Genomic DNA, 115,343 nt, shown 5'->3' on the forward strand with positions numbered 1-115,343 from the left:
CGCTATGCTCCGAAGGGAGAGGCATGGGACAAAGCTGTTTCTATGTGGCGTTCATTGCATACAGATGAAGGTGCAACATTTGATGCACGCGTCGTGTTTGATGCTTCCACACTTGTCCCCCAGGTCACTTGGGGCACCAATCCAGGCATGGGTGTCGATGTGAATGCTAGCATTCCAGATCCTGCTGAATTTCCCGATCAAACCATGCAAGAAGCAGTCGCATTAGCACTAGAGTACATGGATCTTGCCCCGGGAACAAAGATATCTGATATTCCAATTGATCGAGTCTTTATCGGCTCCTGCACAAATGGGCGTATTGAAGATTTGCGAGAAGCTGCAAAAGTTGTAGCAGGTCATACTGTTGCTCCTCACGTACAAGCGATGGTAGTGCCAGGATCTTTTCAAGTGAAAATCCAAGCTGAGGCAGAAGGTCTTCACCATATTTTTATGGAAGCGGGATTTGAGTGGCGCGAACCTGGTTGTAGCATGTGTTTAGCTATGAATCCTGACATCTTAGCCCCAGGTGAACGCTGCGCATCTACTTCTAATCGCAACTTTGAAGGTCGCCAGGGACGAGGTGGTCGCACCCATCTTGTAAGTCCAGCTATGGCTGCCGCGGCAGCAGTCAAAGGGCATTTCGTGGATGTCCGCACGATGCTAGCAGATTAAATAGGATTAGGGGGCAGAACATGATGCAATCATTCACTAAGTTAACAGGAATCGTGGCACCGCTACATCGGCCCAATATCGATACCGATGCCATCATTCCCAAACAATTTTTAAAACGAATTGAACGAACAGGATTTGGACAATTTTTATTTTATGATTGGCGCTTTTCAGAGACTGGAACATCAAAACCTGATTTTGTACTTAATCGCGAGCCCTATCTTCACGCTTCCATACTCGTTGCTGGACCGAACTTTGGTTGCGGTTCCTCAAGAGAACATGCACCTTGGGCGCTTTTGGATTTTGGCTTTCAAGTGATAATTGCATCATCATTTGCAGATATCTTTTATAACAATTGTTTTAAAAATGGCATATTACCCATTGTCTTACCACTTCATGTGACAGAGCAACTTGCACAAAAAGCAGTAGAACATCCTGGATTCCAGCTAGATATTGACCTCATCACACAAGAAGTCCGAACATTAGACGGAGACACGTATCGATTTGATGTTGATCCTTATCGAAAAATGTGTTTACAAGAAGGACTAGATGATATCGGACTAACATTGCGTCACACAGCAGAGATCACAGCCTATGAAGCGACCGCTCCATATGCAACTTCTATTTTATAATTACGAAAACGGCAAAAACTGCGCAAGCGTGCGAATCTCTTCTAGCTTGCGCAGATATGCGCTTGTAATATCCCCTGCCTTTTGTGGTAAAATATGCATCATTGACAACTCGCGCATGACATCTACCTTTGTACACCAATCTGTGGCTACAATAGAAGGATGCGATTGATTAGGCCACACAGTTTGCAACTCTGGACTAAAAAACCGCGCTCGATCATCAGAACGTTTTGAAAATAATGCAGGAACATAATCTGCACGAGAACCTGTGTGTTTCACCTTTTGCGCAAATTGCAATAACTCAAGCTTAGGTTCATACGCTGATCCTTGAAACAAGATGTTATACAGTACTTTTCCAGCACGAATTCGTTGTTTTAATGATAAGAAATCATCCATAAATATTCCAAAATATGTATTTATTTCTCCATCATGATCGAGTGCAGGAAAAACGACACTAGTCAAATGAAATAGTTCTTGCATACTAAATAACGGTGCAGAAAACACTTGTTGTTGCATATCAGGATCTTGAATGACGCGTTTTTCAATATACGACTGCTCATTGATAATCTGAGCAATTGTAAGCATAGGAGAATGACCAAATTCCATAAACATATTCCAAGCTGCTTGCATAAAGATCGATGCATGGAAAGAACGCAGTAGTGGTAACCATGCTGATCCGTAGCGTTTACCCAACTGATAGAGACGAAGTTGTGGATATGCATCTTGGAAAATAAGATAGTTACACTGTTCTAGAAAGCCAAACAACGTATCTTGTTCCTGATTTGCTAATGTCATATTGCCTACTTGACCGCGCAGATCTGTCATATTGTATCCTCCATTGCGCGAGACAAGATGAGCGAGTAACGCCCAGTGTAACTCTGGTGATTCTTCGTATACTTTTCGATAGGCAGTTGTGCGCAAGATATTATTGCGGTTATAAAATGCAGTTTCTTTCTTAATCTGTCCACACCATTCATCACACATCTGCTGTAAACTAGCATCTATGTGATCATATGGCGCATCTTTTATGGCACTATGCTCTACTAACGACTGCTGAAGCAACCGTTCTTCAAGAATGCCTTGAAAATACTTCTGCGCATCGTGCCAATCTGCACTTCCCGGATGGATGAGTTGTCCATTGCCAGCTGTCATCCGGCGACCTGCATCAGACATTTCAGTCATCCATTTGCGCAAAAGCACTAACAAGTTACGAAGCGCAAACGGCTTAGCATTCACTTCTAGGACCCCCTGCCTACCATTTAGCTAAAATGACAAGCTATTTCTTGCAATTTTAAAGATTATTTTGCAAAATACAAGTTAATAAGACATGAAGGAGTACACTCATGAGCGAGTCTCCGTATCACCTTTCTTTTCATGAAGCAACGGAACCTACTTGCATCGTCACGATCATCCACGGTGCAGGTGAGCATAGTGGTCGATACGATTATGTTCGAGAAGCTTTTGCACAACAACAGATTACAACAGTCATGGGCGACCTTCCAGGTCACGGATACTCCAGGGGACAACGTGGACACATAGAGTCTTTTGACGAGTACGTGGAAGCTGCTCTATATTTTTTGGAAGTAGCACGAGAACGCTATGGAACCGCTCTACCCCATGTGATCATCGGCCACTCCATGGGTGGATTAATCGCTGCACTTGCCGTTGCAAAAGCTACGAACCAACCCGACCTGCTTGTGTTATCATCTCCTGCCTTTGGCTTGCGTATGAAACTATCTCCCACGCGCGCGTGGCTTGCACGTGTACTCCTACCGATTGCGCCACGACTCATGCAACCAAATGGTATCGCGCCACAAGATGTCACGCGAAACCAAGAACTTGCAGTAGCGTATGGTTCAGATCCACTTGTCAGCCATACAGTTTCATTGCGCTGGTATTTTGAATTTACAGAAGCGATGAATCAAATCCTACTTATTTGCCATAGCATTCAGATCCCAATCTCCGTGTGGCAAGGTAGTGCAGATCGTCTTGTAGACCCTGCGAGTGTTCGTCACTTTGTTGAGACATGCAATCACCACACTATCACTTACAAAGAATTTCCAGGTCTATACCATGAAATTTTCAATGAACCAGAACGAGATGATGTCATCGCAGACATCATCTCGTGGATCAAAATAAACCTTACGAAAGACTAGCCATGATCCGCACACAATGATTTGCTATGCACTTTTTTTAGCATTTGTCTTTTGTACCGTTTGCACCAATTGACCTAAACGCGATTGCAGATACGTTAAAAATTTCCGCTCGCTAAACCCGGCAAAGAACGCAAAGAGTACAGGTACAACGCCAGTTGCGTGATAATCTCCAGTCGTGCTATACGCAGTAATCTGCAATAAAAATCCTGATACAAGCCCTAAAACAGCACCTGTAAATGGTTTTACCGCTAACCACGCATCCATATTCTGCGACAATGTGCCGTTTAACCGACTATCGTATAACGTATGGATCGCAGAAAGCGTTGCACCCAAGGCCCCCCACCACGCGCAAGCTAAGTAAAGAGAAAGACCGTTTATGCTGTACACATAGTGCAGAATCGACGGTTGTGCTTCAAAAGCTACTCCAGCTAATAAAAGCACAATCAATACGCCCATCTGCCACAAAAAGAACACCCAAAACCGTTTAGCCGACCAAGCAAAACGTACTTGATACTGTCCAAACTCCTCTTTGATTGTTAAATACCCATAGTATGCACCGATCAAATCAGGAGCGGCTGTTTCAATCATTTTGCGCAACGCCTCTAACTTTACAATCATGTGTTGCCCTGAACCAGACTGACCTTTACCAAAGTACTGTTCAATCTCAGCAGCCAAGTCATCTAACAATTGTTGTACTGCTTGCGCCTCTAGTTGCATGATTGTAGCCCTCCTTGTACGCACAATAGTGCAGATGCGTGTCACCAGGAGTGACTTCGCATAAAAAAATGATGCTAATCCATACTATTATCGAAGCGATCAAATTGGCACGACACGTGGAGGTGGTTCCGATGAATCAGGATATAGATGAGTTTACTCACTCGGGTCGCAAGGCCATTCGAGAAACATCCGAAATGATCGGAGACGCATTTGAAACCGCGGCGCGCACCACAAGTAGTGTAGTGACAGGTGTCACTCAAACCGCAAAGCATGTCGCCTCTGCCGTCACTGATGGTGTTGCAAAGACGACAAACGACACGCTACGCAGCCTACGCTCTACATCAAAGCACGACACGGATCATAGCTAACCAAAAACACATCGTTCAATGATCGCTTCCTGCGGCACATACGTGTCGCAGTTTTTTGTATCTCTGTCATCAAGTTCCCTTGCCACTCCTTTGGAACCAAAATAGCCCTGTAGGCATATGTCGTGAGTAGTCGCATCTGCATGCGAACACACGACAAGGAGGGGCACCTGTGGAGCCTAAGGATCTCAGTAAAAAGTTGCTTTTTGCAAGCGGCATCGGCATGTTATTTGACGCCATGGATGTTGGATTACTCGGCTTTGTCATAGCAGCTTTAATGATTGCCTGGCATATTTCTCCTCAATCCGCTGGCTTACTTGGCAGCATTACACTTGTGGGTATGGCCATTGGTTCGGCTGCCGCAGGATTATTTGCAGATCGTGTAGGTAGAAAAAAAGCATTTCTCCTCACCATCTTGATCTACTCTGTTGCAAGTGGTATAAGTGCATTTGCTACATCTATCGTATTTTTACTTGTTATGCGTGCCATCACAGGGTTTGGCCTCGGTGGTGAACTTCCGGTTGCAACCACTTTTGTCCTAGAATCTTCTCCACCTGAAAAACGTGGTCGTCGCACTGCATTACTTGAGACCTACTGGGCATTTGGCAGTATTGTTGCAGCACTGATTGGCTTTCTTGTCATCCCTATTCTGACATGGCGTGCCGCATTTGCCATTACCGTCTTACCTGCACTCTATACTCTGTATCTACGCCGATCTTTACCAGAAACGCCTGCATTTAAGGGATTAAAAGAGAAATTAAATTTTAAGCAAAATATGTCGCGTTTGTGGCAAAAAGACTTGCGTAAAAGGACCATCTTACTGTGGGTACTATGGTTCACAGCCAATTTCGCATATTATGGTATGTTTTTTTGGTTGCCAAGCGTTCTTGTACTAAAAGGATTTACGCTCATCAATAGTTTTGGCTTTGTGCTGATTATGGCTATTGCACAGGTACCTGGTTATCTAGTAGCAGCCTGGCTCGTCGACATAATTGGACGCAAATGGACACTTGTACTCTTCGCCATGATTTCAGCCATTTCCGCTTTACTATTTGGAATGTCGACTAGCATCGGTCTCCTCTTGTTATTTGGGATTATTCTGAATTTCAGTAATTTGGGAGCATGGGGTGCGACCTATGTATTTTCTGTTGAACAATATCCAGCTGCCAGCCGCGCCACAGGACTTGGTTGGGCCATGGGAATCGGGAAAATTGGAGGGGTTGTCGCACCTTATCTTGTAGGGGCGTTAGTAGCAACCCATACTTCCTTTAGCATCATCTTTGGACTATTTTTCATTGTGACATTAATTGGTGTCATCTTTCTCCTCACACTTGGCCATGATGTCACAAAAGATGAACCTATATCTCATTTTTCTACTGCCCATCAATCTTGATTTATCCTCGATCACAAAGAGCACAGGATGGAGTCATGCACTCCATCCTGTGCTCTTACGTCTTATCAATCGCTCACACGGCACGCAAAACAGCTCGTATTGGAGATGCATCGCTACCCACGATGCGAAGTGGAAGGGCAATTAACTCATAATCACCACAGTCCACGTGCGCCAATCTTAAGGTCTCAAGAATCCGCATACCATGTATGCGAAAGCGCTGATGAGCAGGCAAATCTTTACTTGTAGAAGGATCGACAGAAGGCGTATCGATTCCAACGAGACGAATACCTAATTCCGCTAAATAATCTACTGCGTCAGGCGCAAATGCACTATATGTTTTCGTAAAGTATTCAATATCAGGATAGGAGTTCGTACGAACAAGGAGTCGCGAAACACTGCGTAGATCATGTTGTGCCAAGTCTTCCTTTGTAATTAACCCATTCACATGTGATACATCAATCACTCTTGCACGCCCAATGTAGAGTGATAGATCTGCTTCTTCCATCGTAGCTCCTTCATCGCCATAATGATATGGTGCATCAGCATGCGTTCCCACATGGGGACTCATAGAAAATGCGGACACATTGCAAATCGCACCTTCGTTCATGTTTGATGTCCAGATACGAGTAAACGGTGTATCTCCTGGAAATGATGCCGTCTTCACAGAAAGCGGCGCAGAGATATCCAGCCAATGACTCATTTTCATCACCTCTTGCTTTATTATGGCACAAAAGAAACGAGTGGGCACTTACCGTGAAAGCAACTTGACCCATAGTTACACGATGACCAAAAGAATGATGGTGATCCCAATTAAAGTAATAAAATAGGCATAATCTCTATATCGCACACGTAGATCGCGGTAATAGGTTCGCACATGTGGGTTCGTTGCGACATCCCCTATAAAGCCGCGTGCTTCCATGGCAATAGCCACGCGCTCACTCATGCGTATTGCCTGCGATAAAAGAGGCAACGCATATGTGACAGGATTCATAAAAGATAGCCTTGCCTCTTTGCCACGTAATTGTCGCGCTTGTTTTAACTTCGTCCACTCTGATTGAAAGAGAGGAACAACGCGGATACCTGATAAAATGCCATACGCGAACTTAGGTTGAACAAAGAAATTCTTACTCAGTGCAACAATTACATCTGTAATGTCAACTGCAGATAAAAAGAGTACACCAAAGCCTACAGCAGATAACATGCGTAGTGCAAGTACAACTCCTTCATAAAATCCTGTCCAACTCAACCGATAAAACAAAAAATGAAATGTTGGTGTATGCGGACCCACTGCAGCAAATGCGGTCAAAGACCACACATACAACAAATAGAATCCTATAAATGGAGACATTCGTTTGGCGATTTGTATCGGATTGAGATTAGCGATAACCATCATTAACACGATGGTCAATGCAAGTAATGCAACTCCCTGTTCAACAGTGTGAGCAAAAATAGCGACTACGGTGACACAAAGAGTTGACAATAGGAGCCAAGCGGGGTTTAATGTCATTCCTATTGTTCGTTTTTGCCATGCGCGAACGTTTCTACGTTCCAGATGGAGAGGATCGTGATTCATAACCACATGCTGCCTCGTCGTGATCTTTTCGCGATCCATGTCGAGATCATCTAACAAATGCGCTTCACGCATACACTCTCGATTTGCAAATAATTCATTTGGCGACCCATCGAAAAGCAGTCCTCCTTGCGCTACAACAATCACATGTGTAGCAAAACGTCTAACTAAATCCATATCGTGTGTCGTTATCACTATCGTTCGACCTTCTTTATGCAAATGCAGTAGGCGATCCATAATCGCTTGTTGCGTTTTTGCATCTTGCCCAAAGGTCGGTTCGTCAAGAAGATAGATTTCATGTTCCGTTTTCACCATAGCCGCTACGCTAAGTCTACGCTTTTGACCTTGACTAAGCGCAAAGGGACTATGCTGCGCATGATCAGCCAACCCAAATTGATCCAATAATAACAGGATATCTTCTGGTACGTCTTCCCCGACGATGCGATCTGAGAGTTCATCGCAAACACGTTCGTAGATAAACTGATATTCAGGGTTTTGAAAGCAATAGGACACAGCTTTTGCTAACTGCTTCTTATTCCATTTGCGCACCTCTTGCATAAGTACTTCAACGCGACCGCTAGTTAACTTTGTAAGACCACGCATCACCTGCAACAAAGTAGACTTGCCCGCTCCATTTGGCCCGACAATTACTGTAAAGGACCCTTTTTCAATAGACAGCGAAAGATGACTCCAAATTGTTTGCTCACCATAGCAAACACTACCATCTCTTATAGAAATTACTGGCGGGCATGTTGCATCGGGCATGATCTGATGATCGCTTTCCTGAACTAGATGTGGGTAGAATGCATCATGCGCCATCAGAAATTGTGGACGCTCCTTCCAAGCAGATACCACGCCAACTTGGACGAGCCACTCCCACTCATCGGCTATCACTTGTCGCGTTTCGCCCACTCGATGAATCTGGCCGTGTTCGTCGAAAAGCACCACACGATCCATGTATTGCAGCAAAATATCAAATTTATGTTCGATGACAATCATGGACTTGCCTTGTTGATGTAATACTCCAATCTGTTCAAAGACAATCCGCGATGATGTAGGATCTAAGTTAGCAGTAGGTTCGTCAAAAATAAGCAATTTTGCATCCATCGCAAGTGCAGATGCAATCGCGAGTTTTTGCTTCATACCACCTGAAAAAGTCGTATGTGTTTCGGCAAAAGACACATCTAGACTCGCCTTTTGCAGACCGTCCGCTATGCGTGCGGTCATGTTATGCACAGCCACTTGCATGTTTTCTAATCCAAAAGCTATCTCATCGCCAACTTTTAACATACAAAACTGAGCCTCTGCATCCTGAAATACATATCCAATGCCACCTGGCTCCGTTAGTGACGAATGTCGCGTCACAATACCTTCGACTTTTGCCTCCACAGCTTGCGGAATGATCCCCGCGCAAAGCATGGCAACCGTACTCTTCCCACACCCACTAGGGCCAAGAAATAATACCGATTCGCCGTCATTCATGGCAAATGTGATAGTAGAAACAACAGGTGCATCGGATTGATCATACGTAATCGAGACATGTTGCAAAGAAAGCCAAGATTCATTTTCCATCCGTGTACGGCATATCCCTTCGCGCCGCTACTCCCTCCTTCCTTAACACATGGATACAACCATGTTCTTTTATCCGTAACCCATTGCTCTACCGCGAGAGTTGCCGTTTTTGTTTTGCAATCTCAAAGTTTCTAAGCGTACCCGTGCGCAATAGCGCATCGCCAATCCATTTTGGCAAAGCACCTGCAAGAATTGCACCGCTTATCATCGTCACGACTGTATACCCGATGATGACTGGAATTGAATATTGATTTCCTTGATATTCAAAAAACCACTGAATGCTATTACCTACGCCACCTAGTGCGCCTGCAATCAACATGGGACCCCAATCATAGCGCCGCCATCTCCACATCGCAAATCCTGCTTCTGACCCGGCTCCTTGAACAAGTCCGGAAATCACGGCACCGATACTATACGGGCTACCAAACATAAATTCTACGCAGGCACTCACCACTTCTGAAAAGAATGCTGCACCCGGACGGCGAATAATATAAGGAACAAGTCCTGCTGCAATCCACCACAAGCCATTGACAAGTGCACCTACAATCGGGCTCATCGTACTTGCAAACAAAGGATTGGTGATCCAGTCCCAACCCATATAAATCGCACCACAGACAACAGATAAAATCGCTGCGACGACGATGTCACGCAGTTTCCACATGAAAAACTCCCCCTTATGAATCTATTTCTTCAAAATCACCTTCAGAGGAGCGCCACAACCCAAAAAGCCCCTTTCGCACGCGCAAAAATTCTCTGGCGTTGCGAAAGGGGCCCCTACTTATCGTGTCAAAATAAGATCGGCCAAGGCACTTCCTCCCGCTGGTATTACCCAGATCGAGTCCACAAAAGGGTTAGCGGTATACGCTTCTCAGCCACAACATGGCACCCCTAGCGCCAAACAATATGATTTTCGAACATACTGTAACACGATCAGCACAGCATGTAAACAAGTTATTTAGAGAACTAGTAATGTTTACGCAAGCCCGAAAGTAACGTTATCTGGATCATACTCAAAACTGCGACGATCCTGGTTGAGAGCAGTGATCTGCGCAATTTCCTCTTCTGATAAATGAAAATCAAATACTTGTGCATTTTCTAGAATTCGTGCAGCGCGAACGGATTTAGGAATGGTGACCACTTCCTGATCCAAATCCCAACGCAAGACAATTTGCGCAGGTGTCTTGCTGTATTTACCAGCTAAATGTTGAAGTAGCGGATGTCCTAACATATCGCCACCACGCATTAAAGGCGACCACGCTTCCAGTTGGATTCCTTGTTGACGACAAAATGTATACAAGTCGCGCTGTGTGAGATATGGATGAAACTCCACCTGATTGACAGCTGGTTTTACCTCATAGTGGTCCATGACATCTTGTAAATGACGAGGTTGAAAATTACTTACACCAACAGCTCTTACCAATCCATCTTTGTATAATTTTTCAAAAGCGCGCCATGTCTCTAAATATTTTCCAGCAACTGGCCAGTGAATCAGATACAAATCCACGTAATCGACACCAAGTTTCTTGCGGCTCTCTTCAAATGCTTCTAACGTGGACTCATATCCCTGACGAGCATTCCACAACTTTGTCGTGATAAATAATTCTTCACGAGCAATCCCAGAATCTTTGATCGCTTTTCCGACGCCAGCTTCATTGCCATAGATTGCGGCTGTATCGATATGACGATATCCCTGTTCAATGGCAGACAACACAGCATTTTCGACTTCTCCGCCCTCCTTGGATTCCCAAACACCTAATCCCAACCAAGGCATGTTAACACCATTATTTAATGTCGTACTACTTGTGAGCGCTGCATGATTTTTCATGAAATTTCCTCCTTACACTATGTAGAGTGCAAAGTAAGCATAGCACATTATTCTTCTAACTCGAATCGTTTAGCCATGAAATGTACATTGTGCATATGTACACTCTGCCATTTTCGAAAAGGATTGTACACTATGCACGGAATATTTCCATACAATCGAATCATCCGATTATCTGTTTGCGCCTCACAAAAGTTGCAAAAAAGTCTCGCTTTTTGTTATGCTACAATAGGTTTCGAAAAGCTAATCATATTTCCATCCTTTTATGGGGGCGGATGGGGTACTGGTGTCCTTCCCGGTCTTCAAAACCGAGCGTTCGGCGTGGTGCGTCGAAGGTGGGTTCGATTCCCACACGCTCCCGCCAAGCCTTGTGCAGCAAGGGATTTCACGATTTTTCATCCTAGTTTAACCCATCCTTTTTCACACCCCCAAAGACCTCTTTGGGGACATTTTGGGGACATACAGAAAAAGGAATGGGAATAATCGCGATTGAATGTTCGTATATCGAGCAACATACGAGTCATTTAGATTAACTAGAAACTTTCTCAATAGTAACATATTTGACCTAACAATTATCATCTCAGATTTGATACACTCACTATCGAGCAAAGAGGCCAGAATACACTTCACGCTATATATGAGATTCACCCGATGAAAATAGAGTAGGTACCACTTGTGCAAACACATGTAGTACCTACTCTTTTCTTTGAAACAAAGTGACATCTTACTTATCTATATCATGAGTTATGCAGTTGCTATCAACAACTGGGTATTGGCAGGTTCGAACCACCTCAATTCCAGCGTGGTTGGCCAAAACTGGCGGAAGAGTCTTGCAAAACATTCCGCTGTTGTGTCAAGATCGATGGCGATCGAGTCTTGCTCGTTTCGTCGAGTGGCTTGACGGGTACGACAGCGGATGCAGAGTAGATTGCGGATCACTTGGCCGTGGATGCAATCCTCGATGCCTGCTGTTTTTTGTTCCCAGAGTATGTACCGGACAAGTGTCTCAGCCGTAAAGAGCAGCGTTATATGGGCATGAATATGGTTTTCATTCGGTGAATGACAGTTCAACATCCCGAGTTCTTGTTTTGCCGTGCGAAACAAGACTTCAATACGCCAACGCTTCAGCCATGCTCCCATCACTTCAGATGGTGCATCGTAGCGGTTGCTGAGCAGCAGGTAGGCACGTTTGTACTCTGCAGTCACGTAGTCCGGCTCAGACTCGTTTGGATTCACCGATGGCGTTCGTTCTGCAGTGGCCTTGTTGTCTTCTTGCTTCATACGTTTACCGACAACTGCGGCGACCCGTGTGTAGTTCATTTTCGTGTGCGGTATACCACGTCGATTCACCGAAGGCTGGGGCATTTTCACATAGATGTTTTCACAGGAGACAGAGGCGACATCTACGTTCGTTTATGTCATGAGCGCAGGATAGACCTCCTGAATGAGGTCATTCGGGCGTATCGGTACGAAGCGCTCCCGTCCGGTGCCGGGTTCAATCATCCTGCGGAATAACTGCGTGTTGCGCTTGGCCTTCGTGACCCAATCAAAGTTCTCTGATTCACACTGGAGCAGGAATGATTTGCTGAAGTACCAACGATCCATAACTACCTACAGGCGACACCTAACCTGTATTCGGACCGCCTGGAGCATCTGCCATGTGATGTCCAGTTTCGATTGCTTCTTGTCAGCATCGTTTTCGGGCTTCGTCCAGATGGCATAGGACCAGGGATATTCAAGTCCTTGCTGCGAACAGCGTGCAAGGCCACGATGTTCATCGCCCAGGTGTAGACCTTACTTGAACTGTCGTAGAGCCAGTAGAGAAACGGGATTCCCTTAGCATACGGGTGTGCCGCATGGGTATCGTCCAGTGCAAGTACATCCCCTTCTACCAGAGCTGTGTCCGGGTCTTCTTGAAGACGAGCCGTGCGCTTCTGGTTGAACATGTCCCACTGGGAAAACCCTGTCAAGAACCGGCTCAAGGCTGATTGAGTCACTGTTTGGATACCTGTCATACGCTGCAGTAAGCTGTCTTTGTTGAAGAATGAAGCGAGTGCGTTGACGGATTGGCAGCGTTGAATCAGTCCAACCACATAGACAAAAGCGAGAACCCAGGTGGCTACGCCCCGAACCTTAAATATGCCTGACTGAGACAACAAAAGAGAGGTCAAAACGATCCCACAGTGCACGCAGTACAGGCGCACCACCGACATTACTAAAAGTAGAGAGCTCCTTGAATTCCGGTTTACATAAACGAGCCATGATTCCCACCCACATCGCTGAGAGATAGGCAGTTAGATGCCTATCTCTCAGCGATTCTTGGGATATTTTGAAAAAGTCAAGTCCTGGTCGGTGTTTTCATAAAATTTTCATTGTGCATAAAAACAAATTTATACATCAACTGCATAACCCATGATTATTTATTCATTAATGGAAAATTATTTAATATTATATAAGTAATTACTATTAAAACATTCGATTCTGCATGATCTAATACAAAGTAGACAGACTAAAAAAAACTTTTACTATCGAAAGGAGGCCAAAGTAATGTATTTACTTTGGTTTTATGCATGACCACTCCAACACTAACAAGATATAAATTTCCTCTTCCTTTTTTCAGATCAAAACCTAATTATCATTGGTATGTGGTGACTACAGTATGCATAGGGGCATTTATGGCGGCTTTAGATGGAAGCATTATCACTGTAGCGCTCCCTACGATTGATCATGAATTCAATGTAAATATCAGTGAAAGTGCATGGGTAGCATTAGCCTATCTCCTTACACTCACTGCACTACTCGCTATGTTCGGGAGATTGGCGGATATTGTAGGACGACGCCCGCTATACACCATTGGGTTTACCATCTTTATTATTGGATCTGCGCTTTGCGGGGCATCCCCCAATTTAGCATTATTAATTGGCTTTCGTGTTTTACAAGGAATTGGTGCCACCATGTTGCAAGCAAACAGCGTAGCTATTGTAACTGCAGCTGTCCCTGAAAAAGTACGCGGAAAAGCGATAGGTATACAGGGATCAGCACTTGCTGTAGGTTTATCTTTAGGTCCCGCTATTGGTGGAATCTTAATTGGCATCTTTGGTTGGCGTTCTATCTTTTATGTCAATGTACCAGTTGGTATCATAGGAACTTTATTAGCCTTCATGATTCTTCCCCGCGATTTGATTCAAAAAAAATCTGGGGTTACAACATCTTTTGATTTTGTAGGTGCCTTTCTTCTTGCAGTTAGTTTGATAGCTTTCTTACTTGGCTTAAATCAAGGTAATGATGATGGATGGACATCCCCATTGATTATAGGATGCTTTTTAATAGCGGCTGTTTTTGCAACATTATTTGTTTTTCAAGAGAAACGGCATCAATCGCCTCTCATCGACTTTACACTCTTTACGATTGAACAATTAACTTGGGGGAATATAACTGGATCACTCTCTTATGGAGTCATGTATGGAGTTCTATATATCGTCCCGTATTTCTTTGAGAACGTCCTGCATAAACCTACATCTTCATCCGGTATTTTAACTACACCACTGCCCATCGGCATGATGTTAATTGCTCCAGTAGCTGGAAAGATTGCAGATAAACTAGGTTCTAAAATCCCAACAGTTGCGGGTATGACAATCGCAACTGTTGGAACGCTCTCCCTGGTTTTTGTTCATGCGGTGACAAACCTTATCTACATGATTATCGCCTTATTTTTTATTGGTTTAGGCATGGGAATTTTTACGCCACCAAATAACAGTTCCGTCATGGGTAGCACACCACGTGATCAATTAGGTGTTTCCTCTGGCATGCTTAACATGTCTCGATCACTTGGTCAAAGCATTGGAATTGCATATGCATTTGCTATTTTTCAAGGTGTAATAATGACTTATCACTTCACTCCAGAAAACGCTCCTGTTGGTTCACTCATTATTGGATTTAGATGGACTTTTATCGGAGTCTCTGTTTTTGGTATTGCAGCTGTACTCATTTCCTTGTTTCGAGGAAATGTGCAAAGACACGATCTCCCAGACGAAGCAAAAATAATCGATGTATGAGTTGTAATCAAATCAGCAAAAAATCACAATTAATTTATTATTTAAGTTAATCCCTACTCCTTAAACGTTTTTGCCTAACATTTAGAACAACGTCAATTGTTCTCCCGTTTCCATTTGCACAAGAGGATCCTGCGCACTCTCTAATTTTTGTACTGTGATACCTAACAACCGGACTTTCGTATCGATATACACTTGATTCAACAGACTTTGAACGTAATCATAAATATCTTGTGCCGATTGCACAGGTATGTGCGTTGTGGTTCTCCGTGTGATCTGTTGAAAATTAGCAAATTTAATTTTTAATACTACAACTCGTCCAGTTACAGATCGATTGCGCAATTGCTGTTCTATCGTCTGTGCTAAAAGCATGAGCTGACTTAGCATATCATCTATGTCATCCATATCTACCTGAAAGGTTGTCTCTTTCCCTATCGATTGTCGAATGCGATTAGGTAGAACCGGACGCGGATCAATGCCACGCACTAAATCGTAAAATACTCTCCCTCTATCGGAAAATAACTGTATTAATTGCTCACGACTCAACCTTCGCAAATCACTACCTGTATGTACGCCTAACAGACTAAGTTTTTGTTCTGTCACTTTTCCAATGCCAAAAAACCTGCCAATTGGCACAGCATCTAAAAAGGCTTGTGCTTTTTCTGGAGTGATCACAGTTAACCCATTTGGTTTATGATCATCAGAGGCTATTTTAGCAATTAATTTATTGTAGGATACACCTGCAGATGCGGTTAACCCTGTCACCTCATAGATTTGTTGCTTGATTTCACGTGCAATCAAGGTGCCAGAAGCCATCCCTCTCCGATGATGTGTAACATCTAAAAACGCCTCATCGAGAGATAATGGTTCTACAAGATCAGTGTGAGCTTTACATATGCTCATAATATCCCGAGATACTTGACGATACACATCCATTCGCGGCTTCACAAAGATCGCGTGTGGGCACAATCGATGTGCCATACTAGCTGGCATTGCGGAGTGAATACCATACCGACGCGCCTCGTAAGAGCAGGTCGCAACTACACCACGAGAATGTGGGGATCCTCCGACTATCAACGGTTTTCCTCTGTACTCCACATGATCACGTTGTTCGACAGAAGCATAAAATGCATCCATATCAATATGAATAATTTTACGAAGATTACTTTCCATGATTACCCCCAAACAGCTTGACTTGAAGGTTCACTGCATCACGCAAAGTATACGTATCGACAAAGAGGTATGCAAGTGCTACCATTTAATCAGAGCTTGTCAACTAGCACGGCAGTAGAAACGATCCACACTAGGGGATGAGACTGTGTATTTTGAAGAATTTTTTGTCGGACAACGTTTTGAACTCAATCCTGTCACCTTAACGAACGATGACATCTATGATTTTGCTTCGCGATTTGATCCACAACCTATACATATCGACCAAGAGTACTCCGAACAAAGCGCATTTGGAGGGATCATCGCTTCTGGTTTCCACACGGTAAGTATCATATGGGGTGAATGGATCCGCGCCAACCGCTTTGGCAAAGAAATCATCGTAGGAACGGGAATGGATTACATTAGATGGACTGCGCCTGTGCGCGCCTTGGATACTCTATATACAAATGTTGAAATCATCGAAACAACCCCTTCTCCAAAAGGAAAAAGAGGGATGGTTGTACTAAAGTTCACTTCTACCAATCAGGATGATCAGGATGTTTTACATATGCAAGGGAGCGCTTACCTTAAGATGCAATAACTCATTAACCCTATAAGGAGTGAATCATTCTTGGCACAACATCAAGAAATGGATAAGCACGCATATGTACAAGACTACTATCCGGATGATTTTTCTTTGTGCTACGGATGCGGCAGATTGAATGACAAAGGCCTGCAAATTAAGACGCGTTGGAATGGCGATGAAACCCTCACAGAGTATATGCCTCGTCCTGAACATACCGCCATTCCTGGTTTTGTATATGGAGGATTGGCTGCATCCCTGATCGACTGTCATAGCACAGGCACGGCTTCCCTTGCTCTCTATCGTAGAGATGGCCACGCACTTGGGGACGATGTACCTGTACCTCGCTGTGTGACTGCTTCACTAAAGACAGAGTTTTTAAAACCCACTCCACTTGGTCCTATGATGACCATCCGTGGTCACATTACTGAAGTAGGAAAACGAAAAGTGATTGTGCAAACTGAACTTATAGTAGATGGAGTGGTCTGTGTACGTGGTGAAGTCATCGCAGTGATGGCTCCAGCCTCGATGACTGGTGGCCATCAGTAAAACTAGCCTAGCTGTTTTTTACGCGCAAGTCACGATTTACGTGTACATCAGATTGCTTAGTGAAAAGTGCAACATCATGCGTTGATAAAAAAGAAAGCTGATAGAGGGCAGGATAAACAAGGTCTGCCCACTTTCCAAGCTTTCGTGTAATCATTGGGAGAAGCGTGATCTTTTTAACGTCCAACGTAAAATGAGGAAATAACTCATGAATCTCATGGATTGAAATAGCACGAACATCGGTATTATAGGGGTTATCATAGCGCAAATCGTACCAGAGCACCTTACCATCTGTTTTAAGCACGCGTGAAATCTCTCGAGCTACTTGCTTCGCCATTATGCTATATCGCTCATCATACATGATCTGATGTCCTCGATTGGATAGATCATGTATGATGAGCGATGTCTAATGTGCTGGCTCGCTGTTGATATACTTGTGAAATTCGCTCTATTTCCTCAGATGACTCCATGTCCATCACCCCTACATATACCGCTAGCGCTATCTGCCCTCACCATCTTATTTTATTATGGAATATTCTATTCCGGTTTTTTTGCTGTGATGGACGCTGATTGCACATAGTCTTCCGCATGGCTTCCAGGAACCCAATCTTTAATAACTTCTTGCCCTGCATCATGAGAGATAACCGCGATCTGATGAAATCCTGCTTCGTGTAACATAAGTTCAATATCCTCACGCGGTGCAGCCCCTGACACGCATTCAGACAATAAGGTGAGATCTGCCTTCATCTCTTCAGGCAGTGCAGCACTTGCAACGACGTCAGAGATAGCTACTCGTCCACCTGGCTTCAAAACACGAAATGCTTCTTTGAACACTGAAAGCTTATTGGGAGAAAGATTAATGACACAATTGGACATCACTACATCCACTGTCTGATCTGCCACAGGTAAATGTTCGATTTCCCCAAGGCGGAATTCTACATTGTAATACCCATTGGTATGTGCTAGTTGTCTTGCCTTTGCAATCATCTCAGGAGTCATGTCAACACCGATCACAGCACCTTGTTCACCCACTTGTTTCGCTGCGATAAAACAGTCAAACCCACCGCCACTCCCAAGATCTAAAGCGACTTCACCACGCTGTAGTTTGGCAATTTTAGTTGGACTACCGCACCCAAGTCCCATGTTGGCACCCTCAGGAATGACACTTAATTCTTCACTTCCATAACCCAACTTTAATGCTACTTCATCAGCAGACCGGACTGAAGAACTACCACAACAGCTCGTATTTGTTGTAGAACAACCACTTTCCCCTGAATCTCTAGTTGCTACACCTGAGTAATGTTTGCGTACTTCTGCTCGGATTTGATCCTGTTCCAAATTGTCCATGTCGATCGCCCCTATTCATTATTCATAGATAACTATCGATGAATTGGAATAAAAAAAAGATGCATAGAGTCTACAGTCCCTGTACGCCTACAGGATGCGTATGATTGTCACTCTCATAGACATGAAGAGTAGCCATAAACATCTTCATTGCATCTAGTGTCTCTGCATTAACAGAGTACAAACTGTAGGTGCCACTACGCTTTTGCGTAATCAATCCAGCATCTTGAAGAATGCGAAGATGATGTGAGATCGTCGACTGTGCCAAAGAAAATTGACGAGTAAAATCCACCACACAACATGCCGCATCATCAAGACCAATTGCCTTACAATCCATCTCTTCGACACCTTGTAAAAGTGACATATACAATTGAAATCTAACCGAATGACCTAATGCTTTAAAAATCAACGCCCAATCCACCATCGTCCACCCAATTCATCGATAAATATCTATCTATAGATTACAACCCCACTCACCTATACGTCAATCATAAGCTAGTGCCAAAGTGTTTAGAGTTTTCGCAAGCTAACACTTTGCACCGAATGATCCCTCCCTTTACGCAGAATCAAATCTGCTCGATTGCGCGTAGGTGCAATATTTTCGTGTAGATTCTCTCCATTTATGCGATCCCAAATATCGAGCGCTACTTGGTGTGCTTCTTCTTTCGTAAGTGTAGAGTATCGATAAAAATATGCTTCTGGTTGCCGAAATGCAGTGACCCGCAACGTTTGAAACCGTTCTTCGTACCAATGTCTAACATGATCTTCTTTAGCGTCGACATAGATAGAGAAATCAAAGAAATCGGATACAAATACTTGCGGATGACGTTTAGATGAGCTGTGGGACGGTGACTGCAAGACATTAAGCCCCTCTAAAATTAACACATCTGGTTGACACACCTCAATTTTTTGATCTGGTACAATGTCATATACTAAATGAGAATACACAGGAGCAGTCACTTTTGGTTTACCTGATTTTACGTCAGACAAAAATTGTATAAGTGCATTAATATGATAACTTTCAGGAAATCCTTTACGTTCCATGATTCCTCTCTCTAAAAGAATTCGATTGGGATAGAGAAACCCATCAGTAGTCACTAAATCCACTCTCAAATTGTCTGAACTGCGTTCCAACAATGCCTGCACAATCCGCGCTGTTGTGCTCTTACCAACAGCTACACTTCCTGCAATACCGATGATAAAAGGAACTTTGCGTGCCGACGTATTTAAAAAAACATGCGTAGCTTCATATAAATTTTTAACTTCATCAACATATAAATTTAATAAACGTGCGAGAGGTAAATAAATCTGTGTCACTTCAATCATTGACACATGCTCGTTAATGCCCTGTAATTTTCCTAGTTCAGCTTCAGACAAAGTGAGTGGGGTAGAGTTTCGCAATGCAGCCCACTCATCACGTGTAAAGTGAAGATACGGCGAAAATTTTTTTGTTGCAGATGTCAAGAAACGGATCACCTCTTTTAAAATACATATGCTGTGCAATGGTCCCTAAGAGCGATTCTAACACGTTCTATACATCCTGCAAAATCCGCCCCATGGCAACTTAATATAATTAAAATAGCTTGAATGATTGATATATACTGATAAAATAAAGACATTCAATTTTTATCCTATAAGAGCCTGTTCAAATAGGGGGCAGGTAAGACCCGCGCAGTGCAAGGAAGCAAGCCAAGAATGTGGACTGAGCGTACGTTTTGGGTACGTGAGGGAGCATTCTTGGCGCTAACGCTGCCATGCGCCGGGGAGTTATGACCCCTTTTTGAACAACCTCTATAAAGAGTTTGTTTTGACTAGGGGGGAAAACATACCAATGATCACGCCACTAACTCCACTTGATTGGAAACGCCGCGCAACCAAGCTCTATCCAGATAAAATAGCTGTTGTGGATGATTTCGAACAGTTTACTTATCGCGAGTTCAATGAGCGCACATGGAAACTATCCCACGCGCTCTATCAACTAGGCATTCGTGAAACAGACCATGTAGCAGTCATGCTACCCAATATCCACCAAATGCTTGAATGTTTTTATGCGATTACACAAATAGGTGCCGTTATTGTTCCTATTAATACCCGCTTACATGCACAAGAAGTGACCTATATCCTCGATCATAGTGATTCTATACTAGCGATCGCCGATCGTGAATTTTCTCATCTTTTCACCGATATGAAGAGCCGCGTTCCACACTTACAAACGATTATTGAAGTCGTTCACCATGGATCGCCAAAAGATGCAAGTCCATTTTCAGATATAGACTATGAAAACCTCTTACAATCAGCGGAGCCTGTTGTGCATGAAGTGCTCATTGATGAAAACCAACCACTATCCATCAACTATACAAGTGGCACGACTTCTCGCCCGAAAGGAGTGGTTTTGACACATCGCAACAATTATATCAATGCAGCAGATGTATTACTTCATATGCGTATCACACATGAGGATCGTTACTTACATATACTTCCTATGTTCCACGCCAACGGGTGGGGAAGTGTGTGGACCTTTACAGCAACAGGTGCAACGCACGTATGCCTGCGCAAGATTGACTCAGATCATATCTTAGATGTCTTTGCAAAGGAACAGATCACCATTGCCTTTGGCGCTCCAACAGTAATCAATATGCTACTGTATGCACCTACTATTGAAAGGTATCGACCAGAACGGGCAATACGCTTAGCCACAGCAGGTTCACCACCTCCTGCTGCAGTAATTGAACGAGCACAGCGCCTTTTACAAATGGAAATCACACATGTATATGGACTCACTGAAACATCGCCACTCATCAGTTATTGTGAGTGGAATTCTGAATTCGCTCAACTGTCATCTCCAGCAAGAGCAGACATTCAAGCTCGCCAAGGGGTAGAGATGATTCACAACGGAGAAACAAAAGTTGTTATGCCAGATGGGCAAGAAGTCGCATGGGATGGAGTACAGATTGGTGAGATTGTAACTCGCGGCAATGTTGTGATGGATAGCTACTATAAACAACCTGACGAAACGGCAAAAGCTATTCGCAACGGCTGGTTTTATACGGGAGATCTTGCTGTAGTCCATCCAAATGGGTACATTCAGATCGTAGATCGCGCAAAAGACGTCATTATTTCTGGTGGTGAAAATATATCTTCAATTGAAGTAGAAAACATTCTTTTCCAACACCCAGCTGTGTTAGACGCCGGTGTAGTCGCTACAGCAGATGAGAAGTGGGGCGAAGTACCAAAGGCATATATTATCGTGCAGGAAGGAAAGACTGTAACCGCACAAGAATTAGATGAATGGTGTCGCGAGCGATTAGCTCATTTTAAGACACCTAAGCAGTATGAATTTGTCTCATTTCTCCCGAGAACATCCACAGGAAAACTGCAAAAATTCAAATTGCGCACATAATGTTCACGACAAGTCAGCATCCTCTCTTGCACCGCTATAAGAGCCTGTTCAAAAAGGTGGCAGGTAAGACCCGCATAGTGCAAGGAAGCAAGCCAAGAATGTGGACTGAGCGTACGTTTTGGGTACGTGAGGGAGCGTTCTTGGCGCTGACGCTGCCATGCGCCGGGGAGTTGTGACCCCTTTTTGAACAACCTCTATAAGAGGATGCTGACCATATGGCGCTTATGAATTATTGAATCGGTGATACAGGACTGTTCGTGAGTGTAGGCACATACGCACATAAAGGATCAGCAGCCATATAATCACCAGTCATTGCAAATGCACGCGCCCGTGAACCGCCACACACATTGCGAAATACGCATTCACTGCATTTCCCATGCAATCTATCGCCAGTGCGTAATTCTTGAAGTAACGGGCTATGTTCATACACATCACCCAGTTCTTGCTTTCTTATATTCCCTACGATGAGAGGTAAATGTTCACTCGGATAAACATCCCCTTGATGCGAAATGAAAATTTCTCCATTCCCATCATGCGGAATTTTTTGTGCCCCGATAGTAACTAGTTGATCATCGGTTATCTCCCTATCAGCATCAGGCATACTACTATCATGAGACTGTTTACTGCGTTCTTGTAGCATAATGCGCTCATAAAATGGCGCGTCTGTAGTTGTAATCTGGATCGTGCGCATAGAGGTCTCCTTATACATCCACCGCAACAAATGCTCCGCTTGATCTGCCGTAACCATCTGCCTGCTCATAACACGCTTACTGGGAGTGCCCATCTCTACATTCCACGTTTTTGCTCCAAATACATATTGAGCGATATCCGCAATTTGTTCAAGATGCTTTAAATTTGCGTTCGTAACGGTCGTATCAATTTCGATCGGCACATCGTGATCGGCTAACAAGTACCCGGCACGAAACGGTCTTAACTCTGATATTCGAAAAGCGCTCAACGTATCCAATAAATCTGGCCAAGTATTCATTCTAATTGCCCAACGGGAGATCCCTGCATCCCGAGCATTCGCCGCCGCTCGCACGCTCATCTTCGCTATTCCTTCTGTTGCCAGTGATACAGATATGTTTCTTGAAGTCGCATAGTCAATCAATGAAAATAAATCTTTTCTCTGCATCGGATTATCACCACGTATTACAAGTTTTGCTGTTCCTATATCCGCTATTTGATCAATCATGTGATGCGCATAGGAAGTCGACAATGGTTGTGAATGACCGGTCACCTGCCATTGCACGACGTTTAATTCAGATCCTTTAAGTGTTTGCGTAGTCGTCATGTGATGTGACCCTCTTTCTGCTATGTTTGTTAGCTTTACTGTACGCTCTTGGAATCTCTCCAAACAGTGTCATTTAGACTAATACAAACGTAGTAGCAACAGAGCATTCCATCATCCATTTGGACTATTGTATTTTATCTTGTTGGACAACATTATTTTTGCATACTTTTACCTGTAAATGAGAAATAATACCCATAACGATATGCGGTAGATATTTCTAGCGACATGTCGAACAGGTAGTGTCAATGGTGGAGGAGTGAGCATACGTGCCTGCATTTGAATCTGAAGGTACCAGAAATCTGTATTGGATACAAAAAGTATATAGAGCAGCTCAAGCTTATTATGAGGTAACAAAGCCGCGCATTCAGATCATGCTATTATTTACGGAGTTATGCGCCATGATGGTGGCACACCGAGGATTGCCTGAATTCCGGATTACAAGTGCTGCTCTGCTCGGCCTAGCACTATCTTCTGGGGGATCAGCCGCGCTCAACATGTGGTATGACCGAGATATTGATGCCATGATGGAACGCACGCATAAACGCCCTTTACCAAGTGGCTCGATCACTGCACTTGAAGTACTGCTGTTTGGTTTAAGCCTCATTTCACTTGCCTTTCTCGTGTTATATGTATGGGTCAATCCGCTTACTGCGATTCTTGCTATGCTTGGTGCTTTCTATTATGTCGTTATCTACACCATGTGGCTCAAACGCAGAACGCCGCAAAATATTGTCATTGGTGGTGGGGCTGGCGCTTTTCCTCCACTGATCGGATGGGCAGCAGTAACCGGTCATATTGAACTACCTGCGCTGATCATGTTTGCTGTGATCTTTATGTGGACGCCACCACACTTTTGGTCACTTGCACTGTACCGTAGCGACGATTATGCACGCGCTGGTATACCGATGATGCCTGTTGCGCGAGGTGCTCGTAAAACCAAAAAACAAAGTGTTCTCTATGCGATCTGCTTATTACTCACTTCTTCATTACTCTATTTCACACACACAGTGAGCGCACTGTATCTTGTCATTGCAGGTGCTGTTGGTCTCTTGTTTATCACTTTAACTATTTTCACACTGTTTGAATCCGATACGACTTTTGTTTGGGCGAAGCGAACATTTGCCTATTCTCTTCTATACCTTCCATTACTTTTTATTTTCATGATTGTGAGTGCAGCCATTTAACTTGACGAGGAGGTTCACCCGTGCAATTTGCACAAGGTCACATAAGCAAAAAAATAACAGACATTTTATCTGTCGCCACACCCATTGGTGTTTTTGTCGTCAATACCATGGGTTTTATCGATACAGATACAGGCTCAGCACTCGGTTGTGGGCGGCAGTGGCCACTCTGTAACAACCAGCTCATCCCATCTAGTTTTGATCTGCATACGCTCATCGAATTTGGACATAGGGGTTTAGTTGGATTGGTCAGTATTCTATTAATTTCTTTTGGCGTGTTCGCTTGGGTCAATTATGGGCGCTTTATTGAAGTCCGTGTATTATCGCTCATCTCTGTAGGATTTGTTGTCGTCGAGGCACTCCTTGGTGCCCTTGGTGTCCTATTTGGAGATCCACCCGCAGAATTAGCCACTCATTTTGGCGTATCGCTGATTGCATTTGCAGCAGTACTTTTGCTTCAAATTGTCATTTCTCAAATCAAACGCCACACACATGATGGGACAACTCATGAGTTGATGCCATTACGACCTCACGCTGTAACAAAGTCCTATGAAAGTGCCGTGTGGTTTACATTTTCTTATCTATATGTCGCCATGTATATTGGGGCTTATGTTGCTAGTTCTGGCGCTGCAGATTCTTTTTCGGGGCTTGTTGTGCCTGCAGAGAGCTTACAAACGCCACATCACGCTTTGTGGATCGATCTCTTACATCGCACGATTGCAGCCGGTTTATTGCTTCTCATCGTGCACCTTGTCGTGCAATCCTATAAGTTTCGGGCACAACGACCTGATCTATGGAAAGGAAGTCTTGCTGCACTCACTTTTACTATTCTTCAAATCGCAGCAGGAATCTTTCTGATCGATAGTCACATCTCGTTGATCGCGCAAATCCTACATACAGCTGTTGTCACTGCTTTATTTGGCGTCATCTGCTATATGGCATTGCAAGTTTTACCAGAGCCTCTCGCGCGTTCAAAACAAACATCAGACACACTTGTCCCTGAACACTGACAATTACACTTGCCGCCTCGCATGATTTGCGCTATGTGCGAATAACTTGTTAACGAGACCGATATGGACAGCCCTATTGGATCACACGTCACAAGTTTGAATGCGAGGCGGTTTAGTTTAATGGAGGCGACACGTACAAAACCAGAACAGCAGGTTCAGGAATTTGAGCTCGATATCTCCGGCATGTCTTGTGCAGCTTGCGCACTACGCATAGAAAAAACAGTGGGTAAACTAGAAGGTGTTGAAACCGTACACGTCAATCTTGCTTCCGAAAAAGCACATATTATTTTACGCGATGATACCTTACGAGAAGATGCCATCATTGCAGCTATTTCTAAAATTGGGTACGGTGCAAAGGTTGTCACCAAGGAAGATATTCGGCAAACACGAAAAGAGAAGGAGCGTGCTTATCAGTCAGATCTTCGTGAGTTTTGGCTCTCTACTCTATTTACGCTCCCCCTTTTGATTCAGATGTTTGTGATGATCAAAACCAATAACTCCCCCTTGCCAACTTGGGTCAGTTTTGCCTTAGCTACTCCTGTACAATTTTACGTAGGCAGGCGATTTTATAAAGGTGCATACTATGCACTCATCAATCGATCCACCAATATGGACGTACTTGTTGCACTTTCCTCTACAGTGGCTTATGGATACAGTGTCATCTTGTGGGCACAGGGACATACGGAGCTATATTTTGATAGCTCCGCTACTGTCATTACAGTCATCTTCCTTGGTAAACTGCTTGAAAAAAGAGCCAAATTAGCTTCAAGTGATGCCGTCAGTGCCCTAGCCAATCTCGAAGCAACAACAGCACACACGATCATTTTTGGTCAAGAAAAAGATATACCTGTCGCAAACTTATCTATAGGCGATCTTGTTCGGGTTTATCGCAATGAACCAGCGCCAAGCGATGGCATGGTCGTTGCAGGATCAACCATGATGGATGAGCAGTTGCTTACAGGAGAATCACTTCCCGTTTTAAAAGGACCGGGAGATGTAATTGTAGGGGCCACCATCAATAAGGGAAATCCCATTCTGGTTCGAATTACGCGTACAGGTGAGGAAACACTACTTGCTCAAATAATGCACATGGTTGATGCTGCACAAGGATCAAAAGCACCTATACAACGTCTAGCTGATGCGATTAGTGGTATCTTTGTACCTATTGTGCTCTTTCTCTCTGTTGCGACTTTCACATTTTGGGCGATCACGCGAGGATTAGATGCTGCTTTTTTACCTGCAGTCAGTGTACTTGTCATCGCTTGCCCTTGTGCACTTGGGTTAGCCACGCCAACTGCCATTATGGTGGGAGCAGAAATTGGCGCTAAACGCGGCATTTTAGTCAAAGGCGGAGAATTTCTTGAACGCTTAACTCAAATTGATACGATCGTATTTGATAAAACAGGAACATTAACTGCAGGAGAAATGGTGGTCAGTGATGTATGGCCACTACGCGGAATCACATCTTCCACTTTAATCAAAACTGCAGCTGCAATTGAAGCGCAACGCGAGCATCCGATTGCACAAGCCATTTACCAAAGAGCACTCGAACAAGGATTTACCATCGAGCAAGCCAATCATACTGAGGTTATTGCAGGTGTTGGTGTACGTGGTGTGGTTCGGGGGAAAAAAATCTTTGTAGGACAACCAGATATACAAGCCATACGCTTTAGTCCACACATAGAAAAACAGATTGACTTTTATGAGGCACAAGGGAAAACCACTGTGATTGTAACAAGTGAAGGGTTGCCTATGGGAATTCTTGCATTAACAGATACCATCAAGCCAGACGCATTTTCTACCATCCAGAGATTGAGCGATATCTCTTGTCGGATTGTGCTAGTTACTGGGGACAACCATCATGCGGCAGCATCCGTTGCACAAAAACTGCAGATCGATGAAGTATATCCTAGCAGTTCTCCATCGAAAAAGGCCCAAATCATACACGAATTACAAACGTCCGGACATATCGTTGCCATGATTGGCGACGGTATTAATGATGCCCCAGCACTAGCAGCAGCAGACGTAGGAATAGCACTAGGGACTGCAACAGATGTCGCACTTGAAGCTGCAGATATAGCCATTATGAGTTCAGAAACAACGCGGGTCATTCAGGCGCTTGAGCTTAGTGAACTCACCATGCGCAAAATTCGTCAAAATCTCTTTTGGGCTTTGATGTATAATCTCGTAGGCATTCCACTTGCTGCACTTGGATTTTTAAACCCGATGGTTTGCGGTGCAGCGATGGCACTTAGTTCGGTTACAGTAGTAGTCAATAGCCTACGTCTGCGCCAAGAAAGCGCAAAACTAGCGGGTTAACTTATAAAATCAAGTTGAATGTGGTGGGCAACTTTCTATCGAGGCTACCCACCACAATGCCCTTCTTATGAATGTGCTGATGCACTGCCATGATGCTCTGTCATGATTTTTGGCATAGCAATTGCAATCCCCGTATCCACTAATCCAAGAATACCAATCACAACTAATATCCCGGTGACACCAATCGAACTAATAAACATTCCGATCACAAGAACTAACATGGCTCCGATTCCATTGGCAAGACCTAGTGCAATGCCTGAACCTAATGAGCGATTTTCAGGAAAAATATCCTGTCCCACCAATACTGTAACGGGAACACTGGCAAATAGTGCGATTCCCAGTAACCCTGCAAGTAACCACAGTAAGGGTCCACTGACAACAGCAAGTAATGCTACAATAACAGCCGAAAAAACACTTGATACTATTAACAAGGGCCGTCTTCCATAGCGATCAGCTAAATGACCACCCAACAAATTGCCTACAATCCCGACGACAAGAAGCGTAGTTATAATGGAAGCACCTACGACGAGATTCCCTCCACGCGCGTGCCAGAGAATCGGAATAAAGGTTACCACTCCATAGATGATGAGTGAACGCAAACTAGCAAAACTCACTAAAAACCACATGGGTTTCGCATGTTTCTTCCAGTCGATGCGCCGTGACTTTTTAGTTTGAGCTGGTAATTGTGGAGCATATCGCAACAAAAAAGGAACAGTGAGTAATGTTGGTATGGCAAGTAACCATAAGTTCGCAAGACCCAATGCTACCACGATAAAACTAGTAATCATTGGAAATACACCGCGTCCAAGCTCACCACCTACCAGAAAAGCAGATAAGCCTAATCCCTGACGTTTTTGGTTCACTGAAGAGCGCACAATGGCCAAGGCTTGGGGATGAAACATGGCATTGCCAATGCCAATCACAAATAAAAATAAGATAAGTACCCACAATGCATGACTAAAGCCTAATAAAGCTCCCCCAATGGAACTGCCCATAAGACCAAAAATAAAAATAAGGCGTCCCCCTACACGATCTGCCCATATTCCTGTAAAGGGCTGTAAAGCCTGCCCAATCAATAATGCGGCCATTAATACCCCAGCCATCGCTGAAGGTTCATGTAAAGCGAGCAAAATAGCTGGCAAGATACCTGGCAGGTAATTGGCCGATCCATCATTAAGAAAATGGGCAAAGCTCATCAGTCCTAGATGATTGGACTGTTTCTCAACGGATCCACTGATGCTTGGATTCCCCTCCTGCGTTTGAACTGACACGTAGTACACCTCTTCTCCAATGATGACTGTTATACTATAATGATAATATCAGTATTCGACGAATTCGTCGATACTTCCTTTTTGATGCTGCTCACTACATTTTACACGAATTCTTCGTAAGATGGAGCGACTAGACAAGGTATGATACAATAAAATGTAAGTAACTAAGGAGGCGTCATGATGCAAACGATCACGTCAGAAGAGCAATTTTCAAAAGCCATTTCAGAGGACAACTATACGGTGATGAAGTTCATTACCTCATGGTGCCCAGACTGTAAAAACCTCAATCGTTTTATTGATGACATCATTGCCAATCACCAAGATAAAAGCTGGTTTGAAATTAACGCTGAAGATTTCCCGGATCTTAGTGAGAAGTACGAAGTTCGTGGTGTACCTAGTCTTCTGATTTACAAAAACGGAGAAAAAATTGCACATTTGCATAGTAAATTCGCAAAAACAAAACCTCAAATCATGGAATTTTTAGGTACATTAAAGTAAGTGTACCTGCATACTATGCAGGTACACTTACTGTGACAGCGCTATGCATTCGTTCCTAACCTGAGCAGTGCATCCTCACGCGCTGTCACCTCATGCGTAATGATCTTATTGTAAGGATCTTATATGGATGCACCGATGAAAGCACCCAATAATCCAACCACAAGACTTGCCACCAGATACACGCCCATAATTTTGATCTGCTTGCGCCCAAAAAGGGTCATAGTTTCATACATCATCGTAGAAAAGGTCGTATAGGCCCCTATAAAGCCAACACCGATCGAATTGCGCAACCACATATCAAGTACATTATGAGGGCGCACAGCTGCATAGAGAAAACCAAGAAAAAAAGCACCTGTAATATTGATTAAAAAGGTAGCTAAAGGAAAGTTTTTATTCCAAATTGCATTGATTCGATTGGTAACAAAGAAACGCATCCATGCCCCAGCCACACCACCTAACGCAATTCCGAGCCAGTCCACCAATTCTCTCACTCCCCATCGATCGGCGCATGTTTTTTATGATTCAAAACATTGCCCAAATAGACACCAAACCAAGCAACTGCAAATCCACCCACAAAACTAATCACTATATAGACTGCCGCTACTACAATTGCCCCATGTGCTAAAAGCGCTTGTGATTCAACCATAAATGTTGAAAAAGTCGTATAGGATCCAACAAAGCCAGTTCCAACACCTGTGCGAAGCCATTGTACAATGGGTATGAAACTCGTCGTCACAGTATAGAACCACGCCAAGAAAAAAGCGCCACTAAGGTTAATAAGCAACGTTGCGATAGGAAATCCTGTTCCTGATAGAGGTGGAAGAATGATTTCTAATTCTTGTCGTGCGAGCGCACCTAAAACTGCAAATGCCGCAATAGCGAGATACTGTTTCCAGACCAAAGATTTCTTGTTCATCTTTTCACCCTTTCTCTAAACAAAATAAAGCCCCTACAGAGTTACTCTCGTCGAGTCCATCTGTAGGGGCCATCATTCTCTACATAAGAGAAATTACGCGAGCTCCATCGCGATAAAAACAGTACATATATCATACTCATATGATCCTACTACCGTCAAGTTAAACCTTTATTCATATGGAATTCAGTACTCATCATTTTTTTTCAACGTGTTTTTTGTACGACCATAAAACACCACTTTTTAACATGCGTGGTATCTTCCCTGACATATCAACACCCTTTAATGTTCCAAACCCAGTACCTCGTCCAAGTGAACCGAGGATTCCTTTTGTAGTGAAAGAACGCTTCGGCACTTGTTGCCCGCGCCACTTGCCAGCTAATACTTGTCCTACATACTCGCCGTGAAATTCAGCCAATTGTGCAGTCGGTGGGTGCTCTGATGCAGCACAATCACCAATCACATAAATGTCCGGATTGCTCGGTAAACGCTGTTCTTCATCCACGATCACTCGCCCAATGGAATCAAAATCTGCACCCACAATCAATTGAACAAACGGGTTTGCTTGAATCCCTGCGGTCCACACCAACTTATCAAAAGCTAGTTCACCCTGCTCATGCACCATATGATCACAAAAAATGCTCTGCGCCTTTATGCCATGTTGTACTTGTATATCATGAGAAGTCATCCATGTTTCTACATATTGACGAAGTTTATCTGAAAATCCATTTAGGACAAGATCATTGCGATCAATCAAGGTAATGTTTAAATCATGTCGTGTCTCACGCAATTCAGCTGCCAATTCGACTCCAGTAAGTCCTGCTCCAACTAATACCACCGATCGATAAGCATCTAATGTCAAAATTTCATGTCCTGTAATTTGTGCTCGCTTTAAGCTCTGTAAACTTAAAGAGAATTCTTCGGCCCCAGGTATCTTATGAAAGCGATCGACACAGCCAAGTGCAACGATCAGCGTGTCATACGGTAAAATGTCTTTTTCACGCAGAGTCAACTGCTTCTTTTCTTGATCAATGCCGATAACTTCATCGTACACGACCGTTAACTGAGGGTGATGAGGAAAAGGAAGTGTAACTTCTTTTAACGATGAAGTACCTGCCGCAATACTATAAAACTCTGTCTTTAAAGGGCTTTTAGGTAATCGATCGACTAAGGTAACTTCTACATCCGATGGCAAGAGATCTAGAGTCGTGCGCAAAAAATACATTCCAGCATATCCTCCGCCGATTAAGACGAGTTGATGCGCCATAAAAAAGCCTCCGTTCAAATCCATACCATGATTAAATGTACTAATATCATACATTTATATGCGTTATGATGCTTCGCTACTTAGTCTAACATGTCTAAAGCGAGAACGTCCAACAATAATTCCTCAGTAACTACCTTTTATTATTAGCTGAAACGCTTTCATTATAAAAAAGATTAACTAAAACTAACTGAACCAATAATTGCAATCCAACTGTTGATCATAGACCTTGAATGGAGATTTCCTGTTTCTCTTTGTCGCCAATACTATCCACTCTTTTTGATCGGCCAAGCAGACATGGTGGTGATCGTTTAACGCCGTTTCAAGTCTCTACATAGGCTAGGATGTCTTTTTGGAGTGCTTTTGTGGCATCCCTACCAATCTGAACGGCTTTATCCATTAAACCCCATGAGGTCCACTTAATCTCATCTAGATTCGGTTGAATGACAAATGGACGAAATCTATTTATGCGCAACTCCATGGATTCATCGATTAAAATATCCATCATGCGATCTAACACAGGAAAGAAGGATGGAGTGACTTGATCATCCATTTGTGATTGATGTAAATCCACGGCAATTACCTTTGTATAGCCAAGATGGTACAGTAAATCAACAGGTAGGTTATTTCTTAGAGCGCCGTCCACAAGTAAGCGACTAGCATATGCTCTAGGGTATAAGATCCCAGGCAATGAACAACTCGCTCGAATAGAGGCAACCGGATCGATCATAGGTAGAAACTCTACTCGCGCAAGTGTCTTTGGCCGCTCTGTTGCATCATAAAAAACAACCGCTTTCCCAGATAACAGATCTGTGGTTACAACTAAGTGCGCAATAGCGTGGCGTGTCGGTGCAATGTCTATTAGCTTATGTAACCATGCTTCAAGTTTGCCCCCCACAATGAATCCGGGTGGGATGCGATGAGAGACTCCTTTTATGATGTGTAAATAGTAAAGTGGCAATAACGAAATGGTCTTTAGAACATCAGTTATAGGAAGTGACACATCAAGCAATTTACGTCCATTAAATTGATGCGTTACTTCTTCTAATAATTCAGTTGAAAGCCCTCTTCCATATAGTGCCGCAACTACTCCCCCCGCTGAAGTACCCGCAATCGCATCCGGTTGAATCCCCATATCCTCTAACGCTTGTAAAACCCCAACATGTGCTGCACCTCGAAGCATTCCTCCACTTAAGGCAACAGCTACTTTATGATGACGAATCAAAGTCACGATGCACGTCCTCCTTAGCCTTCCTTCCTTTCCAAATGTATGCGAGCGTACAAGTTTTATATGATCCCACAGAGTTTGCAATAGCTTTACACTACCCGCTATAAACCTTCGCGCAAAATTTACAGATCCTTAGCAATTCGGCTTTATATTGAGTAGTAGAAACACGGTGGCGTTGATCGCCCCGCACATACGAGAATCGAGAGGGGGGACACTCGTAGGCCGCAACAACCATATTGCGACCAGCGAGACATCATACATGTCGAATCAAAACGAATTAAGCCATGCACTCGACGAAGCACCGATGGGACTCTTTCATCTGCGTGCTGTACTCACTGCTGGAGCCGGATTTTTCACCGATGCTTACGATTTATTCATTATCGGTGCCGCACTTGTTCTTATTAAAGGTCAATGGCATTTAGGCAAGGATATGATCGGATTACTAGGTAGCACCTCACTCATAGCTGCATTCCTCGGGGCATTTATTTTCGGTAGAATTTCAGATGTATTTGGACGCAAAAAAGTATACGGTTTAGAAGCTATGATTATGGCTATTGGGGCCATCTTATCTGCATTCGCTCCGAGTGTGATCTGGCTTCTCGTGTTTCGCTTCATCATGGGACTTGGCATTGGCGGCGATTATCCAGTCAGCGCCGTACTTATGAGCGAATATGCTAATCGCAAAGATCGCGGTAAATTAGTTTCTCTTGTATTCTCTATGCAAGCACTTGGCCTCATCGCAGGTCCTATCGTTGCCATGACTCTTCTTGCAAGTGGTGTCAATGCAAATATCGCATGGCGGATCATGCTGGGTCTTGGAGCCATTCCAGCGCTTGCAGTCATCTACTTCCGTCGCACTATGCCAGAATCACCACGTTTTGAGGCGCAGGTTCGCGGAAAAGTCAAGGCTGCTACTGATAGTATCCGTGAATTTTCACATGGTGCAATCCAGGCGGATCAAGTAAGCACACTCGAAAAACCACTTACCCTGCTCCAGTTTCTATCTAATCGTCGTTTGATGCTCACCTTGCTTGGCACTGCTGGAACTTGGTTCTTTTTTGACTACGCATACTATGGCAACTCGATCTCCACGCCACTGATTATGAAAATCATTGCACCTCATGCTAGTGCTTTAACTGCAGAATCTTGGTCTCTTATGATCTTTGCTATCGCCGCTGTTCCGGGTTACATCCTAGCATTTAGTACCATTGATAAAATCGGACACAAAAAATTACAACTCATCGGATTTTTCATCATGGGTCTAGCCTTCTTACTCATGGGCATCATTCCTGGAATTACATCCATGGTTGTTCCTTTCTTGGTCTTGTATGCAATCAGTTATTTCTTTGCAGAATTCGGTCCAAATACGACGACATTTGTCATGTCAGCTGAACTCTTCCCTGTTAGTGTGAGAACGACAGGTCATGGCTTTTCCGCTGGTTTTGCAAAAGTCGGAGCATTTATCGGTACACTACTTTTTCCGATCCTCACAGCAACACTTGGTTTATCTGGAACCCTTGACATCACGTTTGTCTTCGCCATACTCGGTATGTTTATCACCATGTTACTTCCGGAACCAAGCGGAAAATCTTTAGATGAAGTATCCAATGGTACTTCTACTACCACTTCAGATCACCATTTACGCGCCATGTAATATGTAACACCTTCAACAAATGACATGCAAAAGAGGAAGCTAACCCATCATAAGTTAGCTTCCTCTTTCTGTACTCACTTATCACGATTGCTCAGTATGATCCCCTTCGCGCTCGCGCCCTTCCACAAGCTCTCTTAATTCACCTTCAAACGGAATCCATAATTCCACAGGAAGTCGATCTGCGATCCACTGAACCTCAGGCATTGCACGAGCTTCTTCTTCCAGTGCTGTACGGTTAGGAGTTGCCTTCCACCATGTGGAAAACGCATCAATAAATCGATAAAAATCAGTCTGAAAGCGATCTGCATCTTCTGCAGCATCATCCTCATCACTTGTTTTCATCATATTCCAATGTAAAAGTGCCGTTTGTAATGTCTCCCTAGTATGAAGATCAAGCAATTCCTCACCCTTTTGCACCATCTGCTGCACACGCTCCATTTCTTTTACAGCTTGCTCCATATGAACACCATACCAAGAGATCTCTCCATCGATCAACACGACTTGTGATCCTGGTATAGATTGTTGCATTTCTTTGCGATGGACCTCCGAAAATGGGTATGGTTCAGAAGAGAGAAAAATCACCTGTGGATTCAATAGGCGCAGCTCTTCCAACGTTACAGCAGGATAGCGACCATTCATCACCTTACATACGTTGTCCCAGCCAAAATAACTAAGCCATGAACTGAGATATGTATTTTTACCGGCCACCATATAAGGATTTTCCCAAATAAGATACGCGCAGCGCAAGCCACCCTCGATTTTTGCCTGTGTAAGAGTCTGTTCGATGCGTTTTGCAAGGGCTATCCCTTGCATCTCTCGACCGGTTATTGCCCCAAGATCGACAATAGCCTGTAACGCCATTTCTACAGTCTCTACATTGATGACATATACAGGGTACTTTTTCTCCAACTCGCTAATCATTTGTGCTGTATTTTCTTCTTTTTCAGCGATAATAACATCTGGTTGTAATTGATCGATGACCTCATCATGTACTTGTTTTGTACCACCTACATTTTGTTTTAGTAACACTTGCGGGGCAGGATGAATGCAAAATCTCGTACGTCCTACCACTTGCTCTTGAAGTCCTAAGGCAAATAACGTCTCTGTCAAAGATGGGCACAACGATATGATTCGCTGTGGCTCATCTTTTATATCGACTTCTCTGCCCAAGTGATCGATCCATCGTTTCATGGCAACCTCCAGATTACACATCCAGTGCTCGACGTAGTTGTTTGACCAAAACATGTTGATTCTTTTCTCTTTTTATTGCTCGAATTAACTTTTTTTCCACCTGTTTTCGTTTTGTTGTACTGACAGTTGAATAATGACGCAGTAATTTGCACACTTTATAAGGGTACATCATCCATGCAAGAACAAACTGCCTTTCCTGATCAGAAAGCGAAGCCATATCCGTATAGCCATGAATAATATCTTGCGTCCAATCACCCTCATAACCGCGCTGTTTACTTGTCAATCGGATCATTCGAAACAAATCATAACTAGGTGCATCTATGCGTAGTGTTTCAAAGTCGATTAATTGCGCTTGCCCACGAGAAATAATAAAGTTTGCTGGCCCACTGTCTCCATGACACAGCACGCCGGAACTGTGCAGACTCATTTGCTCGTATTGGTGTTTCTTCAATACATCAATTGCCCTATGCGCTCGTTCTTCTAGCGTATGATAGACTTCTAAAGATACACCATCTTGTCTTAGAAAAGGCCAGTTTTCTCTTCTGGATTGTTCTAATAGCTGAAGCCCTCTTCTATATTGTTGCAACCAACTTCCAAGCGTGACAAACTCTCCATGTCCTCGTACTCTGAGATTGGATCCAGCCTGATGAAACTTTGCCAGTACATTAGCAGACACTCGAAGATCTTCAGAAAGGAATGGATCTGCCATCTGACCATCTAGCCAATCCATCAACAAAAACGGATACAATTCTCCTTTAGGATACTTCCATGTACCCCATGAAAAAGCATGAAATCCTTGTGTCTTAACAGTCGCAAGTGCATGATCCATCCACAATAAGCGTGCATGGTCATATCTCATGCGTTTTAATCCGAATACTCGACCATCTTTTGCGACCATGCGATATACCCCATATTTCACTGGTACAATGGATAGGCAATGAATGCCAAACTCTTTTTTCACAAAGCGCCGCATGGCAGAACCATCCATATGGAGAAAACCCTCCTTACATCTCCCCGATCATATGGTTATATCGTATGGCAGCATATTTATTTTCGAACCAACTCAAATATCGTTTGCGAGTTAACCCTTGTATAATGATGACCCGCAAGCCTTGCAACTGGGTGTAATGCTGCAGTATCGATTTTCATATCCTCCACAAGTTCATCCGCAACGTGTATCTGTACCACTTTACCTATAACAAGTGAACTACTACCAGGACCACCATCCCCTAACTCCACGGTTTGCCACAGTTCACACTCAAGGGCAATCGGGCTTTCTTTTACGCGCGGAACATTCACTTTTGTACTTTTAATAGGCGTTAAGTGGCTCACTGAAAACTCATCAATGTCAGCTGGAAACTCTGGTGCCGTTTCGTTCATTGCTTCAACAATTGCATCCGTTACTACATGAACGACAAATTGCTTGGTTTCCATAATATTGTTAAACGTATCTTTTTTTGATCCATCCATTCGCCTCATCGGCGTAAATCCAATAGCTAGCGGATTAGCACATACGGCAGTAAAGAAACTAAAGGCCGCCAGGTTGTATACACCTGTACTAGAAATCGATGACACAAACGCAATTGGACGTGGAACAATGGCTCCTGTCAGTAACTTGTAGCCATCTTGCCATTTCAAAGTCGTAGGATCAAACTGCATATCAATACTCCTCTCCCTGCATATACAATACTTATGAAAGGGATTGCGATACAAGCTCCGCCAAGTCAAGCGTCAATACATCTTCCGCATCCACTGCTTTTACTCCGTCGCCCATCATCGTCAAACAATATGGGCAATTGGATGCAATAACAGAAGGATTAGCGATCAATGCTTGCTTCACACGCGTCACATTGACGCGATTTCCCTCTTTCTCTTCCATCCACATGCGCCCACCACCCGCACCACAGCACATGCTATTTTCACGATTTCTCTCCATTTCAGTGAGTTTTACTCCAGGGAGCGCTCGCAAAATGTCTCGTGGGTCATCATAGATTCCATTATACCGTCCGAGATAACAAGAATCATGGTAAACCACGTGTTCATTCACTTCTGTTTTTGGTTGCAACAATCCCTCTCGTAACCACTTAGCTATCATTTGTGTATGATGATATACCTGTGCTTCCATCCCAAATTCCCGATAATCATTTTTAAATGCATTAAACGTGTGTGGATCACAAGTGATGATTTGTTTTACATTGTACTCCTTCAATACTTCAATATTTGCCTGGGCTAATTCTTGAAATAAATATTCATTGCCAAGACGTCGCGCTGTATCGCCTGAGGAACCCTCCTCATTGCCAAGAATAGCAAAAGAGATGCCCGCTTGCCTCATGATTTCTACAAATGCAAAAGCCACTTTGCGACTGCGCGGATCATATGACGCCATCGATCCCACCCAAAACAAATAGTCAAATTCCTTAACTTCTTCAACCGTTGGAATGGTTAAATCAGGTCGTTCATCACGCCACTTCACGCGATCTTTGCGACTAATACCCCAGGGATTACCTTGCCGTTCAATTTGACTGAGTGTTCGTTGTGCTTCAGAAGGCATTTTCCCTTCCGTCATGACAAGATACCGACGCATCGAAAAAATGTGACTGAGATGTTCATTGCCCACAGGACACTGATCCTCACAGTTACGACACGTTGTACAGGCCCACAGCTCATCTTCTGTCATGACATCGCCAATCAGTTGCAATTCGCGCGCGTCTTTTTTCTCAAGGTGCCACGCTTTCGCTTGACGATGCATCGTGGGCCCAATGTCTGTATGTAGAAGCGAATCTGGAACAAAGTGAGCAGGAGTTCCTTGTGTCGCCATATCAGGTGTCATCACATGCGCCATGTGAAGTGGAGCGCCCATGATGCGCGCAGGTTCCCATGGTGACTTGCCCGTTATTAATTCCGCCTTTTCCGTTAGGTGATCTCTTAGTTTTGTCATGATATGCATAGGCGATAGCATTTTCCCACTATTACTAGCAGGACACATGTTAGTGCAACGTCCACACTCCACACAAGAATATAGATCAAGCAATTGCCCACGCGTGAAATCTTCAATTTTACCTGCTCCAAGCTCCTCCACTGATTCATCTGAAAAATCGAGTGCTACAGGCATACTTGGTGGACCCACATCCATGCTGTAGATATTAAATGGGGCATAGAGTAAGTGAGCATGCTTTGATTGCGGGACATACAGCAAAAAACTTAAGAGAATAGTTAAATGCACCCACCAGAATGTATAAAATAACCAGTATGCAGTTTTCTGGCTTATCCCTTGAAAAAGTAAGGACAACCATGACGAAAATGGAGTGTATGGCGATGTCGGAATGCCAAGCCATAGTCGTTCAAAAGCAAGGACGAACAACACAGATAGCATCAGTGCAATAATATAATATAAAACAATTGTAGCCTTGACTGTTTTTTTCAGTCGCTTAATACGTTCAACAAAACGGCGGTATCCAGCATAAAGAACAGCAATAATAACTGCCACTACGATGATTTCTTCAAATAAATTAAACCATGGTTCAGCAGCACCAATTGGCCATTGATAACCTTTTATAAATCCTTTAATAATAATTTGTAACGCACCAAACTGTACAATTAAAAACCCATAAAAAATGAATAGGTGCATCCATCCGCTACTTCTATCATTAAACAACTTCGTATGTAAAAAAACTTGCCGCATTGCAATTCGCAAGCGCTCTTGGGATTCTCCGTGCGCCTCTCGCTCTTGTCCAAGTCGCATAAATAATTGACGGTGATACATCACTTTCCAAAATGCCCACAAGGTATATCCGAGTACGACAAGAAAGGCAATCGTAAAGAACGTGCTTCGTAAGGTCATCGAGCAAACAGCCCTTCCTCCTATTTTCTACAATCCGTTTGCTTAACTAATTTGCCCATTACCCCATGATCCATGCGTGAGATACTTCTCTTTATTAAGCAACCCCATGTTTTAACACCATAAGTTTCCTGCGAACTTGAATCTTCCTGTGATATGATAGACTTAGATGATTCAAAAGCATTGTGAGGGACTTTTATGTTCATGTTTAACTCCAGTACTACACCAACATACCGTCGTTTTTTACTGCGACTAATCGTCAATTACGCTGTGAGTTCTATCGTTACAGTACTAGGTGTCGGTGGCATTTTTATCTTTTCTACACTTCGAGTCCCACATGGGCAACTACTTACGCTACTCTTAACACTTGTGATCTCTCTTGTCATTATGTGGATTAGCGAATTTCTTGCACTACAACGTCATCTACAGCCGATCGCGATTGTTTTTCGCAAAGATCAGTCAACGCTCACGGTGGAGCAACTAAACCGTGCCTATGCACAAATTCATCGTTTCCCAGTGCTTTCAGTCAAACGCATTATGGGCCCGCACTTATTAGGATTATCCATCCCAGCCATGCTGATGACACTGTGGGAGCTGTCTGTGCATCTATTAACGATACCTTATTCCTACGTCGTTTTTGCAGCCATTGGAGCTATCTTAATTGCTGGCATGCATAGTTTAGTAGAATTTTTTTTAGAAACGGAATCGATTCGCGAATTACTGCTCAGTTTAAACGACATCGCGTCCAATCGCTTTTCAACGAAACTATCACTTCACGGTGCTGTATTGGTTTCCATACGCAAAAAATTTGCATTGAGTCTATTAATCATGAGCATTTTCCCATTGCTTCTTTTTAGTATTGCTACGCAAATTCGCCTACAACAAGTGGACCCTTCACTGTCTGCAGAGTATTGGCGATGGGCATTTGTGATTCTCTTGTTAGGTGTTGGTTTCGCCATCATGAGTGCATGGCTCCTAGCGCGCAATATTCTCATTCCCATTGAAGGTATAAAAAATACCATGCATGAAGTGGAACAAGGCGATTTTGCAGTGCGTGCCACAGATTTATATTCTGATGAATTTTCACGCCTCATTTCTGGATTTAATCAGATGGTACAAGGTTTATCTGACCGCGATGCAATTAATGAAACATTGCTTGATAGTTATTTTGCCACACTATCAGCCGCTCTCGACGCAAGAGACCCATACACAGCAGGTCATTCCTACCGTGTCGCCCATTATGCTGTTACTATTGGAAAATATATTGGTTATTCAACAACCGAATTGACCACTATTCGAAAATCCGCTCTCTTACATGATATTGGAAAAATCGGAGTGCGCGATGATGTTCTTTTAAAAACAGGAAAACTTTCCCACGAAGAGTTCGAACAGATGAAACAACACCCCGTTCTAGGCGAGGATATTTTAAAACAAGTACAACCTAGTGAGTCTATGGCGCCCTTACTTCCAGGTGTGCGATCTCACCATGAACGCTTTGATGGCCTCGGCTATCCTGATGGACTCGCAGGCTATGATATTCCTATGCTTGGTAGAATTATCGCGGTAGCTGATGCTTTTGATGCCATGACATCTGATCGTCCATACCGAAAAGGAATGCCCATTGAAAAAGCATTGTCTATTATTGAAGATGGCAGTGGAACACAGTGGGATCCAGAATTCGCAACAGCATTTGTTGCATTAACCAAAATCGGGTGGGAAGCACCTGAAGAGAATTCGATACATCCTTGGTCCACACTTTCATTGTCACAAGCTGCCGCCTCGGAACATAGATAAACTAGATCAGTCAATCATCACAATCACAGAACCCCTAACAGTCCTGTTTCAATATGCTATAATCATTGTAACAACGTTATAGGAGGTTTTACCATTGGCATACGATTCCCCTATTTTTCTAGAGATTATTCAACCTATGCGCGAAGAATTAACGCAAATTGGATTTCAAGAGTTGCGCACTCCTGATGAAGTGACGGTAGCCATTGAGAACGCAAAGGGAACGACCCTGGTTGTAGTTAACTCCATCTGCGGTTGCGCCGCAGGGATCGCTCGTCCGGCAATTGCTGCAGCCCTAGAAAAGGGACCTCAACCTGACCACCGAGTCACCGTATTTGCAGGTCAAGATGTGGAAGCGACGAAGAAAGTGCGCACTTACTTTACAAACTACGCTCCTTCGTCTCCTTCCATTGGATTTATAAAAGATGGCGAGTTTCTTTATCTGCTTCAACGTCATCAAATTGAAGGACATTCAATGGAAGATGTAACCCAACAATTAGTGACTGCTTTTGAAAAGTACTTTGCTTAAGTTAGGAGGCTCTAGTCATGAATTCTGCTGAGATGATTCATCTAACTGAAGAGTATGGTGCACACAACTACCATCCACTACCTGTCGTAGTCGCAAAAGCGCAAGGCATTTGGATCTACGATGAAGAAGGAAAAAAATACATGGATATGCTTAGTGCGTACTCTGCTGTCAATCAGGGGCACAGGCATCCACGTATTATTCAAGCACTAAAAGATCAAGCAGACAAAGTGACGTTAACTTCACGCGCATTTCACAATAACCAACTCGGACCTTTTTATCAAAAAGTAGCAGAGATGACACACAAGCACATGGTTCTACCCATGAATACTGGTGCTGAAGCTGTTGAAACGGCTGTCAAGGCAGTACGTCGCTATGCATACGATGTAAAAAAAGTGACTCCTGATAAAGCTGAGATTATTGTATGTGAAGGTAACTTTCATGGTCGTACCATGGCTGCAGTCTCGATGTCGTCTAATGAAGAATACAAGCGCGGATTTGGCCCTATGCTCCCTGGATTTAAGATCATACCTTACGGAGATCTAGACGCATTGCGTCAAGCAATTACTCCTCACACTGCTGCTTTTATTGTCGAGCCTATTCAAGGTGAGGCAGGTATCATCATGCCAAAAGAAGGATTCCTTAAAGCTGCGTATGACATTTGCAAGGAAAACGCCGTTTTATTTGTGGCTGATGAAATTCAAACTGGTTTCGGGCGGACAGGGAAGCTATTCGCTTGCGATTGGGAACATGTTATCCCGGATATATACATCTTAGGTAAAGCTCTTGGTGGTGGCGTCATGCCCATCTCAGCTGTCGCAGCGGACCGTGATATTCTTGGAGTTTTTGAACCTGGATCACACGGATCGACTTTTGGCGGTAATCCGCTCGCATGTGCATGCTCAATTGCAGCACTCGATGTGATTGTTGACGAGCATCTTGCAGAGCGATCTCTTGAACTTGGAACCTATTTCATGGAGCAATTGCGAGACATTAAAAATCCAATCATCAAAGAAATTCGAGGTAAGGGACTCTTTGTTGGCATGGAACTGACCACTGAAGCTCGCCCTTATTGCGAAGCACTCATGAATCAAGGACTTTTATGTAAAGAAACTCATGAAAATGTGATTCGCTTTGCACCACCACTTATTATTACAAAAGAAGAGTTAGATCTTGCTGTAACCTCTATTCGCAACGTAATGGAAGCTCCTGTCCATGCATAAAGATAGATTACAGAAACAATAAGTAGTATAAGAACCTGTTCAAAAAGGGGGCAGGTAAGACCCGCGCAGTGCAAGGAAGCGAGCCAAGAATGTGGACTGAGCGTACGTTTTGGGTACGTGAGGGAGCGCGTTCTTGGCGCTGACGCTGCAATGCGCCGGGGAGTTCTGCCCCCCTTTTTGAATAACCTCTATAAATAACTGTGTTATGGTGTAACGATGGCTATACGACCATAACACAGTTTGTCTCAACTTACTTCTATCTTGGTAGTATGGGTGGAGATCCATAAGTATATGAGCATGCTAGACAATAACCAAAATAACAAGCGGTCTATTCCATCTCACAAGCCAAATCGTCAAACCCCAGAAATGTGGGCTATAAGAAAAAAGATGGAAGAGCAATTTGCAAGCCATGGTGATCTTCATGATCCAGTCATGATTCAATTATCAACACAGCTTGATAGGCTAGTAGTGGAAGAAATGCGCAAACATCGAACTGTTCTCCGAACCAATCGAGACCTTCCACCACCGCAAAGGTAGGGCTAGCGCTCCTAGGAGGCAGCTTGCATGAGACGGATTATCATCACGCTATTTACTTTTTTTGCACTATTTATCGTTGCAAGTGGTCTCTACATAAAATCTGTTTGGAATCCATCTATACCCACCGTGTTGATCGAACGTGTACAAACAAGAGCTACAGCACACGGCGGCTATGTGCCATTAACGCATATTCCTCGATTTTTACAAGATGCACTCATTGCAACAGAGGATCGTAACTTTTATCACAATCAAGGCATAGATGTTGAAGGCATTTTTCGCGCACTTTATGTCGATATGATGCAAAGAAAACTCGTACAAGGCGGAAGTACGATTACGGAACAGCTTGTAAAAGATATATTTTTAACTGATCACAAAACCATTCCTCGCAAAATAAAACAAATTGCTATCGCCATTATGCTTAGTCATTCATTATCTAAAAATGAAATATTAGCGCTTTACCTTAATGAAGTATATCTTGGACACGGTGCTTACGGTGTAGGTGAGGCTGCACATGTGTACTTTGGTCGTTCCGTAAATCAATTGACACCAGCAGAATGCTCTATATTAGCTGGTTTACCACAAGCTCCAAGCCTATATGATCCCTTGAAACATATACAGCTCGCTAAAAAACGCCAATGGGAAGTTTTAAAAAGTATGGTCACTGCAGGTTATATTACAATGAAACAAGCACAATACATTGACCATACAAATCTTGAATTGATTTCTGCACCTTAATACATATACAGAACCAGCACCTAGATAAGTACCATATGTAGGGTCTGGTATTTTTTTTGCCTAAAATTCGTAATTCCCCAGCATAGTTTCATGTATTCTCTATTATTCATAGTGACGGGAGTGCTACCTCTTATGCAAAATTTACGTCTAATGAAGTAGTTCAACATGCGCTGTGCATTTTCTAAGGGGGATAAGTTGATTGTGAAGATACGTACATTGTCACTTCTTGTAGTACTAAGTAGTCTTCTACTTTCCGGCTGTCAAACGGGTACAAATCACGCAGTTGGAGTAACTCCCCCTGCGCCTATCGTCAGTCCTGTAGTACACCACAAAAAACAAATCGCTCCTCAAGTAAAAACAAAACCAAAGCTTGTAACCTTATTACTTAATACCAGATCAAAGGCTGTATATCATTTACAAAAAGAGTTACAGACGCTACATGATTACTCTTATCCAACAATCACTGGCTACTTTGGAGTGTATACAGAAGGTGCAGTCATGACTTATGAATATGATCACCATCTAAAAACAAATGGAATAGCTACACCACAGTTGCTGCAACTCATCGCACATTCAGTCAAAAAGGATAAAGGAAAAGATCTTCCTGGGCCTTATCACATTATTGTAAAAGAAGATATCCCGGAGCGCCTATATCTGTACGAAGGATCCAAGCTCATATTAAGTAGTTTGTGCAACACTGGTATTGCAGGCGCGCGCACCCCTATTGGATCTTTCCCTATCTATTTAAAATACCGTTCTCAAACCATGCGTGGTCAAAATCCTAATGGAACCTATTACGATGATCCTGGTATTCCCTGGATCAATTACTTCAGTGGTGGTTGCGCTGTACACGGCTTTATTCGCAGCAAGTACGGCTTTCCACAAAGCGTTGGTTGTGTAGAGTTACCTCCGCCTATTGCAAAACGCGTGTATGCGCTTGTACCCATTGGCGCGATCGTCACCGTAGAAGCAGGACCAGCTACTTCATAAAAAAGAACAAGCACAGGAAACTGTAAGCCCTGTGCTTTCTCGACATATTTCAACAAATACATTTTGCAAAGCAGGAAATATACTTATGGACCGCGAATATCAATATCCATGGATTTCTTGTGTATCCATACTACACATAACGAATAAGCAATGTAATCAGTTTATGAATGGGGTGCATTCTTTATTGAGGAGTATACGATCTAAGTTTTTAACAGGCACCGTAGTCGGTAGTGCCATCTATATCATTACAATTATCATTTCTACTAGCCTGTACAGCGCATCTCAAGAACAGGCTCTAGGCATTCTTGATAGCAGTGACCGCTTACTTACTACTGTACAGTCACTCGATACCATGGTACGCACTACAGATTCACAAGGTGCGCGCTTTCTGATGTCTCCAGCTTCATTACAGCAACACTACATCAATGCATATCAAAGTGATTTAACTGCAGTCAGAACATTGACTATACAACTAATGCAAGAAATACATCTCACCCCGCCCTCGCAAAGACAAATTTACAATGCAGATCTCAATACATTTAATCAACATTGGTCACTATATTTAATGAATAACTATCAAACGATGACAGCTGTCGATTCTGGAACACTTCGTCTACAAGCACAAGAAAATTTTGTTAAGGTTCCTTTGACGCCAACGATTACATCACTCAATCACTTTACACAATCTATTCGCAACTCTCGCCAACAAGCAGAAGTGCAATTTAAAAATTTTATTTCATATGCGCATACAGTCAATACTTTGGGTACGATTATTGCAACGATACTCGCGATAGCCATTCAATTGTATTTAAGTACAAAAATATCAAAACATTTAAAAACGATGGTTGACGTTGCAAAAAGAATGGCAAGTGGAGATTTCAAGAAACAATCTACTGGATTGCAAACTAACGATGAAACAGGCCAATTAGCCTTGGCATTTGCACATATGCAAGGAGCTATTGCATCTCTTATTCATCAAATACAAGGTGCTGCAGGCGAATTGGCAGCAACTTCGCAAGAATTAAATGCAACAACAGAAGAAGTATCTAGCTCCTCAACCAATTTAGCGGAGTATGCCGCACAGGTTTCTGAGGCAGCTGATATGCAGCGAACAGAAGTCAGCACCATTGAAGCTACCCTTGAAGAAACCCTTTTGGCTATTGAAGTTGTATTGGCAAACTCAGATGCGACCGTTCAATTAACAAAAAATCTTGTAACACATAAAAGCAAAGGGGATCTTTCAGTCGATAGTGCATTGGAGCAAATGCACCGGATTGCACAAAACGCCGATCTCAATCAGGAAAGAATCGAACGACTCGATAATCGCTCTTTTAAAATTGGAGAGATTATTGAACTCATCAATGAAATTGCTGAACAAACCAATCTACTGGCATTAAATGCAGCTATTGAGGCTGCACGAGCTGGCGATCAAGGACGTGGATTTGCAGTCGTAGCAGATGAAGTACGTAAGCTCGCTGAAAAATCAAGAGAAGCATCTGCAGATATTGCCCGGTTAGTTCAAGACATACAAAAAGAAACGAAAGCATTTGTTCGTGCAGTTCGCGAGGACAAAGAACAAGTAAGAGCAGGCAGCTTGGCGATGCAACAAGTCAGTTCTATTTTTACAGATATCGGATTTTTTGTGGGGGATGTCTCTACCAAAGTTGAAGGTGTTTTTACATCTGCTCATGATATGACTTCACATTCAATGACGTTGCGCACTATTGCTAAAAACGTTGCAAGGCTATCTGAGCAGGTCGCTCTAGACATTGCAAACGTCACTGCAACCACACAAGAACAAACAGCTGCCACGCAGGAAATTGCCGCAGCAAGTATTTCCCTTTCGGAACATGCGCAAAATCTCAGTAATGAATCAATGCAGTTTCAGGTTTAGTGCATGATTGACTTGCTACTACCATATGTAAAAACAAAGCTATGAGATTCTCACCTCATAGCTTTGTTTTTACAAACTCTAAGCTTTGCAATGCAGCCTTTTTACCTTGCGCAATACAATCAGGGATACCTACTCCTCGAAATGCTGCCCCCGTAATCATAACACCTGGATAATCAGATGCTATGATGTCTTCGATCATATGCAATCGTTCTAGATGCCCTACTGTATATTGTGGCATACTACTTTCCCAACGATTTACCCATGTACGTTTGGGAACGGCAGTACTGCCCATGATCTTATGTAGGTCATCCAAAACACGCTCGACAATCATATCGTCCGTTTCAAGTAGTATGCTTGCATCGTCAGACCTACCTACAAAACAGCGCAAAGCCACATCTTGTCCACCAGTGCTGTGTGGCCATTTTGATGATAGCCATGTACATGCAGTAATCGTTGTTTGTTCAATACGCGGTACCACAAAACCAGATCCTTCAAGCGTTACTTGAAAATGCTGCGCATCAAAAAGCAACGTGACAATGGCAACTGAACCGTATGGAATTTGATCTAGCAACGCTGTGAGAGGTTTGTGTTTAAACATTTTTGCAGTAACAAATGCAGGTGTAGTCACAATTACTGCGTCTACGTGCATACTATCGCCCGTTGATAAAGATAACTGATAGCCATGCGAAATATCTTCTTCTATGTGCGAAACGGCAACTCCCCGCAACATATGAATGGCTTCAAGTTCTTTTTCTAACTGGTCGATGATTGTTTGTAAACCATTTTTCAAGCTGCGAAATGCACTCTGTTGAGGGCCACGAATGCGTTCACGTGCCTTTTTAGTATACTCCTGCAGACCGAGCAGTAAACTTCCATACTCCTGTTCAAGGGTTCGGAATTCCGGGAATGTCGCTAATAGTCCCAATTGATCTGCGTGCCCTCCATAAATTCCTGATACAACCGCTTCTGCAATCCTTTCTACCATCTCACGACCCAATCTTCGAGTAAGAAATCGCCCTAAAGATTCATCTTCTAAAGGTGATTGATCAGACATCGTAAAATCTTCAAGTGCCCTATGTTTACCTTCTTGTGTCAATAAATCTGTATCACGAATAACTTCTTCATACATTGGTATTCCCATGTAAGTTCCAGAAGGGAATGGATGCAATTGCAAGTCATGTACAAGAAATGTTTTAGCAGCAAGAGGACTCGTCTCAACCAATTGATCTGTTAACCCAAGCTCTTGACACAATTCAAGTGCAGCAGGCTTTCGTGCCAAAAAAGAATCAGCCCCACTTTCAATGACATTGCCATCTGCCCGCACAGTCCCAATCTTACCACCTAGACAATCTGCTTTTTCTATAAGAGTGATGTTTACGTCAGCACCAGCTTGCTGCGCCTGTAAAAGTGTGTAGGCTGCAGATAACCCGGTGATTCCACCACCTATTACGGCAATATGCGGTTTACTCATAGCAACCCTTTCTCTTTGCAAACTGCCGTAATCGATTGCTTTAGAGCATCAATTAATCGTGGGTCTGCATTAAGCGATGCTGTTCGTTCAAAATGTATTTGTTTCACCTTTGCACGCTTTTGAGCTTCAATATCCAAATCGTAAAGCACTTCTAGATGATCTGATACAAACCCTACGGGACAATCCAGAACAGCTGTATACCCTGCCTCTGCGAGATCATCAATCACTGTAAGAATATCTGGACCAAGCCAGGGTTCTTCAGTACGACCCGCACTTTGCCAAGCAAATTGCCAATCAGAAAAGCCAATGCGCAAAGCTAAAGCACGACTCGTCTCAAGCAATTGTTCTGGATATGGATCTCCTTGATCGAGTATTCTGCGTGGTAAACTATGTGCCGAGAACACCAATTTTAGATGTTCTTTTTCTGCGTCTGAAAATTTTCCCATCTCGTGTCTCAGTCGTTCTTCCAATGCATCGAGTAGAGATGGCTCTAAATGCCAACTCTCTACAAAAGAAAGATCAGAGAAGTTTTGCGCTAGCGCTGCCTCGTTAGCTTCTCGCTCATACACACCTACGCTCATAGACGAAAAGTGTGGTGCAAGGACAATGCCTACTGCAGCATCCGCCCCATCTTTGACAAACTGCGATACTGCATCTTCTATAAACGGTGCACAATGTTTCATGCCAATGTAAACTGTAAAGTGGACATTGCCTGTATTGTGCTTATTTAATGCCTCTTCTAGTAAGTGCGCTTCCTGATGTGTTATTTCAATTAAAGGAGAACATCCGCCAATAGCTTCATAGCGGCCAATCAATTCATCCAACTGCTCTTTTGTAGGTTTTCTTCCACGGCGAATATGAATATAAAACGATTCTACTTCATCAAGATTGGCGGGTGTTCCATAGGCCATCAACAACACGGCAATATGCTTGTCCACTTCAATAAACCTCCTTGACTATCCGCGCAATGCGCGTTCACTATACTCATGAACAAAAGTTGTCAGTCGTTGCAACTGTTCACCAGATACAGAAGGAAATACGCCATGACCTAAATTGAATACAAAACCAGGTTGCTCAATCCCCATATCGATAATCGACTCTGCTCTCCGCTGAATCTCAGGCCACGGGGCTAGTAACACCGCTGGATCTAAATTGCCCTGTATAGCCACGTTGCGTCCGAGTTTCCCTCTTGCAGTCCGAATTGGAACACGCCAATCAACGCCGTACACATCTGCTCCAGCTTTAGCAAACAGGGGAAGCAATTCTCCAGTTGTTACGCCAAAGTAAATTCGCGGTGCATGCAGATCTGCCAGTTCAGAAAATATCCGTTCCATCGTAGGCAATACGTATTCAGCGTAGTCATCTGGTGCCAAACTGCCAACCCAACTATCAAAAATCTGAACTGCCGATGCGCCCGCCTGTATTTGTGCACGTAAATACGTGATCACCATATCTCCTAAGCGATCCATCAAGCCATACCACATCTTTGGTTCTCCATACATCATCGCTTTTGTTCGCAAATAATCGCGGGATGGTCCACCCTCAATCATGTAACTTGCAAGGGTAAACGGTCCCCCAGCAAATCCAAGTAGTGGAACCTTTAACTCCCGTGCAAGTATGCGAATCGTTTCAAGCACATAAGGTAAGTCCGACTCTGGATCAATGGGCCTTAGACGTTCGATATCACTTGCTTGTCGAATCGGATGTTCCATCACAGGTCCACGATCTTTTTGAATTTCAAACGGCATACCCATCGGTGCAATAGGAACCATAATATCAGAAAATAATATTGCTGCATCTACCCCAAGCTGTTTTACAGGTGATAAAGTTACCTGCACACATATCTCGGGATTCTCACATATTTCTATGAGGCTATATCGTTTTCGTACATCGCGATAATCCGGCTGATACCGCCCTGCTTGACGCATATACCATACTGGGATACGCGATACGGATTCACGGCGACAAGCGCGTAAAAAAAGATCATTTTCAATCATTTGGAAGAAGGCCTCTTTTCACTACAATATAGGTTTATCATAGCACATTGTAGTCCCTCACCGAAAAGCGTAACAATTAACGACACATCCTCGTTACACATTGAATGCAACCGAGCAGTGATGTATGATGGCAGAGGAATATACCAGTTTTTCTTATGCTATTACTGTTTGTAAGGGGGCTTTTGCGATATGCCTACTTTTTCCGAGGATACTCTACAACTATTAAGCACCATCGCTATTATTATTTTTGCTGTCACAGTTATTTTTGTCCGCCTACATGCTGCCAAAAAACCAACGTCTAGCAAAAAGATTTTAATCCCACCATTAGGGATGGTCACAGGGTTTTTCATGTTCGTTTTCCCATTTATGCGAATTCCATTGTCTTATGCTGTCGTCGCGTTTTTATTTGGATGTATCTTCTCTATTCCACTGATCATTAGTTCCAAGATGGAGCGCGTGAATGAAGACGTGTATTTGCGCCGATCACCCGCCTTCATCATCGTTTTAATTGTTTTATTGATTATCCGTCTAGCACTGCATACCTATATTGAATCTTACGTTACCATTGCGCAGACAGGAAGTATTTTCTTCATTCTTGCTTTCGGAATGTTATTGCCTTGGCGCATCATCATGTTCCTCAAATATCGCAAATTTTTACATGAAACAAATTCACCAATGCGCAGTGTGACAGAATCCTAAAATGAAATATCGTCATTCTTTAAACACATTATAAAAAGATGGTACGCATAGGACACCTCCTCTATTGTCAAGCTAAGTGCATGGCGATATTTCATGGAGGTGTTTTTTGCATTATGAAGGTTTCTTTGTTACCCACTGCCGTCGCGCTTCTGACTTTACTTAGCATAACTAGCTGTGGTCAGCCCACTGCCGCACCTTCTTCGCATAGTACACCGCAAACCAGTGCTTATGTAGACCAATCGCTCCAACGCTTCTACCATATTCTTGGGACAGAATATGATTCGATCAATCATACAGTAACCGTGCATGTTTCACGTATACACACAGGCCCTGTCAATGCGCAAACGATGCGTAAAATCGGAAGTGAAGCAACCATTGATTCTGCTGATGTAGGTGGCATTGTCAACTTTGCAACAGCTGAATACCCTAAGAAACACATCACCCGTGTGCGTGTACTCGATCATTCACTAGGGTGGAATTTCTCTAAAACAGGCCAGCACTCTGGGGGCGTTCGTGCAGAATCATCAGCTGGTGGCAATTCTATGACGGCCGCCTCTCTCAGTCGTGGCACCGTGGACACCAATGGAGCTAAGACCATCGCCAGTATCCCAGTACCTTCAACTACAGGATCGAGTGATGCGAGCCAGACACAAACAGATACCAGTTCATCATCTAATTCACCATCTAGTACGATCCACATTCCTCCTACAGGTGTGCGCATAGATCCCAATCTCACACCTGTAGCTGGGATCCATGCATCTTATGCTGCTAAAGTACAAGCTGTAGAACAAATTGCACAAAGCAAACTTGGCACGCCCTACATTTGGGGGCACAATGAAGATCGTGGCCAATATGGTTTTGATTGTAGCAACTATACAGAGTACGTGTATCACCATGCGCTGGGTTATCTATTTACTACATCAAGCAAAGGGCAGTACGAAAATGTAGGTGATCCCGTTTCGACGAGTTCAATGGCACCTGGTGATTTGCTTATCTTTGACGATGGCGGACACGTCGGGATCTATGTAGGCCATGGCGAAATGATTCAAGAAGGAGGTGGCTTGCACAAGGTCGGTTATTTACCTGTGCACCCAGGTTCTTATTGGTACAATCATTTATCTGCTGTTAAAAGAATGTTCTAGAGGTTGTTCAAAAAAGGGTCAGAATTCCCCGGCACATGGCAGCGTCAGCGCCAAGAACGCTCCCTCACGTACCCAAAACGTACGCTCAGTCCACATTCTTGGCTTGCTTCCTTGCACTGCGCGGGTCTTACCTGCCCCCTTTTTGAACAGGCTCTTCTAGAAAACAATACGAAAAAGATCTGGTCCACAGACAACATATCGTCTTTGGCATCAGATCTTTTTCGTATTTCATCGACATTACATGACGAATCCCGCAATTGCATAACCGATAGTGGCAGCACCACCTGCGACTAATGTGGATTTTAACAATGAATTAGAAAAACTAACGACTGGTAATTTCATGACAGTCGCCATAGCAACCGTATTATCACTTAATGGGGAAGCAAAGCCCCCTAGAGTGCCACTTGCAAATACAGCTGCCGCAATGAGCGCTAATGAAGCGTGAGTTGACATCGCTAGTGAGAAACCTAGCGGCATAAGAATTCCCCACGTTCCAAATGATGACCCAATAAAATACGAAATCACAGACCCCAAAACAAAAAGTGCTGGCGCAATCAACATCCTTGGTACAACTGCTCCCACTGTATGCGCAACATATGTGGAAAATCCAAGATCAGTAGAAACCCCCGAGACTGCCCACACAAAAACAAGTAATACGATAACCGCCATCATCTGATTGCCCCCAGCGAGAATACCGTACATTAATTGGCCGATTTTTTGTCCTCGAAACAAATAAAATACAGAGGAAATAACCAGCGTAATTAAGATAGCTTGCAACATAGCTTCAGTGGCGTTAGCATTCATAAGAACACCAAAAAAGTTATTGGAAAGTGTGTGTCCGCTCCACCACGTGAGGAAAAAGGTTAATAGTAGAAGTAAAGCAATGGGTAAAATCAAATGCAAAGCAGAAGGTTTTGCCTCTTCACTCATAAGATCAATCGCTTCAGGTGGTGCTTCATCATGAGATGGATCATGCAGCGTTCCAAGTTTACCCATTTCCATTTGTATTCCATGATGCAAATGTCTTGCATGTGCAATCATAGCATACGATGGAGAAACTTTAGGTAAACGGTGTTCTTTTTTATTTTTTACATCTACAACAGGTGAAGCAGAAGAAACGGGAGATTTTTTTACATCCTTACTAAAAAAACTAATATAGGCACCAATCACAAGAATAGCAATGGCAAAGAAGTTTAACGGAATCGTTGCTAAAAATAACGGATATGCACTTTCTTTACTGCCTATGTGTTTTAAAGAGACTGCAAGCAATCCAATCATATATCCTACAAAAGCTGTACCTATGGGAATAAGACTAATGAGCGGAGTTGCCGTTACATCAATCACATAAGCCATTTTCTGTGGACTAATATTTAATCGCTTGTTAATCGACGCCATAATAGGAGCTACTGCAATAATGCGAAAGTCTGGAGCCATAAATGTTCCAATAGACGTTAACCACGCTACTCCAAAGGCCCCACGTACAGACTTTACCCGCGGCTCTAACCACTTTGCAAAACCATTCACACCGCCTGTAATGCGTACAAGACCGACAAAAGAACCAAACGTATATAAAAATAGAATCAAATGAATGTTCCCAGGTATGACAACCTCCTCGAATAAATAGTAAAGTGATTTGTTAATTCCTCCAAGCAACGTAGGTGCCATCATATATGACCCAACAAGTAACCCCACAACAAGTGCGGGAACAACTTGACGTGTGATCATGGCAAGTGGAATGACAACAATAAACGGCAATAACGACCAAATGGTTGCATACATCAAACGAGCCCCCCTCTGGAGCCTAGTGTGAGCGTTACTACGTTATTTTTATACAAAAATGGTCACGCATGTCCACAACTACTTCGCACATACTACATACATCTGAAACCAGAACGATCAGAAAGGCGTGCTCCCTATGAATTCACAAGACAGTCCCTATACACAAGAACAACCTGTAAAAACAAAAAAATCAACCACAATTTGGTGGTCGATCGGGACAATTGTTGTTGGACTCATGGCTATTTGGGTGTATTTTCGTTATGAGCATGATGTTTCATCATTTATTCGCCATTTAGGACCATTTGGAGTCATTGGTTCTATTGTGCTCATGGCTTTGTTGTGTATTATTCCCTTTCCCGCAGAATTTCTTATGATTATAGACATGCAAATTTACGGGGTTTGGATGGGGATTCTCTATGTATGGATCGGAGCTATGGTCGGTTCTTATGTTACTTTTTTACTTGCTAAGCATTTTGGAGAAGGCTGGATCAAAAAATTTGTAGCTGACAAACATCTCAAGAAACTCAATGAACTAGTTGATAAGCATGGAGCACTAGGACTTTTTATGGCTAGACTTATCCCCCTCATCCCATTTGTTGTTTTGAATTATGCATCTGCAATGTTGCCGGAAGTCGGTACTTGGACTTATCTATGGACAACAGGACTTGGTATCATGCCCTATGATCTAGGTGCCGCACTTGTATTCCTTGGATTTTCAAAGAAAACCCTTATATGGCTCATCGCAGGAGGAGTTGCACTGGTGATGATCTGGGTGGGTGCACTTTGGTTACAGCATCAATCAAAAAAGAAAGAAAAAACATCTATTGAGCACACATCGCTCACAAGAACTCAGAGCACACGACGTAAAACACATGCATGAGCAGCCCGGTTCGTGAAGCAGAAACATGTTTTTAATACTCTGCTTCTACATCAACCTGTCCATGTAGTCGATCTCCCTGTACGTACCGTTGAAGATTCTCATAAAAGAATACACTTACATCTACCATAGAGCTTGGACCTGATATATGGGGTGTAATGACCACATTCGGCATTGTCCATAATGGACTTGCCTTTGGCAATGGCTCCGTATTAAAAACATCTAGTATAGCCACACTTTGTTCATGCCTTTGTAAAAAATGTACCAGATCATCTTCGTTTAAAACTGCACCACGCCCTACATTAACAATGATTACGTCTGATTTCATCTGGTCAAATATTTTTCGATTAAAAACACCCTGAGTTGCTGCGGTATGTGGCAATGTAATAACGATAATATCTGCTTTCGCAACGAATTCTCCCCATTGGTTTGTACTATAGTGTTGATCTACCCAATGGGCACTGGCACTTGTTTTACTTAACCCAATAACTCGCATACCAAATGCTCTACCCAATCGAATCACTTCTTGACCAATGGATCCAATGCCAGCTATAGCCATAGTCTTATTGCGCATCAAAGGTACACTTTTTGGTTTCCAAATCAATTCTTGCTGTTGAGTACGCCACATCTCCAATTGCTTTATCTGGTAAAGTACATGTGCAAACACATACTCTGCCATTGCTGCTCCAAACTGACCTATAATCCGCGTTAGTACAACTTCTTTCGGTAATTGACGCGACAAAACGACATCATCTACACCTGCTCCCATCAATTGAACCCATTTCAAAGCTGGTGCTTTAGCGAATAACCTTATCGGAAACTTCCAGCAAAATATAATCTCTACTTGATCCAGAAGTGGTTCTACTTCTTCCTCAGAACTTGCTATATGAATGTTTGTGACACCGAGATTGTGCAACTCCTTGGCACATAAAGCAGCAGCGCGTTCATGATAGACAAGTATGTAAGGATTAGCGTGTGTATACATTCTATCATTCATAGTGATCACCCCAATTCATTATACCAAGCGCACGTAAGCGTAAAGCCTCTACTACAAACCCCTGTTGCTCAGAAGGAAGCTGGTGCATAAACTCTCGTGGATCTACCCATTTTCGTGCGCTCACTTCTGGATTTGCAACAAATTCCCCTTCACTAACCACTTTACAAAGCACCGCCACATCCAAACTGATGGTTGCTTGTGCTAAAGCAACTAAAAATAAGGGCTCCACTTGGAGATTGGCCTCTTCTTGCAATTCACGAACGACTGTTTCAAAAGGCGTTTCCGTTGCTTCCTTTAATCCTCCTGGCAAACGCCACAAAAATTCCTTCCTATACGTATGATGAAGAATGAGTAGCTCACCATTGGAATTAAATACAATAGCAACAACTCCGATCACATACTTCTTTTTTAGCGTATAAATCATCGTTTTCAAAAGCTGCGATGGTAATATACGCGCCATGAATACGCTAAAAGATTGCCACCACATGCCCTGATGACGGCTCATCAACTGGACAACTCCGAAGCAAGTTCATCAATCAATATAGCGTTTTTATGATGATGTAAGATAGCCATACGAAATACACTTGGTGTAAACGTCCCATAAGATGCACAATCTCTAACAAAAAAACCTATTTTCGTTAACTTTTCCTGCCACTTAGCTACATGAAGACCACCAAAACTCCCATCAACCAACAAAAAGTTGGCTGAGGATGGATATACAATCACGCCATGTATTTTCTCCAATTGTTTCATGCAATCATTACGTTCCTCTCTTAACCACTCTCTTGTTTTCATAGCAAATGAATGATCCTGAAGTGCTGCTATCCCAGCTTCCTCTGCTAATAGATTCACACTCCAACCGTCGCGCATCTGAACGATGTGATCCACTATTTTTTGATCTGCAACCCCAAACCCTAGCCGCAAACCTGCGATACCGTACATTTTTGTAAGAGATCTAACCACTACGATATGCGAATGAACTAACGGTAATGAGGAATGTTCCTCTCCACCATCCACAAAATCAATAAACGCTTCATCAATCATGGCATATGCACCACATTGCAAAATAAGCTCATAAATAACCTCTAACTCAGAGCGAGAGTAAAACCGACCAGAAGGATTATGAGGGGTATTAATGACCAATAAATCCCCCTTCCTTAACGTATCCTTTATGGAATATATAGGCAAGCAAAAATCAGATGCCATAGTTATTTTTTTTATCGGTATGAGATTTCTTTTAGCAGCATGAGCATATTCCGAAAATGAAGGTTCAAGTAGTACAACACGCTTTGGTCGTAAAACCCGCAAAAATAAATCAATCACTTCTGATGCCCCATTTGCGGCAAAAACGCAGTCTTTTGAAACACCGTAACGCTCGCTAAATATTTGGCGCAAACGCCTGGAAACTGGATCTGGATAATCATTTATTTTATAAATATTTTGTAAAATTGCTGTTGTCACAGATGCTGGTGGAGCGTACGGGTTAATATTTGCACTATAATCAGTGATATCATCCCTCGACTTTCTCGCTATCACTTCATAGTCAACCATGCGTCCGCCATGAGTCACGATTGAGTCCACTAGTGTACCTCCTGCTCAATACACTTACTTCAATAGCTCTTCTATCATGCCAAGCTTACATACCCGATTGCCAACAATACCGAAACCGATTGCGGTGGCAAACCCTTTTAGCACAACAATCACATTGGGCTGCACTTGGTTTTCTTTAGCAAAACCACAATACAAAAAACCCAAAAGCTTCTCATGAACAACTATAGGCACTTGTACAGAGGACAAGCAACCATGTAATAAACTATAGGCATCATTCAACCCTTGTATCTTTTGGGAGACATGAACACGTCCACCTTTTAAAGATAGCCATACTTCATCATTCGTGTCATAGGGTTCATTTCGCTCTTCTTCTTGATCTGACGTCATAGAGAACGCCGCGTGATCCGCCAGAGAAAAAACTTCGATCTTATGAGCGTGAATCACATGTTCTAGTGTATGACAGGCATCTAACGCAAGCGCTGTTATCGTCATGTGACCTATACTTGTTCGATCTAAAAACCCAGCTAAGGCTACACCATATCGTTCAAAAGAAACAGACAAGATCGATCGATTTGGCGTTGAACGTAGCGCGACTACTTGATGATCAAGCATGCGATCTAACGGTTTTGCTAGAAAATAACCCTGACCATACTCTACTCCCAAATCGCGAAGTGCATTAAACTCCGCTTGAGTTTCAATGCCCTCTGCAATCAAATGAATGGATCCAAGCTTCTTTGCAAACGTAACAATACTCGCAACCATAGCTGCTTTCATGGGATTAGTGTCAATCCCACGCACAAGTCCAATATCAAGTTTCATCCAATTTGGCTGAATCTCTACTGTTCGATTTAATCCAGCGTACCCACTACCAATATCATCGATCGCAATGTCAATACCTAATCGGCGAATGGGGTCTAGCAGTTCTGACCAAGGTGTAACAGTTGGATCTGCTGTGCGCTCACACACTTCAAGAACAAGTGGAATGGCTCCTTTGGTTCGCTTAACAAATGCATGCAACGTTTGCCCTAATTTTTTAGATTGCAAAGTACTAGGGATGACATTCACAAAAAAGCGCATCTTAGCTAATGGCGTACGACCCAGTTGGTCAAGTGCTCGTCCAAGTAAAAATAGATCAAAGTCATTTAGCTGTTCAAAAGCCTCTGCAGCTGTCAGTAATTCTTCAATAGCCATTGCTTTACCATTGGCACCAGATGGGCGGCTTAACAGTTCATAACCGATAATTTGACCAGTTTCCAGTCGTAAAATAGGTTGGAACACTAGTTGTAATTGGCCATTTTCTTTAAATTCGTTCCATGCTGTTTCCAGATGGGGAGAAAGCTGATTCATGTTGTTTAAACACTCCCCTTACGCAATTGTCTAAATCAGTGCATTACAGTGTATGATGTACATATTCGATACACGTACCTATTCGACACAGTTTTACTTTTTTCCTGCTATTTCATGTTGCAATCGGAAGGTGAATGGAATGAACAAGCACTATTACACAGTAGAAGAAGCCAATCGATTACTCCCACAGATTAAAGAACAGATGGAGAACTTGAGAAAATCTCGCGAAGAACTTGCTCTTATGCGACTAGCACTCGTACGCAAACAAAAAGAACAAAAAGATTCTGCCTCAGATTTTTTTACTGAGGAAGCACAAATTGAATTCTCACTACTTGCTGCACGCCAGCAGATTGATCATCTGCTTTCACTCTCTATAGAAGTAAAAGATATCGATCGTGGATTAGTTGACTTTTTAACAAAAATCGACGGCAAAGAAGCTTATTTGTGCTGGCGTGATGATGAACCTTCTATTCAGTATTGGCATGGAATCAATGAAGGATATGTGGGGCGTAAATTAATCTAGATTACTATGTAAAAGCGGGGATGTCCCCGCTTATGGCCCTACAAAGAGTGTCGGCCGAGCAGCCGCTAGTTCTAAACGATGAACGTGTACTTTACGGTACTCTAGTTCCTTCACACGTGATGCCTCAGTCTGCAAATGATACACACGTACATGCTTCATCAGCGCATCGTTAATCATCACTGACTGACCCTGACCGGATGCAAGTTCCAGCAATTTTTGTCGCATATCCTCTGTCATTTCCAATTCTATGCGTAAATGTCCAATCCTACTTTTGTGCACGCGTAGATCCTCCTCTACATTACCTCACAGAGTACCCTACGCAAATGCCCGCTATCTGGTTCGTGTTTTAGCGCCCATTTTAGGCAAAATGAAAATAGGGATTGACCGCTCGCTCTTCACCAATCGTTGTGTCATCTTCATGACCAGGATATACGAGTGTTTCATCAGGAAGTGGCCACAACTGCTCGTGCAAAGAACGAATTAATTGCGGTCCATTCGCAAATTCTAGATCAACTCGGCCAACTGTGCCTGCAAATAACGTATCCCCCGAAAACAAAGTATGTTCCTCTTCACAATAAAAACACACCCCGCCTGGACTATGACCCGGCGTTTCTAATACAGTAAAATGCAGTGAACCTATCGTTATCACATCCCCGCCAACGAGATAACCATCCGGTTTACTCGTCTTCACTACCAGGTCGAGCCACTCTAATGCTTTTTCATGAGCAGATAGGAGCAATGGCAGCTCCTGTTCATGAATCAATAAGGGAACTTGCAATGCACTTCGCAACTCCTCATTGCCAAGAACATGATCAAAATGACAATGAGTATTTACAATATATAGAATATGCAATGATTCTTTTGCAATCAGTTGAAGCACTTCTGTCATGTCTGAAAAGCTAGGATCAATTACCATGCCATAGCCGTTATCGTCACTCACGACATAAGTATTTGTTCCTAGTTGATTGCGGGTAAAACGCCAAATCCTCATCACATATCCTCCTTATAGATGATCAGTATCTAGTGTAAGCGTAACAGGCCCATCGTTAACTAATTCAACTTCCATCATGGCTCCAAACTTACCCGTACGAATAAACATACCTGTGTCACGCAATAGCTCATTAAAACGTTCATATAGAGGCTCTGCAACTTCTGGACGAGCCGCCTCCATAAAGTTAGGCCGCCTTCCCTTACGCGTCTCTCCGTATAAAGTGAACTGCGAAACTGACAGGATGGATCCGCCGACATCTAATAGTGAGTCATTCATCTTTCCTTCTTCATCTTCAAAAATACGTAAATTAGCAATTTTATCAACCATATACGTTAAGTCTGGTTCCGAATCATCATGAGTAAATCCTACAAATAATAATAACCCGTTTTCAATCTCTCCTACCGTTTCGTGCCCTACACGTACTTTTGCATGCTTCACTCGTTGCAAGACTACCCGCATGAAGATTCTCCCTCCCTTCCTTACATATATTTGAGGCTACTGGATCACGCGTCGTACAGCATAGATATCTTTTATGCGTTTAATCCGATCGACCACTGTTTGTAGATGATCCACATTGCGAATCGAGATACTTAAATGAATCGTTGCCATTCGCCTACGATCTGATTTTCCCATCACAGCAGTGATATCTGTTTTAGTTTCAACCACAGCATTCATGACTTCGTTAATGAGACCTCGGCGATCAAGTGCAGTCACTTCTATATCGACATTGTAGGATTGTCCAATTGCACTTTCCCACTCCACTTCAATCATACGACTGCCTTCATCGATCATGGCAAGCACATTTGGGCAATCCTTGCGGTGTACGGATACACCACGACCGCGCGTGATGAACCCAATAATATCATCACCTGGAACTGGATTACAGCACCTTGAAAAGCGCGTTAATAAATTATCTAGACCCTTAACACGAACCCCTGTATGTCCTTTATTACCATGTTGTTTCTTTTTCTGCTCGCGTTCTTGTGGCGGAGATAACTGATAATTTGAGACTGAATCTACCGTTTGATCTGTTTTTTTCATACGCTCTGCGATGCGCGTCATGATTTGTACCGCAGATAATCCGCCATATCCAACAGATGCATATAGATCGTCTGCCTTCGTAAAATTAAATTTACTTAGGATTTCAGGCAAATGATTACTCATCACTGCATGCACATCAAGTTTTTGCTTAGTAATTTCGCGTTCAATCAAGTCGCGGCCTTTTTCAATATTTTCATCCCGCCGCTCACGCTTAAACCACATGCGTATTTTAGCGCGCGCTTGTGACGTTTGCGCAATATTGAGCCAGTCGCGACTCGGACCATACGATAATTTGGAGGTGAGAACTTCCACAATATCCCCGGTCCGCAATCTCGTATCTAATGTTACTATGCGCCCATTTACCTTAGCGCCTACGCATCGGTTGCCAACATCCGTATGGATGCGATAAGCGAAGTCAATAGGACAAGAACCCGAGGGGAGTTCAATCACATCACCTTTAGGAGTAAAAACAAAGACTTGGTCAGTAAATAAATCCATTTTAAGTGTTTCCATAAATTCTTGCGCATCGCGAAAATCCTGTTGCCATTCGATCACTTCGCGAAACCACCCAAGTTTTCTCGCAAACGTCGTTTGCACCGAGGGCATAAGGCTAGAAGAGACCAGCGGATTTTTATCGGGTATAGTTACATTGTTTTCCTTGTCTTTATTCTGGTACGTAGTTTCTTTATAAATCCAATGCGCAGCAATCCCATACTCGGCTGTGCGATGCATTTCCCACGTCCGAATTTGAATTTCAATAGGTTCACCGTTCGGACCAATCACTGTTGTATGTAGACTCTGATATAAATTTGGCTTTGGCATCGCAATGTAATCTTTAAATCGGCCTGGAACTGGTTTCCACATCGTATGCACAATACCCAGTACCGCATAACAATCTTTCACCGAGTCGACAATGACACGCACTGCAAATAGATCATATATTTCATTAAATTCTTTGTGCATGACCGTCATTTTTTTATAAATACTATAAATATGTTTGGCGCGTCCTGAAAGATCTGCTCGTACACTCAGTTCCTCTAACTTAGCATGTAAATCAACAATGACTTGTTGAATATAATGCTCTCGTTCTTCACGTTTTTTTGCCATCAAATGGGCAATTCGATAATATTGTTGGGGATCCAAGAAACGTAGAGATATATCTTCCAGTTCCCATTTGATCGTCGACATCCCCAGCCGATGAGCAAGTGGTGCGAAAATTTCTAGCGTTTCTTCTGCCGTCTTGCGCTGTTTTTCTAACGGTCTGTACTTTAATGTGCGCATATTGTGCAAACGATCAGCCAAGCGAATCAGCGCGACTCGAATATCTTTAGCCATCGCCAAAAACATCTTGCGTAAATTTTCCGCCTGTTGTTCCTCGCGTGTTTCAAACCGCAACCGCTTTAACTTTGTAACGCCGTCTACTAGACGAGCAATCTCTTGCCCAAATTGGCGTTCCACTTCTTCATCCGTGACTTTCGTATCCTCGACAACATCATGCAAGAGAGCCGCCGCAAGCGTACCTGCATCAAGTTTTAATCCAGCCAAAATTCCTGCTACGGATACCGGGTGCATAATGTATGCTTCACCAGAACTGCGCTTTTGCCCACGATGATGTAACTCTGCGTAAATATAAGCCCGTCGCAATAGTTTTTTATCATCTTCCGTCAGATAAGGCGCCTTATCGCAGAGCACTTGTAACGCAGACTTCGCTTCCTCATCTGTTAAGGGTTGTTCAAGATCTATACCTTCATCTTGCTCATCGTCCGCTTGAATAGGCGGTTCTTTTGAATGATCGTCGTCCATCGTCCCACCCCAATGCTTACATAATGATTTTCCAATCAACAGATTTACCTAATCCGCATATTGAAGTAGTGAAAACGTTTCATATCCTGCGAGGTGCTTACGCCCTTCTAAATACTGTAGCTCAATGAGAAAGCCAAGTCCGACTACAATTCCACCTGCACGCAAAACAAGATCAATACACGACTGAATGGTTCCACCTGTGGCAAGTAGATCATCAACAATAAACACACGTTGGCCGGGCTTAATCGCATCTGCATGCATCTCTAAACCATCATGTCCATATTCTAATTGATAATCTTTTCGAATCGTTTCCCCAGGTAATTTCCCTGGTTTTCGAATGGGCACAAACCCCACACCAAGTGCATACGCAGTAGGTGCACCGAGCACAAAGCCGCGCGCTTCAGGTCCTACTACTAAATCCACATCACGTGGTCTTCCGAATTCCGAAATTTGTTGCACCGCATATTGAAAGCTCTCACCATCACATAAAAGTGTAGTAATATCCTTAAAACTAATTCCCGGCTCCGGAAAATCATGAACAACTCGAATTTTATGTTGCAATTGTACTAAATCCACATCATTACTCCTCGCTATAATAAGGATTCACATGCACGAAGACATCCTCCACATTCGGAAAGCTCTTCATCATCTGATATTTTACTTCTTTTGCTACGCGGTGACCAGCAATCACCGTAGACTCTCCATCTACGCTAAGTTTAATATCGACCACCAAATAAGAGCCAAATGTGCGTGCGCGCAAATCGTCAATGCGCAACACCCCTGCTACGCCTTTCGCAACGTCTAACATCTCGACCGTGGAATTCGCATCCAGTACCTGTTCCATGAGCGCACGGTATGATTCTCTCGCCAATTGATAGCCAATGTGAACAACAACTATAGCTACAAAGAATCCGGCAATCGGATCAGCTAACAACAGTAGGTGAATATGATTCCATTTACCAATGAGAGCGAGCATGATACCGACTGCGGCTGCAAGGGACGAGTACACATCTGATCGGTGATCTGCAGCACCGGCATGTAATGCAGGCGAATTGACCTTGTTTGCCACTCTCATTTGATAGCGGTACATGATCTCTTTGGCAACCATAGCTGCAAGTGCCGTATATAATGCAATACTGTCAGGCGCAGTGGAAAGAGTAATAAATCCTCTTATCGATGAATATACCACATCGAGCCCCGCCAAAATTAACATAATAGCTACTAAACTTGCTGCAATTTCTTCTGCCTTGCCATGTCCATACGGATGATCCGCATCAGCCGGTCGCCTTGCTACGCGTATCCCAATTAGTACTGCGATCGACCCAGCCACGTCTGCACCACTATGGGCAGCGTCAGCCAAAAGCGCATCGCTGTGGGCGACCACCCCTACGATCCCTTTTACAGCTGTTAAAACAATATTGAGTAGCAAGCTGTAGTAAGCTAATTTTCTTGATTGGCGTTCATTCTCGCGCTGGGTCTCGATCACAGCATCCCTCTCCTGCACGCCTGTCATGAATAAAAAGAACCCCCAGCAATGAGCCAGGGATTCATCACTGTGTTCACTTACGCTTTCACTGCCGCATCACGACCACGTGCTAGCGAACGCCCACGCCATGTCACCCAAATCGGACTTGCAATAAATATAGAGGAGTAAGCCCCACTAATGAGCCCGACGAGAAGAGCGAAACAAAAATCGTGAATAGGATCGCCTCCAAAGAAAAATAGGCTCATCGCAGCAAATAACACCGTTAATACCGTATTGATGGATCGCGCCATCGTTTGCCATAATGAATGATCCACCAGTGCTTCAAGTTCTTGAAACGTTTTAATCTTAGCGCCTTTGACATTCTCTCGAATACGATCAAAAATAACGATCGTGTCATTGATTGAGTATCCTACAATCGTTAGCACTGCAGCAATAAATGGCAAATCAACTTCAATTCGAAGTAAAGCAAATACGGAGATCACAATAAATGCATCGTGCATTAATGCAACAATACCAGCAACAGCAAAGCGAAATTCAAAGCGAATGGCAACGTAGATAACAATCCCTAAAGATGCAAGCAACACCGCTAACACAGCAGTTTGCGACTGCTCTTGTGCGATTATTGGGTCCACTGTCGAATATTCTGGTGGAACTAAAGCTTTAGGAAATGTCGCGTGAATCGCTGTATTGAGTTTTCCTTCTTGCAGGTTAGTCAATGGATAACTGAGTCGCACGATTGCCATCTCGTTATTGGTTCCACCTGCAGTAATCCCCTCGGGGCCAACAGCAAAACCGTGCTTTTCAAACATGCTGCGGATAGCCACTGCATTATATGGTTGATTGAGCACGATCTGAACTTGTGAGCCAGACTTAAAATCTGTACCGAGGTTCAATCCAAAAATCAACAGAACGATTAACCCTGCAACAGTGATCGTTCCTGACAACATGAAAAACCACTTGCGACGCGCTACAATAGCAAACTTCATTGCGAATTCACAGCCTTTCTCCTAACGCCAAACAGCCACGTATTCTTGACTACATTAGCTTTCGTAAACTGCAAGAGCAGTGTTCGACTCAGAAAAACGGCCGTTAGCAAACTCACTAGAATACTTGCAATTAACGCGACAGCAAATCCGCGCACATCCCCTGTACCATAAATATACATGACAATCCCTGCAATGAGCGTCGTGATATTGGAATCTAAGATGGTGCGTATCGCTTTTCGTTGCCCTAAAATTACAGATGATTGAAGCGATTTCCCATTTCTTAATTCATCTTTAATTCGCTCATACGTGATGATATTGGCATCAACTGCCATCCCAATACCAAGCACAAGTGCTGCAAGACCAGTGAGCGTCAATGTGACTTGCATCCCTGCAAAGACTGCTATTAAAACATAGCTATACGCCACCAAAGCGACTACTGCAATCAATCCTGGCAGCCGATACATGAGAATCATAAACAGGAAGATCAGCGAAACGCCAATGGCACCTGCGAGAAGCGTCGAGTGCAATGCAGCTTGCCCAAGAGTGGGCCCCACACTCGTTGAGGACAGCTCATGTAAAGGAAATGGAAGCGCTCCGGCATTTAATAATTGCGCTAACTGAATAGCTGATTGAGCAGATGAACTACCAGAGATTGTAGCTTGTCCATTTGTAATCACGTCTTGAATGACAGGATTGTCAATCATTTTATTATTTAACCAGATCGACACCGGTTGATGCAGATAGGTTTGAGTGACTTGTTGAAATAAGGCCGGATTTTTAAATTGTACCACTACTTCTGGTGCCCCAGTGGTCGGATCAGACTCATAGTGCGCATTACTTTCAAGATCTTTACCTGTCATCAAAATTTTTCCTTGTGGCGACTTGAAAACAAGATTAGCTTCTTTTGAAAGAAAGCTTCGTGCACTCACTTGATTAAACTGACCGGCTAATGAAACACTAATGCGATTGCCGTTTTCAACCTCAATCGAAGGTTCCGATACGCCAATCTCGTTGACTCTGTTTTCTAGTGCTGCAACTGTCGCACTCATGTCATTTGCAGTCAGTACTTGATTAGAATTGCCAACTTGATATAAGACCGTGAATCCACCCTGCAAGTCGAGTCCAAGTGGAATTTTTGAATATAACTTCGAACTAGTTGATATAACAATCGCAAAGATCATCACGACAAGTACGATAAACATCGTGAGACGTCCCCATTTAATCACTGTTTACCTCCTATAGGTATAGACTTCCAACAGTATATCTAGTTGTTCGCGCAGTCGTCAACTTAGATTAAACCTTCTAAATCCATTTGATCTAATGATTGTGCGCGATATGTGCTCTTTAATGAAAAATTCATATAGGCCTGTGGCTGTAAACACATCACTGCGTTCACAAGATCATGCAGCGACTGTGGTCGTTTTTTTCCCATATTGCAAAAATAGTACCACAGATCAGTGATCGTTACTTGGCGATATTCAAGCCAATGAAACTCCTCTACTTTACTAGCTAATAAAAATAGCAACTCTTCATCTGGTTCGTGTTCATATGGATTATATGGTTCGTCTTCAGGTTCAGCCTCACTATAGCTCGCTTGGCGTTTGAGTTGTTCCACCATGCGATGAACTTCTTCTTCTATAGGATGAATCAGTGTTCGTTGAATCGGTGGAACTCCCATCTCCTTAGACAAAGGACTATCTACAACGAAGAGCGCATCTTCAGCGACAGCAGGGATCACTATCTCATCGACAATAGCCTGTTCAACCTGCTGTTCTTCCTCGGTTTGAACATCAGTTTTCGCATGTAGGTGTGCACGCAGTGCAAACACGCTCTTGCGTAGTGGTTGTACATGTTCTTTTTGTGGTAATTCGATATCCTCACCAGATGCAGTCACTTCTTTTGCCGCATCATCGATCTGTTTCTTTAAAGACCGTGAATCTTGTGAAGAACTTTGCGAAGTAGGTTCCACAATTTCACTAGCTACGCCCGCTTGCTCTCTTGCTCGTCCAAAAACAACTCTGCGCTTTCCAGTACTAGAATCACCTTCTTCTATTGCACGCTCTTGTTTGGGGGAATGGTCTGAATCAGATGTACCTTGTTTATCATTTTCGCTATGTCCCATGCTGGTTTGGGCTATATTCTGTTCTTTTTTTTTCGAATGAAACACTTCATTTCCCCCCTTTACGCAAGTAATTGTCGCATCTTACATGCAATCGTGCAAGGTCATTTGGACTAACGCTTGCAGTTTGTGCATAGGTTCAAGTGTCAGGCCTGTCTTACTGACTCTATATTTCTTCATGCAGTACTATGCACCCTGCTACTGCAGATCGAAAGAAGGTGGAAACAGACATGCAACGCCAATCATTTATCGCGGGAACATCTGTACTCATCGGAGCCAGCCTCGTGACCCGTGTCCTCGGATTTGTCTACAGAATTGCTCTGACAAGACTCATCGGCGCTGAAGGCATAGGTCTATTTCAAATGGTTTTCCCTCTGTTAACACTCGTCTTAACTATTGTAACATTTGGCATGGGTGTTTCCGTATCAAAATTAGTTGCGGAATCCGTAGTCACAGGAGATCGCCCGCGTATACGCCGTATCCTCATCGTCGCACTTGGCACCACTTCCACTTTAGCTATCTTGCTGACTCTAATCATGCTACTATTTGGCCACTCTCTTGCTCATTATCTTTTTACAGATCCACGCGCCTATTATCCATTCATCACCTTAACACCCATCATCGGAATTATTGCTATTGCCTCCGTCTTACGCGGTTATTTTCAAGGCTTACAAATTATGAGCACACCATCCGTTGCAGGCATTATTGAAACTCTCGTACGCATCGTAGCAGTATGGGTCATTGCAGCACTTTCTTTAGCGCGAGGACAGAGCCTTCAATACGCGGCGGCCGCCGTCTCTGCAGGAATGATCTTAGGTGAACTTGCAGGTTGTCTGTATATGTATATCGTCTATCGTCGTAAAGTTCGCGTCACAGCCATTACGTTACCTGAAAATACAGGAAAACCAGAGCCCATCATTCATACCTTGCGCGCCATGTTACAAATCGCTCTACCTGTCACTTTTAGCCGTTTTATTGGCTCGATTGCCTTTGCCATTGAACCCATCCTCGTTACGCGCTCACTGTTACTTGCTGGATTTACGACAGCCATGGCAACGAGGATGTATGGTGAATACAGTGGGATGGCTATCCCACTCTTAGTTTTTCCCACTGTCTTTACTTATTCGCTTGCCGTTCAACTTGTTCCTTCTATTTCAGAAGCCATTGCAGCAGGGCGCAAAGAGATCGTTCACCGTAGATTGTACCAATCCTTTCGTGTAACAGCTCTTGTAGGCTTTCCAACATCGCTCATCTTGCTACAATTTGCAACGCCACTTTGTGATGCCATTTTTCATCATCCACATGTAGCACCGTTACTTGCTATCATGGCACCAGCAGGATTCCTCTTATACTTACAAGGACCGTTATCTGGAATATTGCAAGGAATAAATAAAGCAGGAATAGCCATGCGCAACTCACTCATCGGGTCCGCATTAAAACTAATAGTCATCTATTATCTTGCCCGCATCCCGCACATTGGCATTGCAGGCGTCGCCATTGCAGTATCCATTTCAGTGACACTTACCACGCTATTACACATCCAATCCGTCCATCGGATCATTGGTTTTTACGTCGACGCTATGGATACTGCCAAAATTCTTATTACCACTGTCATCATGGGTTTATTCATGCATCTGTTATGGTTAAACCTATCCATGCTTCCATTATCCACAGCTTTACTCTTGGTGCTAAGTAGCGGTTTACTCCTCTATCTTTTGCTTTTATTGATGACTCATACCATCACGTCTCATACCTTTACCCGCATCCCAGGAATCGGAAAACCTCTTTCCCGCTGGATTAAGCTCATCCCATTTGCAAGATAATCAAATGATCGCTCTACTGATCACTAACCTGCTATAACGGCGGGTCTTTTTTTTGTACTTTACTCTTATTATCCAGGCGATCAACTGTCAGAGTCGTGCCATCCCACGCAGCGTAAAATACTTCTTTTTCAGACGTATATCCAAGCGCAGTAAGCTGCTCTTGCAACCAAGAAGGGGATTTACCAATTGCGGCTAACTTGTCATAGATGATTTCACCACTTACAATAATCGAGGTTGGTATTACAGTGGGTTTAACGACTATTCCAAGATCCTGTGCTGTAATCGGTCGATAAGGCGCTTTTGGAAAAACAGAAAGCTTTCCTGTCGTTTCTAAAATGGCAAATTCAACATCTGCAATACTGGTTATTTCGCGATCCCGTAATTGCATCAGTAGATCAGACATACTGTAGCGCGTGCGCTTCATTTCACTGTCGTTCACTTCGCCATTAGCAATGAGCACAGTAGGTTTCCCTTCGACCATATCGTGCAATCGTCGACTATGTAAAGTAGACAAGGAGACCCCAATTTGAAGTAAAACCAATAACGCAATAATATAGGCACCATGCCATACAGGTATTCTTAGATCTTGTAAGGAAACGGCAGATATCTCAGCGATCATAATGGAGACCACTAAATCGAAAACGGATAATTTGCCTATTTCACGTTTCCCCATAATGCGCAATGCCAAAAAAACAAATCCATACGTAAATACTGTGCGAATCAATAATGTCCAAATGATCATGTATTCGCCCCCCATTTGCCAACCAACTGTAGTATGAGGAGGATTGCTATTGAGAATACGCGGCAAAGATAAAGTTCCTGAAATGCTACAAAAAAGTAGCTCGCTCTTTTTTGACCCTTTACATGGAATGTTTCCACAAGAATGGATAAATGCTTACGAAGCATTGGAACTCGAAGTTGGATGCGGAAGAGGCACATTTTTATCACAAATGGCAGCACATCACCCTTCAACATTATTTATCGGGATCGAAAAATTTGTCGTCATTATTGCACGCGCCGCCACTCTGGCTCATGAACAACACATAGAAAATGTGCGTTTTATTCAAACAGATGTTAAAACGGCCTTATCCTTCTTACCGCAACACTCAATGCAGACTATTTATCTTAACTTTTCAGATCCTTGGCCACGTCGTCGCAACGATATTAAGCGTCTTACACACGCCAATCATCTAGCTATCTATCGTCAACTATTGAGAGTCAATGGAGTGCTTGAATGTAAAACTGATAATCTCAGTTTTTTTGAATGGTCGTTACAATCACTGCTTAACAATGGTTGGATGATTCAAGAATTGGATAAACAAGTAGCAGATATGGCTCCTAACGGCGAAGAAGCTCGCGGTAAATATATACAAACAGAGTATGAACAAAAGTTCAGGCAATTACACATGCCCATTTTTCATGTACGAGCTACACCAAACTAACATATTAGAGACAGGCCCCTCATATAAACATAGAGTATAGATTCTCCTCTGGGGGGCTAAAAATTGAACGGAAAAATGTGGTCAGACCTAAAAACAGATTTCCATGGATCACCACTTGTCTTAGGCATTATTGTGGCATTTGTGACGTCACTCATGTGTACCTTAGTCATGGCAGGAATCTACACATGGTCGAATTTCTCTGAAAGTACGTTACCTTATGCCGCCTACACAATCAACGCACTATCTGCGCTCATTGGAGCCATCATCGCGGCTCGAAGTGCAGGCACCCGGGGTTGGTACTATGGCGGAATCACAGCCCTATTATTTAGCGCAATGTTAGCTGTTGTTGGTAGTCTCGTCGATGTCAGTGCAGCTTTTCAAGCTCAGACGCTTGTACGCATTGCACTGCTTGGATTGATTGGCGCTTTTGGCGGAACAATTGGCGTGAATATGAAACGCTAACCTATGCTTTACATGCATTGCATACATAGTAAAATGACGACCTTCTAAAAGAAGAAGGTCGTCATTTTACGCTCGTTTCATCTTATCTTTACAGTGTTGTCAAAATAACTGGTCCATCCTTAGTAATGGCAACCGTATGTTCATACTGGGCAGACCATCTCCCATCGAGCGTACGAGCAGTCCAGCCGTCACCATCCACCTTAGCCTTATATGTACCCATGTTTAGCATCGGTTCAATAGTCAGACACATACCTTCTCGCAATAACATGCCTGTGCCTGGACGTCCATAGTGCGGAATAATTGGTTGTTCATGTAACTTTTGCCCAATCCCATGTCCTGCAAAGTCACGCACAACAGAAAAACCTTGAGGTTCTGCGTAAGATTGAATAGCGTGTCCAATATCACCTAGATGATTGCCAACTACCGCTTGCTCAATCCCTAGATAGAGTGACTGCTTTGTCACGTCAAGTAATCGCTGTACTTCATCAGTAATTGCTCCTACAGCATAACACCAAGCAGAATCTGCCAACCAACCGTTGCGGTTCACAACCATATCTACCTTAATAATGTCTCCATCTTGTAATTCATAGCTGGATGGGAATCCATGACAAATTACATCATTGACAGATGCACAAGTTGCATACGGATATCCTTGATAGCCTTTTTGTTCTGGTGTGGCATCTCGTTTCGCCAAAAATTCTTCCACATAGCGGTCGATTTCGCTCGTGGTAACACCAGGCCTTATATACGATGCTAATGCTTCATGACAAGACGCCAGAATCATTCCCGCTTCACGCATACGCGCAATTTGTTCCGGTGTCTTAATCATTGCCACTACACATCTCTCCGAACTGAATCAATTGACTTTCGTTCAAAAGTAACTTCTAGATCTGGAGCAATACGCAACTTCACGATATTGCCATCAATGGCAGTGATCGTTCCATGGATCCCGCCAATGGTGACCACTTGATCTCCCGATTGCAGTGATTGTAATAAACTACTGCGCTCCCGTTGTCTTTTTTGCTGTGGTCGAATCAATAAGAAATAAAAAACAACAATGATCAGAATCAGTGGTAAATATTGCATTAATGCACTTTCTGACATGTTACATCCCCCTTCACTGTGCTTATTAGCACATTGCGTTTTCATTATAACCGTATGCGTCATAAAATTGTTTGCGTAACGCAAGAAAAGTACCATTTTCAATAGAAACGCGAATCTTTTCCATTAGTTTAACCAAAAAATAGACATTGTGATACGAGGTCAAACGAATACCAAATGTCTCTTCTGCTTTTACAAGATGTCTAATATACGCTCGCGAGTAATTTTTACAAACATAACAATCACAATGTTCATCAAGTGGTGCATAATCTTTTGCATTGCCGGCGTTTCGCACGACAAGCTTACCTGTAGAAGTAAAGACTGTTCCATTGCGAGCAATACGCGTTGGCAAGACACAGTCAAACATATCGACCCCACGCATAACCCCTTCGAATAAATCATCCGGTGCCCCTACGCCCATCAAATAGCGTGGTTTATCAGCAGGTAGATATTGTGTCGTATGTGCTAATACCTCGTTCATTAACGGTTTTGGTTCACCGACACTGAGCCCACCTATCGCATAGCCTGGAAAATCAAGTTCAACCAAAGATTCTGCAGCAAATCGCCGCAAATCAAGTTCCATCCCACCTTGCACAATACCAAATAACGCCTGTTGTGATGTCCTATGATGCGCTTCTTTAGACCTCTTTGCCCAGCGTGTAGTGCGCAAAAGAGAGTTGTAGATATACTCTCGATCTGCTGGATGAGGTGGGCATTCGTCAAATGCCATAATGATATCTGCCCCTAGTGCATGTTGTATTTCTATCGATCGTTCAGGACTTAAAAATCGCTTTTCTCCAGAAATATGTGAGCGAAACTCTACGCCCTCTTCTGATATTTTACGTAAGTTCGATAGACTAAACACCTGAAATCCACCACTATCTGTCAATACAGCGCGTGGCCAATGCATAAATCCATGTAACCCGCCTGCCCCTTGCACAATATCTTCACCTGGCCGCAAATGTAAGTGGTACGTATTGGATAAAATGATATGTGCGCCAATCTCCATCAATTCTTCAGGGCTCAACGTCTTCACAGTTGCCTGCGTACCCACTGGCATAAATACGGGTGTTTCAATTGTTGCATGTGGTGTGTGAATTCTCCCTCGACGCGCAGCGGTGTCGCTGGATGTTTTCAATAATTCAAAAGACATTGCAGCCATCTACGTAGATCCCTTCTCCTTTACAAAATAAGCATTGCATCACCAAAACTATAAAATCGATACTTTTCTTCTACAGCCACTTGATACGTAGCAAGTAAACGTTCACGGCCAATTAGAGCAGATACAAGCATAAGAAGAGTGGATTGCGGTAGATGAAAGTTGGTGATGAGTGCATCCACCACGTGAAACTGAAATCCTGGATAAATGAAAATAGACGTCCACCCACTAATCTCTTGATCCTGTAATCCTTCATCTCGTAGTAACCAAGCAGATTCCATCGCTCGCACAGTCGTCGTTCCTACACAAAGTACGCGATTTCCTGCTTGTTTTGCCGTTTCAACAGCAGTAAACACGTCTTTGGTAACGCGATACCACTCTTCATGCATGTGATGATCTTCAATGCGATCCACTTGCACAGGTCGAAACGTACCGAGCCCAACATGCAAGGTAATAAAGTGAACATGAACACCTTTTTCTTGCAATTGCTCCATGACTTCTTTGGTGAAGTGCAATCCAGCCGTCGGTGCGGCTACCGAGCCTTTTTCACGGGCGTAGATCGTCTGGTAGCGGTTAGGATCTTCTAGGCGCTCTTTAATATAGGGCGGCAAGGGCATTTGGCCAAACATCTCAAGAAGTGTATCAAATACTACTCCACTTGCTGAAAATTCGACAACTCGCGTTCCACCTTCAAGCTCCGCACGTACTGTGGCTGTGAGTTGCCCGTCTCCAAAGACTATGTGCTTGCCAATAGGCACACGCTTTGCTGGGCGCAACAAAACCTCCCACGTTCCAGGTGTTGCATAAGGACGCAATAATAGTAGTTCTATGACTGCTCCCGTGTCTGGCTTGCGACCAAATAATCGAGCAGGAATCACGCGAGAGTCATTTGCAATGACCACATCTCCAGCTGTTAAGTACTTTGGTAGATCATAAAAGTGTGCATGAGAAAGCTCATCTGATGTGCGATTCACCACGAGTAATCGCGATGAACTACGATCAGTCTGTGGTGTTTGGGCAATCAATTCGTCAGGTAGAATAAAATCATAGTCATTCGTATTCATAAATGGATATCACCGCCTCTTACACTTCGCACTATATCACAGAGGTTGCAAAGTACAAAATGCAAGAGGAAAATAAGATATCCTATGGCAACAACGGCACTTGTTGCAACAAATTGCCGTTCCCGTTGGCATGCACTGATCCTTGATCCTTTACTGTGCCTTGATGAGTACTATGAAGAACATCTAACGAACCTGGCACCACATTTGCAATCGTATGTGTCAGTGTATGTTCTATGTTTTTTACAACAGCTGAATGCTGAATAACGGGTAACGCGGGGAGAGATGGTAATGCTGTACCTACACCCCGCTCTTGTTTAGTTGTATGTTGTTTTGTAAGAGTTGAAGATGGTTGTTTCACTATGGGGACGTCTACTTGTATTGTTTTTGTTATCCCACGCGGTAGCGGTAAGAGATGACTTGGCAATGGCGGCAAAGGAACAGAGGGCACACCATTCGCGGTATCCTGCACCGGTTGTAAAGGCGGTTGACGATGCGCTTCCTGCACCACAACTGCATGCAAAGCAGCATTTAATGTGGAATCATGTTGCATGACATGGAGTAATTGTTGTAAAGGCACTGGTCCTCCGACCGCTTGAGCTAAATGCCCCTGCACAATATCCTGCCACGACACTGATTGCCCACGACGTTTTGCTTCTACATATAGAGCAAGTCTTCCTGGCGACACATGATCTGCCACAGCTTGGTTAAAAAAATTCTTGGTGACAACAAGTGAGATCAATGGAATTTTAGTTGGCATCAAGGTGGCTGAGATCTCTGTGCGAACATTGGACAACATGTTAGAAAGCACCTCTTTAGTAGCCATTTGTCCTCTGGCACCAACAATAACTACATCTGAATGCTTTGTTAAATACCCTTGTTTAGATATATATTGGATATAGTCTTTAATGGCAACTGGCAATTCTTCACCTGGCAAGGTCAATGTTTTCAACACTTTTACACCGTCTGCATCAAGCCCAACCGCTTGCACAACATGATCTGATTGGTTGACTGTAAGTTCAATGCTGGGATTTACATCAAGGGACAAATAGAGATATGGAGCCGCCTGCACTGCAGTTGACTGTGAGAAGACAAGCATCGCTGCAACGAAAAGCGATGCGATTGCAACGCCTATAGTGGCATATCTCTTATTGAAAAGCGCCTGGCGAAAGCGCTCAATCCACCCTGCTTTTTGTACAAGTGGAAAGAATTCATCGAGTTCAGCACCAATTGCCATATATGGCTGACGAACTACGCGTACAAATGTAAATTCAGAAGTGAGGACAACAGCTGTCCGCTCATCGAGCAATTCCATGACAACTCCGCGCGTCATCGCCGCTCACCCCCCATAACAAACGAGTGCAAAAGCTCATAATCTCCAAGCAATAGAACGATCGCCGCAATAATATATTGGCGTTGTCGTTCGAGCGTTTTGCGACTCACGGCAACTTGTGGCGCCAATTGTTTTAAAGGTAATGACTTTGTTTTAAGAAAATAAGCTCGCAACGTCTCATCAAAAGCAACGACTCTAGCTGCCTCTAACGCATGCTCTCTGGCGTCCGCATGTTTTGGGCTGTTTTCCGTTAAATCCATAAAATGTATCCCATATAATTCTAGTTCATCAGAGTATCTTTTTATTTCATCTGCACGTATTGCTGCTTCTTCCTGATGCTGATGTGCATGAAGCGCTGTAGCAACCTCAACTGAGTTTTGCACATTGCCTTCTTCATCCGTTTCATCAAACGCCGTAAAGGGTAACTCACGCCTGCGCTGATTGGCCCGGAATGAATCGATAAGCCTCCTGCGCATGACCGTCTCCGCAAATCGAATAAATGCTCCACGCTCTGTCACATAGGAACTAATCGCTTCATCAAGAGCTAAAAGTGCAATTTGAAACTCATCATCCGTTCGTGCGATGGCCCGGCCACAGGTCGTCGATGCAACCCGTTCAACAAATGGCAGATAGCTATGTAAGAGCTGTTCGCGCGCATCGCGCCTTCCTGCGGCTGCAAGCGCGACCAGTTCCTCTAGCGTATCAGGTAAAGCTGCCTGCTTCCGTCGCATCGATAGACGAATCACCGGCTGCGCCACCTTTCTACATCAATTCGCTTGCAACCTCGTCGTTATGTCCGTAGCTCGCTCATTGTTGTGTTGGATATAGTTTCCCGAAATGCGCATAGGCTCGTTCCGTAGCTTCACGACCGCGCGGCGTTCTTTTCAGTAAGCCCATTTGTAATAAATAAGGTTCATACACATCTTCGATCGTTCCTGCATCTTCTCCAACAGTTGCTGAAAGTGTATCCAGCCCCACTGGTCCACCGCCAAATTTTTCAATAATCCCGAGCAACAAACGATGGTCTAGTTCATCTAGTCCATAAGCGTCCACATTCATGCGTGCCAGTGCCTCGATAGCCAATTCATAATCAATCTGGCCATCTCCTACAACTTGCGCAAAATCTCGAACGCGCCGCAACAGTCGATTGGCGATGCGCGGTGTCCCCCGCGAGCGCCTCGCAATTTCAGCAGCACCAGCCTCATCCAATAAAATATCGAAAATAGCTGCCGCGCGCACGACAATACGTTGAAGATCAGCCACAGGGAAATAATTCAAATGAGCAACCACCCCGAAACGATCTCGTAACGGCGCAGATAATAGTCCCGCACGCGTTGTGGCTCCTATTAAAGTAAAGGGGGGCAACTCTAGCCGCAAAGCGCGCGCACTCGGGCCCTTTCCAATCATAATATCGACTGCAAAATCCTCCATCGCCGGGTATAACACTTCTTCCACGCTTTTTGGCAAGCGGTGAATCTCATCGATGAAGAAAACATCACCTTCTGATAAATTGGTCACAATGGCAGCAAGATCTCCCGCTCTTTCGATAGCAGGTCCAGACGTGACGCGAATATTTACATTGAGCTCATTTGCAATAATATGTGCCAACGATGTTTTTCCAAGTCCTGGAGGGCCATATAGTAACACGTGATCTAGTGATTCTTGACGCAATTTTGCAGCATCGATATAAATTCGCAGATTATCTTTTATGCCTTGCTGTCCAATATATTCATGCAAATAACGCGGTCTTAGTGATTCTTCTTTTCTATCCTCTTCTAGTTGCACAGCATCCACAATGCGCTCATGCACGTATGTTTCCCCCTTTATGATCTAAGGGGTTCGTTACCTTGCCAACGCCCGTAGCGCCTGCTTCACCCCATCAGCTATACTCTTATCTGCGATCTCATCTCCGATGTCTTGTAAGATCGATTGGATTTCACGATCTGTGAAACCAAGACCAAGTAATGCTGCACTTACTTCTGAGAACTGACTTGCCTTTCCACCTTTTGCTTTTGCGATAACAGGAAGTATATCTGCATCGCCATCTTCCCTATCAGGCAAAAGATCTGCCACTCGATCTTTTAACTCTAAAATCAACCTTTGAGCAGTTTTAGCACCAACCCCTGGAACTTGGGTCAATTGAACAACATCGCCACTTTGTACAGCTCTTACAATCTGTACCGAAGTTAGATGATGCAGCATCGCGACTGCAACTTTGGGTCCAATGCCACTTGCGCTTTGTAAGCGCAAAAACAATTTACGCGATACATCTGTCGTGAACCCATACAATAAAATCGCATCTTCACGAACATGCTGATGTGTGTACAATCGCGTTGTATGGCCAACGTCTAGTTCTGCAATCATGGACACTGGCATGTATACGCGGTAACCAATCCCACCCACTAAGAGAATGACTGCATCCTCTTCTATCGTGTCGATGATTCCATCCATGAGAGCGATCATCTCTGCACCTCCCCTCGCACAGTCCTTCCTCCTCCATCCACGCGCCCTGCCATGCGATAACTATGAGCGTGCGTAATAGCAATCGCTAGAGCGTCTGCCGCATCATCTGGTTTTGGGAGCGTAGGAAGCTTTAGCAAAACGCGCACCATCTCTTGCACTTGTTTTTTATCCGCACGGCCATACCCCACTACAGCCATTTTAACCTGTAACGGTGTGTAAGAGAACTGCTGTATAGAAGCTAACTCAGCTGCTAGTACAACTACTCCGCGGGCTTCTGAGGCAGTAAAAGCTGTCGTCACATTGCGATTAAAAAAAAGTTGCTCAATCGCCGCCACATCAGGCCGATGACGTTCGATCACATCCGTTACAGCCTCGAAAATATCGCGAAAACGCGATCCGTTTGGCGTATGCGGGAGAGTCTCAATACATCCATATTCTATAGCTTTTAAGGATTGTCCTGTTTCAATAACTGCATAACCTGTCCGCCCAAACCCAGGATCGATCCCTAAGATCCTCATGATTTACCCCTCACTACCAATCTCATCTGGGAATCTCGCATTCGTAGCGACACTCTGAACATCTTCATGTTCTTCTAACAGATTGAGTAACGTTGCAACTGAATCGACAACTTCAGTCGCTACATCGACCCAAGTATTTGGAATATACGTGATTTCTGCACTTTCTGATTGGATCCCCTGCGCATTCAATGTAGCTTCAAGGTTGACAAGATGATCTGGTGCTACATAGATTAGATACTGACCATCTTCTATTTCATAATCTTCCATACCCGCTTCAAGCATAGCTAGAGCAAAATCATCTTCTGATATCGTCACTTGGTTTGCATCAACTGTCAAGACCCCAGTATGCTTAAACATCCATGCCACAGAACCGGACTCACCAAGCGATCCACCGTATTTAGTAAATAAATGACGCATTTCTGCGGCTGTACGATTGCGATTATTTGTTGTAAGAGTAACCATCATAGCCACACCGCTCGCCCCATACCCTTCATACAAGAGATCCTCATAACGAACGCCTTCTAATGTTCCTGTGGCTTTCGCAATCGTCCTTGTAATCGTGTCATTTGGAACACTCGCAACGCGTGCTTTTTCAAGCGCCATCTTTAAATGGTAATTGGTATCTGGATTGGCCCCACCGCGTCTTGTTGCCGTATAGATCTCTTTACATAGTCTAGTAAATAATTGGCCTTTAGAAGAATCTTGTTTTCCTTTGCGATGAGCAATATTTTTCCATTTTGAGTGTCCTGACATACTGTCCTCCGCCTACATGCCCCAATCACGCGAATAACGAAAGTCGATCCCGATCGTTCGACTTGACAACTTTGCAATAATTGGCATGCGTCTTTTAAATTGATTTTGGCGAATTCGCCGCATGATACTTTCGACAACGCTCGCTTCAAATCCTCGTTCGATCACCTCTTCTGGTGAAAGTCGTTCATCAATCAGCATGTGTAACATCACATCAGCTTCCTCATATGTAAAACCAAAATCAGACTCATCCGTTTGATCTTCCCACAAGTCTGCTGAAGGCGGCTTTTCTATGATCGACAACGGAACAGAGAGTAGCCGTGCAAGGCGCCGAATCTGCGTTTTATACAAGTCGCCAATCGGGTTTAACGCGGATGCTAGATCACCAAACTGCGTTCCATAGCCTAATAATAATTCAGTCTTATTGCTCGTTCCAAGCGGCAATGCTTTTAACTTCGCAGACTGATCATAGATGATGGACATTCGCTCACGCGCCATCTTATTGCCTTTACGCAAAGCCGTCGCGTCTTCTTGCAAACCAAAGTAAGTATCAATTTGTGGTGAAATATCGACCATCGTCAGCGGTAGGTCAAGCGCTGCAAGTACCTCTTTTGCATCTGCCACACTGCTTTTGCTACTCGTTTTATACGGCATAATAATAGGATGAACGCGATCTCGACCAAATGCGGCTACAGCAAGATAGGCTACGACTGCCGAATCAATACCGCCTGAAAGCCCAAACACCACACGACCAAATCCCGATTTTTCTACCTCTTGGCGCAAAAATTCTACCAAAATAGGAATCACATCGGCTACGTGATGCTCAAGTGACTCGCACTTTTTGGCTATCATTTCACTTTGTGTCATTGTCGTTCCTCCACTAATCGTCCTAATATACGGTGAGTCAAATACACATCCTCATCTCGCAAAAGCGGTGACCGATATCGTTCTGTGCGAATGCGCGACAAGTCCAGCGTGACTATATGCATATCCTCATCGTGTGAATCCATGACACAAAGTAACTCACCATCCGGTCCCGCGACTGCAGAATGACCGAAAAAAAACAATCCATCCTCAAATCCCACGCGATTCACAAATACCACATAACAGGTATACAGTTGCGCATAAGTGCGAATCAGTCGTTCCCAGAATTGTTGCGATCCAGAATGCGGGTCTCCACTCAGTGCACGTCCTGGCCCTGCAGATGGGATGTATAGGATGTCCATACCTGCAACGGATAGCAGATATGGAACCGATGGATGCCAAGCATCTTCACAAATAGCGATGCCCGCGCGATGACTTCCACACGCAAACGATTCAATGTTATTTCCCTTTGCAAAATGACGCCCTTCTTCAAATAATCCATATGTTGGTAAATAAACTTTTCTATGCACATGTATCACACGCCCTTTAGACGCATAAACAGAACTAGTATAAAACAGATGGTCATCCGTTTCTTCCACAAAACTAAAGACAATATCGATATCTGTACTCGCACCAACTATTGTCGCGATTACTGGATCGTCCAATCTGCGCGCCACATCAAATACAAGATCGCGCAAGAGATATCCTGTCAGTGATAGTTCGGGAAATACAATAACATCTGCATGATCTAGTTTTGCACGATGAATAAAATCCAATAATTTATCCGCATTTGTACGGATATCTCCCAGCTTTGGACGGACTTGTCCAAGCGCTACGCGAATTGACTTCACTCCATAGCCTCCTTTGCATTTGCCGCAGACTCCTTGCCTGCGGCATGATCATTATGCGTAGTATATCATGTGTTTGCATGCAGTCGCTCTTGCATCAAGCGATTGACATAGCGAACACGCATCGTCGCTCGCTTTTTTGAACGCGCTGAGTGCGCTGCCTGCAACTCTCCAATCTCCCTTAATAAAGGGGTTGGAAAGCGTAATAACAAGCGTAACAGCGCCTGCTCGCGCAAGCTAAGTGGATGAATCGCAACATATGCATAGAGCGTTTCATCGAACCAGTCAAGCGTTCCTGTGCGATATGCCATATGGTCAAATATCTGATGCAAGTCATATAATGGCGTGTCTGATCCAGCCAAGTCAAAATCAATCAACTTTGCCGGCATTCCAGACTGCACCAAGATGTTATGCGGCGCTAAATCACGGTGGCACAATACTCCTGCATCGCGACTCTTTTGTGTCAAGCTTTGCAATTCCTCTTCTGGTAAGATACGTAAGATATGCTCCGCTTGCCTTCTACATGTATCCCACTCTTTTTGCGAGATCCCTTGTAACCCGCCTGCATTCACTACATCTACTGCTTTACGCAAACGATACGAAAATTTCTGCGCGATAGACTGTGTTACATGTAAACGATATGGCACGGCAAGCTTCACATGATGTAACCTAGCAACCGCTTGAACCGCACGCAGACGATCGAATCGATCAGAAAAATCTGCATGTTTGCCTGCAATCCACGGTTCTACAGTGAGCAGATCACTACCCAAACGATAGTAACCCTGACCCTCTATTGTGCGTAAGTACGGACTACAGAGTCCCCTATTCGCGAGTTGCTCTTTCACATCTACGATAGCTTCCATGCGTTCTCGTGACAACTCTTGCTTTTGTCCATAGCGTTTGACAATCAATCTTCCACGGTCACTCGCCAATCCGACGACACTGCGCATTGGCAGTGTCGCCCAAATTTTTACGTCATACGCCTTTTGTACATCCTGCACGATGTTCTCTGTCATCCACTTCTCCATACGTCCCACTCCCTGACGGCTACACGTGTCCCTACATCCTACACACATACCCACATCAGATCTCTTACAACGAATCCATGGTTAGTGTGACCGAGATTCGCGAAACCACGATGATTCCATCTCCCACAAAGATGAACTCTCGCGTAGTTTCACTTCCTTTTTCACTTGCGTTTCTTGAATCATACCAAATGGAGCAAATGGGGCAAATGGTGGCATCATCGGTTGCTGTGACATCATTGGTATTTCTGGTCCCATGCCAGTAATGATCATATTAGAAGGTAAACTAGGGTCTTCACAAATAATCATTTCACCATTTGGTTGTTTGGGATAGATCGCTTTTTCTTGTACATATTGATCGGTCTCTTGCACATAGAGTTTAGCCACGCTAGGCGGTGCAACCTTCATTTTAGGAGGTTTTGGCATCGACTTTGGCAATTGTTGCGGTTGTTTTGGCATGATGGGTTGCTCAAAGTACTCTGCGTCAAAAGATGCATTAAACCCATATCCTGCAGGAGGTGTCCCACCTTGATTCGATGGTGGTACAGGCTTCATAGGAGAAGGCTGTGGAGTTTGACTACTTACCTGTTGCTGTAGTGTGGGCGCGGGTGGTGTACCTACAGGTGGTTGCGTTGGAACTGGTGACATGCTGTTTGACCCCTGTTGACCATAACCCATTCCACCTTGTGGTTGTGAAGGAATCTGCACAACTTGCCCTGGAACAATTTGATTTGGATCTGAAATTTGAGGATTGGCCATGACAATAAACTCTAGCGGAACACCCACCTGATGTGAAATTTTCCATAATGTATCCGCTTTTTTCACTACGTAGGGCCATGTTGGTGTAGGCAAATTGAATCCGTCAAATCCAGATGCAATTGGAGGCATTTCATTGTGATCAATAGGTAGATACAATTGATCGCCAATATGCAAAACATTGGAATCATAAATATGCGGATTGGCACTGATGAGCGCCTGTGTTGGTATGCCATAACGTTTTGCAATTTTCCACATCGTGTCACCCTGTTGTACTGTGTACAATTTCACCTTTTTCGACCTCCCAGGTCAGATATCCCTAGCAATATATGCAGAGATAGGCAAAGTGACAGGATAAATGCAAAACATAGGCAGTGTTTATGAAGTGGGGTTGTCCAAAAGAAATATAACCCAAAAAGAATTGCAGAGTCCGTTACCAATATGCGTGGGGGGGAAATAGGCACATGGTGTACGCTCCTTGCAATTCTTTTCAGTTTAAAATAAGTTGTGACGTAATTATAGGTGTTTCGACGAAATCTGTCAAATTCCTTACTTAAAATGAGTAAAACAAGGATAGCTTCCTAAATCACGCATGGAAAATCCTTCGATTTGTTCGATTTGTTGCAAAGCATCTAACACTCGCGCATCATCGCGCACTCCAAGTACATCAAGGTAAAACTGATAACTACCGAGACCCTTTTTCGTTGGTCGCGATTCAAGTCGCGATAAGTTTAACTCACTCTTAGCAAATACTTTTAGCACATCATAGAGTGCACCCGGATGATCATCACCTAATTGCAGTAATAATGATGTTTTATGCACTGCCGCTGCCTGTGCAATGGACACAGGAACTGGATGCTCCTGTTGACCGATCAATACAAATCGCGTCACATTATCAGGGACATCTTGCGCATCCATATGAAGTAATTGCAACAAAGTAGCTTGCCCCGCTTCCACACTCCCCACACAAACCTGTGTCGGATCCTGTTCTTTGGCTACCTTTGCAATGGCTGCTGCCGTACTGTCAACATCGATATGCACAGCATATGGGAAAAGTCTAAGTAGCGTATTTCTACATTGCGCGAGTGCCTGAGGATGTGATAGCACTTGTTTCACGCGATCATGATCGGTATCTTTCCATCCAAATACAGCATGGCGAATCGGCAGAGAGACCTCTGCAAAAATATAAAGTGGCGCTACTGATAAGCGATCAAGCGTAACCAATACAGAGCCTTCTAGCGAATTTTCAATTGGCAATGCAGCATACATCACATCTCCAATTTCAACCGCATCAAAGACTTGCGTAATAGATGCATACGGTCGTATAGGTACACTCGTTTCACCAAACATAAAAGCGAAAAACTTCGCTGCTTGCTCTGTATAGGTTCCATGCGGTCCTAGAAATCCGATCATACCTAAGATTCTCCCCCCACATTGCCTACTTTCCCCACACGCTCAGTGAGTTCCTCGTAAAGGGGATGGTGCAGGCATTGAGAATTGCGGTGCGCCTGTTCCGACCATCGTCGTCTGCGGTACATTGCCAACAAATACAACATACGCAATAGGGATCTTAGTCTCTACACGCACAGGCGCTGTAATAAATGGAACAACCACAATCACTTGTGCTGTAATATGCAAATACAAAATGTGCACTGTTTGATTAATCCCTGCCGTCTCTACAACCGGTTCAACCTCACTTTGCGCCGACCCGAGTGGTTCAATGCGCAAAGGGATAGAAGGACCAAGCGTAGCCAAGACGGCACTGCCCATAGCTTGCAAGGCCGGTACATAAATTGTCCGTTCTTGTAAATGCATCAATGCATCTTGGACTCGTAACGTAGTAATACTTTCAATGCGTGCGACTTCAGCAAAGTTGAAATGCGCACTCGTCACGTGACCTGCTTGATCTTTGTCTACGACAATTAATTTTGCATACTCCGTGTCTTCTGCCACGCGTTTAGTCAGTGCATCATTGATGGCCTGCGTTGCCATTTGTCTCGCTATTCCAGTTGCCATGGCCATAAATGGCGGACGCAAGCTACGATCAAGTTGTTCGATACTCCATACCAGAGAAACGAGTGATAAGAATAAAAAAAGAACACTCATGATCGTATAACGTCTCCATGCTGATGGCTTACGCCTCGCTCGAAAGCGCATCGCCAAGCCCCCTACTCACACAGTATCAGGGCGCGTACTTTCACACTTACGCATGTGATCACTTAGCGTTTATTGAAATAGGACACGCTCCCTTAGGAGTTTATGCGCAATTGGGCCACAATGCACACTAATCAGGAGATCAGTAGCTTGATAAATTTGCGTTTACCCACTTGAACAATCATCCCCGTACGCGGCTCAACCATAAAAGTAGGATCTGATACTTGTTGACTATCCAGTCGCACACCGCCTCCTGTAATTAATCTGCGCGCTTCTGAGTTACTTGGTGCAAGCTTTGCACTGACAAGTAGTGCGACGAGTGACACTGGAGCACCTGCTACAGGAAACTCTTGTATATCGTCTGGAAGCGTATGCTTTTGAAAGACGCGCACAAACTCTTCCTGTGCAATTTCTGCTGCTTCCACGCCCTGAAAGCGCGCAGTCAGTAAGAACGCTAAACGCATTTTTGCATCTCGTGGATGCAACTGATTTCCTGTTAGCGCCGCCTGTATCTCTTGTACTTCTTCTTTTGATAAGCCACTTAAAAGATCATAGTATTTAATCATCAGTTCATCTGGAATCGACATCGATTTACCATAGATTTCTTTTGCGGATTCATCAACTCCAATGTAATTAGATAGACTCTTAGACATCTTTTGTACTCCGTCTAGTCCTTCGATGATGGGCATTGTCAACGCAATTTGCGGTTCTAATCCATACTCTTTTTGCAGGGTCCGTCCCATGAGCAAATTGAACGTTTGATCTGTCCCACCAAGCTCAATATCGGTTTGTAATGCCACTGAGTCGTACCCTTGCATCAACGGATAAAAGAATTCGTGGATACTAATAGGCGCACCTTGAGTAAACCTTTTCTTAAAATCATCGCGTTCTAGCATGCGCGCAACGGTCAATGTTTGGGCAAGTAAAATGACATCTGCAAATGATAACGGTGCAAGCCAAGTAGAATTAAAGTGAATTTCGGTGCGCGACTCATCAAGCACCTTAAACACTTGACGTTCATATGATGAGGCGTTGTCTTTCACTTGCTGTTCTGTGAGCTGTTTGCGCGTTTCTGACTTTCCTGTTGGATCGCCAATGCGCCCTGTAAAATCGCCGATGACTAGCTGAACAATATGCCCCAAATCTTGTAACTGACGCAATTTTTCTAAAACGACGACATGACCTACATGAATATCTGGTGCAGATGGGTCAAGCCCTAACTTAATGCGAAGGGGTTGCCCTGTCTGTATACTTTTTCTAATTTTTGCCGCCAATTCTTCTTCAGGGATAATCTCCACTGCTCCACGCCTTATGATCGCTAATTGACGTTCTACTTCTTGTTCACTATCTGTAATCTGATTCTCCATCTACCATCACTCCACCTTCCATTTTATCCAAAGCCACATTCGTCGCGAGGACAACAAAAACTCGCCCCTAAAAAGGGACGAGTCAACTCGCGGTACCACCCTTGTTGGTGCACAAACTCGCACACCCACTCTACATCGATAACGGTGAAGGATCCGATCTAGCTCAAACTGTGTATCTTCGTCACAAGTCGCTATTGGCTCGCACCGACCGCCAACTCTCTACAAGCACCTCTTGCAAGTCATGCGAACGATACGTTCGCTTCAGTTCTCATCGCTATTTTAGAGGTTGTTCAAAAAGGGGTCAGAACTCCCCGGCACATGGCAGCGTCAGCGCCAAGAACGCTCCCTCACGTACCCAAAACGTACGCTCAGTCCACATTCTTGGCTTGCTTCCTTGCACTGCGCGGGTCTTACCTGCCCCCTTTTTGAACAGGCTCTTTTAGAATTTTATATTAAGGAAATGTAAGTTATTGTACGCGAAAAGTTTGCCTTTTGTCAACGTATCATCTTTTTAAATGTAGTACCTATCGTAACATATAATTCCGAATGCGCAACACAAGATTGGAACATAATACCGCGCATGAGGTGATTTTCCATGTCAAATAAGGACCCTCGTCCCACTACTCCTGTTTCCAGACGAGATCGAGCACAACAAAAAAAATTGAAAAGACATAAAAAGCAAACAGTCCTTGCACTTGCACTCGGTGGAATTGCCGTAATTACCGGATTTGCCATAGGCATTAGCACTTATCTTTTAAAGGATATTCCAGCATTGCGGCTATCTGACTTTGTCGATCTTTCTGCAGCGTCACTTGTCTATGCAAGTGATGGCAGTGTGCTTGGACGTTTTGCAAGTGAGGGAGACCGCCGTCCACTCACCTCATTGCAAGATGCTGGCTTACCACTAGAAGACGCAGTTATTGCCGCAGAGGATAAAGATTTTTATCATCACATAGGCATCGATCCACTCGCCATCGTTCGTTCTGCATGGGATGATCTGCATCACCAGTCCATTCGCAGTGGCGGTTCAACCATTACTCAACAAACAGTGAAACTCGCCATGTTTCCAAATCAAGAACGCACAGTACGCCGCAAGGTACAAGAAATGGTGCTCGCTCTTGAACTAGAACACCGGCAGAGTAAACAACAAATTCTACTCGAATATGTTAATGCACTCTATTTTGGACGCGTGCATGGGGTTCCACTGTATGGAGTGGAGAGTGCAGCATTGCATATCTTTGGCCGACATGCCAAAGATCTTTCACCTGCACAAGCAGCATTTCTAGCCGCTATCCCAAATAATCCAACTTACTTTTCCCTAGAACAGTATCCAGAACATGTGCTGGATCGGCAACACTATATCTTAGGTAAGATGCACACACTTGGCTATTTACATGATGGCGATTTTCTGCATGCAATGGCTGAACCAGTCCTACAAGAGGTTCGTCACGATCGCATTTTGTATGCTCCTTATGAAAGCAATAGCCCCTACATCCTCGCACAAGTAAGTCATCTTGCACCACGTCTCATTGCACAAAGTGAGGGGATTTCGCAAAGCCAAGCCCAAACTGAATTAGAATCTCGTGGTTACCGCATTTATACATCCATCGACCCTTCACTTCAGCAACGAATGGAACAAACCATCGCTACGACGAGGGATTTTCCACCGGATCTCACAGTTGTATCTATGGGACGACAGCGCAAAAATAAAAGACACGTACAAGAACAACTAGGCATGGTCATCATACAAAATACAAGCGGGCGCATTGTAGCGCTAGCGGGCGGAAGAAATTTTGCAAAGAGTCAAGTGGATCACACGTTAATGCGTAGGCAAGCTGGTTCTGCACTTAAACCACTTGTCGTCTATGGCCCAGCACTAGAACATGGTATCATCACACCTGGAAGTGTAGTTGATGATATACCTGAAACATACTACGATCCAAACAGTCCTAGCAAACAATGGTTCCCTATGAACTGGGATAATCAATTTCACGGTCTCATGACAGCACGAGATGCACTTATGCATAGTTATAACTTACCTGCTATTTCACTACTCAATCAGATGGGACCGCAAATTGGCGCACATTACGCTTGGGAGCTAGGTCTAGCAGGCATCGAAAAAAGTGATGCCAATAGCTTAGGTCTAGCTATCGGGGGCACGCGTGGTGGTGTTAGTCCTGAGGAGCTAGCTGCTGCCTATTCAACACTTGCACGCGGGGGGCTTTACACTGAACCTTCGCTTATTGACCGAATTGATGACTCTCTTGGTAAGCAAGTCTATCGTCATGAGGTGCGCACCCATCGTGTATTTCATACGGAAGTGGCAGCCCTCTTAACAACGATGTTAAAACAAGTCATAGAGAGCCCTTATGGAACGGCACATACCATTGCACGCTCGCTTCACCACGTAGATGTTGCTGGAAAAACAGGTACAACAGACAATAACAAAGATGCTTGGTTTGTGGGCTATACGCCATCTTATACTATGAGTGCATGGGTCGGTTATGATTTCCCCCATGCACTTCTCACGACGGCACACTATACAGAACCCTTACGTCCTCAAAAACTGTTCGTGCGTGTCCTTGGACCTGTCATTAATCAACGGCGGGAACACTTTGTACTCCCTGCCACCATACACCCTTATGTCATTTGTACAAAGTCGGGCCTTCTAGCAAGTCCACTGTGCAAAGCTGCTCATGATACCGAAATTGACTATTTTGCAGCAGGAACAGAGCCAACAGATATATGCCACAGTCACCAAATCGTATTTACAACGGTAGTAAACGGGGTGCGCGTTCTTGCAACAGAATACACACCCTTGTATGAAATAAAAACTGAGATTTTATTTAATCGTCCTGCCATCACGCTTGATCAAAAGCTACAAAAATATGCGCCGCGCGACATCTCTGAGAGCATCCCAAAGGAACTCGATCCGCGTGGCGGGTTCCCACTCTCCGACTTTCAACCAAGCTCAACCACAGTGACACCACTGTCTCCCTCACCTTGAGTGCCAAGGCGCACATGACTGATACGCGGATGATGGCGGAGATACGATTGTAGCCCCTTACGCAAAGCACCCGTGCCTTTGCCATGGATCAGAGACACTTGGTGATAGCCTGCAAGAATGGCGCGATCAAGATACTGGTCAATTTCTCTAATCGCCTCTTCCACATTTGTACCACGTAAGTCTAAAGACGGTTTCACATCGATCACTGCTCGTGAAATCGTCGGTACAGGCTTATCGATATACTTCGCTTTGCGCACTAACTCCACATGTTCTTTGCGCGCTTTCATTTTCATAGCGCCTACAGCCACAGTCAATTCATCCGACCCAGCGGTAACTGCTATGACCGTCGCCTTTTGACCAGCTAGTGTAAGCACGCGCACTTCATCTCCAACAGCTACTTCTTTTTGTTTTTTAACTTTTGCCACCGCTCGTAGCGTTTCATTTGGAACTAAACTTTCTAAGCGTTTGCGTGCGGCTGTCAACTCGTGATCTTTCAATTGTTCGATCCCTTTTGAGCGAAGTTCCCGCAACTCTGCAAGGATCGTCTCTGCTTCGCGCTGCATGCGTACGATTCGCGTGCGCAGTTCTGCATCAGCTTTCTTTCTACGCGACTCTGCAAGCATTTCCTCTTCTTCTTGCTTTTCCAGTAGATCCTGCTTCAGATCCATAGCTTCCCTGTGAACTGCCTTCCACTTTTCTTCCTCATCTTGTGCAATCTTTACGCTCATCTGTAATTTCCCAATCAGATGCTCTACACGCACGTCTTGTGTGGATAACTTATCGCTTGCTACATCTAAAATTGCCGAGGACAAACCTAACCGACGAGCGATTGCAAACGCATTGGAACGCCCTGGGATACCCAAGAGTAAACGATACGTAGGAGATAACGTATCGACATCAAATTCCATACTCGCGTTAGAAGTCGAATCCGTGGTATATGCGTAAGCTTTTAACTCAGAATAGTGGGTAGTCGCTACTACGCGAATTGCTCGCCGGTGAAGATCATCTAGTATGGCCATGGCAAGCGCCGCACCTTCTGTAGGATCTGTGCCTGCACCTAATTCATCAAACAACACAAGTGAGCGATCATCGGCTCGCTCTAGAATGTGGACGATATTAGTCATGTGACTAGAGAATGTTGACAGGTTTTGCTCGATACTTTGTTCATCTCCAATATCAGCAAACACTTCGGAAAAAAAACCGATCTCCGTACCCTCATCTGCAGGTAAGAACAATCCTGACAATGCCATGATGACAAAGAGTCCAATTGTTTTTAACGTAACCGTTTTTCCACCTGTATTTGGTCCAGTAATGACAAGTGCCGAAAATGGTTGACCTACTTGAACACTTAGTGGTACGGCACGCTTGGGATCAAGAAGAGGGTGTCGTCCTTTGCGTATATGCAGGCGTGGCTCGCTAGTTAGCTGTGGTTTCACCGCATGCACGGCGTGAGCAAAGCGCGCCTTTGCTAAAGCAAAATCCAATTCACCAATGGCCTTCATCGCATGCTGTAACTTTTCTTCATGCTCTGTCACATGTGCAGAAAGTTGCGTCAAGATGCGTTCAATCTCACGAGATTCTGCAGTCTCTAATCGTTTTAATTCATTACTCATCTGTGCCACGCGCTCAGGTTCAATGAATAATGTAGAACCGGAGGCAGATACATCATGAACCACTCCGCGAATAGCATGCTGACTATCTGTGCGTACAGCAAGACAGTAGCGATCACCACGCATCGTAATAATCTGATCTTGCAAATATTTTTGTAATCCGGGAGAGCGAACGAGCTCATCAAGTGCTCGTTTCATCCTCATCTGAACGGTTTTCATGTCTTGACGAATCTCGCGCAGTTCTGCGCTTGCCCTATCCTGCACTAGACCGTCTTCATCAATACAGAAAAAAATCTCATCTTCTAATATTTTTTCCAAAGATAGCATTTCGGACATCTCTACAAAATATGGAATTTCAGCTTGCAATGCCACACTTTCGATGAGTTTGCGCATATGCCTAGCTCCACGCGCGGTCTGCGCGATTGCCACTAAGTCAATCGAAGATAAAACGCTACCCAATTTTGCCCGCATGACCGCTGGCCTCATATCTGATGTCACAGCAAACGGAGGATCGCCTTTCAATCGATAAAAAATGGCTGCCTCTTCTGTGACGTCTTGTGCATGAACAGCCCATTCATACTGTTCGAACGGTTCCATGGTGTGCACCCATTCGGAGCCGTACAAAGTGTTACAAAACGATACAACTTGGTTCCGAATCTTATCGTACTCCAATATTTTAAATACTCGTTGATTCACTGATCACATCACATCCCAAAATAAACATTGACACAATTTCATGATTCCCCGTTAAACAGGAAACACTACACGAAGTGAAACGTGGAGGTGAGAGTACATGTTAGGAACCATCGTCCGATTTGCAGTTTCTGCTCTTGTATTGTTATTTATTGATCTGATCGATCCAGGATTTCACATTGCAGGTTTTTGGACTGCGCTCTTTGCCGCAGTTGTCATTGCTGCATTAGGATGGGTCATCGAACGTCTCTTTGGCCGTTCAATGTCTCCATATGGACGCGGCCTTGTTGGATTTATATCAGGTGCAGTCGTCATCTTCTTAGCCCAAGCCATTGTACCTGGTATGCACGTGACGATACTAGGAGCCTTACTGGCATCCCTTATCATTGGTATCATCGACTTGTTTGTTCCCACAACCATGCGCGGTGGGCATCTAGACTAATGCAACTTGCATGTATAATCTCTTGGAGCGAGAAAATGTCTTTATCACTTTTTCTCGCTCCAGCTCTTTTTCATCATAATCCTATAAAAACTGTTACAAAGAACTCTCGATTTTATCCAGTTGACGAACTAACCCTTGAAACATAGGTGCAAGTGCGGAGTGCATAATTTGTTCTTTAAGCGGTGCAACAGGTACATAAGACAAGATACTAATTAAGACTGCAATAAGTACAAACGCTATAACAGCACCAGCCACTAAACCGGCAAATCGATTAATCAAAGAAAGAACGGGTAAACTCATGACTACATTTAGCAAGTGTCCGACATAACGAATAATGAATAATGAGAGATAAAATACGATCCCAAATGAAATTGCACTTCCCATTGCCATAGCAATACCAGCTCGTGTTGGTTGTGTTCCAAACAGAACAAACAATGGACTAGACGTCACGTGATGTACATGTTTTAATACCGTGCCCTCTAGCCAGCGAGCAAGCGTTGGCGTCAAAATCGAATGGAATTTCCATGCTAAAACATACGCTAGTACAGTACCTAGCAAACGAACTACCTGTACGACAAAACCTGTTCGATAGCCGTCCCATGCACTAAAAACGATGATGACTATGATAACGATATCGGCGATATCCAATCCTTCACTCACCCTTATCTAGCTACTTCTTAATTTCTAGTTCAAGCGCACTGAGCAATGAATCGTATTCAGACGAGATAGTATCATATTCCTCCGCTAAGTTTAGCGCAGTCAAAACTGCTAACGTTTGAAAATCTAAACGGGAATTCTGATCAAATAATGCATTCATTTTACCGTCGACTAGTGCAGCCAAGCGCGTCAGTCGCTCGGACGAACCAGACCCCCGCAATGTATACGATTGTCCAAAAATCGTGACCTTTACGCGATTTTGTTCGTCGTTCACGTCTACCATCTCCGCGGGCTCCTTTACAGTGGTGTCTTCTACTTGTCTCTCGTTATTCACGCAAAACCGCTCCATGGACAGACTTAACATGTTGGATGATACGATTCATTGTCGTCTCCATTTCCTCATCTGTCAATGTCCGCAATAAAGAGCGAAAGGATAAACGTAAAGCGATGCTTTTACATCCGCTTGTTACACCATCTCCAGTGTAGATATCAAAAACTGAGATCCCGTATAATTCCTCTCCAGCCACTTGTGAAACTGTATCCAATACTTGTTGTGCAGGAAGTTTGTCATCAACGACGAGAGCCAGATCTCTTTGCACACTTGGGAAACGCGGAAGTTGTGTAACGGCTAGTTTAGTCTGAGTGGCTCCAACTACTGCATCCACATCTATTTCAAAATAATAGGCGACAGATAGATCATAGGCATCGCATACAGCCTGATGCAATCGTCCAACTCTCCCATGCTTTTCTTCTCCAATATAGATATCTGCGCCCTGCCCACCATGAAAATACGGCATGTCGGAGCGCGCAAAAGTGACTGGAAGCGCCACGCCAACGCGCATAAGCGCACTCTCTACAATTCCTTTGGCATCATAAAAATCATAGGGACGAACAGTGTCATATGGATGCAATGGTCTTTGCCGTCCCAACAACAGCCCTGCCAACATCACTTGTTCGTTTGGTTGTTCTATTAAAGGGAACTGCTGTGCAAGATATATTTTCCCAATTTCAAATAACCGCAGATCTAGCTGCCTGCGACTGACATTGGTCTTCGCCACGTCTAGCAAAGAAGGGAGCATTGTTGTTCGCAACATGCTGTGTTCATCGGAGAGCGGATGCAAGAGAACGATCCCACGTCCATAGGGATGATCTAATGGAATGCGCACACGCGTTAGATCTTCTGGTGAAATGAATGAATACGTCACCGTTTCCTGAAAACCTTGCGCGATGAAGTGATCTGTGAGTACGCGCGACATATATTGGTTTTTCGTCAATTGTCCTGCCGTGAGTGGTCCTTCGATCATCGTCGTTGGAATATGATCATATCCAATAAGCCGTGCAAACTCCTCAATCATATCTTCTTCAATCGTAATATCGGCTCTGCGCGGTGGGACAGTAACAACTAAATCATCAGATTGTGCAGACACATCAAATTGAAGCCTCGCACACACGTCTAGCATTTCTTTTTCCGATACAGGAAATCCCAACAACTGCGAGACGCGTTTCTTACGAACAATCACCTTCACATTCTCGTTATTGAAAAGCGCCTCACCCTGTATCGAGGGTGCCGATGCAACGCGCCCACCTGCATATTGCACCATCAGGTCAACCGCTCTCCCTAGTGCTAAGGTGACCACGGTTGCGTCTAATCCTTTTTCAAATCTCACCCCTGCTTCTGAGCGCAACTGCAATATGCGTCCTGTTTTCCTTGTCTGTAGTGGATCAAACAAAGCAGATTCAATTACCACAGCTGTCGTAGAAGGTGTAACCTCACTCTCTTCACCACCCATGACTCCAGCTAGCCCGAGCGCTTTTGTTGGATCAGCAATCACTGTCATATCTTCTGTCAGCGTACGCGTTTGCCCATCGAGTGTGGTGAGTGTTTCACCTGCTATCGCTTGTCGTACGACAATTTGCTGGTTTGCAATGGCAGCGTAATTAAATGCGTGCAAAGGTTGCCCCCACTCAAACATCACGTAGTTAGTGATATCGACGAGATTGTTAATTGGCCTCATACCTACTGCTAGCAAGCGCATTTGCATCCACATGGGCGATGGGGCTAATACTAATCCATCTACCACTTGACCTGCATAACCAGTGCAAGCCTTTGTATCTAAGCGAATAGACAGCGTCTTTACATCATCTTCTGGCGTTTGCAAAAGAGGGGAAGGCATACGTACCTGTCGGTTGAAAAGAGCAGCCACCTCATAGGCTACGCCGCGCAAAGATAGACAATCCGAACGGTTTGGCGTCAGTTCAAGTTCCATCACTATGTCGTTCAAGCCTAAGTAGTCATTGATGTCTACACCTACAGGCGCATCACTTGGTAAAACGAAAATACCAGTCGTCTGATCCTTTGGAAATGAATGCGGATCAAGCCCTAATTCAGCTACTGCACAGATCATTCCTTCTGATGCAACACCGCGGAGTGTGGATGTCCCGATCTCCATTGACGGTAATTGCGCCCCCACGAGTGCCACAGGAACGCGTTGTGTTGCAGCGACATTGTGAGCACCACATACAATCGTCAAATGGTTAGATCCGCCTACATTGACTGTACATACGCGCAAACGATCTGCATTTGGATGCTGTATAACCTCGATCACTTCACCTACGACCACACCAGATACTCCTTGCACAAGAGGCGCCATATGCTCCACAGGGATCCCCGCATTGGTCATTTTCTGTGCAACTTCTTGTGGTGTAAGATCACTGATATCTACATAATCCGAAAGCCATTTCCATGTGATTTTCACAATATACCTCCCTACGATAACCTACACATGCGTTCGTTGTTCCTATCGAACTAATTTTGCAAACTGTTCTAATAGCCGCACATCATTTTGATAAAATTGTCTTATATCCTCCACGCGATAAGCTAACATCGCTATCCTCTCTACGCCCATCCCAAATGCAAATCCGCTCAATTCGCGTGCATCGTATCCTTGCATCTCAAGTACACTTGGATGTACCATGCCACACCCTAAGATCTCAATCCATCCAGTATCTTTACATGTACGACAACCACTACCACCGCAGTAGATGCAGCGAATATCTAATTCTGCGCTGGGCTCAGTAAACGGAAAGAAACTTGGACGCAAACGAACTTCCTGATCTTCGCCAAACATTTCTCTCGCAAATTGCAACAACATACCCTTTAAATCACTCATTCGAACACCATGTCCTACAACCAAACCTTCTACTTGCATAAACGCATGAGAATGTGTAGCATCATCATCATCCCTGCGATATACTCTGCCGGGAACGATAATGCGCACATTGGTTTCAGGATAAAGCGCTGCAAGTGTGCGCGCTTGCACAGGAGAAGTATGTGTTCTCATGAGAATTTCCTCAGTAATATAAAAAGTATCTTGCATGTCCCGCGCTGGATGGTCCTTTGGCAAATTTAACGCTTCAAAATTATAAAAATCGAGTTCAACCTCTGGCCCTTCTGCTACCGTAAACCCAAAGCCAAGAAAAATATCTTCAATGCGTCGTACCACTTTATGCAAGGGGTGTTCTGCTCCTAGATAAGGCATGCGTCCAGGTAGGGTAATATCAATCGTTTCCTTCGCTTCCTTCTCTTGTACAGCCGCAAATTGTAAAGCATCTTTGCGTTCTTTATACGCCTGTTCAAGCGCGGCCCGAACATCATTTGCTATCTGCCCAACGAGTGGACGCTCACTTGCTTCAAGAGTTCCCATCGTACGCAATATACCAGATAGTTCACCTTTTTTACCTAGATAGCCTACCCGCCAAGCCTCCAACTCTTCTAGTGTCTTGTGACTAGTCAACGCAGATAGCGCCTGCTCTTGTAACTCCATCAATTGTTCTCTCACCTGGGTCACCTCATATTGTATCTATAGTAAACCACAAAAAAAGCTTTCGCCAAGGGACGAAAACTTCGTGGTACCACCCTTATATAGAAGGTAGCCCACCACATATCCGTGAACTTGTTCACGCAATATAGGTAGCCAACTTCCCTCATCGTCCACAATAACGCGTGGATCGCGGATCAACCTACATACTATCCGTTCAATTGATCTCCTCGCGAGTGAACTTCCCTATAAGATTGCACGAGACGCTCTCAATCTAGGCGCCAAGTCCCTGAATGCAATAATAAATAGGTACTCTCTCGGTCATCAGTTTCCACTATGATACAGCAGGAAGAGTATTCTGTAAAGTCTGCCCAACCATTCGTTTTGACTTCACTTCTTTGACTTAGCTCAGGCGTTGGCGCAGTGCTTCATACAACATAATACTTGAAGCTACTCCAGCATTTAATGACTCTGTTACACCAGGCATGGGAAGAGAGAATGATGTTGCAAGGCGCTCCTGCAAAGCATGTGTAATACCCTGCGCTTCTCCACCAATCACAAGTCCCATTGGGCCCCGTAGATCTGCTCCATACAAAGAAGTGGTCGCGTGTGCATCGGCACCAAGTAGGTGAACATTCGCCTCTTGTGCGACTTGTAACAATTCCTCCACTACTGTCTCAAGCACAGGTATCGTTGCGAGTGCACCCATAGTGGATCGAACTACTTTAGGATGAAAGAAATCCACCGTACCCTTAAGCGAAATGACACCACGTGCCCCTACGGCGGCGGCTGTACGTATCATTGTCCCAAGATTGCCTGGATCCCTTACACCGTCTACGATCAGCACGACATCGCTACAATTATTCTGACACTGCCCCATCGCAAAGAAGGTATGCAGCGGTTGTGTATCGATCTTCACAACCGCTATCACCCCTTGCGGATGAACCGTATCAGCCACTTGCGCAAAAATGTGTGTAGTCATTCCATACACAGGGATATGTCGTTGTTCACACTGCTCCACTACTGACTCTATATCCAGTCCTTCTACACTAGGATCATATAAAAGGCTAACGATGTGTGCACGACTCTCTAGATACGTGTGAACACTGCGTAGTCCTTCAACCAGATAAGTACCTGACTGTTCTCTATACTTTCGTTCTTTGAGCGCCGCCCACGCCTTCACTCGCGGATTGTGCGCTGATGTGATATATTCCAAAACGTTCCCTCTTTCAGTCTGTAAGTACTGCCCCAGTATTTGCCGAGGTAACAAGTCTTGTATAGCGCGCTAACCAGCCTCGCTTAACAAGTGGTTCAGGAGGTTGCCAAGTCTCCATACGCTCTTGCAATTCTCTATCAGATACGAGAACTTCAATGATGCGTTGATCTGTATCAATAACAATAACATCACCTTCTTGTAACGCTGCAATCGGCCCTCCAGCCGCCGCCTCAGGCGAGATATGACCTATGCTAATCCCGCGTGTGGCACCAGAGAAACGCCCGTCTGTAATGAGTGCAACATCCGCACCAAGCCCCATCCCCGCAATCGCCGACGTGGGTGCCAACATCTCAGGCATTCCCGGCCCACCTTTTGGACCTTCATAGCGGATGACGACTACGTCTCCTTTTTTCACGCGCCCACTCTTGATCCCAACAGATGCTTCATCTTGAGAATTAAAGATGACACAAGGCCCCTCAAAATGCGTAATAGCAGTTGCCCCGCTTTTTATCACAGCACCATCAGGCGCAAGATTGCCTGTAAGAACGCGTAATCCACCTTGTTGAGAATGAGCGTGTTCAATAGTATGAATGACATCTTCATCAACTATGGTTGCTTCTGCAATATTTTCCCCTATCGTTTTTCCAGTGACAGTCATACAATCCAGATGTAAAAGCCCTTCTTTTCGCGACAACTCACGTAAAATAGCAGAAATTCCACCTGCCCGATCGACATCTTCCATGTGCCAGTCAGAAGAAGGACTCACTTTACAAATCTGTGGAACCAGTCGGGAGATCTCATCTACACGCGTTAGTGGGTAGTCTACCTCCGCTTCATGGGCAAGGGCGAGTGTATGTAATACAGTATTTGTCGAACCACCCATAGCCATATCAAGAATAAATGCATTGTCAAGAGAATCTTGCGTCACAATATCCCGTGGTTTGATTTGCTGTTCAATGAGATATTTTAAGCGGACGGCAGTTTCCTTTACTAATTCTTCACGACGTGGATCAATAGCTAGTATAGAACCATTACCAGGTAATGCAAGTCCAAGCGCCTCTGCTAAACAATTCATCGAATTAGCCGTAAACATTCCAGAGCAAGAACCACATGTCGGACAGCCGTGTTCTTCAATATCTTGAAGTTCTGATCGCGTCATTTTACCAGCTTGATATGCACCTACACCCTCAAATACAGACACCAAGTCAACAGTCTTACCACTTGTGGTTTTCCCTGCTTTCATCGGACCACCTGACACAAAGACAGTCGGAATATTGACTCGTAGGGCACCCATTAACATGCCTGGTGTGATTTTATCACAATTAGGGATACAAATAAGTCCATCAAACCAATGCGCCTGAGCCATCGTTTCTAAGGAGTCTGCAATCAGTTCCCTACTAGGCAACGAATAACGCATACCGATATGCCCCATCGCAATGCCATCATCGACACCAATCGTATTAAATTCAAAGGGAATCATGCCTGCAGCGCGAACAGCTTCTTTCACAAGCTTGCCAAACTCTTGCAAATGCATATGTCCAGGAATAATTTCTACGAATGAATTGACAATCCCGATAAATGGTTTATTGAAATCTTCATTTTTTAATCCCGTAGCTCGTAACAAACTGCGATGAGGAGCTTTTTCAATCCCCTTTTTCACCATATCACTGCGCATTAGTTCTCCCACTCTCTCAGGTTATTTCATGATCTATGGATATTCTGATTATTTTAACGCCTTTACTGCGATTACACAATAGGAGTGAGTGGAGAGTTACCGATTAAAACCTCGTAAATATTATCCGCAGCTAATTGTGCCATCTTCCTACGAGTTGCAATACTCGCACTACCAATATGAGGAAGAGCTACAACATTTGGCAACGTGAGAAGTGGATGCGAAAGTGCAATTGGTTCTTGCTCAAACACATCTAATCCAGCTCCATACAATTGACCCTGATGCAAAGCACGATATAGAGCAACCTCATCTACGACAGGTCCTCTGCTAACATTAATAAGAATTGCGGTTTTTTTCATCAATTGCAGTTCTCGCTCACCAATCAAATGATGGGTCTCTTGTGTAAGTGGAGTGAGGACAACCACGTAATCAGATAATTGCAAAACACCATCCAACGTTTCATAGGATACTCCTAAATCTACTTCAGTTTCTGTTTTGCGCTGCCGATTATGATAGATCAGCTTCATTCCAAATCCGCGCGCACGACGTGCTACTCCCTCACCTATACGTCCCATACCTATCAAACCAAGCGTCGCTCCGTAAACATCCTGGCCAGCTAAGAGAAAGGGCGACCATGATTGCCATTGACCAGATCGCAAAAACTCAGATGATTCAGGTATTTTTCGCGCTACTGCAAGCAGAAGAGCAAATGTAAGATCAGCTGTCGTTTCATTGAGTACATCTGGTGTCGTTGTGACATGAATCGCGCGCTGTTTTGCCGCTTGTAGATCAATATTGTCGTATCCAACGGCCATATTTGCGATAATACGCAAATGGTCTCCATGACTCATAAGAGTCTCATCCATCTGATCAGTCAGCATCGACAGCACCGCGTCAACCTGCGCTATCTCGCGATAGAGAAAGTCCCGTGTTGCCGGCTGATCTGCTTCAGGCCACATCGTGACATCTGACACAGTCTTTAAACGCGCTAACACATCGGCAGGAAGCCATCTTGTCACAAGTGTCTTTGGTTTCATGTCATTCTCCTTTTCAGTATAACAAAGGGCCACACTCCCTATGGGAACATGTGACCCTTTACCGCACGATGATTTACGCTTCTAACTTCGATTTTGCAAGTGTTGCCAATGCAGTAAATGCATGTGCATCATACACAGCCAAATCAGCGAGCATTTTACGGTTCACTTCAACGCCCGCTTGTTTTAAGCCAAACATGAGGCGGCTATACGACAATCCGTTCAAACGAGCTGCAGCGTTAATCCGCTGTATCCATAAACGGCGAAAATCCCGCTTCCTGACGCGACGATCCCGATATGCATACATCAGAGATTTCATCACTTGCTGATTAGCCGTACGGAATAAACGATGCTTTGAACCAAAATAACCACGCGCTAATTTTAATATCTTCTTATGGCGACGGCGCGTCACTATACCGCCTTTAACTCTTGGCATGACAAATCCTCCTCAAATCGTGGCGCTAAACATAGCACCTATCCTACAAAAGTCGTACTGCTTTTTACAAATACGTTACTAACTGTTTAATTCGTTTGAAATCGCCAGGGGATACCATACCCGAATGACGCAATTGACGTTTGCTTTTAGGCGACTTTGAAACAAACAAGTGACTCGTATTTGCATGACTGCGCTTCAACTTACCAGAACCTGTTTTCCTGAAGCGTTTTGCAGCTCCACGATGTGTTTTCATTTTCGGCATTGCTGCATCCTCCACATTCATACCCGCAAATAGGGGTTTGATCTCTCACTTGCGTCGTCTGTAATTCTCTTAGGAAGACTTCTCCACACTTTGACGCGGATTGATGATCATAATCATACTGCGCCCTTCAAGTCTCGGAGACCGCTCAATAATTCCAAAGGGCTCAAGTTCTTTCGCCATTTTTTCAAGAACAGCTTGACCGATGTTTGAGTGGGTGATCTCTCTCCCGCGAAAACGAACAGCCGCTTTAACTTTGTCGCCTTCTTGTAAAAACTTTACCGCCGCCTTGACCTTTGTCTCAAAATCGTGGTCTTCAATATTCGGCGTCATGCGAATTTCTTTAATCAACACGACTTTCTGATGCTTACGAGCTTCTTTCTCTTTCTTGCTTTGCTCATACTTGAACTTTCCATAGTCCATGATTCGACAAACGGGTGGTTTTGCCGTCGGAGCGACGTTGACAAGATCGAGATTTTTCTCTCCTGCAATGCGAAGAGCATCACGCAGATTCACAATGCCTAATTGTTCTCCGGCTTCGTCAATCAAGCGCACTTCGCGTGCACGGATGGCATCATTAATTTGCACATCATCCTTGCTAATTGAACAACACCCCCTAGAATTCACACACTTACTACATAAAATATCAAAGCAAAAAGCGCGGTAATCTACTACCGCGCTCGCACTCACTCATTCACGCTACCATGGTACTTCACTTATATCCGCCCATGTGCACTGAACCCATAGATACTACTTCGTAGATCCCGGGGTGAGAAGCGAACGCTTCTACTTGTTGCATTCAATGTAGTGATTATAGCGTAGATCGTGCCAGATAGCAACCCACAGCACAACTGTCCATATGACGCTGCGCTGTGGGAACACCTGTAAGCGCAGTTGCTTTACAACATTTACAAAACATTACTTGTGCTGTTTCTTCCGCCATGTATCAAACGCATACGATAATAAAAGGAGGACAACAACAATACCAACTCCCCATATCGCATGATCCTGTATAAACCCGAACGTCCCTAAGGATCCTGTAGTGTTTACAATCCGCACCGTAAAAGGAATCGTTGCAACTGATATCGGCTTACCTATTCCTTGCACCTCATCAATGTGAACGATCCGCTGATAAGTGCCAATCGATTGATTTTGAGGAATATTGATATACATCCCGATATGCACCGTTTGTTTAGGTGGCAATGTGACTTGTTTTGGATAGACGTTCAGCAACCCACCCGTTATTTGCACCTGTACATGCTCTATCTCACCACCTGTATTTGTAACGACTATAGGCGATAAGGTAACACTTGCACCAGGTGGCTGTGGCGCGAGCAACGTCTGGCTATAAGAGATACTCAGCTGATGGGTCGTTATGACAGATTGCGTGGCTGCATACACTGGTTGTATAACAAAAATACAGACAACTACAGTAAACACATAAAATAGTTTCCTGTACACACTTTGCACATGCATGTCACACCACTTCCATAACACGTCACGCATCATGCGGATTCATCGCTCCCACGAGTTGCAATTTGCACAACTAGCTTTTGCACAAACTCGTCAAGGCCTATCTGCCCAACATCTCCCGCCACACGTTGTCTAACAGACACTTGCCGCGTTTCCAATTCCTTTGCGCCAACTACAAGCATATATGGAATTTTATCAAGCTGTGCTGCGCGGATCTTATAGCCGATCTTTTCCTGACGAACATCCGCTTCCGCCCGAACTCCGTGCTCGCGCAACAAGTCGACGACAGACTCGGCATATTCTTGTTGATGATCAGTGACAGACAAAACGCGCACTTGTATCGGTGATAACCAGAGCGGAAATGCCCCTTTATAATTTTCAATCAAAAATGCTACCATTCGTTCCATCGTGCTAACGATACCTCGATGAATCACGACAGGGCGATGCGGCTTCCCATCTTCACCGATATATTCAAGTTCAAAGCGCTCAGGCAGATGAAAATCCAATTGCACAGTTGACAACGTTTCTTCCTTGCCAAGAGCTGTTTTCACTTGAACATCTAACTTGGGACCGTAAAATGCAGCTTCGCCTTTTGCTTCAGTATAAGTCAGACCTAATTCATCAAGCGCTTGCCGCAGCATACTTTCTGCCTTATCCCACATGTCGTCATTGGCTACATATTTCTCAGTATTTGCTGGATCGCGCAATGACAGGCGATAAGAAAAGTCTGTAATCGAAAAATCGCGGTACACACGCTGAATTAGCTGCACTACGCGCGCAAATTCTTTTTGGATTTGATCAGGTGTACAAAAAAGGTGTGCATCATTCAACGTCATCGCCCGCACACGTTGTAAGCCAGCTAACGTTCCAGACATTTCAAAGCGATGCATCAAACCAAGTTCCGCAATTCGTAACGGCAAATCCCGATAACTACGCTGCTCTGATTTGTAAACCATCATATGGTGCGGGCAGTTCATGGGCCTTAGCACGAATTCTTCATTTTCAACCTGCATCGTTGGAAACATATCTTCATGATAATGCTCCCAATGACCACTTATTTTATACAGTTCCACACTACCTAGCACGGGCGTATAAACGTGCTCATAACCAAGGCTCTCCTCTAGATCAACAATATAGCGTTCTATGGCTCGCCTCACCTTCGCCCCATTTGGCAGCCAAATCGGCAAACCGGCACCCACTTCATGTGCGAGCGTAAATAACTTTAACTCTTTGCCAATGCGACGATGATCGCGTTCTTTGAGTTCCTCTAACCATTTTAAGTGTGCCTCTAGCTCTGATGCCTTTGCAAACGCTGTAGCATATATGCGAGTGAGCTGTTCGCGGTTAGAATCTCCCCGCCAGTAAGCTCCAGCTAGACTGAGCAATTTAAACGCCTTAACCTTACCAGTTGACGGAAGATGAGGTCCTCGACATAAATCCGTGAATTCACCTTGCGTATACAGGGTAATCGTTTGATCTGCAGGTAAGTCGTTAATGATCTCCACTTTAAAGCGATCATTGCGTTGTGCAAAAAAAGCCAACGCATCTTCTCTACTAAGCACCTGTCTAGTAATTGGAAGATCTTCTTTAATGATTTTTTTCATTTCTGCTTCTATTGCAGGAAATTCTTCAGGTGTAAATGTATGGTCAGCAAAATCATAGTAAAATCCATGTTCAATCACAGGTCCAATCGCAAATTTCGTATTTGGATAAAGCCGACTGACTGCCTGTGCCATGATATGTGCTGTTGTATGGCGATATACTTCAAGTCCTGCCGCATCGTCAAGGGTAAGAATTTCAACATCACCATCTTCTTCAATCGGGCGTGACAGCTCTACGACTTTTCCATTGATTCTCCCTGCGACCGCTTGTCGTGCAAGCCCCCCGCTGATGGACTGTGCAATGTCGCCAATCGTCGCTCCCTTTTCCCATACTTTCTCAGAACCATCTTTTAAACGAATAACCATCTGTTCTATGCTCATCGTCCCATTTCACCCTTCCCTGTGTTTGTAATTAATCGATTTACCTGTTCTTTTAACATGAAAAAGCGCCCCCGTCCCTGCTCTATCGCAGGGACGAAAGCGCTACCGCATCCGTGGTTCCACCCAAGTTCATGTCAGAAGAAATCTGACACCTCTCTACGCATAACGCGCGCGACGGCTTGGCTTATGAACAAAAGTTCGATCGCCAGCAGCTCCTGAGTGGTAGATGTATGTCGCATTCGTGAGTGCACTCTCACCAACTCATGTGCACTCTCTCTTCACGGGCCAACAAACATCCATATCTCATTCTTAGCCAATTCAATATTAAATCGTAGTATAGACAGAAGGTACGCCTTTGTCAATTGCCGCCACAAAAACATCACATTCGGGGCAACAATCACACATTTCTAAGCGATCACCAAAAACTCGAACGACTGTCTTAGCAAATCCAAAATCAGCATCATCCGTGTGCAAAATTACCTTTTGTGGAGCATGAGTGATGAGTGCACTCATCAGTACATCTTGTGGATGAAGATCTTCCTGGTCAGCGTGATTGGCTAAATTTTCAACCTCTGAGACATCAAATGGCTGTAAGTTTTCTGTGAAGGCTTTTGCCGACTCTCCAACTGCAAGCACATGCACCACCGTCTGAGAAGTGGGTGTCGTGTCTAAAAAGTATCGTAACAGATCAATATAGTCTTCATACTCGCGACTTAGTAGATAATCATCCACTGTACAACGCGTTAACTCTTGCAGTTCACGCAAATAATGCATAAAACGAAACCGCAACAACCCGTCTACATGCACTTCATGTGGAGAGTCGCTCAGTATACTATTTAATGCGTCATTTAACTGCAAAGAAAAACTACCCAACCAATCATTTTCTAAAGCAAATGTTGCCCATTGAAGCAATCGTCGAGAACCAGTTCGTATCACCTGTACATAGATTTTATCCCTTAAGTACTCAATTTCCTCCGGATTCAAATAACTATGTTCACGTGCTAGTTCCTTACCAACATAGCGATGCATCCAATGACCCAGTATGTATCTCATCAATATTTGTGAAAGCCATTCTACTGTGTCAATGTCTTCATCGCATCCATCGATCACAAGATCGATAAACAGTGGATGCTCAGGATCCCCAACCTCGAGAAAATACAAAACGCCATCACGAGCTTTTGGAATAGAGAGACGCTGCAACCATTGCAACAAATCCCGAACATCTTCAGGGTTCATCATTCGCAAACGGTACGTCACCTTACCACCCTCTCGGCACCATGCAAAAGACATACCCACAGTATACGGAAAAGGGGGAGATGATATACGTTGCAAAAGGAAAACTACCAATCTTGAAACTGCCTCAACTCAATGCTTGATTAAAAAATGTTAGTACTTTAGCATACGCATCGCGACTAGCATCCGGATCATATGATCTTCTCGAGTCGTTAAAAAATGCATGCTCCGAGTCTTCATAAATATAAGATGCAAATGATTTGCCACGCTCTTTCAATTCCTGTTCAAATGCAGGCACGGCATCCGTAATGCGGTGATCGCGGCCCCCATAAAATCCAATGAGCGGACATTGAATGCGATCTAGCAATTCAGGTGCTGGTGCATTTCCGTAGAAAATACTAGCCGCATGAAGTCCTTCATCGTGACATGCGAGAAGGGCAGAAAGTGCTCCACCCATGCAAAACCCTACTGATCCTACACGTTTCCCCGCAGTGTCAGCATATCCTGTGCGCAGAAAGTCACTGGTAGCGACTAATTGGTCTATATAGAGGTCCATCCTGAGTCCGCCAAATAAAGCTCCAAGCGTCTCTCCAACTTCTTTTTGTTGAACGGGTGGCAACTTAGCCAATGCAGCATCTCGTGCCGCTGCATCTCCCCATGCGCCAGGCGGAAGTGAATCTAAAAACTGCTTTCCTGCTTCAACGCGCGCAAACGATAACTCCGCTGGACGTTCGCCATTTTTTGCGTACAAATCTGGTGCAAACGCAACATATCCTGCTTCTGCAAAGCGACGGGCAATGTGTGATATATGCTCATCGACTCCCCAAATCTCCTGAATGACGATAATAGCAGGTAATTTACCCGTTGCACGTGTTGGCTTTGCAACATAACCGGTAAACTGTTCACGATCACCATATCTGATCCAGTCCGTATGTAAGCTCATGTAACCATCTCCTCATAAGTAATCTAAGAAACGACACTAAACATCTATGCACCATGACGTTTAGTTAGACTGAGCATAATCAGATCGTTCCCGCCTGGCAACACCCGTTGCAATAGCTGCATCAATGACTGCTAAACTTACAGCACGGCTAATTTTCTTATTAAACACACTTGGAACAATGTATTGTTCATGAAGCTCATCATCCGTGACAATCGATGCAATTGCACGCGCAGCTGCAAGTTTCATTTCTTCATTAATGACACTTGCACGACAGTCTAACGCACCTCTAAAAATCCCTGGAAAACACAGTACATTATTGATTTGATTGGGATAGTCAGAACGCCCAGTAGCTAGTACCCGAACATATGGTTCCGCTTCCTCTGGATCAATTTCAGGAAATGGATTGGCCATGGCAAATACAATAGGATCTTTTGCCATCTTTTTCACATGATCTATCGTAAGAACGCCTGGACCCGATAAGCCAATAAACACGTCAGCCTGTGAAATAGCTTCATCTAACCCGCCATGAACTAATTCTGGATTGGTATGATCTGCATACCAACTCCAGATTGGGTTTTCATAGTGCTCTGAACGTACTAAGACACCATGCCGATCAACGCCAATCACATTTTTCACGCCTGCAGAGAGAAGAATTTTCGTGCATGCAACCCCGGCTGCTCCTATGCCTACGACTACAACTCGTAAATCTTCTAACTTTTTGCCGACCAATTTCACGGCATTGAGAAGTCCCGCCAACAAAACTACAGCAGTACCATGTTGATCATCGTGGAATACAGGGATATCTAACTCTGCACGCAAGCGATCTTCAATCTCGAAACAACGAGGTGAAGAAATATCCTCTAAATTAATGCCGCCAAAAGTAGGCGCAATCGCCTTTACAATACGAACAATCTCATCTGTATCTTTCGTATCTAAGCAAATAGGAAAAGCATCGACATCGGCAAACTGTTTAAACAACATAGCTTTCCCCTCCATGACAGGGATAGCAGCCTCTGGGCCAATGTCGCCTAAACCTAATACTGCAGTACCATCAGATACAATAGCAACCATATTGCGTTTAATCGTCAGTTGGAACGCTTTTGACGGATCTTCCTGAATGGCTGTACAAACACGAGCCACATCTGGCGTATACACTCGAGATAAATCATCGCGATTTTTTACAGGAATTTTAGGGTGAATAGAAATTTTTCCACCTAAATGCATTAAAAACGTGCGATCTGATACATTGACCACATGCACACCAGGAAGATCAGTCAAAGCCTGTACAATTTGATCTGCATGATCGCGATCAAATGCCTGTACGGTCACATCGCGTGTTGCCGTATTTTTCGTCACACGAATAACGTCAACTGCAACGATATCTCCACCAGCGTCTCCTATGGCACGAGTCAATTGGCCAAAAGCGGCTACTGACTGATCCAATTCTAACCGTAAAATCAAACTCATTCCGGTTCCGCGTTGAAGCGCCAAGCATACCCCTCCGTCTCCCTTACTTCACCAATACATGAATAGGCAATCCTAATGCAACTTCGGACGCTTCCATAACCATTTCACCTAAAGTTGGATGCGCATGAATGGTAAGCGCGATATCTTCAAGAGTTGCACTCATCTCAATGGCTAAACCAAGTTCAGCAATCAGATTGGACGCCTCATGACCGATGACTTGTGCACCCACGAGCAATCCTGACTCTTTATCGGCCATCAACTTTACATATCCAGCATCTGCATTGAGCGCCGTTGCACGACCATTAGCTGCATAAGGGAAGCGTCCAATTACCACTTCTTTATATGCCTGCTTCGCTTCTTCTTCAGTCAACCCCACCACTGCAATTTCAGGATCAGAAAACACAACTGCAGGCACACAACGATAATCAACGATACTATGTTGCCCCGCAATCACCTCAGCTGCCACTTTGCCTTCGTATGATGCTTTATGTGCAAGAGCTGGGCCTGGGACAATATCGCCAATAGCATAAATATGGTCGAGATTTGTCTTACATTGCGCATCCACAGCGATTAATCCCTTTTCCGCCATCTGAATCCCAATCGTTTCAAGACCGAGTTCATCTGTGTTAGGGCGTCTTCCTACCGTAACCAATACATAATCTGCAGTTACTGTTTTTTCTTCACCCCGTACAGTAAAGGTAAGAGTGACATCATCTTTTGTCTCTTTCACAGACTGGGCAAGTGCATCAGTAAAGATATCCACATTGTATTTTTTCAAATTGCGAAGAACAAGGCGTGATAACTGCGCCTCAAAGGTAGGTAAGATCGAGCTTGTTCCTTCAACTATCGTCACTTTTGTTCCTAATTTTGCATACGTCTGCCCAAGTTCAATGCCTATGTAGCCCCCACCTATAACAATAAGGCTTTTTGGCACTTCGCTTAAAGAGAGTGCTTCTGTCGAAGAGAGCACACGATCACTGTTTGGAATAGACTTTAATTCAATAGGGCGTGAACCTGTGGCAATAATACAATCTTCAAAGTGATAATTATGACCTTCAACCTCAGTCATCACGCGAATTTCATCAGGTTTAACAAAAAAAGCTTCACCAGAAATCACTGTTACTTTATTGCCTTTTAGCAACGTTTTCACGCCACCTGTCATTTTATCAACGACACTTTGTTTCCACTTTTGCACTTCTGAAAAATCCAAGGATGCTGTCGTGGAAATCCCCGGAAATAATGACTCATGTGCTGCTTCATAACGATCTGCTGCTGAGATTAGTGCTTTTGATGGAATACATCCACGGTTAAGACAAACACCGCCTACTTCAGCTTTATCAATCAGGGTAACCTGTCTACCTAATTGTGCGGCGCGAATAGCCGCCACATATCCACCAGGACCACCACCAATAATCACTACATCTACTTCTTCTGTCAATTCTCCTACTACCATTACCTTACACCTCCAAGAGGAACAATTGCGGATTAGCTAATAAATTCTTCAATTCATTCATTGCGTGTTGCGCCAATGCGCCATCAATAATCCGGTGATCAAAGCTGAGCGATAAGGCCATCATCTGTCCACCCACCACTTCACCATTTTTCATAATGGGCCGCTCTGTAATCCGTCCTACACCAAGAATAGCCACTTCCGGATAGTTGATAATAGGCGTGAAAAACATCCCCCCCGCCGAACCAATGTTCGTAATCGAGATGGTACTGCCTTTCATTTCATTTGGCATTAGTTTACCCGTTCTTGCACGCGATGCCAAATCATCAATAGATTTCGCGATCGTCCACATATTTTTACGATCAGCATCACCTATCACAGGAACCATTAATCCACGATCTGTATCCGTGGCAATCCCTATATGATACGAGCGTTTTAACACTAACTCTTGTGTTTCTTCTTCAAATGACGCATTCAGTTCTGGATACTTTCGCACCGTTGCAACCAGAGCTTTTACAATGAAAGGTAAATACGTAATCTTGATTTCTCTCTCTTGTGCTAGCGATTTAATTTCTTGACGCAGTTTCACAAGCTCTGTCACATCTACCTCATCCATGATGGTAACATGAGGAGCTGTGTATTTGGATTTTGCCATCGCTTGTGCAATAATCTTACGTATTCCCGGCAACGCTACACGCTCTTCAATAGTCACGAGTCCACCTACTGCAGTAGATGATGTAACTTGGGTTGTTATCGGCACTTGCGTGTTGTGACCATCGCTCGACTGCATTTCATGAGCGGCAACTTGCTCACCAACTACAACATGGTCACCACCCTGTACAAAAGTGGCTACATCTTCCTTTGTTACCTTACCGTGTGCACCCGTTCCATGAATTTGTGAAATATCGACATGTTGCTCCCGTGCAAATTTACGCACGCCAGGAGTAGCAAGCACGTCGTGAGCTACGCTCCTAATCGCATCATCAGCTTTTACAGGTGCTGCATGTTGCGTATGTGCTGGAGATTCTGTTGCCGGTGCAGACGGACTTGCCTGCGCCACGTGTTGTGCAACACTTTCTAAACCAGCTTGTTGAACACCTGACGTCTTTTCATCTTGTAAAACAGCGGCATCTCCATTGCCCTCTCCAGCTACCTCTAGAGTGATGATTAAATCGCCGACAACTACTGTCGTTCCGTCTGGAACTTTTATATCAACCACTTTACCATCTACAGGACTAGGCAGTTCAACCATTGCTTTATCATTTTCAACTTCCGCCAGTGCGTCATCTTCCTTTACTTCATCACCTGGCTTAACTAACCATTTTTCAATGCGTCCCTCGTGCAATCCTTCACCTAATTCTGGAAAATGAAATACATATAAGCCCACTGTAATCACCTCTTTAGTCAAAACTAACTCAAATTATAAACTCATAACTTTTTCAAGAGCACTCATAACGCGTTTCGGAGTTGGCAACCACTCGTCTTCAATCATAGCAAATGGATAAATGGTATCAGGTGGTGCAATGCGCAACACAGGTGCCTCGAGATAAAATATGGCTTGTTCGTTAATTTGTGCAACGACCTCAGCTGCAATTCCCGCAGTACGCTGAGCCTCTTGCAATACCACTGCGCGATGCGTTTTTTTCACGGAAGCCACAATGGTTTCGATGTCAATAGGACGAATCGTGCGAAGATCAATCACTTCAGCTGAAATACCCCGCGTTTTCGCCCACTCTTCAGCAGCTTTTTCCGCTGTATGAACCATCGCTCCATATGAAATAATCGTCACATCTTTGCCTTCACGAACAACCTTAGCTTGCCCAAGTGGAACTGTATATGCTTCTTCTGGGACTTCTTGTCGAAATGATCGGTATAGCTTCATGTGTTCTAAGAAAAAGACCGGATCATCATCGCGAATAGCAGAGATCAGTAATCCTTTTGCATCATAAGGATTGGACGGAACGACTACTTTAATGCCAGGCATTTGCGCCAAGACGCCTTCCAAACTATCCGCATGTAATTCAGGTGTCTTAACACCTCCACCAAAAGGCGCTCGATACACAATCGGACAACTGTAGCGTCCGCCTGAGCGATAGCGCATCCGAGCAGCTTGACCTGCGATCTCATCCATGGCCTCAAACACGAAACCAAAAAATTGGATTTCAGCAATAGGACGAAAGCCCTGAATAGAAAGTCCTGTCGCAAGACCTGCAATACCAGATTCCGCTAACGGCGTATCGAAAACGCGTTCAACACCGTACTTTTTTTGTAATCCATCCGTAGCCCGAAAGACGCCACCACTTTGACCTACATCTTCACCAAACAATAAAACCTTTTCATCGCGACCTAATTCCAAGTCCATCGCATTTGAAATCGCTTGAATCATTGTCAATTGTGCCATGAGAGCATCCCACCTTACGAGTCAAATTCGGTGCGCTGCGCAATCAAATCTGCAGGCAATGTTTTAAACATACTATCAATCAATCCAGGAATGGTCATTTTCTGATAAGCGTCCGCCTTCGCTAGAGCATCGTTAACTGCTGCCTTTGCCTCTTCAATGACAAGATCTTCATCTTCTTTAGACCATAAGTTTTTACTTTGCAAAAAGTTACGAAATCGCACAAGAGGATCTTTCTTTTGCCATTCTTCTTCAAGTTCTTTGCTCCGATAACGTGTTGGATCATCGCCACTCATCGTGTGCGGACCATAACGAAACGTCATGGTTTCAATTAAACTCGGACCTTCTCCAGCTCGCGCGCGATCAACTGCCTGTTTCATTGCACCATACACAGCAAGTACATCCATTCCATCGACTTGAACACCAGGGATTCCTGCTGCCACCGCTTTATTGGCCAATGTTTCAGCTGCTGTTTGTAGGGCTACTGGAACAGAAATAGCAAATTGGTTATTTTGCACCACAAACACTGCTGGTGCTTGATAGGCACCCGCAAAATTGATCCCTTCATAGAAATCTCCTTGCGATGTTCCGCCATCCCCAATATACGTAAACGCCACACGCTTTTCTTTGCGCAGTTTGAATGCTAAAGCCGTTCCTGCAGTCTGAACAATTTGTGCCCCAATGATAATCTGAGGCATAATGACATGTACATCTTGCGGAAATTGGCCTCCGTGTTGATGTCCGCGCGAGTACAAAAATGCTTGATATAAAGGCCAACCATGCCACACTGATTGTGGTACATCACGATAACTTGGAAATAGAAAATCTTCTTTTTCAGTTGCTGCTTCACTGCCTATCATGCTAGCTTCTTGCCCACCTACTGGAGCATAAAACCCTAACCGACCTTGACGAGTGAGTTTAATTGCACGCTGATCCCAAATGCGTGTAAAAACCATCTTGTGCATCAGAGAGCGCAGTTGCTCATCTGTAAGATTAGGCATTAAACTAGGGTTTACAACGTTTCCTTCTGCATCGAGAACTTGGAGATAAGTGGTTGGTTTAGTTGGCGCGATTGCGCTCATGTGCGTTCACCTCGAACGTAGTGTCATACAGTCATTTTCAAACAAACAGCGTGTTTATAAGATAATACAGCTTCTTGATATAGTATAATACAGATCATTAAAACTTGCGAACTTCTTTTTAAGTAGGACAGAATCTGTTACAAACGATAAGGCATCTGCTCTACTTTTATTGTTAGCTCACAAACCGTTTCAATATATGATTGTTCTGTATCATCGAAAGGGGACAACTACATGGACGCTCCAAAACGCAGAATCGTCGGTCATACTCTATACAGTGCTCACTTGAACGAAGAACGAACCGTGAAAATTTTTCTACCTCCTAACTACGACGAACAACTTACCTATCCCATTCTCTATTGTCATGATGGCAATGAATTTTTTTCGCATGGGCGAATTGCCACGATTGCAGCAGACATGATTCTAACAGGACAACTAACGCCCTGTCTGATTGTAGGAATTGCAGTAAACCATGAACGAAGAACGGCCGATTACTCTTTATTTGGCGAGCGCAATGATGCATACATCCGCTTTGTCACAACGGAGTGCATTCCCTACATTGAGAGTCTTTACAAAGTGAAACATGATCCTATGTACCGAGCAATGGCTGGCATTTCACTTGGGGCTGTCGTCACCCTTGAGTTATCGTTTGAAACTACTCACTTATTTAATCATATGGCACTTTTCTCCGGAGCCTATTATAATGAAGTCCTAACATATGCTAGTCGAATTCCGACTGCACATGCAACGTCCGTGTTTATGTTAGTTGGTGAACAAGAAACAGACGTAGAGACACCAGGTGGGCACCATGATTTTTTAAAAGCCAATCGAGATATGAAAGTCCTCCTAGAAGATATGGGTTTAGATGTAACCTATCAAGAAGCACCTGGAACACATATATGGGGTTTTTGGCAGCGTCATATCCCAGAGGTTCTGCATTTCCTTGACCGGGGATGGAAGGAAAGCAGTACATGAACAGTAAGTATCGCATTTTTGTAAGATAGAGGAGACGATTCATTTTGCAAGACCATGTAGACATAGAAGCAAATTCCAATTCATTAAAACAGTTGATTACAACTGCTACTGATCACATATCAGCATCGTTATTTGGAGTAGAGAATGCCATTGAAGAGTTATTTACTGCGTTTTTAGCACGCGGACATATTTTGCTCGAAGATGTACCTGGAGTTGGCAAAACAGAACTCGCTAAAGCGTTTG

110 protein-coding genes, 1 tRNA gene, 1 riboswitch and 1 other annotated feature (2 of these 113 running past the window's edge) are annotated in these 115,343 nt (G+C 43.9%); of the genes, 33 read left to right on the top strand and 78 right to left on the bottom strand.

Annotated elements, in window-relative coordinates; genetic code table 11:
• Positions 1-669 carry the 3' end of a 3-isopropylmalate dehydratase large subunit gene (gene leuC / locus MM817_RS01010; protein WP_241711576.1) on the top strand. 753 nt of this gene lie to the left of the window's left edge, so 669 of the gene's 1,422 nt are visible here — the last part of the coding sequence; its start codon lies off the left edge, out of view; the stop codon is at positions 667-669.
• Between the two features lie 23 nt (positions 670-692).
• Complete coding sequence (gene leuD / locus MM817_RS01015; protein WP_241712256.1) at positions 693-1,298, top strand: 3-isopropylmalate dehydratase small subunit; 606 nt, start codon at positions 693-695, stop codon at positions 1,296-1,298.
• Here the strand turns inward: leuD and MM817_RS01020 are convergent, their stop codons facing one another.
• Positions 1,299-2,531 carry a DUF2515 family protein gene (locus MM817_RS01020; RefSeq protein WP_241711577.1) on the bottom strand — a complete coding sequence of 411 codons (1,233 nt, stop codon included), beginning with the start codon at positions 2,529-2,531 and terminating at the stop codon, positions 1,299-1,301.
• Between the two features lie 107 nt (positions 2,532-2,638).
• Here MM817_RS01020 and MM817_RS01025 point away from each other — a divergent pair, with 107 nt between their 5' ends.
• The gene (locus MM817_RS01025; protein ID WP_241711578.1) at positions 2,639-3,451 is read left to right on the top strand and encodes an alpha/beta hydrolase; all 813 of its coding nucleotides are present in this window, start codon (positions 2,639-2,641) and stop codon (positions 3,449-3,451) included.
• A gap of 24 nt (positions 3,452-3,475) precedes the next feature.
• Here MM817_RS01025 and MM817_RS01030 read toward each other — a convergent pair whose 3' ends face one another.
• Positions 3,476-4,168, bottom strand: coding sequence for a hypothetical protein (locus MM817_RS01030; protein WP_241711579.1), 693 nt, complete (start codon positions 4,166-4,168; stop codon positions 3,476-3,478).
• 131 nt (positions 4,169-4,299) lie between these two features.
• On the opposite strand from MM817_RS01030, the gene MM817_RS01035 reads away from it, so the two are divergent.
• Together MM817_RS01035 and MM817_RS01040 are read left to right on the top strand one after the other, a co-directional pair.
• A complete protein-coding gene (locus MM817_RS01035) occupies positions 4,300-4,536 on the top strand; it encodes a hypothetical protein (protein ID WP_241711580.1) in 237 nt (78 codons plus the stop codon).
• Between the two features lie 220 nt (positions 4,537-4,756).
• Positions 4,757-5,926, top strand: a complete 1,170-nt coding sequence (locus MM817_RS01040; RefSeq protein ID WP_241712257.1) for an MFS transporter — start codon at positions 4,757-4,759, stop codon at positions 5,924-5,926.
• A gap of 73 nt (positions 5,927-5,999) precedes the next feature.
• On the opposite strand, the gene kynB is transcribed toward MM817_RS01040, so the two are convergent.
• From kynB to MM817_RS01060, 4 genes are all read right to left on the bottom strand, one after another.
• Positions 6,000-6,626 carry an arylformamidase gene (gene kynB, locus MM817_RS01045; RefSeq protein ID WP_241711581.1) on the bottom strand — a complete coding sequence of 209 codons (627 nt, stop codon included), beginning with the start codon at positions 6,624-6,626 and terminating at the stop codon, positions 6,000-6,002.
• Positions 6,627-6,701: 75 nt separating this feature from the next.
• Complete coding sequence (locus tag MM817_RS01050; RefSeq protein WP_241711582.1) at positions 6,702-9,068, bottom strand: ATP-binding cassette domain-containing protein; 2,367 nt, start codon at positions 9,066-9,068, stop codon at positions 6,702-6,704.
• A gap of 88 nt (positions 9,069-9,156) precedes the next feature.
• A complete protein-coding gene (locus tag MM817_RS01055; RefSeq protein ID WP_241711583.1) occupies positions 9,157-9,729 on the bottom strand; it encodes an ECF transporter S component in 573 nt (190 codons plus the stop codon).
• A gap of 133 nt (positions 9,730-9,862) precedes the next feature.
• A riboswitch (TPP riboswitch) is annotated at positions 9,863-9,968 on the bottom strand.
• Between the two features lie 73 nt (positions 9,969-10,041).
• Entirely contained in the window at positions 10,042-10,893 is an 852-nt protein-coding gene (locus MM817_RS01060; protein ID WP_241711584.1) for an aldo/keto reductase, read from the bottom strand.
• A 264-nt stretch (positions 10,894-11,157) separates the two neighbouring features.
• Between MM817_RS01060 and MM817_RS01065 the strand changes: the two genes are divergently transcribed.
• Positions 11,158-11,254: transfer RNA gene (locus MM817_RS01065), tRNA-Sec, on the top strand.
• Positions 11,255-11,634: 380 nt separating this feature from the next.
• Here MM817_RS01065 and MM817_RS01070 read toward each other — a convergent pair.
• A complete protein-coding gene (locus tag MM817_RS01070) occupies positions 11,635-12,171 on the bottom strand; it encodes a transposase (protein ID WP_241711585.1) in 537 nt (178 codons plus the stop codon).
• 852 nt (positions 12,172-13,023) lie between these two features.
• The gene (locus MM817_RS16785; protein ID WP_272879590.1) at positions 13,024-13,152 is read right to left on the bottom strand and encodes a hypothetical protein; all 129 of its coding nucleotides are present in this window, start codon (positions 13,150-13,152) and stop codon (positions 13,024-13,026) included.
• A gap of 308 nt (positions 13,153-13,460) precedes the next feature.
• Here MM817_RS16785 and MM817_RS01075 point away from each other — a divergent pair, with 308 nt between their 5' ends.
• Positions 13,461-14,945 (top strand): MFS transporter, encoded by a 1,485-nt coding sequence (locus tag MM817_RS01075; RefSeq protein WP_272879591.1) that lies wholly within the window; start codon positions 13,461-13,463, stop codon positions 14,943-14,945.
• Between the two features lie 81 nt (positions 14,946-15,026).
• Here the strand turns inward: MM817_RS01075 and dinB are convergent, their stop codons facing one another.
• Complete coding sequence (gene dinB / locus MM817_RS01080) at positions 15,027-16,115, bottom strand: DNA polymerase IV (protein WP_241711587.1); 1,089 nt, start codon at positions 16,113-16,115, stop codon at positions 15,027-15,029.
• A gap of 145 nt (positions 16,116-16,260) precedes the next feature.
• On the opposite strand from dinB, the gene MM817_RS01085 reads away from it, so the two are divergent.
• Positions 16,261-16,692: a MaoC/PaaZ C-terminal domain-containing protein gene (locus MM817_RS01085; RefSeq protein WP_241711588.1), complete on the top strand. Its 432-nt coding sequence runs from the start codon at positions 16,261-16,263 to the stop codon at positions 16,690-16,692.
• A 48-nt stretch (positions 16,693-16,740) separates the two neighbouring features.
• Positions 16,741-17,223: a PaaI family thioesterase gene (locus MM817_RS01090; protein ID WP_241712258.1), complete on the top strand. Its 483-nt coding sequence runs from the start codon at positions 16,741-16,743 to the stop codon at positions 17,221-17,223.
• Between the two features lie 7 nt (positions 17,224-17,230).
• On the opposite strand, the gene MM817_RS01095 is transcribed toward MM817_RS01090, so the two are convergent.
• The 4 genes from MM817_RS01095 to coaA form a co-directional block, all read right to left on the bottom strand.
• The gene (locus MM817_RS01095; protein WP_241711589.1) at positions 17,231-17,581 is read right to left on the bottom strand and encodes a hypothetical protein; all 351 of its coding nucleotides are present in this window, start codon (positions 17,579-17,581) and stop codon (positions 17,231-17,233) included.
• Positions 17,582-17,757: 176 nt separating this feature from the next.
• Complete coding sequence (gene arsM, locus MM817_RS01100) at positions 17,758-18,567, bottom strand: arsenite methyltransferase (RefSeq protein WP_241711590.1); 810 nt, start codon at positions 18,565-18,567, stop codon at positions 17,758-17,760.
• A gap of 70 nt (positions 18,568-18,637) precedes the next feature.
• Positions 18,638-18,973 (bottom strand): ArsR/SmtB family transcription factor, encoded by a 336-nt coding sequence (locus MM817_RS01105; RefSeq protein WP_241711591.1) that lies wholly within the window; start codon positions 18,971-18,973, stop codon positions 18,638-18,640.
• 101 nt (positions 18,974-19,074) lie between these two features.
• Entirely contained in the window at positions 19,075-20,028 is a 954-nt protein-coding gene (coaA, locus tag MM817_RS01110; protein ID WP_241711592.1) for a type I pantothenate kinase, read from the bottom strand.
• Positions 20,029-20,395: 367 nt separating this feature from the next.
• On the opposite strand from coaA, the gene MM817_RS01115 reads away from it, so the two are divergent.
• Entirely contained in the window at positions 20,396-21,964 is a 1,569-nt protein-coding gene (locus MM817_RS01115) for a long-chain-fatty-acid--CoA ligase (RefSeq protein ID WP_241711593.1), read from the top strand.
• Positions 21,965-22,193: 229 nt separating this feature from the next.
• Here MM817_RS01115 and MM817_RS01120 read toward each other — a convergent pair whose 3' ends face one another.
• Positions 22,194-23,258: an SPASM domain-containing protein gene (locus tag MM817_RS01120; protein WP_241711594.1), complete on the bottom strand. Its 1,065-nt coding sequence runs from the start codon at positions 23,256-23,258 to the stop codon at positions 22,194-22,196.
• Positions 23,259-23,524: 266 nt separating this feature from the next.
• On the opposite strand from MM817_RS01120, the gene MM817_RS01125 reads away from it, so the two are divergent.
• The 3 genes from MM817_RS01125 (at position 23,525) to MM817_RS01135 (ending at position 27,768) form a co-directional block, all read left to right on the top strand.
• Positions 23,525-24,442 carry a heme o synthase gene (locus tag MM817_RS01125; RefSeq protein ID WP_241711595.1) on the top strand — a complete coding sequence of 306 codons (918 nt, stop codon included), beginning with the start codon at positions 23,525-23,527 and terminating at the stop codon, positions 24,440-24,442.
• A gap of 20 nt (positions 24,443-24,462) precedes the next feature.
• A complete protein-coding gene (locus MM817_RS01130; RefSeq protein WP_241711596.1) occupies positions 24,463-25,449 on the top strand; it encodes a COX15/CtaA family protein in 987 nt (328 codons plus the stop codon).
• Positions 25,450-25,569: 120 nt separating this feature from the next.
• Positions 25,570-27,768: a heavy metal translocating P-type ATPase gene (locus MM817_RS01135; protein ID WP_241711597.1), complete on the top strand. Its 2,199-nt coding sequence runs from the start codon at positions 25,570-25,572 to the stop codon at positions 27,766-27,768.
• A gap of 65 nt (positions 27,769-27,833) precedes the next feature.
• On the opposite strand, the gene MM817_RS01140 is transcribed toward MM817_RS01135, so the two are convergent.
• Positions 27,834-29,039, bottom strand: a complete 1,206-nt coding sequence (locus tag MM817_RS01140; RefSeq protein ID WP_241711598.1) for an MFS transporter — start codon at positions 29,037-29,039, stop codon at positions 27,834-27,836.
• 180 nt (positions 29,040-29,219) lie between these two features.
• On the opposite strand from MM817_RS01140, the gene MM817_RS01145 reads away from it, so the two are divergent.
• A complete protein-coding gene (locus tag MM817_RS01145; RefSeq protein ID WP_241711599.1) occupies positions 29,220-29,537 on the top strand; it encodes a thioredoxin family protein in 318 nt (105 codons plus the stop codon).
• Positions 29,538-29,656: 119 nt separating this feature from the next.
• Here MM817_RS01145 and crcB read toward each other — a convergent pair whose 3' ends face one another.
• The 4 genes from crcB to MM817_RS01165 all read right to left on the bottom strand — a co-directional run bounded on the left by crcB (position 29,657) and on the right by MM817_RS01165 (position 32,945).
• Positions 29,657-30,016 (bottom strand): fluoride efflux transporter CrcB, encoded by a 360-nt coding sequence (gene crcB / locus MM817_RS01150; protein WP_241711600.1) that lies wholly within the window; start codon positions 30,014-30,016, stop codon positions 29,657-29,659.
• A gap of 8 nt (positions 30,017-30,024) precedes the next feature.
• Positions 30,025-30,453, bottom strand: coding sequence for a fluoride efflux transporter FluC (locus tag MM817_RS01155; protein WP_241711601.1), 429 nt, complete (start codon positions 30,451-30,453; stop codon positions 30,025-30,027).
• Positions 30,454-30,646: 193 nt separating this feature from the next.
• Entirely contained in the window at positions 30,647-31,717 is a 1,071-nt protein-coding gene (locus tag MM817_RS01160; RefSeq protein WP_241711602.1) for an NAD(P)/FAD-dependent oxidoreductase, read from the bottom strand.
• A gap of 319 nt (positions 31,718-32,036) precedes the next feature.
• Positions 32,037-32,945 (bottom strand): patatin-like phospholipase family protein, encoded by a 909-nt coding sequence (locus tag MM817_RS01165; protein ID WP_241711603.1) that lies wholly within the window; start codon positions 32,943-32,945, stop codon positions 32,037-32,039.
• A gap of 256 nt (positions 32,946-33,201) precedes the next feature.
• Between MM817_RS01165 and MM817_RS01170 the strand changes: the two genes are divergently transcribed.
• Positions 33,202-34,596, top strand: a complete 1,395-nt coding sequence (locus MM817_RS01170; protein WP_241711604.1) for an MFS transporter — start codon at positions 33,202-33,204, stop codon at positions 34,594-34,596.
• 81 nt (positions 34,597-34,677) lie between these two features.
• On the opposite strand, the gene MM817_RS01175 is transcribed toward MM817_RS01170, so the two are convergent.
• The 4 genes from MM817_RS01175 to MM817_RS01190 are packed head-to-tail and all read right to left on the bottom strand — an operon-like array spanning position 34,678 to position 39,628.
• Positions 34,678-35,787, bottom strand: a complete 1,110-nt coding sequence (locus MM817_RS01175; protein WP_241711605.1) for an ABC transporter substrate-binding protein — start codon at positions 35,785-35,787, stop codon at positions 34,678-34,680.
• 13 nt (positions 35,788-35,800) lie between these two features.
• Positions 35,801-36,775, bottom strand: a complete 975-nt coding sequence (locus MM817_RS01180; protein WP_241711606.1) for a phosphotransferase — start codon at positions 36,773-36,775, stop codon at positions 35,801-35,803.
• A 59-nt stretch (positions 36,776-36,834) separates the two neighbouring features.
• Positions 36,835-37,446 (bottom strand): flavin reductase family protein, encoded by a 612-nt coding sequence (locus MM817_RS01185; protein ID WP_241711607.1) that lies wholly within the window; start codon positions 37,444-37,446, stop codon positions 36,835-36,837.
• 31 nt (positions 37,447-37,477) lie between these two features.
• Entirely contained in the window at positions 37,478-39,628 is a 2,151-nt protein-coding gene (locus MM817_RS01190) for a (Fe-S)-binding protein (protein ID WP_241711608.1), read from the bottom strand.
• A gap of 195 nt (positions 39,629-39,823) precedes the next feature.
• Between MM817_RS01190 and MM817_RS01195 the strand changes: the two genes are divergently transcribed.
• The 7 genes from MM817_RS01195 to MM817_RS01225 all read left to right on the top strand — a co-directional run bounded on the left by MM817_RS01195 (position 39,824) and on the right by MM817_RS01225 (position 47,321).
• Positions 39,824-41,419, top strand: coding sequence for an HD-GYP domain-containing protein (locus MM817_RS01195; protein WP_241711609.1), 1,596 nt, complete (start codon positions 39,824-39,826; stop codon positions 41,417-41,419).
• Positions 41,420-41,513: 94 nt separating this feature from the next.
• A complete protein-coding gene (locus MM817_RS01200; RefSeq protein ID WP_419723355.1) occupies positions 41,514-41,945 on the top strand; it encodes a BrxA/BrxB family bacilliredoxin in 432 nt (143 codons plus the stop codon).
• Between the two features lie 17 nt (positions 41,946-41,962).
• A complete protein-coding gene (locus tag MM817_RS01205) occupies positions 41,963-43,165 on the top strand; it encodes an ornithine--oxo-acid transaminase (RefSeq protein WP_241711610.1) in 1,203 nt (400 codons plus the stop codon).
• Positions 43,166-43,456: 291 nt separating this feature from the next.
• The gene (locus MM817_RS01210; protein ID WP_241711611.1) at positions 43,457-43,702 is read left to right on the top strand and encodes a Spo0E family sporulation regulatory protein-aspartic acid phosphatase; all 246 of its coding nucleotides are present in this window, start codon (positions 43,457-43,459) and stop codon (positions 43,700-43,702) included.
• A 27-nt stretch (positions 43,703-43,729) separates the two neighbouring features.
• The gene (locus tag MM817_RS01215; RefSeq protein ID WP_241711612.1) at positions 43,730-44,437 is read left to right on the top strand and encodes a transglycosylase domain-containing protein; all 708 of its coding nucleotides are present in this window, start codon (positions 43,730-43,732) and stop codon (positions 44,435-44,437) included.
• A gap of 201 nt (positions 44,438-44,638) precedes the next feature.
• Positions 44,639-45,427: a L,D-transpeptidase family protein gene (locus MM817_RS01220; protein ID WP_241711613.1), complete on the top strand. Its 789-nt coding sequence runs from the start codon at positions 44,639-44,641 to the stop codon at positions 45,425-45,427.
• Between the two features lie 184 nt (positions 45,428-45,611).
• A complete protein-coding gene (locus tag MM817_RS01225) occupies positions 45,612-47,321 on the top strand; it encodes a methyl-accepting chemotaxis protein (RefSeq protein WP_241711614.1) in 1,710 nt (569 codons plus the stop codon).
• A gap of 55 nt (positions 47,322-47,376) precedes the next feature.
• Here MM817_RS01225 and hemG read toward each other — a convergent pair whose 3' ends face one another.
• Genes hemG through hemE form a run of 3 tightly spaced genes read right to left on the bottom strand, consistent with a single transcriptional unit; the run spans position 47,377 to position 50,789 of the window.
• A complete protein-coding gene (hemG, locus tag MM817_RS01230; protein WP_241711615.1) occupies positions 47,377-48,792 on the bottom strand; it encodes a protoporphyrinogen oxidase in 1,416 nt (471 codons plus the stop codon).
• Complete coding sequence (gene hemH, locus MM817_RS01235; protein ID WP_241711616.1) at positions 48,789-49,730, bottom strand: ferrochelatase; 942 nt, start codon at positions 49,728-49,730, stop codon at positions 48,789-48,791. The genes hemG and hemH overlap by 4 nt, the downstream gene beginning before the upstream one ends.
• Positions 49,731-49,748: 18 nt before the next feature.
• Entirely contained in the window at positions 49,749-50,789 is a 1,041-nt protein-coding gene (gene hemE / locus MM817_RS01240) for a uroporphyrinogen decarboxylase (RefSeq protein ID WP_241711617.1), read from the bottom strand.
• 189 nt (positions 50,790-50,978) lie between these two features.
• Here hemE and MM817_RS01245 point away from each other — a divergent pair, with 189 nt between their 5' ends.
• Both MM817_RS01245 and MM817_RS01250 read left to right on the top strand, forming a co-directional pair.
• A complete protein-coding gene (locus tag MM817_RS01245) occupies positions 50,979-51,488 on the top strand; it encodes a CcdC family protein (protein ID WP_241711618.1) in 510 nt (169 codons plus the stop codon).
• A 113-nt stretch (positions 51,489-51,601) separates the two neighbouring features.
• Complete coding sequence (locus MM817_RS01250; RefSeq protein ID WP_241711619.1) at positions 51,602-52,630, top strand: C40 family peptidase; 1,029 nt, start codon at positions 51,602-51,604, stop codon at positions 52,628-52,630.
• Positions 52,631-52,867: 237 nt separating this feature from the next.
• On the opposite strand, the gene MM817_RS01255 is transcribed toward MM817_RS01250, so the two are convergent.
• Positions 52,868-54,409: a Na+/H+ antiporter NhaC family protein gene (locus MM817_RS01255; RefSeq protein ID WP_241711620.1), complete on the bottom strand. Its 1,542-nt coding sequence runs from the start codon at positions 54,407-54,409 to the stop codon at positions 52,868-52,870.
• A gap of 136 nt (positions 54,410-54,545) precedes the next feature.
• Here MM817_RS01255 and MM817_RS01260 point away from each other — a divergent pair, with 136 nt between their 5' ends.
• Positions 54,546-55,289: a TVP38/TMEM64 family protein gene (locus MM817_RS01260; RefSeq protein WP_241711621.1), complete on the top strand. Its 744-nt coding sequence runs from the start codon at positions 54,546-54,548 to the stop codon at positions 55,287-55,289.
• 31 nt (positions 55,290-55,320) lie between these two features.
• Here the strand turns inward: MM817_RS01260 and MM817_RS01265 are convergent, their stop codons facing one another.
• The 4 genes from MM817_RS01265 to MM817_RS01280 are packed head-to-tail and all read right to left on the bottom strand — an operon-like array spanning position 55,321 to position 59,181.
• Positions 55,321-56,283, bottom strand: coding sequence for a D-2-hydroxyacid dehydrogenase (locus MM817_RS01265; RefSeq protein WP_241711622.1), 963 nt, complete (start codon positions 56,281-56,283; stop codon positions 55,321-55,323).
• On the bottom strand, positions 56,276-56,788 hold the full coding sequence (locus MM817_RS01270) for an NUDIX hydrolase (RefSeq protein WP_241711623.1): 513 nt from the start codon (positions 56,786-56,788) through the stop codon (positions 56,276-56,278). Before MM817_RS01270 ends, MM817_RS01265 begins: the two co-directional genes overlap by 8 nt.
• Positions 56,788-57,864, bottom strand: a complete 1,077-nt coding sequence (locus MM817_RS01275; protein WP_241711624.1) for a pyridoxal phosphate-dependent aminotransferase — start codon at positions 57,862-57,864, stop codon at positions 56,788-56,790. Before MM817_RS01275 ends, MM817_RS01270 begins: the two co-directional genes overlap by 1 nt.
• A 24-nt stretch (positions 57,865-57,888) precedes the next feature.
• A complete protein-coding gene (locus MM817_RS01280) occupies positions 57,889-59,181 on the bottom strand; it encodes an EAL domain-containing protein (RefSeq protein ID WP_241711625.1) in 1,293 nt (430 codons plus the stop codon).
• Positions 59,182-59,320: 139 nt separating this feature from the next.
• Between MM817_RS01280 and MM817_RS01285 the strand changes: the two genes are divergently transcribed.
• The gene (locus MM817_RS01285; protein ID WP_241711626.1) at positions 59,321-59,704 is read left to right on the top strand and encodes a DUF2203 domain-containing protein; all 384 of its coding nucleotides are present in this window, start codon (positions 59,321-59,323) and stop codon (positions 59,702-59,704) included.
• A 30-nt stretch (positions 59,705-59,734) separates the two neighbouring features.
• Here the strand turns inward: MM817_RS01285 and MM817_RS01290 are convergent, their stop codons facing one another.
• The 9 genes from MM817_RS01290 to MM817_RS17170 all read right to left on the bottom strand — a co-directional run bounded on the left by MM817_RS01290 (position 59,735) and on the right by MM817_RS17170 (position 68,178).
• Positions 59,735-59,983 carry a hypothetical protein gene (locus tag MM817_RS01290; protein ID WP_241711627.1) on the bottom strand — a complete coding sequence of 83 codons (249 nt, stop codon included), beginning with the start codon at positions 59,981-59,983 and terminating at the stop codon, positions 59,735-59,737.
• Between the two features lie 79 nt (positions 59,984-60,062).
• The gene (locus MM817_RS01295; RefSeq protein ID WP_241711628.1) at positions 60,063-60,695 is read right to left on the bottom strand and encodes an MBL fold metallo-hydrolase; all 633 of its coding nucleotides are present in this window, start codon (positions 60,693-60,695) and stop codon (positions 60,063-60,065) included.
• A 12-nt stretch (positions 60,696-60,707) separates the two neighbouring features.
• Positions 60,708-61,154: a D-aminoacyl-tRNA deacylase gene (gene dtd, locus MM817_RS01300; protein ID WP_241711629.1), complete on the bottom strand. Its 447-nt coding sequence runs from the start codon at positions 61,152-61,154 to the stop codon at positions 60,708-60,710.
• A gap of 36 nt (positions 61,155-61,190) precedes the next feature.
• Complete coding sequence (locus MM817_RS01305; protein ID WP_241711630.1) at positions 61,191-63,539, bottom strand: RelA/SpoT family protein; 2,349 nt, start codon at positions 63,537-63,539, stop codon at positions 61,191-61,193.
• Between the two features lie 48 nt (positions 63,540-63,587).
• On the bottom strand, positions 63,588-64,115 hold the full coding sequence (locus MM817_RS01310) for an adenine phosphoribosyltransferase (protein WP_241711631.1): 528 nt from the start codon (positions 64,113-64,115) through the stop codon (positions 63,588-63,590).
• A gap of 4 nt (positions 64,116-64,119) precedes the next feature.
• The gene (locus tag MM817_RS01315) at positions 64,120-65,025 is read right to left on the bottom strand and encodes a cation diffusion facilitator family transporter (RefSeq protein WP_241711632.1); all 906 of its coding nucleotides are present in this window, start codon (positions 65,023-65,025) and stop codon (positions 64,120-64,122) included.
• A 77-nt stretch (positions 65,026-65,102) separates the two neighbouring features.
• A complete protein-coding gene (secF, locus tag MM817_RS01320) occupies positions 65,103-66,011 on the bottom strand; it encodes a protein translocase subunit SecF (protein WP_241711633.1) in 909 nt (302 codons plus the stop codon).
• Positions 66,008-67,237 carry a protein translocase subunit SecD gene (gene secD, locus MM817_RS01325; protein WP_241711634.1) on the bottom strand — a complete coding sequence of 410 codons (1,230 nt, stop codon included), beginning with the start codon at positions 67,235-67,237 and terminating at the stop codon, positions 66,008-66,010. The genes secF and secD overlap by 4 nt, the downstream gene beginning before the upstream one ends.
• Positions 67,238-67,299: 62 nt before the next feature.
• Positions 67,300-68,178, bottom strand: coding sequence for a post-transcriptional regulator (locus MM817_RS17170; RefSeq protein WP_241711635.1), 879 nt, complete (start codon positions 68,176-68,178; stop codon positions 67,300-67,302).
• A gap of 182 nt (positions 68,179-68,360) precedes the next feature.
• On the opposite strand from MM817_RS17170, the gene spoVB reads away from it, so the two are divergent.
• A complete protein-coding gene (spoVB, locus tag MM817_RS01335; protein WP_241711636.1) occupies positions 68,361-69,953 on the top strand; it encodes a stage V sporulation protein B in 1,593 nt (530 codons plus the stop codon).
• Between the two features lie 31 nt (positions 69,954-69,984).
• Here the strand turns inward: spoVB and MM817_RS01340 are convergent, their stop codons facing one another.
• Positions 69,985-70,695 (bottom strand): DUF421 domain-containing protein, encoded by a 711-nt coding sequence (locus MM817_RS01340; protein WP_241711637.1) that lies wholly within the window; start codon positions 70,693-70,695, stop codon positions 69,985-69,987.
• Positions 70,696-70,744: 49 nt separating this feature from the next.
• Between MM817_RS01340 and trmB the strand changes: the two genes are divergently transcribed.
• Complete coding sequence (gene trmB, locus MM817_RS01345) at positions 70,745-71,395, top strand: tRNA (guanosine(46)-N7)-methyltransferase TrmB (RefSeq protein WP_241711638.1); 651 nt, start codon at positions 70,745-70,747, stop codon at positions 71,393-71,395.
• A 63-nt stretch (positions 71,396-71,458) separates the two neighbouring features.
• A complete protein-coding gene (locus tag MM817_RS01350; protein ID WP_241711639.1) occupies positions 71,459-71,857 on the top strand; it encodes a TIGR04086 family membrane protein in 399 nt (132 codons plus the stop codon).
• Between the two features lie 88 nt (positions 71,858-71,945).
• Here the strand turns inward: MM817_RS01350 and map are convergent, their stop codons facing one another.
• The 17 genes from map to tyrS all read right to left on the bottom strand — a co-directional run bounded on the left by map (position 71,946) and on the right by tyrS (position 87,256).
• Entirely contained in the window at positions 71,946-72,692 is a 747-nt protein-coding gene (map, locus tag MM817_RS01355) for a type I methionyl aminopeptidase (RefSeq protein WP_241711640.1), read from the bottom strand.
• On the bottom strand, positions 72,692-72,961 hold the full coding sequence (gene yajC, locus MM817_RS01360; protein ID WP_241711641.1) for a preprotein translocase subunit YajC: 270 nt from the start codon (positions 72,959-72,961) through the stop codon (positions 72,692-72,694). Before yajC ends, map begins: the two co-directional genes overlap by 1 nt.
• Positions 72,962-72,986: 25 nt before the next feature.
• The gene (gene tgt, locus MM817_RS01365) at positions 72,987-74,120 is read right to left on the bottom strand and encodes a tRNA guanosine(34) transglycosylase Tgt (protein ID WP_241711642.1); all 1,134 of its coding nucleotides are present in this window, start codon (positions 74,118-74,120) and stop codon (positions 72,987-72,989) included.
• Positions 74,121-74,140: 20 nt separating this feature from the next.
• Entirely contained in the window at positions 74,141-75,181 is a 1,041-nt protein-coding gene (gene queA / locus MM817_RS01370) for a tRNA preQ1(34) S-adenosylmethionine ribosyltransferase-isomerase QueA (protein ID WP_241711643.1), read from the bottom strand.
• An 82-nt stretch (positions 75,182-75,263) separates the two neighbouring features.
• Positions 75,264-76,511 (bottom strand): anti-sigma factor domain-containing protein, encoded by a 1,248-nt coding sequence (locus MM817_RS01375; protein ID WP_241711644.1) that lies wholly within the window; start codon positions 76,509-76,511, stop codon positions 75,264-75,266.
• Complete coding sequence (gene sigI / locus MM817_RS01380; RefSeq protein ID WP_241711645.1) at positions 76,508-77,257, bottom strand: RNA polymerase sigma-I factor; 750 nt, start codon at positions 77,255-77,257, stop codon at positions 76,508-76,510. Before sigI ends, MM817_RS01375 begins: the two co-directional genes overlap by 4 nt.
• 61 nt (positions 77,258-77,318) lie before the next feature.
• Positions 77,319-78,320: a Holliday junction branch migration DNA helicase RuvB gene (gene ruvB / locus MM817_RS01385; protein ID WP_241711646.1), complete on the bottom strand. Its 1,002-nt coding sequence runs from the start codon at positions 78,318-78,320 to the stop codon at positions 77,319-77,321.
• A 33-nt stretch (positions 78,321-78,353) separates the two neighbouring features.
• Entirely contained in the window at positions 78,354-78,974 is a 621-nt protein-coding gene (ruvA, locus tag MM817_RS01390) for a Holliday junction branch migration protein RuvA (RefSeq protein ID WP_241711647.1), read from the bottom strand.
• Positions 78,971-79,492: a crossover junction endodeoxyribonuclease RuvC gene (gene ruvC, locus MM817_RS01395; RefSeq protein WP_241711648.1), complete on the bottom strand. Its 522-nt coding sequence runs from the start codon at positions 79,490-79,492 to the stop codon at positions 78,971-78,973. Before ruvC ends, ruvA begins: the two co-directional genes overlap by 4 nt.
• Before the next feature lie 3 nt (positions 79,493-79,495).
• Positions 79,496-80,245, bottom strand: a complete 750-nt coding sequence (locus MM817_RS01400; RefSeq protein WP_241711649.1) for a YebC/PmpR family DNA-binding transcriptional regulator — start codon at positions 80,243-80,245, stop codon at positions 79,496-79,498.
• A gap of 12 nt (positions 80,246-80,257) precedes the next feature.
• Positions 80,258-81,109 carry an NAD+ synthase gene (locus tag MM817_RS01405; RefSeq protein ID WP_241711650.1) on the bottom strand — a complete coding sequence of 284 codons (852 nt, stop codon included), beginning with the start codon at positions 81,107-81,109 and terminating at the stop codon, positions 80,258-80,260.
• Positions 81,106-81,957 carry a nitrilase-related carbon-nitrogen hydrolase gene (locus tag MM817_RS01410; RefSeq protein ID WP_241711651.1) on the bottom strand — a complete coding sequence of 284 codons (852 nt, stop codon included), beginning with the start codon at positions 81,955-81,957 and terminating at the stop codon, positions 81,106-81,108. Before MM817_RS01410 ends, MM817_RS01405 begins: the two co-directional genes overlap by 4 nt.
• A 65-nt stretch (positions 81,958-82,022) precedes the next feature.
• Positions 82,023-82,982, bottom strand: a complete 960-nt coding sequence (locus MM817_RS01415) for a phosphotransferase (protein ID WP_241711652.1) — start codon at positions 82,980-82,982, stop codon at positions 82,023-82,025.
• Positions 82,983-83,063: 81 nt separating this feature from the next.
• Positions 83,064-84,026 (bottom strand): LysM peptidoglycan-binding domain-containing protein, encoded by a 963-nt coding sequence (locus MM817_RS01420; RefSeq protein WP_241711653.1) that lies wholly within the window; start codon positions 84,024-84,026, stop codon positions 83,064-83,066.
• 258 nt (positions 84,027-84,284) lie between these two features.
• A complete protein-coding gene (pheA, locus tag MM817_RS01425; protein ID WP_241711654.1) occupies positions 84,285-85,148 on the bottom strand; it encodes a prephenate dehydratase in 864 nt (287 codons plus the stop codon).
• Positions 85,149-85,190: 42 nt separating this feature from the next.
• Positions 85,191-85,892: a sporulation protein YunB gene (gene yunB, locus MM817_RS01430; protein WP_241711655.1), complete on the bottom strand. Its 702-nt coding sequence runs from the start codon at positions 85,890-85,892 to the stop codon at positions 85,191-85,193.
• Positions 85,893-86,023: 131 nt separating this feature from the next.
• The gene (gene tyrS / locus MM817_RS01435) at positions 86,024-87,256 is read right to left on the bottom strand and encodes a tyrosine--tRNA ligase (protein ID WP_241711656.1); all 1,233 of its coding nucleotides are present in this window, start codon (positions 87,254-87,256) and stop codon (positions 86,024-86,026) included.
• A 595-nt stretch (positions 87,257-87,851) separates the two neighbouring features.
• Here tyrS and MM817_RS01440 point away from each other — a divergent pair.
• Positions 87,852-90,263, top strand: a complete 2,412-nt coding sequence (locus MM817_RS01440; RefSeq protein WP_241711657.1) for a transglycosylase domain-containing protein — start codon at positions 87,852-87,854, stop codon at positions 90,261-90,263.
• Here the strand turns inward: MM817_RS01440 and MM817_RS01445 are convergent.
• On the bottom strand, positions 90,218-92,569 hold the full coding sequence (locus MM817_RS01445) for an endonuclease MutS2 (protein WP_241711658.1): 2,352 nt from the start codon (positions 92,567-92,569) through the stop codon (positions 90,218-90,220). The two genes, MM817_RS01440 and MM817_RS01445, sit on opposite strands and share 46 nt — an antisense overlap.
• Positions 92,570-92,666: 97 nt before the next feature.
• Here MM817_RS01445 and MM817_RS01450 point away from each other — a divergent pair, with 97 nt between their 5' ends.
• Complete coding sequence (locus MM817_RS01450) at positions 92,667-93,008, top strand: phage holin family protein (RefSeq protein WP_241711659.1); 342 nt, start codon at positions 92,667-92,669, stop codon at positions 93,006-93,008.
• 93 nt (positions 93,009-93,101) lie between these two features.
• Here MM817_RS01450 and MM817_RS01455 read toward each other — a convergent pair whose 3' ends face one another.
• From MM817_RS01455 to pdhA, 19 genes are all read right to left on the bottom strand, one after another.
• Entirely contained in the window at positions 93,102-93,668 is a 567-nt protein-coding gene (locus MM817_RS01455; RefSeq protein WP_241711660.1) for a CvpA family protein, read from the bottom strand.
• A gap of 10 nt (positions 93,669-93,678) precedes the next feature.
• Positions 93,679-93,999, bottom strand: a complete 321-nt coding sequence (locus MM817_RS01460) for a cell division protein ZapA (RefSeq protein WP_241711661.1) — start codon at positions 93,997-93,999, stop codon at positions 93,679-93,681.
• Positions 93,992-96,421, bottom strand: coding sequence for a phenylalanine--tRNA ligase subunit beta (pheT, locus tag MM817_RS01465; protein WP_241711662.1), 2,430 nt, complete (start codon positions 96,419-96,421; stop codon positions 93,992-93,994). Before pheT ends, MM817_RS01460 begins: the two co-directional genes overlap by 8 nt.
• Before the next feature lie 42 nt (positions 96,422-96,463).
• A complete protein-coding gene (pheS, locus tag MM817_RS01470; RefSeq protein WP_241711663.1) occupies positions 96,464-97,504 on the bottom strand; it encodes a phenylalanine--tRNA ligase subunit alpha in 1,041 nt (346 codons plus the stop codon).
• A 49-nt stretch (positions 97,505-97,553) separates the two neighbouring features.
• Positions 97,554-97,817 (bottom strand) — a binding site (T-box leader).
• A gap of 69 nt (positions 97,818-97,886) precedes the next feature.
• Positions 97,887-98,699: a TrmH family RNA methyltransferase gene (locus MM817_RS01475; RefSeq protein ID WP_241711664.1), complete on the bottom strand. Its 813-nt coding sequence runs from the start codon at positions 98,697-98,699 to the stop codon at positions 97,887-97,889.
• 13 nt (positions 98,700-98,712) lie between these two features.
• Positions 98,713-100,374, bottom strand: coding sequence for a dihydroxy-acid dehydratase (ilvD, locus tag MM817_RS01480; RefSeq protein ID WP_241711665.1), 1,662 nt, complete (start codon positions 100,372-100,374; stop codon positions 98,713-98,715).
• Between the two features lie 71 nt (positions 100,375-100,445).
• The gene (locus tag MM817_RS01485; protein ID WP_241711666.1) at positions 100,446-101,408 is read right to left on the bottom strand and encodes a 2-hydroxyacid dehydrogenase; all 963 of its coding nucleotides are present in this window, start codon (positions 101,406-101,408) and stop codon (positions 100,446-100,448) included.
• 73 nt (positions 101,409-101,481) lie between these two features.
• Entirely contained in the window at positions 101,482-101,841 is a 360-nt protein-coding gene (rplT, locus tag MM817_RS01490; RefSeq protein ID WP_241711667.1) for a 50S ribosomal protein L20, read from the bottom strand.
• 64 nt (positions 101,842-101,905) lie between these two features.
• Positions 101,906-102,103: a 50S ribosomal protein L35 gene (gene rpmI, locus MM817_RS01495; protein ID WP_241711668.1), complete on the bottom strand. Its 198-nt coding sequence runs from the start codon at positions 102,101-102,103 to the stop codon at positions 101,906-101,908.
• Between the two features lie 69 nt (positions 102,104-102,172).
• Positions 102,173-102,688 carry a translation initiation factor IF-3 gene (infC, locus tag MM817_RS01500; RefSeq protein WP_241711669.1) on the bottom strand — a complete coding sequence of 172 codons (516 nt, stop codon included), beginning with the start codon at positions 102,686-102,688 and terminating at the stop codon, positions 102,173-102,175.
• 330 nt (positions 102,689-103,018) lie between these two features.
• Positions 103,019-103,609: a COG1361 family protein gene (locus tag MM817_RS01505; RefSeq protein WP_241711670.1), complete on the bottom strand. Its 591-nt coding sequence runs from the start codon at positions 103,607-103,609 to the stop codon at positions 103,019-103,021.
• On the bottom strand, positions 103,606-105,555 hold the full coding sequence (gene thrS, locus MM817_RS01510; RefSeq protein ID WP_241711671.1) for a threonine--tRNA ligase: 1,950 nt from the start codon (positions 105,553-105,555) through the stop codon (positions 103,606-103,608). Before thrS ends, MM817_RS01505 begins: the two co-directional genes overlap by 4 nt.
• A 324-nt stretch (positions 105,556-105,879) precedes the next feature.
• Positions 105,880-106,812 (bottom strand): putative sporulation protein YtxC, encoded by a 933-nt coding sequence (ytxC, locus tag MM817_RS01515; protein WP_241711672.1) that lies wholly within the window; start codon positions 106,810-106,812, stop codon positions 105,880-105,882.
• A gap of 103 nt (positions 106,813-106,915) precedes the next feature.
• The gene (locus MM817_RS01520) at positions 106,916-107,731 is read right to left on the bottom strand and encodes a dienelactone hydrolase family protein (protein ID WP_241711673.1); all 816 of its coding nucleotides are present in this window, start codon (positions 107,729-107,731) and stop codon (positions 106,916-106,918) included.
• Between the two features lie 60 nt (positions 107,732-107,791).
• Positions 107,792-109,222: an NAD-dependent malic enzyme gene (locus MM817_RS01525; protein ID WP_241711674.1), complete on the bottom strand. Its 1,431-nt coding sequence runs from the start codon at positions 109,220-109,222 to the stop codon at positions 107,792-107,794.
• A gap of 19 nt (positions 109,223-109,241) precedes the next feature.
• Positions 109,242-110,651: a dihydrolipoyl dehydrogenase gene (gene lpdA, locus MM817_RS01530; RefSeq protein ID WP_241711675.1), complete on the bottom strand. Its 1,410-nt coding sequence runs from the start codon at positions 110,649-110,651 to the stop codon at positions 109,242-109,244.
• A gap of 4 nt (positions 110,652-110,655) precedes the next feature.
• Positions 110,656-112,035, bottom strand: a complete 1,380-nt coding sequence (locus MM817_RS01535; protein WP_241711676.1) for a dihydrolipoamide acetyltransferase family protein — start codon at positions 112,033-112,035, stop codon at positions 110,656-110,658.
• 33 nt (positions 112,036-112,068) lie between these two features.
• Positions 112,069-113,049: an alpha-ketoacid dehydrogenase subunit beta gene (locus tag MM817_RS01540; protein WP_241711677.1), complete on the bottom strand. Its 981-nt coding sequence runs from the start codon at positions 113,047-113,049 to the stop codon at positions 112,069-112,071.
• A gap of 14 nt (positions 113,050-113,063) precedes the next feature.
• A complete protein-coding gene (gene pdhA / locus MM817_RS01545) occupies positions 113,064-114,128 on the bottom strand; it encodes a pyruvate dehydrogenase (acetyl-transferring) E1 component subunit alpha (protein ID WP_241711678.1) in 1,065 nt (354 codons plus the stop codon).
• Between the two features lie 231 nt (positions 114,129-114,359).
• On the opposite strand from pdhA, the gene MM817_RS01550 reads away from it, so the two are divergent.
• Positions 114,360-115,100 (top strand): alpha/beta hydrolase, encoded by a 741-nt coding sequence (locus tag MM817_RS01550; protein ID WP_241711679.1) that lies wholly within the window; start codon positions 114,360-114,362, stop codon positions 115,098-115,100.
• Between the two features lie 44 nt (positions 115,101-115,144).
• On the top strand, positions 115,145-115,343 hold the start of the coding sequence (locus MM817_RS01555) for an AAA family ATPase (protein WP_241711680.1). 821 nt of this gene lie beyond the right edge of the window; 199 of the gene's 1,020 nt are visible here — the first part of the coding sequence; its start codon is at positions 115,145-115,147; its stop codon lies off the right edge, out of view.

Source organism: Sulfoacidibacillus ferrooxidans (assembly GCF_022606465.1).
GTDB classification, from domain to species: Bacteria; Bacillota; Bacilli; order Alicyclobacillales; family SLC66; genus Sulfoacidibacillus; species Sulfoacidibacillus ferrooxidans.

Bases quoted from the DNA above. Each gene is read 5' to 3' on its own strand.
- leuD (WP_241712256.1), top strand. From the start codon at position 693: ATGCAATCATTCACTAAGTTAACAGGAATCGTGGCACCGCTACATCGG.
- MM817_RS01025 (WP_241711578.1), top strand. From the start codon at position 2,639: ATGAGCGAGTCTCCGTATCACCTTTCTTTTCATGAAGCAACGGAACCT.
- MM817_RS01030 (WP_241711579.1), bottom strand. From the start codon at position 4,168: ATGCAACTAGAGGCGCAAGCAGTACAACAATTGTTAGATGACTTGGCT.
- MM817_RS01035 (WP_241711580.1), top strand. From the start codon at position 4,300: ATGAATCAGGATATAGATGAGTTTACTCACTCGGGTCGCAAGGCCATT.
- MM817_RS01040 (WP_241712257.1), top strand. From the start codon at position 4,757: ATGTTATTTGACGCCATGGATGTTGGATTACTCGGCTTTGTCATAGCA.
- kynB (WP_241711581.1), bottom strand. From the start codon at position 6,626: ATGAGTCATTGGCTGGATATCTCTGCGCCGCTTTCTGTGAAGACGGCA.
- MM817_RS01050 (WP_241711582.1), bottom strand. From the start codon at position 9,068: ATGGAAAATGAATCTTGGCTTTCTTTGCAACATGTCTCGATTACGTAT.
- MM817_RS01055 (WP_241711583.1), bottom strand. From the start codon at position 9,729: ATGTGGAAACTGCGTGACATCGTCGTCGCAGCGATTTTATCTGTTGTC.
- MM817_RS01060 (WP_241711584.1), bottom strand. From the start codon at position 10,893: ATGAAAAATCATGCAGCGCTCACAAGTAGTACGACATTAAATAATGGT.
- MM817_RS01070 (WP_241711585.1), bottom strand. From the start codon at position 12,171: ATGAAGCAAGAAGACAACAAGGCCACTGCAGAACGAACGCCATCGGTG.
- MM817_RS16785 (WP_272879590.1), bottom strand. From the start codon at position 13,152: ATGGCTCGTTTATGTAAACCGGAATTCAAGGAGCTCTCTACTTTTAGT.
- MM817_RS01075 (WP_272879591.1), top strand. From the start codon at position 13,461: ATGACCACTCCAACACTAACAAGATATAAATTTCCTCTTCCTTTTTTC.
- dinB (WP_241711587.1), bottom strand. From the start codon at position 16,115: ATGGAAAGTAATCTTCGTAAAATTATTCATATTGATATGGATGCATTT.
- MM817_RS01090 (WP_241712258.1), top strand. From the start codon at position 16,741: ATGGATAAGCACGCATATGTACAAGACTACTATCCGGATGATTTTTCT.
- MM817_RS01095 (WP_241711589.1), bottom strand. From the start codon at position 17,581: ATGTATGATGAGCGATATAGCATAATGGCGAAGCAAGTAGCTCGAGAG.
- arsM (WP_241711590.1), bottom strand. From the start codon at position 18,567: ATGGACAATTTGGAACAGGATCAAATCCGAGCAGAAGTACGCAAACAT.
- MM817_RS01115 (WP_241711593.1), top strand. From the start codon at position 20,396: ATGATCACGCCACTAACTCCACTTGATTGGAAACGCCGCGCAACCAAG.
- MM817_RS01120 (WP_241711594.1), bottom strand. From the start codon at position 23,258: ATGACGACTACGCAAACACTTAAAGGATCTGAATTAAACGTCGTGCAA.
- MM817_RS01135 (WP_241711597.1), top strand. From the start codon at position 25,570: ATGGAGGCGACACGTACAAAACCAGAACAGCAGGTTCAGGAATTTGAG.
- MM817_RS01145 (WP_241711599.1), top strand. From the start codon at position 29,220: ATGCAAACGATCACGTCAGAAGAGCAATTTTCAAAAGCCATTTCAGAG.
- MM817_RS01155 (WP_241711601.1), bottom strand. From the start codon at position 30,453: ATGAACAAGAAATCTTTGGTCTGGAAACAGTATCTCGCTATTGCGGCA.
- MM817_RS01160 (WP_241711602.1), bottom strand. From the start codon at position 31,717: ATGGCGCATCAACTCGTCTTAATCGGCGGAGGATATGCTGGAATGTAT.
- MM817_RS01170 (WP_241711604.1), top strand. From the start codon at position 33,202: ATGTCGAATCAAAACGAATTAAGCCATGCACTCGACGAAGCACCGATG.
- MM817_RS01175 (WP_241711605.1), bottom strand. From the start codon at position 35,787: ATGAAACGATGGATCGATCACTTGGGCAGAGAAGTCGATATAAAAGAT.
- MM817_RS01180 (WP_241711606.1), bottom strand. From the start codon at position 36,775: ATGGATGGTTCTGCCATGCGGCGCTTTGTGAAAAAAGAGTTTGGCATT.
- MM817_RS01185 (WP_241711607.1), bottom strand. From the start codon at position 37,446: ATGCAGTTTGATCCTACGACTTTGAAATGGCAAGATGGCTACAAGTTA.
- MM817_RS01190 (WP_241711608.1), bottom strand. From the start codon at position 39,628: ATGACCTTACGAAGCACGTTCTTTACGATTGCCTTTCTTGTCGTACTC.
- MM817_RS01195 (WP_241711609.1), top strand. From the start codon at position 39,824: ATGTTCATGTTTAACTCCAGTACTACACCAACATACCGTCGTTTTTTA.
- MM817_RS01205 (WP_241711610.1), top strand. From the start codon at position 41,963: ATGAATTCTGCTGAGATGATTCATCTAACTGAAGAGTATGGTGCACAC.
- MM817_RS01210 (WP_241711611.1), top strand. From the start codon at position 43,457: ATGAGCATGCTAGACAATAACCAAAATAACAAGCGGTCTATTCCATCT.
- MM817_RS01215 (WP_241711612.1), top strand. From the start codon at position 43,730: ATGAGACGGATTATCATCACGCTATTTACTTTTTTTGCACTATTTATC.
- hemG (WP_241711615.1), bottom strand. From the start codon at position 48,792: ATGAGTAAACCGCATATTGCCGTAATAGGTGGTGGAATCACCGGGTTA.
- hemE (WP_241711617.1), bottom strand. From the start codon at position 50,789: ATGATTGAAAATGATCTTTTTTTACGCGCTTGTCGCCGTGAATCCGTA.
- MM817_RS01245 (WP_241711618.1), top strand. From the start codon at position 50,979: ATGCCTACTTTTTCCGAGGATACTCTACAACTATTAAGCACCATCGCT.
- MM817_RS01250 (WP_241711619.1), top strand. From the start codon at position 51,602: ATGAAGGTTTCTTTGTTACCCACTGCCGTCGCGCTTCTGACTTTACTT.
- MM817_RS01255 (WP_241711620.1), bottom strand. From the start codon at position 54,409: ATGTATGCAACCATTTGGTCGTTATTGCCGTTTATTGTTGTCATTCCA.
- MM817_RS01260 (WP_241711621.1), top strand. From the start codon at position 54,546: ATGAATTCACAAGACAGTCCCTATACACAAGAACAACCTGTAAAAACA.
- MM817_RS01265 (WP_241711622.1), bottom strand. From the start codon at position 56,283: ATGAATGATAGAATGTATACACACGCTAATCCTTACATACTTGTCTAT.
- MM817_RS01270 (WP_241711623.1), bottom strand. From the start codon at position 56,788: ATGAGCCGTCATCAGGGCATGTGGTGGCAATCTTTTAGCGTATTCATG.
- MM817_RS01280 (WP_241711625.1), bottom strand. From the start codon at position 59,181: ATGAATCAGCTTTCTCCCCATCTGGAAACAGCATGGAACGAATTTAAA.
- MM817_RS01285 (WP_241711626.1), top strand. From the start codon at position 59,321: ATGAACAAGCACTATTACACAGTAGAAGAAGCCAATCGATTACTCCCA.
- MM817_RS01295 (WP_241711628.1), bottom strand. From the start codon at position 60,695: ATGAGGATTTGGCGTTTTACCCGCAATCAACTAGGAACAAATACTTAT.
- dtd (WP_241711629.1), bottom strand. From the start codon at position 61,154: ATGCGGGTAGTCTTGCAACGAGTGAAGCATGCAAAAGTACGTGTAGGG.
- MM817_RS01305 (WP_241711630.1), bottom strand. From the start codon at position 63,539: ATGGACGACGATCATTCAAAAGAACCGCCTATTCAAGCGGACGATGAG.
- secF (WP_241711633.1), bottom strand. From the start codon at position 66,011: ATGAAGTTTGCTATTGTAGCGCGTCGCAAGTGGTTTTTCATGTTGTCA.
- spoVB (WP_241711636.1), top strand. From the start codon at position 68,361: ATGCAACGCCAATCATTTATCGCGGGAACATCTGTACTCATCGGAGCC.
- MM817_RS01340 (WP_241711637.1), bottom strand. From the start codon at position 70,695: ATGATCATTTGGACATTATTGATTCGCACAGTATTTACGTATGGATTT.
- yajC (WP_241711641.1), bottom strand. From the start codon at position 72,961: ATGTCAGAAAGTGCATTAATGCAATATTTACCACTGATTCTGATCATT.
- tgt (WP_241711642.1), bottom strand. From the start codon at position 74,120: ATGGCTGCAATGTCTTTTGAATTATTGAAAACATCCAGCGACACCGCT.
- queA (WP_241711643.1), bottom strand. From the start codon at position 75,181: ATGAATACGAATGACTATGATTTTATTCTACCTGACGAATTGATTGCC.
- MM817_RS01375 (WP_241711644.1), bottom strand. From the start codon at position 76,511: ATGACGCGCGGAGTTGTCATGGAATTGCTCGATGAGCGGACAGCTGTT.
- ruvA (WP_241711647.1), bottom strand. From the start codon at position 78,974: ATGATCGCTCTCATGGATGGAATCATCGACACGATAGAAGAGGATGCA.
- ruvC (WP_241711648.1), bottom strand. From the start codon at position 79,492: ATGAGGATCTTAGGGATCGATCCTGGGTTTGGGCGGACAGGTTATGCA.
- MM817_RS01400 (WP_241711649.1), bottom strand. From the start codon at position 80,245: ATGTCAGGACACTCAAAATGGAAAAATATTGCTCATCGCAAAGGAAAA.
- MM817_RS01405 (WP_241711650.1), bottom strand. From the start codon at position 81,109: ATGACACAAAGTGAAATGATAGCCAAAAAGTGCGAGTCACTTGAGCAT.
- MM817_RS01415 (WP_241711652.1), bottom strand. From the start codon at position 82,982: ATGGAGAAGTGGATGACAGAGAACATCGTGCAGGATGTACAAAAGGCG.
- pheA (WP_241711654.1), bottom strand. From the start codon at position 85,148: ATGATCGGATTTCTAGGACCGCATGGAACCTATACAGAGCAAGCAGCG.
- yunB (WP_241711655.1), bottom strand. From the start codon at position 85,892: ATGCGCTTTCGAGCGAGGCGTAAGCCATCAGCATGGAGACGTTATACG.
- tyrS (WP_241711656.1), bottom strand. From the start codon at position 87,256: ATGGAGAATCAGATTACAGATAGTGAACAAGAAGTAGAACGTCAATTA.
- MM817_RS01440 (WP_241711657.1), top strand. From the start codon at position 87,852: ATGTCAAATAAGGACCCTCGTCCCACTACTCCTGTTTCCAGACGAGAT.
- MM817_RS01450 (WP_241711659.1), top strand. From the start codon at position 92,667: ATGTTAGGAACCATCGTCCGATTTGCAGTTTCTGCTCTTGTATTGTTA.
- ilvD (WP_241711665.1), bottom strand. From the start codon at position 100,374: ATGCGCAGTGATATGGTGAAAAAGGGGATTGAAAAAGCTCCTCATCGC.
- MM817_RS01485 (WP_241711666.1), bottom strand. From the start codon at position 101,408: ATGAAACCAAAGACACTTGTGACAAGATGGCTTCCTGCCGATGTGTTA.
- rplT (WP_241711667.1), bottom strand. From the start codon at position 101,841: ATGCCAAGAGTTAAAGGCGGTATAGTGACGCGCCGTCGCCATAAGAAG.
- rpmI (WP_241711668.1), bottom strand. From the start codon at position 102,103: ATGCCGAAAATGAAAACACATCGTGGAGCTGCAAAACGCTTCAGGAAA.
- MM817_RS01505 (WP_241711670.1), bottom strand. From the start codon at position 103,609: ATGATGCGTGACGTGTTATGGAAGTGGTGTGACATGCATGTGCAAAGT.
- thrS (WP_241711671.1), bottom strand. From the start codon at position 105,555: ATGAGCATAGAACAGATGGTTATTCGTTTAAAAGATGGTTCTGAGAAA.
- MM817_RS01520 (WP_241711673.1), bottom strand. From the start codon at position 107,731: ATGAGCTTACATACGGACTGGATCAGATATGGTGATCGTGAACAGTTT.
- lpdA (WP_241711675.1), bottom strand. From the start codon at position 110,651: ATGGTAGTAGGAGAATTGACAGAAGAAGTAGATGTAGTGATTATTGGT.
- MM817_RS01540 (WP_241711677.1), bottom strand. From the start codon at position 113,049: ATGGCACAATTGACAATGATTCAAGCGATTTCAAATGCGATGGACTTG.
- pdhA (WP_241711678.1), bottom strand. From the start codon at position 114,128: ATGAGCGCAATCGCGCCAACTAAACCAACCACTTATCTCCAAGTTCTC.
- MM817_RS01550 (WP_241711679.1), top strand. From the start codon at position 114,360: ATGGACGCTCCAAAACGCAGAATCGTCGGTCATACTCTATACAGTGCT.